Source organism: Pseudomonas sp. 57B-090624, from assembly GCF_003234055.1.
Classification (GTDB): Bacteria; Pseudomonadota; Gammaproteobacteria; order Pseudomonadales; family Pseudomonadaceae; genus Metapseudomonas; species Metapseudomonas tohonis.
The window spans coordinates 1-110,851 of sequence record NZ_QKRU01000012.1; the positions used below are offsets into that span (position 1 = coordinate 1).

General features: G+C 68.0%; 104 protein-coding genes and 4 pseudogenes (1 of these 108 cut by a window edge). 74 read left to right on the forward strand and 34 right to left on the reverse strand.

The genetic code is table 11. The features are described 5' to 3' along the window. Positions 1-113 precede the first annotated feature (113 nt). Together DMX10_RS07735 and DMX10_RS07740 are read left to right on the forward strand one after the other, a co-directional pair. Complete coding sequence (locus tag DMX10_RS07735; protein WP_111260555.1) at positions 114-2,831, forward strand: AAA domain-containing protein; 2,718 nt, start codon at positions 114-116, stop codon at positions 2,829-2,831. 180 nt (positions 2,832-3,011) lie between these two features. Further along, the gene (locus tag DMX10_RS07740) at positions 3,012-4,187 is read left to right on the forward strand and encodes a GGDEF domain-containing protein (protein ID WP_111260556.1); all 1,176 of its coding nucleotides are present in this window, start codon (positions 3,012-3,014) and stop codon (positions 4,185-4,187) included. A 268-nt stretch (positions 4,188-4,455) separates the two neighbouring features. On the opposite strand, the gene DMX10_RS07745 is transcribed toward DMX10_RS07740, so the two are convergent. Further along, complete coding sequence (locus tag DMX10_RS07745) at positions 4,456-6,138, reverse strand: hypothetical protein (RefSeq protein ID WP_111260557.1); 1,683 nt, start codon at positions 6,136-6,138, stop codon at positions 4,456-4,458. 190 nt (positions 6,139-6,328) lie between these two features. Between DMX10_RS07745 and DMX10_RS07750 the strand changes: the two genes are divergently transcribed. Both DMX10_RS07750 and recJ read left to right on the forward strand, forming a co-directional pair. Beyond that, entirely contained in the window at positions 6,329-6,868 is a 540-nt protein-coding gene (locus DMX10_RS07750) for a YaeQ family protein (protein WP_111260558.1), read from the forward strand. Between the two features lie 88 nt (positions 6,869-6,956). Further along, positions 6,957-8,672, forward strand: coding sequence for a single-stranded-DNA-specific exonuclease RecJ (recJ, locus tag DMX10_RS07755; protein ID WP_111260559.1), 1,716 nt, complete (start codon positions 6,957-6,959; stop codon positions 8,670-8,672). 269 nt (positions 8,673-8,941) lie between these two features. Here the strand turns inward: recJ and DMX10_RS07760 are convergent, their stop codons facing one another. Continuing rightward, on the reverse strand, positions 8,942-9,736 hold the full coding sequence (locus DMX10_RS07760) for an SDR family oxidoreductase (protein WP_111260560.1): 795 nt from the start codon (positions 9,734-9,736) through the stop codon (positions 8,942-8,944). 325 nt (positions 9,737-10,061) lie between these two features. Between DMX10_RS07760 and DMX10_RS07765 the strand changes: the two genes are divergently transcribed. The 5 genes and pseudogenes from DMX10_RS07765 (at position 10,062) to DMX10_RS07785 (ending at position 14,760) form a co-directional block, all read left to right on the forward strand. Further along, on the forward strand, positions 10,062-11,426 hold the full coding sequence (locus DMX10_RS07765; RefSeq protein WP_158545585.1) for a CSLREA domain-containing protein: 1,365 nt from the start codon (positions 10,062-10,064) through the stop codon (positions 11,424-11,426). Positions 11,427-11,576: 150 nt separating this feature from the next. Continuing rightward, positions 11,577-12,347, forward strand: a pseudogene (locus DMX10_RS33550) (MCP four helix bundle domain-containing protein); the annotation flags it as partial. Positions 12,348-12,413: 66 nt separating this feature from the next. Beyond that, positions 12,414-13,202 carry a methyl-accepting chemotaxis protein gene (locus DMX10_RS33555; RefSeq protein WP_371921682.1) on the forward strand — a complete coding sequence of 263 codons (789 nt, stop codon included), beginning with the start codon at positions 12,414-12,416 and terminating at the stop codon, positions 13,200-13,202. 620 nt (positions 13,203-13,822) lie between these two features. Then, positions 13,823-14,194: a 1-pyrroline-5-carboxylate dehydrogenase gene (locus tag DMX10_RS07780; RefSeq protein WP_146602995.1), complete on the forward strand. Its 372-nt coding sequence runs from the start codon at positions 13,823-13,825 to the stop codon at positions 14,192-14,194. Continuing rightward, a complete protein-coding gene (locus DMX10_RS07785) occupies positions 14,191-14,760 on the forward strand; it encodes a DUF4166 domain-containing protein (protein ID WP_111260565.1) in 570 nt (189 codons plus the stop codon). The genes DMX10_RS07780 and DMX10_RS07785 overlap by 4 nt, the downstream gene beginning before the upstream one ends. 58 nt (positions 14,761-14,818) lie before the next feature. On the opposite strand, the gene DMX10_RS07790 is transcribed toward DMX10_RS07785, so the two are convergent. The 3 genes from DMX10_RS07790 to DMX10_RS07800 are packed head-to-tail and all read right to left on the reverse strand — an operon-like array spanning position 14,819 to position 16,937. Beyond that, the gene (locus DMX10_RS07790) at positions 14,819-15,913 is read right to left on the reverse strand and encodes a hypothetical protein (protein WP_111260566.1); all 1,095 of its coding nucleotides are present in this window, start codon (positions 15,911-15,913) and stop codon (positions 14,819-14,821) included. A 51-nt stretch (positions 15,914-15,964) separates the two neighbouring features. Further along, the gene (locus tag DMX10_RS07795) at positions 15,965-16,435 is read right to left on the reverse strand and encodes a YchJ family protein (protein ID WP_111260567.1); all 471 of its coding nucleotides are present in this window, start codon (positions 16,433-16,435) and stop codon (positions 15,965-15,967) included. 4 nt (positions 16,436-16,439) lie between these two features. Next, positions 16,440-16,937, reverse strand: a complete 498-nt coding sequence (locus DMX10_RS07800; RefSeq protein WP_111260568.1) for a DUF6231 family protein — start codon at positions 16,935-16,937, stop codon at positions 16,440-16,442. 134 nt (positions 16,938-17,071) lie between these two features. Here DMX10_RS07800 and DMX10_RS07805 point away from each other — a divergent pair, with 134 nt between their 5' ends. From DMX10_RS07805 to DMX10_RS07820, 4 genes are all read left to right on the forward strand, one after another. Then, positions 17,072-17,770, forward strand: coding sequence for an OmpA family protein (locus DMX10_RS07805; protein WP_111260569.1), 699 nt, complete (start codon positions 17,072-17,074; stop codon positions 17,768-17,770). A gap of 99 nt (positions 17,771-17,869) precedes the next feature. Continuing rightward, positions 17,870-18,604 carry an OmpA family protein gene (locus DMX10_RS07810; RefSeq protein WP_111260570.1) on the forward strand — a complete coding sequence of 245 codons (735 nt, stop codon included), beginning with the start codon at positions 17,870-17,872 and terminating at the stop codon, positions 18,602-18,604. A 112-nt stretch (positions 18,605-18,716) separates the two neighbouring features. Continuing rightward, the gene (locus DMX10_RS07815) at positions 18,717-18,992 is read left to right on the forward strand and encodes a DUF1145 domain-containing protein (RefSeq protein WP_111260571.1); all 276 of its coding nucleotides are present in this window, start codon (positions 18,717-18,719) and stop codon (positions 18,990-18,992) included. Then, a complete protein-coding gene (locus DMX10_RS07820; RefSeq protein WP_111260572.1) occupies positions 18,985-19,749 on the forward strand; it encodes a collagen-like protein in 765 nt (254 codons plus the stop codon). Before DMX10_RS07815 ends, DMX10_RS07820 begins: the two co-directional genes overlap by 8 nt. A gap of 19 nt (positions 19,750-19,768) precedes the next feature. Here the strand turns inward: DMX10_RS07820 and DMX10_RS07825 are convergent, their stop codons facing one another. After that, the gene (locus tag DMX10_RS07825; RefSeq protein WP_111260573.1) at positions 19,769-20,233 is read right to left on the reverse strand and encodes a CopD family protein; all 465 of its coding nucleotides are present in this window, start codon (positions 20,231-20,233) and stop codon (positions 19,769-19,771) included. A gap of 93 nt (positions 20,234-20,326) precedes the next feature. Between DMX10_RS07825 and dinG the strand changes: the two genes are divergently transcribed. The 8 genes and pseudogenes from dinG (at position 20,327) to DMX10_RS07865 (ending at position 31,717) form a co-directional block, all read left to right on the forward strand. Further along, entirely contained in the window at positions 20,327-22,471 is a 2,145-nt protein-coding gene (gene dinG, locus DMX10_RS07830; protein ID WP_111260574.1) for an ATP-dependent DNA helicase DinG, read from the forward strand. A gap of 138 nt (positions 22,472-22,609) precedes the next feature. Beyond that, a pseudogene (locus DMX10_RS07835) lies at positions 22,610-24,880 on the forward strand (beta-agarase); the annotation flags it as partial. Between the two features lie 297 nt (positions 24,881-25,177). Then, positions 25,178-26,323 (forward strand): serine hydrolase domain-containing protein, encoded by a 1,146-nt coding sequence (locus tag DMX10_RS07840; protein ID WP_111260575.1) that lies wholly within the window; start codon positions 25,178-25,180, stop codon positions 26,321-26,323. Between the two features lie 177 nt (positions 26,324-26,500). Next, a pseudogene (locus DMX10_RS07845) lies at positions 26,501-27,157 on the forward strand (OmpA family protein); the annotation flags it as partial. A gap of 57 nt (positions 27,158-27,214) precedes the next feature. Further along, the gene (gene pdxH / locus DMX10_RS07850; RefSeq protein WP_111260577.1) at positions 27,215-27,862 is read left to right on the forward strand and encodes a pyridoxamine 5'-phosphate oxidase; all 648 of its coding nucleotides are present in this window, start codon (positions 27,215-27,217) and stop codon (positions 27,860-27,862) included. A gap of 59 nt (positions 27,863-27,921) precedes the next feature. After that, the gene (locus tag DMX10_RS07855) at positions 27,922-29,073 is read left to right on the forward strand and encodes a sugar diacid recognition domain-containing protein (RefSeq protein ID WP_111260578.1); all 1,152 of its coding nucleotides are present in this window, start codon (positions 27,922-27,924) and stop codon (positions 29,071-29,073) included. Between the two features lie 85 nt (positions 29,074-29,158). Next, positions 29,159-30,517 (forward strand): GntP family permease, encoded by a 1,359-nt coding sequence (locus DMX10_RS07860; RefSeq protein ID WP_111260579.1) that lies wholly within the window; start codon positions 29,159-29,161, stop codon positions 30,515-30,517. A 51-nt stretch (positions 30,518-30,568) separates the two neighbouring features. Beyond that, the gene (locus DMX10_RS07865; protein WP_111260580.1) at positions 30,569-31,717 is read left to right on the forward strand and encodes a glycerate kinase; all 1,149 of its coding nucleotides are present in this window, start codon (positions 30,569-30,571) and stop codon (positions 31,715-31,717) included. Here the strand turns inward: DMX10_RS07865 and DMX10_RS07870 are convergent. Next, positions 31,702-31,938 (reverse strand): hypothetical protein, encoded by a 237-nt coding sequence (locus tag DMX10_RS07870; RefSeq protein ID WP_111260581.1) that lies wholly within the window; start codon positions 31,936-31,938, stop codon positions 31,702-31,704. The genes DMX10_RS07865 and DMX10_RS07870 overlap by 16 nt on opposite strands. 158 nt (positions 31,939-32,096) lie before the next feature. Between DMX10_RS07870 and DMX10_RS07875 the strand changes: the two genes are divergently transcribed. The 10 genes from DMX10_RS07875 to DMX10_RS07920 all read left to right on the forward strand — a co-directional run bounded on the left by DMX10_RS07875 (position 32,097) and on the right by DMX10_RS07920 (position 41,117). Continuing rightward, positions 32,097-32,561 (forward strand): glycine zipper 2TM domain-containing protein, encoded by a 465-nt coding sequence (locus DMX10_RS07875; RefSeq protein WP_031287607.1) that lies wholly within the window; start codon positions 32,097-32,099, stop codon positions 32,559-32,561. A 235-nt stretch (positions 32,562-32,796) separates the two neighbouring features. Then, positions 32,797-35,592 carry a monovalent cation/H+ antiporter subunit A gene (locus DMX10_RS07880; RefSeq protein WP_111260582.1) on the forward strand — a complete coding sequence of 932 codons (2,796 nt, stop codon included), beginning with the start codon at positions 32,797-32,799 and terminating at the stop codon, positions 35,590-35,592. Next, the gene (locus DMX10_RS07885) at positions 35,592-35,924 is read left to right on the forward strand and encodes a Na+/H+ antiporter subunit C (RefSeq protein ID WP_111260583.1); all 333 of its coding nucleotides are present in this window, start codon (positions 35,592-35,594) and stop codon (positions 35,922-35,924) included. Before DMX10_RS07880 ends, DMX10_RS07885 begins: the two co-directional genes overlap by 1 nt. Beyond that, a complete protein-coding gene (locus DMX10_RS07890; protein ID WP_111260584.1) occupies positions 35,921-37,423 on the forward strand; it encodes a monovalent cation/H+ antiporter subunit D in 1,503 nt (500 codons plus the stop codon). The genes DMX10_RS07885 and DMX10_RS07890 overlap by 4 nt, the downstream gene beginning before the upstream one ends. Next, positions 37,420-37,920, forward strand: coding sequence for a Na+/H+ antiporter subunit E (locus tag DMX10_RS07895; RefSeq protein WP_111260585.1), 501 nt, complete (start codon positions 37,420-37,422; stop codon positions 37,918-37,920). The genes DMX10_RS07890 and DMX10_RS07895 overlap by 4 nt, the downstream gene beginning before the upstream one ends. Continuing rightward, positions 37,905-38,174 (forward strand): K+/H+ antiporter subunit F, encoded by a 270-nt coding sequence (locus DMX10_RS07900; protein WP_111260586.1) that lies wholly within the window; start codon positions 37,905-37,907, stop codon positions 38,172-38,174. The genes DMX10_RS07895 and DMX10_RS07900 overlap by 16 nt, the downstream gene beginning before the upstream one ends. After that, a complete protein-coding gene (locus DMX10_RS07905) occupies positions 38,171-38,518 on the forward strand; it encodes a Na+/H+ antiporter subunit G (protein ID WP_111260587.1) in 348 nt (115 codons plus the stop codon). The genes DMX10_RS07900 and DMX10_RS07905 overlap by 4 nt, the downstream gene beginning before the upstream one ends. A 75-nt stretch (positions 38,519-38,593) precedes the next feature. Next, entirely contained in the window at positions 38,594-39,499 is a 906-nt protein-coding gene (locus DMX10_RS07910) for a DMT family transporter (RefSeq protein ID WP_111260588.1), read from the forward strand. A gap of 9 nt (positions 39,500-39,508) precedes the next feature. After that, positions 39,509-40,603: a PLP-dependent cysteine synthase family protein gene (locus DMX10_RS07915; protein WP_111260589.1), complete on the forward strand. Its 1,095-nt coding sequence runs from the start codon at positions 39,509-39,511 to the stop codon at positions 40,601-40,603. A gap of 1 nt (position 40,604) precedes the next feature. Next, positions 40,605-41,117 (forward strand): GNAT family N-acetyltransferase, encoded by a 513-nt coding sequence (locus DMX10_RS07920; RefSeq protein WP_111260590.1) that lies wholly within the window; start codon positions 40,605-40,607, stop codon positions 41,115-41,117. Between the two features lie 3 nt (positions 41,118-41,120). On the opposite strand, the gene gap is transcribed toward DMX10_RS07920, so the two are convergent. Next, positions 41,121-42,119, reverse strand: a complete 999-nt coding sequence (gene gap / locus DMX10_RS07925) for a type I glyceraldehyde-3-phosphate dehydrogenase (RefSeq protein ID WP_111260661.1) — start codon at positions 42,117-42,119, stop codon at positions 41,121-41,123. 129 nt (positions 42,120-42,248) lie between these two features. Next, positions 42,249-42,911: a COG3650 family protein gene (locus DMX10_RS07930; RefSeq protein ID WP_111260591.1), complete on the reverse strand. Its 663-nt coding sequence runs from the start codon at positions 42,909-42,911 to the stop codon at positions 42,249-42,251. A 66-nt stretch (positions 42,912-42,977) separates the two neighbouring features. Here DMX10_RS07930 and DMX10_RS07935 point away from each other — a divergent pair, with 66 nt between their 5' ends. Further along, the gene (locus DMX10_RS07935; protein WP_111260592.1) at positions 42,978-43,373 is read left to right on the forward strand and encodes a DUF488 domain-containing protein; all 396 of its coding nucleotides are present in this window, start codon (positions 42,978-42,980) and stop codon (positions 43,371-43,373) included. Between the two features lie 3 nt (positions 43,374-43,376). Here the strand turns inward: DMX10_RS07935 and DMX10_RS07940 are convergent, their stop codons facing one another. Continuing rightward, positions 43,377-43,976, reverse strand: a complete 600-nt coding sequence (locus tag DMX10_RS07940; RefSeq protein WP_111260593.1) for a short chain dehydrogenase — start codon at positions 43,974-43,976, stop codon at positions 43,377-43,379. 116 nt (positions 43,977-44,092) lie between these two features. Here DMX10_RS07940 and DMX10_RS07945 point away from each other — a divergent pair, with 116 nt between their 5' ends. Then, on the forward strand, positions 44,093-45,007 hold the full coding sequence (locus DMX10_RS07945; protein ID WP_111260594.1) for a LysR family transcriptional regulator: 915 nt from the start codon (positions 44,093-44,095) through the stop codon (positions 45,005-45,007). A 193-nt stretch (positions 45,008-45,200) separates the two neighbouring features. On the opposite strand, the gene DMX10_RS07950 is transcribed toward DMX10_RS07945, so the two are convergent. From DMX10_RS07950 to DMX10_RS07970, 5 genes are all read right to left on the reverse strand, one after another. Further along, on the reverse strand, positions 45,201-45,902 hold the full coding sequence (locus DMX10_RS07950) for an ABC transporter ATP-binding protein (protein WP_043242782.1): 702 nt from the start codon (positions 45,900-45,902) through the stop codon (positions 45,201-45,203). A gap of 3 nt (positions 45,903-45,905) precedes the next feature. After that, positions 45,906-46,673, reverse strand: coding sequence for a high-affinity branched-chain amino acid ABC transporter ATP-binding protein LivG (gene livG, locus DMX10_RS07955; protein ID WP_111260595.1), 768 nt, complete (start codon positions 46,671-46,673; stop codon positions 45,906-45,908). Beyond that, the gene (locus tag DMX10_RS07960) at positions 46,673-47,932 is read right to left on the reverse strand and encodes a high-affinity branched-chain amino acid ABC transporter permease LivM (RefSeq protein WP_111260596.1); all 1,260 of its coding nucleotides are present in this window, start codon (positions 47,930-47,932) and stop codon (positions 46,673-46,675) included. Before DMX10_RS07960 ends, livG begins: the two co-directional genes overlap by 1 nt. After that, positions 47,929-48,852 (reverse strand): high-affinity branched-chain amino acid ABC transporter permease LivH, encoded by a 924-nt coding sequence (livH, locus tag DMX10_RS07965; protein ID WP_111260597.1) that lies wholly within the window; start codon positions 48,850-48,852, stop codon positions 47,929-47,931. Before livH ends, DMX10_RS07960 begins: the two co-directional genes overlap by 4 nt. 115 nt (positions 48,853-48,967) lie before the next feature. Then, positions 48,968-50,089: a branched-chain amino acid ABC transporter substrate-binding protein gene (locus DMX10_RS07970; protein ID WP_021219241.1), complete on the reverse strand. Its 1,122-nt coding sequence runs from the start codon at positions 50,087-50,089 to the stop codon at positions 48,968-48,970. Positions 50,090-50,391: 302 nt separating this feature from the next. Here DMX10_RS07970 and DMX10_RS07975 point away from each other — a divergent pair, with 302 nt between their 5' ends. The 5 genes from DMX10_RS07975 (at position 50,392) to DMX10_RS07995 (ending at position 54,501) form a co-directional block, all read left to right on the forward strand. Further along, the gene (locus DMX10_RS07975; RefSeq protein ID WP_111260598.1) at positions 50,392-50,709 is read left to right on the forward strand and encodes a DUF2288 domain-containing protein; all 318 of its coding nucleotides are present in this window, start codon (positions 50,392-50,394) and stop codon (positions 50,707-50,709) included. Positions 50,710-50,898: 189 nt separating this feature from the next. Further along, on the forward strand, positions 50,899-51,153 hold the full coding sequence (locus tag DMX10_RS07980) for a DUF5064 family protein (RefSeq protein WP_236204669.1): 255 nt from the start codon (positions 50,899-50,901) through the stop codon (positions 51,151-51,153). A 134-nt stretch (positions 51,154-51,287) separates the two neighbouring features. Next, entirely contained in the window at positions 51,288-52,172 is an 885-nt protein-coding gene (locus DMX10_RS07985) for an NAD(P)-dependent oxidoreductase (RefSeq protein WP_111260599.1), read from the forward strand. Beyond that, positions 52,169-52,948: a hydroxypyruvate isomerase family protein gene (locus DMX10_RS07990; RefSeq protein WP_111260600.1), complete on the forward strand. Its 780-nt coding sequence runs from the start codon at positions 52,169-52,171 to the stop codon at positions 52,946-52,948. Before DMX10_RS07985 ends, DMX10_RS07990 begins: the two co-directional genes overlap by 4 nt. A 212-nt stretch (positions 52,949-53,160) precedes the next feature. After that, entirely contained in the window at positions 53,161-54,501 is a 1,341-nt protein-coding gene (locus DMX10_RS07995; protein WP_111260662.1) for an MFS transporter, read from the forward strand. A gap of 232 nt (positions 54,502-54,733) precedes the next feature. Here the strand turns inward: DMX10_RS07995 and rapA are convergent, their stop codons facing one another. Next, the gene (gene rapA, locus DMX10_RS08000; RefSeq protein WP_111260601.1) at positions 54,734-57,583 is read right to left on the reverse strand and encodes an RNA polymerase-associated protein RapA; all 2,850 of its coding nucleotides are present in this window, start codon (positions 57,581-57,583) and stop codon (positions 54,734-54,736) included. A gap of 156 nt (positions 57,584-57,739) precedes the next feature. Between rapA and DMX10_RS08005 the strand changes: the two genes are divergently transcribed. The 4 genes from DMX10_RS08005 to ccoM all read left to right on the forward strand — a co-directional run bounded on the left by DMX10_RS08005 (position 57,740) and on the right by ccoM (position 59,102). Beyond that, entirely contained in the window at positions 57,740-58,036 is a 297-nt protein-coding gene (locus DMX10_RS08005) for an aspartate-semialdehyde dehydrogenase (RefSeq protein WP_111260602.1), read from the forward strand. A 41-nt stretch (positions 58,037-58,077) separates the two neighbouring features. Next, entirely contained in the window at positions 58,078-58,674 is a 597-nt protein-coding gene (locus tag DMX10_RS08010) for an alpha-ketoglutarate-dependent dioxygenase AlkB (protein ID WP_111260603.1), read from the forward strand. After that, on the forward strand, positions 58,671-58,826 hold the full coding sequence (locus DMX10_RS08015; protein ID WP_111260604.1) for a hypothetical protein: 156 nt from the start codon (positions 58,671-58,673) through the stop codon (positions 58,824-58,826). Before DMX10_RS08010 ends, DMX10_RS08015 begins: the two co-directional genes overlap by 4 nt. A gap of 159 nt (positions 58,827-58,985) precedes the next feature. After that, the gene (gene ccoM, locus DMX10_RS33430) at positions 58,986-59,102 is read left to right on the forward strand and encodes a cytochrome c oxidase subunit CcoM (protein ID WP_276574430.1); all 117 of its coding nucleotides are present in this window, start codon (positions 58,986-58,988) and stop codon (positions 59,100-59,102) included. Between the two features lie 238 nt (positions 59,103-59,340). On the opposite strand, the gene DMX10_RS08020 is transcribed toward ccoM, so the two are convergent. Genes DMX10_RS08020 through DMX10_RS08035 form a run of 4 tightly spaced genes read right to left on the reverse strand, consistent with a single transcriptional unit; the run spans position 59,341 to position 62,957 of the window. Further along, positions 59,341-60,426: an ABC transporter permease gene (locus DMX10_RS08020; protein ID WP_111260605.1), complete on the reverse strand. Its 1,086-nt coding sequence runs from the start codon at positions 60,424-60,426 to the stop codon at positions 59,341-59,343. Next, a complete protein-coding gene (locus DMX10_RS08025) occupies positions 60,423-61,370 on the reverse strand; it encodes an ABC transporter ATP-binding protein (protein ID WP_178082929.1) in 948 nt (315 codons plus the stop codon). The genes DMX10_RS08020 and DMX10_RS08025 overlap by 4 nt, the downstream gene beginning before the upstream one ends. Continuing rightward, the gene (locus tag DMX10_RS08030; protein ID WP_111260606.1) at positions 61,363-62,325 is read right to left on the reverse strand and encodes an HlyD family secretion protein; all 963 of its coding nucleotides are present in this window, start codon (positions 62,323-62,325) and stop codon (positions 61,363-61,365) included. Before DMX10_RS08030 ends, DMX10_RS08025 begins: the two co-directional genes overlap by 8 nt. Then, positions 62,322-62,957: a TetR/AcrR family transcriptional regulator gene (locus DMX10_RS08035; RefSeq protein ID WP_111260607.1), complete on the reverse strand. Its 636-nt coding sequence runs from the start codon at positions 62,955-62,957 to the stop codon at positions 62,322-62,324. The genes DMX10_RS08030 and DMX10_RS08035 overlap by 4 nt, the downstream gene beginning before the upstream one ends. Before the next feature lie 176 nt (positions 62,958-63,133). Here DMX10_RS08035 and DMX10_RS08040 point away from each other — a divergent pair, with 176 nt between their 5' ends. From DMX10_RS08040 to DMX10_RS08050, 3 genes are read left to right on the forward strand one after another with little or no spacing between them, the layout of a single operon-like run. Continuing rightward, complete coding sequence (locus DMX10_RS08040) at positions 63,134-65,122, forward strand: FUSC family protein (RefSeq protein WP_111260608.1); 1,989 nt, start codon at positions 63,134-63,136, stop codon at positions 65,120-65,122. Next, positions 65,109-65,315 carry a DUF1656 domain-containing protein gene (locus DMX10_RS08045; protein ID WP_111260609.1) on the forward strand — a complete coding sequence of 69 codons (207 nt, stop codon included), beginning with the start codon at positions 65,109-65,111 and terminating at the stop codon, positions 65,313-65,315. Before DMX10_RS08040 ends, DMX10_RS08045 begins: the two co-directional genes overlap by 14 nt. Before the next feature lie 11 nt (positions 65,316-65,326). Next, entirely contained in the window at positions 65,327-66,199 is an 873-nt protein-coding gene (locus tag DMX10_RS08050; protein WP_111260610.1) for an HlyD family secretion protein, read from the forward strand. 61 nt (positions 66,200-66,260) lie between these two features. Here the strand turns inward: DMX10_RS08050 and DMX10_RS08055 are convergent, their stop codons facing one another. Then, positions 66,261-66,731, reverse strand: coding sequence for a MaoC family dehydratase (locus DMX10_RS08055; protein ID WP_021219258.1), 471 nt, complete (start codon positions 66,729-66,731; stop codon positions 66,261-66,263). Next, positions 66,728-67,684 carry an alpha/beta hydrolase gene (locus DMX10_RS08060; RefSeq protein ID WP_111260611.1) on the reverse strand — a complete coding sequence of 319 codons (957 nt, stop codon included), beginning with the start codon at positions 67,682-67,684 and terminating at the stop codon, positions 66,728-66,730. The genes DMX10_RS08055 and DMX10_RS08060 overlap by 4 nt, the downstream gene beginning before the upstream one ends. 274 nt (positions 67,685-67,958) lie before the next feature. Between DMX10_RS08060 and fadD2 the strand changes: the two genes are divergently transcribed. The 14 genes from fadD2 (at position 67,959) to DMX10_RS08130 (ending at position 86,462) form a co-directional block, all read left to right on the forward strand. Then, positions 67,959-69,647 (forward strand): long-chain-fatty-acid--CoA ligase FadD2, encoded by a 1,689-nt coding sequence (gene fadD2 / locus DMX10_RS08065; protein WP_111260612.1) that lies wholly within the window; start codon positions 67,959-67,961, stop codon positions 69,645-69,647. Positions 69,648-69,931: 284 nt separating this feature from the next. Further along, positions 69,932-71,617, forward strand: coding sequence for a long-chain-fatty-acid--CoA ligase FadD1 (fadD1, locus tag DMX10_RS08070; RefSeq protein WP_111260613.1), 1,686 nt, complete (start codon positions 69,932-69,934; stop codon positions 71,615-71,617). 718 nt (positions 71,618-72,335) lie between these two features. Then, positions 72,336-73,241, forward strand: coding sequence for a LysR family transcriptional regulator (locus DMX10_RS08075; RefSeq protein ID WP_111260614.1), 906 nt, complete (start codon positions 72,336-72,338; stop codon positions 73,239-73,241). A 177-nt stretch (positions 73,242-73,418) separates the two neighbouring features. After that, positions 73,419-74,951, forward strand: a complete 1,533-nt coding sequence (locus DMX10_RS08080; protein ID WP_111260615.1) for an MFS transporter — start codon at positions 73,419-73,421, stop codon at positions 74,949-74,951. Positions 74,952-74,964: 13 nt separating this feature from the next. Then, positions 74,965-76,026, forward strand: a complete 1,062-nt coding sequence (locus tag DMX10_RS08085) for an HlyD family secretion protein (protein WP_111260616.1) — start codon at positions 74,965-74,967, stop codon at positions 76,024-76,026. 1 nt (position 76,027) lies between these two features. Continuing rightward, positions 76,028-77,476: an efflux transporter outer membrane subunit gene (locus DMX10_RS08090; RefSeq protein ID WP_111260617.1), complete on the forward strand. Its 1,449-nt coding sequence runs from the start codon at positions 76,028-76,030 to the stop codon at positions 77,474-77,476. A gap of 293 nt (positions 77,477-77,769) precedes the next feature. Next, positions 77,770-78,597: an SGNH/GDSL hydrolase family protein gene (locus DMX10_RS08095; RefSeq protein ID WP_111260618.1), complete on the forward strand. Its 828-nt coding sequence runs from the start codon at positions 77,770-77,772 to the stop codon at positions 78,595-78,597. Between the two features lie 114 nt (positions 78,598-78,711). Next, the gene (gene hrpA, locus DMX10_RS08100; protein WP_111260619.1) at positions 78,712-82,611 is read left to right on the forward strand and encodes an ATP-dependent RNA helicase HrpA; all 3,900 of its coding nucleotides are present in this window, start codon (positions 78,712-78,714) and stop codon (positions 82,609-82,611) included. A gap of 15 nt (positions 82,612-82,626) precedes the next feature. Then, complete coding sequence (locus tag DMX10_RS08105; protein WP_111260664.1) at positions 82,627-83,151, forward strand: DUF3087 domain-containing protein; 525 nt, start codon at positions 82,627-82,629, stop codon at positions 83,149-83,151. A 122-nt stretch (positions 83,152-83,273) separates the two neighbouring features. Beyond that, on the forward strand, positions 83,274-83,864 hold the full coding sequence (gene pnuC, locus DMX10_RS08110) for a nicotinamide riboside transporter PnuC (protein ID WP_111260620.1): 591 nt from the start codon (positions 83,274-83,276) through the stop codon (positions 83,862-83,864). 1 nt (position 83,865) lies between these two features. Beyond that, positions 83,866-84,906 (forward strand): AAA family ATPase, encoded by a 1,041-nt coding sequence (locus DMX10_RS08115; protein ID WP_111260621.1) that lies wholly within the window; start codon positions 83,866-83,868, stop codon positions 84,904-84,906. 366 nt (positions 84,907-85,272) lie between these two features. Then, positions 85,273-85,449: a type II toxin-antitoxin system RelE/ParE family toxin gene (locus DMX10_RS33560; RefSeq protein WP_256604774.1), complete on the forward strand. Its 177-nt coding sequence runs from the start codon at positions 85,273-85,275 to the stop codon at positions 85,447-85,449. A 10-nt stretch (positions 85,450-85,459) separates the two neighbouring features. Then, positions 85,460-85,759: a HigA family addiction module antitoxin gene (locus DMX10_RS08125; RefSeq protein ID WP_111260622.1), complete on the forward strand. Its 300-nt coding sequence runs from the start codon at positions 85,460-85,462 to the stop codon at positions 85,757-85,759. Positions 85,760-85,943: 184 nt separating this feature from the next. Further along, complete coding sequence (locus DMX10_RS08130) at positions 85,944-86,462, forward strand: putative adhesin (RefSeq protein ID WP_111260623.1); 519 nt, start codon at positions 85,944-85,946, stop codon at positions 86,460-86,462. A gap of 64 nt (positions 86,463-86,526) precedes the next feature. On the opposite strand, the gene DMX10_RS08135 is transcribed toward DMX10_RS08130, so the two are convergent. Beyond that, a complete protein-coding gene (locus DMX10_RS08135) occupies positions 86,527-87,699 on the reverse strand; it encodes an MFS transporter (RefSeq protein WP_111260624.1) in 1,173 nt (390 codons plus the stop codon). A gap of 100 nt (positions 87,700-87,799) precedes the next feature. Between DMX10_RS08135 and DMX10_RS08140 the strand changes: the two genes are divergently transcribed. Further along, entirely contained in the window at positions 87,800-88,702 is a 903-nt protein-coding gene (locus tag DMX10_RS08140) for a LysR family transcriptional regulator (RefSeq protein WP_111260625.1), read from the forward strand. On the opposite strand, the gene DMX10_RS08145 is transcribed toward DMX10_RS08140, so the two are convergent. Next, a complete protein-coding gene (locus tag DMX10_RS08145) occupies positions 88,699-89,469 on the reverse strand; it encodes a class I SAM-dependent methyltransferase (protein WP_111260626.1) in 771 nt (256 codons plus the stop codon). The genes DMX10_RS08140 and DMX10_RS08145 overlap by 4 nt on opposite strands. Positions 89,470-89,614: 145 nt before the next feature. Here DMX10_RS08145 and DMX10_RS08150 point away from each other — a divergent pair, with 145 nt between their 5' ends. The 6 genes from DMX10_RS08150 to DMX10_RS08175 all read left to right on the forward strand — a co-directional run bounded on the left by DMX10_RS08150 (position 89,615) and on the right by DMX10_RS08175 (position 95,590). Beyond that, positions 89,615-90,046: an HIT family protein gene (locus DMX10_RS08150; protein ID WP_111260627.1), complete on the forward strand. Its 432-nt coding sequence runs from the start codon at positions 89,615-89,617 to the stop codon at positions 90,044-90,046. A 518-nt stretch (positions 90,047-90,564) separates the two neighbouring features. Next, on the forward strand, positions 90,565-91,686 hold the full coding sequence (locus DMX10_RS08155) for a beta-ketoacyl-ACP synthase III (RefSeq protein ID WP_111260628.1): 1,122 nt from the start codon (positions 90,565-90,567) through the stop codon (positions 91,684-91,686). Then, positions 91,686-92,297: an RNA polymerase sigma factor gene (locus DMX10_RS08160; protein WP_111260629.1), complete on the forward strand. Its 612-nt coding sequence runs from the start codon at positions 91,686-91,688 to the stop codon at positions 92,295-92,297. The genes DMX10_RS08155 and DMX10_RS08160 overlap by 1 nt, the downstream gene beginning before the upstream one ends. Continuing rightward, a complete protein-coding gene (locus tag DMX10_RS08165) occupies positions 92,291-92,524 on the forward strand; it encodes an anti-sigma factor (protein WP_111260630.1) in 234 nt (77 codons plus the stop codon). Before DMX10_RS08160 ends, DMX10_RS08165 begins: the two co-directional genes overlap by 7 nt. A gap of 270 nt (positions 92,525-92,794) precedes the next feature. Further along, positions 92,795-94,126, forward strand: coding sequence for an OprO/OprP family phosphate-selective porin (locus tag DMX10_RS08170; protein ID WP_111260631.1), 1,332 nt, complete (start codon positions 92,795-92,797; stop codon positions 94,124-94,126). Between the two features lie 330 nt (positions 94,127-94,456). Then, a complete protein-coding gene (locus DMX10_RS08175; protein ID WP_111260632.1) occupies positions 94,457-95,590 on the forward strand; it encodes a GNAT family N-acetyltransferase in 1,134 nt (377 codons plus the stop codon). A 21-nt stretch (positions 95,591-95,611) separates the two neighbouring features. On the opposite strand, the gene DMX10_RS08180 is transcribed toward DMX10_RS08175, so the two are convergent. The 5 genes from DMX10_RS08180 to DMX10_RS08200 all read right to left on the reverse strand — a co-directional run bounded on the left by DMX10_RS08180 (position 95,612) and on the right by DMX10_RS08200 (position 100,417). Continuing rightward, entirely contained in the window at positions 95,612-95,875 is a 264-nt protein-coding gene (locus tag DMX10_RS08180) for a DUF2790 domain-containing protein (protein WP_111260633.1), read from the reverse strand. Positions 95,876-96,236: 361 nt separating this feature from the next. Then, positions 96,237-98,066, reverse strand: a complete 1,830-nt coding sequence (locus DMX10_RS08185) for an ABC transporter ATP-binding protein (protein ID WP_111260634.1) — start codon at positions 98,064-98,066, stop codon at positions 96,237-96,239. A 54-nt stretch (positions 98,067-98,120) separates the two neighbouring features. Further along, positions 98,121-98,675 (reverse strand): peptidylprolyl isomerase, encoded by a 555-nt coding sequence (locus DMX10_RS08190; protein WP_111260635.1) that lies wholly within the window; start codon positions 98,673-98,675, stop codon positions 98,121-98,123. Between the two features lie 2 nt (positions 98,676-98,677). Further along, positions 98,678-99,478 (reverse strand): alpha/beta fold hydrolase, encoded by an 801-nt coding sequence (locus tag DMX10_RS08195; RefSeq protein ID WP_111260636.1) that lies wholly within the window; start codon positions 99,476-99,478, stop codon positions 98,678-98,680. A gap of 12 nt (positions 99,479-99,490) precedes the next feature. After that, positions 99,491-100,417, reverse strand: coding sequence for a LysR family transcriptional regulator (locus DMX10_RS08200; protein ID WP_111260637.1), 927 nt, complete (start codon positions 100,415-100,417; stop codon positions 99,491-99,493). Between the two features lie 104 nt (positions 100,418-100,521). Between DMX10_RS08200 and DMX10_RS08205 the strand changes: the two genes are divergently transcribed. The 3 genes from DMX10_RS08205 to rarD all read left to right on the forward strand — a co-directional run bounded on the left by DMX10_RS08205 (position 100,522) and on the right by rarD (position 102,922). Beyond that, entirely contained in the window at positions 100,522-100,836 is a 315-nt protein-coding gene (locus tag DMX10_RS08205; protein WP_111260638.1) for a 3-phosphoglycerate kinase, read from the forward strand. Positions 100,837-101,008: 172 nt separating this feature from the next. Further along, positions 101,009-101,608: an FMN-dependent NADH-azoreductase gene (locus tag DMX10_RS08210; protein WP_111260639.1), complete on the forward strand. Its 600-nt coding sequence runs from the start codon at positions 101,009-101,011 to the stop codon at positions 101,606-101,608. A gap of 399 nt (positions 101,609-102,007) precedes the next feature. After that, positions 102,008-102,922 carry an EamA family transporter RarD gene (gene rarD, locus DMX10_RS08215; RefSeq protein WP_111260640.1) on the forward strand — a complete coding sequence of 305 codons (915 nt, stop codon included), beginning with the start codon at positions 102,008-102,010 and terminating at the stop codon, positions 102,920-102,922. On the opposite strand, the gene DMX10_RS08220 is transcribed toward rarD, so the two are convergent. Both DMX10_RS08220 and DMX10_RS08225 read right to left on the reverse strand, forming a co-directional pair. Then, on the reverse strand, positions 102,915-103,328 hold the full coding sequence (locus tag DMX10_RS08220; RefSeq protein WP_111260641.1) for an NUDIX domain-containing protein: 414 nt from the start codon (positions 103,326-103,328) through the stop codon (positions 102,915-102,917). The two genes, rarD and DMX10_RS08220, sit on opposite strands and share 8 nt — an antisense overlap. Beyond that, entirely contained in the window at positions 103,325-103,870 is a 546-nt protein-coding gene (locus DMX10_RS08225; protein WP_111260642.1) for a dihydrofolate reductase family protein, read from the reverse strand. Before DMX10_RS08225 ends, DMX10_RS08220 begins: the two co-directional genes overlap by 4 nt. Positions 103,871-104,083: 213 nt before the next feature. Here DMX10_RS08225 and DMX10_RS08230 point away from each other — a divergent pair, with 213 nt between their 5' ends. The 4 genes and pseudogenes from DMX10_RS08230 to DMX10_RS08245 all read left to right on the forward strand — a co-directional run bounded on the left by DMX10_RS08230 (position 104,084) and on the right by DMX10_RS08245 (position 107,910). Further along, a complete protein-coding gene (locus tag DMX10_RS08230; protein ID WP_111260665.1) occupies positions 104,084-105,418 on the forward strand; it encodes a DEAD/DEAH box helicase in 1,335 nt (444 codons plus the stop codon). Positions 105,419-105,630: 212 nt separating this feature from the next. Beyond that, positions 105,631-105,873, forward strand: a pseudogene (locus DMX10_RS08235) (DUF1294 domain-containing protein); the annotation flags it as partial. 171 nt (positions 105,874-106,044) lie between these two features. Further along, complete coding sequence (locus DMX10_RS08240; protein ID WP_111260643.1) at positions 106,045-107,100, forward strand: haloacid dehalogenase-like hydrolase; 1,056 nt, start codon at positions 106,045-106,047, stop codon at positions 107,098-107,100. 81 nt (positions 107,101-107,181) lie between these two features. Beyond that, positions 107,182-107,910 carry an ABC transporter substrate-binding protein gene (locus DMX10_RS08245; protein WP_111260644.1) on the forward strand — a complete coding sequence of 243 codons (729 nt, stop codon included), beginning with the start codon at positions 107,182-107,184 and terminating at the stop codon, positions 107,908-107,910. 9 nt (positions 107,911-107,919) lie between these two features. Here DMX10_RS08245 and DMX10_RS08250 read toward each other — a convergent pair whose 3' ends face one another. Together DMX10_RS08250 and DMX10_RS08255 are read right to left on the reverse strand one after the other, a co-directional pair. Next, entirely contained in the window at positions 107,920-108,213 is a 294-nt protein-coding gene (locus tag DMX10_RS08250) for a hypothetical protein (protein ID WP_111260645.1), read from the reverse strand. A 66-nt stretch (positions 108,214-108,279) separates the two neighbouring features. Continuing rightward, positions 108,280-110,049 carry a S8/S53 family peptidase gene (locus DMX10_RS08255; protein WP_111260646.1) on the reverse strand — a complete coding sequence of 590 codons (1,770 nt, stop codon included), beginning with the start codon at positions 110,047-110,049 and terminating at the stop codon, positions 108,280-108,282. Between the two features lie 153 nt (positions 110,050-110,202). Here DMX10_RS08255 and DMX10_RS08260 point away from each other — a divergent pair, with 153 nt between their 5' ends. Continuing rightward, the gene (locus DMX10_RS08260) at positions 110,203-110,601 is read left to right on the forward strand and encodes a transcriptional regulator (protein WP_111260647.1); all 399 of its coding nucleotides are present in this window, start codon (positions 110,203-110,205) and stop codon (positions 110,599-110,601) included. Positions 110,602-110,700: 99 nt separating this feature from the next. On the opposite strand, the gene DMX10_RS08265 is transcribed toward DMX10_RS08260, so the two are convergent. Continuing rightward, on the reverse strand, positions 110,701-110,851 hold the final stretch of the coding sequence (locus DMX10_RS08265) for a hypothetical protein (RefSeq protein ID WP_111260648.1). 158 nt of this gene lie beyond the right edge of the window; the window shows 151 of its 309 coding nt (coding positions 159-309); the start codon falls outside the window, past its right edge; the stop codon is at positions 110,701-110,703.

A 110,851-nucleotide genomic window follows, 5' to 3' on the forward strand; every position in this document is an offset into this window, starting at 1 on the left:
ATGCTCCCGAACGCCCCAATCCCCAACCCATCGCCAAAACACGCACCAACCGATTCAGCCCACCCCCCTGATTCCGGCACAATGCGCCGCTGGAAACCGCCTCGGGACGCCCCATGCCGTCGATCGCGAAACGCCTGTCCTTCTACCGCGCCTGCTACCAGGCCGATAGCCGCGAACTGCAACTGGATGATGTCGGCACCTTCAAGGCCGAGCGCTGGGGCTGGCTGGACGGGCGTGAGGAGCTGGCCAGCGGCGCCATGCCCTTCGCCGCGCTGTCGGCCGAGCTGGGCGAGCACCTGTTGCAGCAGCAGAACCTCTACCAGCGCGAGCTGCAGCTGATCTACGGCGTGCTGCCGGTGTGCGGGCGGCGTAGCGATGCGGAGGGCAAGGCCGTGCGCCACTGCGCGCCGCTGGTGTATTTCGAGGCGCGCCTGGAAAGCCTCGGCGAAGGCGCGCCACCGAGCCTGGCCATCGACCTCGCCCAGCCCCAGCTCAACCGCCGCCTGTTGCGCCAGTTGCTCAAGGCCGATGCCGAGCAGGGGCTGGAAAGCCTGCCGCTGCCCAGCGGTGCGCTGGACGATCACTACCTGGCCGACCTGATGGCCTGGCTGCAACGCTGCACCGTGGTCGGCGAGGTGCTGCCGGCCAGCGCCTTCCCCGTGCTGGAGAGCGCCGCGACCCTGAAGAAGGCCATGGCTGCACAACGCCTGTCGCTGCGCGCCGCAGCCCTGGTGGCCCTGGCCGAGCGTGGCGCGGGCAGCCGCGGCATTCTCCATGAACTGCAATTGCTGCAGGGCGCAGAGCACCATTCGCCGGCACTGCGGCAGCTGCTGGGCGAGGAGGCGGTCAGCCAGGAGAGCACGATCCTCGGCACCCCCAGCCGCCCGGAGGCGTTGCCGGCCTCTCTCAGCCTGGCCCAGCGCCAGGCCCTGGCCAACGCCACCCGCTACCCCCTGAGCTTCGTCGCCGGGCCGCCCGGCACCGGCAAGAGCTACACCCTCGCGGCCCTGGCGCTGGACCGCCACCTGCAGGGCGAGAGCGTGCTGCTGGTCAGCCGCAGCCAGCAGGCGGTCACGGTGATCGCCGACAAACTGCGCGACGACCTCGGCCTGCGCGACGGCGTGCTGCAGGTGGAGGAGCAATCCCTGCTGCGCACCCTGCGTGCACGCCTCGACCAACTGCTGCAGGGCGAGCTGCCGCCACGGGAGGAGGGCGCGGTGGCGCGCCAGCAGCGTGCATTGAAGGACCTGCTGGACGAGGAGGCCGCCTTGTCCCGGGCCTTCGACAAGCGCAGCCGCCAGGCCTTGCGCTGGAGCGGCCTGCTGGTGCGTGCCGAACGCGGCGCCCTGGCCTTCTGGCAACGCTGGCTGCAGGTGCCCTGGGTCGAACGACGGGTGCGCGGCAGCGTGCGCCACTGGCAGATACTCGACGACCTGCGCGACTGCCAGCGCCGCCGCGAGGCCCACAGCCGGCAGTACATCGACAGCCTGCGGGTGGAACGCCTGCAACGGCTGCTGGACAGCGACCGGCAGACCTTCGTGCGCTACAACCAGGCGATCCGCGCACGCAGTTCGCAACGCCAGCAGTCGCTGTTCGACGAGCTCGACCCGGCGCGCCTGCTCGCCGCCTTCCCCATCTGGGTGGTGAGCCTGGACGACCTGCACAGGGTGCTGCCGCTGCGCGAGGGGCTGTTCGACGTGCTGGTGATAGACGAAGCCACCCAGTGCGACATCGCCAGCGCGCTGCCGGCCCTGCAGCGCTGCAAGCGCGCGGTGGTGGCCGGCGACAGCCGCCAGCTGCGCCATGTGTCCTTCCTCTCCCGCGCCCAGGAGCGCCAGCTGCTGCAGCGTGCCGAGCTGCCGGAGAGCGACCAGCAGGCCTGGAGCTACCGCGACAACAGCCTGCTCGACCTGGTGGGGGAGCGCCTGGCCAGCCAGCGCGCGCTGACCTTCCTCGACGAGCACTTCCGGGGCCGCCCGGCGCTGATCCGCTTCAGCAACGAGACCTTCTACAACGGCCGTATCCGGGTGATGAAGGAGCGCCCCGAGCAGCTCGCCGCCGACAGCCTCAGCCTGCACCGGCTGGAAGGCCGGCGCGTGCCGGCCGGGCACAACCCGGTGGAGGCGCAGCGCGCCCTGGAGCTGCTCGAGGAACATGTCGGCCGCTACCGCGACAGCCAGGTCAAGCCCAGCGTCGGCCTGCTCTCGCCCTTCCGCGACCAGGTGGAGCACCTGCGGCGCCTGCTCGCCGAGCGCCTGCCGGGCGAGCTGCTGGCGCAGTTCCGGGTGCGCGTGGCCACGCCTTACGGCTTCCAGGGCGAGGAGCGCGACCTGATGATCCTCAGCTTCGCCATCGACGGTGCCGGCGCCCAGGCGGCGCACTACCTCAACCGCGAGGACATGTTCAACGTCGCCATCACCCGTGCCCGCGAGCACCAGATGCTGCTGTTCAGCGGCGACGAGCGGCAGCTCGCCCCGGGCCACCTGTTGCGCCGTTACCTGGAGCGCCTGGAGCAGGGGCCGGGCAGCGACGGCGGCGGCCAGGCGGTGGACGCCTTCCAGCAGCAGGTGGCGACGGCGCTGCAGGCGCAGGGCGTGCGCGTCTGGTCCGGCTATCCGGTGGCCGGGCATTGCCTGGACCTGTTCTGCCAGCGCGGCGAGCGGGTGCTGGCCATCGACCTGATCGGCTACCCCGGCGCCAGCGAGGACGTCTTCGACCTGGAGCGCTACCAGGTGCTGGCGCGCGCCGGGCTGGAAATGATCCCGCTCAGCTACGCGGTATGGACGCTGCAACCCCAGGTGGCCCTGGAGGCTTTGCTGATGCGGCTGTGAATGGCGGCTGGCCATTGGCCGACGGCAGGCCGTGGCGGGCGCACACGGTTACGCGTAAAGTGCGACGCGAGTCACATTTTCATTCGCTGCCCTTTCCGGTATCACCATGCACGCCCTCGCTCGTCACTCCAGCCCGCCGACCCTCTCCGGGGCGGCGATCGTCCGCCATGGAGTGGCGTCATGGCGCTGAACATCCCCACGCTGGTGCTGGTCGACGTCTACATCCTCATGCTCCTAGGCCTGCTGGCGGGCCGCGCCTGGCGCCGGGGCAGCCCCGAGCCCACCCTCGGCTACCTGAGCCTGATGCTGCTGCTCGGCGCGCTGGCCACGGTGCTCGGCAGCCTGCGCGGGATGAACATCGACCTGGTGCCCATCCTGCTCGGCAATATCGTGCTGCAGTTCAGCTGCGCCATGAACTGGACGGCCATGCGCGTGTTCGCCGGGCGCCGCGCGCACCTGCCGGGAATCCTCGCCGGGCCGTTGCTCTGGGCCGTGCTCTGCGCCGTGCCGGCCTTCTATGAATCGCTGCCGGCTCGGGTCTTCGTCAGCACGGCGCTGACCCTGGGCTACACCCTGCTCGCCGGCCTGGAGCTGTGGCGCGCGCGACACGCGCTGCAGGTGTCCATCAAGCCGGCGCTGGCGCTGCACCTGATCCACTTCGTCACCTACGGCGTGCGCCTGGTGGTGGACCGGGGCGTGCCGTTCCAGGCCGCGGTGGACGGGCAGAGCACCGGTTTCTTCGCGGTGATGGTGTTCGAGACGCTGCTCTACGCCATCGGCATGGCCTTCGTCACCCTGGCGATGGTCAAGGAGCGCACCGAGCTGCAGTACAAGCACGCCGCCTTCAGCGACCCGCTCACCGGCATTGGCAACCGCCGCGCCTTCATGACCTCCGGCGAGGCGCTGCTCAAGGCCTGCGCGGCGCGCAAGGAGTCGGTGGCGCTGCTGCTCTGCGACCTCGACAACTTCAAGCAGCTCAACGACACCTTCGGCCATTCGGCCGGCGACGAGGTGCTGATGGGCTTCTGTGCGGTGACCTCGGCACGCATGCGCAAGCACGATGTGTTCGGCCGGATCGGCGGCGAGGAGTTCGCCTGCCTGCTGAGCGATGCCGATGCGGCCACCGCCACCCTGGTGGCCGAGCGCATCCGCCGCGAATTCGCCGAGAGCGACCTCCTCGGGCCGGGCCGGCTCAGCGTGAGCATCGGCATCGCCACCTCGTCCCAGGCCGGGCACGAGCTGTACCGCCTGCTGTCGCTGGCGGACAAGGCGCTCTACGAGGCGAAGAACCAGGGGCGCAATCGCGTGGAGCACTATCACGCCGCCATTCCCACCCGCCCCGCCCGGGGCAGTTGAAAGACCGGCTGCCTGGCCATCGCGGCGTTGAAGACAGGCTCGAGCCGCATGCGTCGGGTTACGTGGCTGCCCTGTAGGGCAACCTCAGACTCGTAGGATGGGTAGAGCCCCGCGAAACCCATCAATGCGCAGCCCCAGGCATTGCCGGCGTGCCGGGCTCGACTCCGCTGGGTGGAGGTAAAAAGCGACCTCCCCCCTACACAGCGGTCATGTCCCTTGCCCCGTAGGGGCGGCTTCGGTCGCCATGCGGCGTGCAGCTCCGTGGCTCTTAGGTTCCCAGGGCGCCGTTGGCGAGGGCATCGAGCAGCTCCCGCTGCAGCTCATCGGCCCGTTGCGGGGCTTCCGGGCGCAGGCGTTCGATGGCCTGGCGCAGGCGGGCGAGGGGGTTTTCGGGGGCCATCAGGTTGCGCAGGTCGAGCAGGGCGATGGCCTGTGGATAACGGCCCTGGTCGATGTGCTGGCGCAGCAGGGCGGCGTCGAGGCCACGGCTGTCGCCGTCCAGTTCCAGCAGGCGATCGCGCAGGGCGGTCGCTCGCTCGACCTGGTCCAGGGTGAGGGCGGTTTCGGCCAGCGCTTCCAGGTACCAGGTGCGTTCGTCCGAGTCGTCGATCTCTTGCGCTTCCCAGAGCGCCACGGCCTTTTCCAGGGTGTCCAGGGCCGCGTCCTGCAGCCCCAGGCGGTGTTGCAGGCAGGCCAGGTGGCAGGCCTGGTCCAGCTGTTCATCCCACTCCAGTTGCTGGCGCAGGGCGTCGAATTCCTCCAGGTCGGCGGTCATCCGCACCGGGTCGCGGGCCTGGTCGCCCTGCAGGCGGCTGCGCAGGGCCAGCAGGCGCAGGCGAATCCAGTCGCTCTCGTCGTCCACGCTCTCCATGGCTTCCAGCCCCTGGTGCAGCAGCGCCGCGCTCCAGGCTGGCTGGGCCTCGGCGCAGCGTCCCGCCAGTTCAAGGCACAGCCAGGTGGCAGCGGTGCCATCGAGGCCGCTGGCGCGCAGCAGGGCGTCGGCACGGGGGGTGTCGGCGTGGCCGGCGTGCCAGGCCATGAGGTCGGCGAGCAGGTCCTGTTGCATTCCTTCCGGGGCCAGGGCCAGCAGGCGTTCGGCCAGTTGCGGGCGTTCGCCGTCCAGCGCCAGGCGCAGCATGCCGTGCCAGTCGAGGGCGTGCAGGGGCATGTCCGGGAGGGCGAGCAGCTCCAGGGCCTGGGCCTCGCGGTTGTTCTCCAGCAACAGGGCGACGGCGTCGTTGGCCAGGAGTGCATCGGGGGCGACGGCGAGTTCGCCGAGCAGGTCGAGGCGTTCCTGGGCCAGGCATTCGCGCAGCAGTGCCTGGAAGTCGCCGGGGGCCTCCTGCACCGGGACGTTGAGCATGGCGCGGGCGCGCTCCAGGCTGCGGCTGGCGGCCTCGGGGCGTTCCAGTTGGCGTTGCAGGCCGGCCAGCAGCAGGTTCTGGCGGGCGGAGAGGGCCTGGCCCACCTGGCCTTCCTGGCCAGCGGTGACGCTGTCGAGCAACTGGCGGGCCTGTTCCGTGCGGCCGGCCGCGGCCATCAGCGGGATGCTCAGCAGCGGGGCTTCGGGCAGGGGGCTGGCGCTGGCTTCCAGCAGGTCGAGGGCGGCGAGGGCGTCGGCCGTCTCCAGCAGGTTCTCCAGCATGGATTCCAGGGCGGACTGGCGGTAGCCGGCCTTCAGCTCGGCGAGGGCTTCCAGTGCCAGGGCGCGGTCGCCGGCCAGCAGCAGGGCCGGGGCCACCTGGTGCATGGCCAGTTGCCGCGCCTCGCCGTCCAGGCGCTGCGCCAGCTGGTGGCCCAGGTGCGGTTCGAGCAGGGTGAGCAGGGCGACCCGGTTGATCTGCGCGGCACCCTCGGTGCTGACGCGGGCGGGCTGGGTACGCCGGGCCGAACGCAGCAGCGCCACGGCCAGGAGGGCGACGATGCCGGCCACGATGATGAACGCTTCCATTGGCTTCCTTTCCTGAAGTGCGGACCGGGCCGGCTTATAAAGGGGGCCGCCCCCGGCTGGCAACCCCGAGTCGCACGGGCTGGGAACCCGAGCGCATTTCCAGGGCGCCGAACGGCCGGATGGCGCCCGGGCGCGGCAGCGGGTTTCGGGTTAGACTTGCCGCCTTTTCGCCTAACCAAGAAGCCCCTACATGGCCCTGCAAGCGACGCCCTACAAAGTCGAACTCAACCTCACCGACCTCGACCGCAGCGTGTACGAGAACCTGCGCTTCACCGTCGCCAAGCACCCCTCGGAAACCGAGGAGCGCCTGGCCGTGCGCCTGATCGCCTACGCCCTCTGGTACCACGAGCAGCTGTCGTTCGGCCGTGGCCTGTCGGATGTCGACGAGCCGGCGCTGTGGGAAAAGAGCCTCGATGACCGCGTGCTGCACTGGATCGAGGTGGGCCAGCCGGACGCCGAGCGCATCACCTGGTGTTCGCGCCGTACCGAGCGCTTCAGCCTGGTGGCCTACGGCAACCTGCGCGTGTGGCAGACCAAGGTGCTGGACGGTGTGCGCAGCCTGAAGAACATCAATGTGGTCGGCGTCGACCAGCAGGCCCTGGAGAACCTGGCCAAGGACCTGCCGCGCTCGATCAACTGGAGCGTGATGATCAGCGACGGCGAGCTGTTCGTGACCGATGAGCGCGGCCAGCACGAGATTCCCCTGGAGTGGCTGGCCGGCGAACGCTGATCACCGCCCCACGCGGCCGCCCGGCTCATCCGTGCGGCCCCTGTTTCACGGCGGCAGCGTCCGCCCGCAAGCCTGAAGACTGAGCCGCATGCGTATCGATCCCCGCCCGTTGCCCGCCACCCTGCCCGACCTCGGCGACCTGCCGCCCCTGCTGACCCGTCTCTATGCCGCCCGTGGCGTGCAATCGGTCGAGGAGCTGGACAAGGGCCTGGCGCGGCTGATCCCGTACCAGAAGCTCAAGGGCATCGACGCCGCGGTCGAGCTGCTGGTGGAGGCCCTGGAGAAGCGCCAGCGCATTCTCTATGTGGGCGACTTCGACGCCGACGGCGCCACCGCCAGCACCGTCGGGGTGCTCGGCCTGCGCATGCTCGGTGCGGCCCATGTCGATTACCTGGTGCCCAACCGCTTCGAATACGGCTACGGCCTGACCCCGGAGATCGTCGCCGTGGCCCTGGAGCGCCGCCCCGACCTGCTGGTGACCGTGGACAACGGCATCTCCAGCGTCGACGGCGTTGCCGCGGCCAAGGCCGCAGGGCTCAAGGTGCTGGTCACCGACCACCACCTGCCCGGCCCCGAGCTGCCGGCGGCGGACGCCATCGTCAACCCGAACCAGCCGGGCTGCGAGTTCCCCAGCAAGGCCATGGCCGGCGTCGGCGTGATCTTCTACGTGCTGCTGGCCCTGCGCGCGCGCCTGCGCCAGCTGGACTGGTTCGCCCGGACCGGCCGCCCCGACGCCAACCTCGCCGAGCTGCTCGATCTGGTGGCCCTGGGCAGCGTCGCCGACGTGGTGCCGCTGGACGCCAACAACCGCATCCTGGTGCACCAGGGCCTGGCGCGCATCCGCGCGGGCCGTGCGCGCCCCGGCCTCAAGGCGGTGCTGGAGGTCGCCGGTCGCCCGGCCGCGCGCATCACCTCCACCGACCTGGGCTTCATCCTCGGGCCGCGCCTGAACGCTGCCGGCCGCCTGGACGACATGAGCCTGGGCATCGAATGCCTGCTCTGCGAGGACGAGGCGCTGGCCCGCGACATGGCGGTGCAGCTCGACCAGCTCAACCAGGACCGCAAGGCCATCGAGCAGGGCATGCAGCGCGAGGCGCTGGCCCAGCTCAAGGACCTGCCGCTGGAGGACCTGCCCTTCGGCCTGTGCCTGTTCGAGGCGGACTGGCACCAGGGCGTGATCGGCATCCTCGCCTCGCGCATGAAGGAGCGTTACCACCGCCCGACCATCGCCTTCGCCGACGCTGGCGAGGGACTGCTCAAGGGGTCGGCGCGCTCGGTGCAGGGCTTCCATATCCGTGATGCGCTGGACGCCGTGGCAGCCCGCCACCCGGGGCTGATCAGCAAGTTCGGTGGCCACGCCATGGCCGCCGGCCTGTCGCTGCCCATGGAAAACTTCGGTGCCTTCGCCGCAGCCTTCGACGCCGAGGTGCGCCGTCAGTTGAGCGAGGACGACCTCACCGGCCGCCTGCTCTCCGACGGCCAGCTGAGCCTCCAGGAGTTCCACCTGGAACTGGCCCGCGCCCTGCGCCAGGCAGGCCCCTGGGGCCAGCATTTCCCCGAGCCGGTGTTCCACGGCATCTTCCAGGTGGTGCAGCAGCGCCTGGTCGGCGAACGGCACCTGAAGCTGGTGCTGAAGACCGAATGCGGCTCGCTGCAGCTCGATGGCATCGCCTTCAACATCGACCGCGACCAGTGGCCGAACCCGACCGTGCGCTGGGCGGAGCTGGCCTACAAGCTGGACGTCAACGAATACCGGGGGCAGGAAAGCGTGCAGCTGATGGTGGCGCACATCGCGCCACGCTGATCGCGCCGGCGGGCACAGGGTGGGCATGGGGGCGTAGGGTGGCGCTTCAGCCCACCGTTTCTCTGGCCCCCGGCCATTTCGAAGCCCTGCCGAACACCCGTGTCCCAGGCACAGCCGCGTGCCACGTTCCACGCCGCCCGGTGGAGGTAAACAGCGACCTCCACCCCACGCCCGGTCATCTCCGCGCGTCAGCCCGGCAGTCCCGCAGGGGCGGCTTCAGTCGCCAGGCGGCGCGCAGCGCCACCGTTTCCGGGCCTTACCCGTAGTGCTCACTTGTACCGCGCCGCCGCGCTGCTGCGGGACATGTTCGGGCCGAGCTTGGTGCGGGCGCTGACCACGGCGGCCCAGTCGGCTGCGTCGGGCAGCGAGGGGATGGTGACCAGTTCGCCCTGGTCGAAGCCGGCCAGCGCGGCGTCCACCATCTCGCCGGCTTCCATGATCATGTTCGGGTCCAGGTGCGCGGCGTCGATGCCGGAACGCTCCCAGATCTCGGTGCGGGTGATGCCCGGCAGCACGGCCTGCACCTGCACGCCCTTGGCGGCGATCTCGTGGTTCAGGGTCTGGGTCAGGCTGAGCACGTAGGCCTTGGTGGCGCTGTAGGTGGCGTTGAACATCTCGGGGATCAGCGCGACCACCGAGGCGAGGTTGATGATCGCGCCTTCGCCTGCTTCGCCGAAGCGCTTGGCGGCGACCACCGAGAGGTGGGTGAGGGCGATGACGTTGAGCTGGATCATCGCGTCGACCTGGTCGAGGTCGGCCTCTGCGAGCGGACCGTTCTGGGCCACGCCGGCGTTATTGACCAGCACCTTGATGGCGGTGTCGGTGGCCAGGCGCTGTTCGACCGCGCGCAGGTCGGCGCGCTGGGTGAGGTCGGCCTTGAGGGTGTCGACCTTCACGCCGTACTCGCCGCCCAGGCGCTGGGCCAGTTCGTCCAGGCGCTTCTGGTCGCGGGCCACCAGCAGCAGGTCGAGGCCACGGCGGGCCAGGCGTTCTGCGTAGGTGGCGCCGATCCCGGAGGATGCGCCGGTGATCAGTGCGGTGCCTTTGAGGTTGTGCGAGCTCATTGCGTATCTCCGGAAAAGGACAGGGTGTTTATATGATGCTTGTAATTCACGATTTATATTATGGCTATAATTTTAACTGTCAAGCGCAGCATCACCGTCATTCAAGCGGAGCGACAAACGGATTCCAGCCTGTGCTGCGCTGGCGGACGAATGGTGATGCGGGGAGGCGGCCTGATGAACGGCCGTGAACCGGTGCCCCGCTGGCCGGTCCATTTCCCGTGGCCGCCAGGATGGCAGGACGCGGATGCGGGCCACGCTGATGCGGTGGCCGACAGGGCGACCGCTGCCATGGCCAATGACCGGCTGTCGCCGAAAGGAACTCGCCATGTCCCACCGCTGCCGGCCGCGCCTGGCCACCTCGCTGATGCTCGCCTCCCTGCTCGCATTACCGTCCCTGGCAACTGCACGGGATTTCCACGTGACCCGCACCGATGATGTTTTCGATGGCCGCTGCGATGCCGACTGTTCCCTGCGCGATGCGGTCGAGGCCGCCAACCGCCTGGGTGGCAGCAACCGCATCCTCCTGCCCGCCGGAACCTATGCCCTGAGCCTGCCGCCGGCGCTGGGCGAGGAGGGCGAGATCCTCGACGAGGACCTGAACCTCGACGGCGACCTCGACCTGCGTGCCGGCGAGCTGGCCCTGGTGGGGGCGGGGGTGGGGGTCAGCGTCATCGATGGCTCGGGCATCGATCGCCTGCTGGAGGTCGACCTCGGTGTCACCCTGCTGCTCCAGGACCTGACCCTGCGCAACGGCCACACCACCCGCAACGGCGGTGCCATCGAGAACTTCGGCTACCTGGTGGTGCGGCGCGTGGCGTTCCAGGACAACCGCGCCAGCTTCGGCTTCTACGATGGCGACGGCGGCGCGATCTCCAATCGCGGCACGCTGGAGGTCCACAGCTCGGTGTTCGAGCGCAACCGTGCGGACTTCGGCGATTCGGGGCGCGCCCTGGGCGGTGCGATCTTCAACGGCGGGCTCCTGACCCTGCGCGACAGCCTGTTCAGCGAGAACGTCACCAACGGCGACGACGTGGTCGCCCTCGGAGGGGCGCTGTTCAATACCGGCACCGCCGATGTCGCCCGCAGCGCCTTCCTCCATCACCGCGCCGACGGGCCCGGCGTGGTCATCCGCAACGACGGCAACGGCGTGCTCAGGCTGACCAACGTCACCGTCTCCGGCAAGAACGCCAACGGCGAGGGGGACTACGACGCCGTGGTCGCTAACGGCTCCGACTACCCGATGTTCGCCGGTACGCCTAGCCTGCAACTGGTCAACGTCACCATCGCCGACAACCTCACCCTCGGCCTGCTCAACCATGGCCGTCTGTCGGTTCGCAACAGCCTGATCGTCGGCAACGGCAACGCATCCATCGGTGTCGCCAACTGCGCCAATGGCGGCGATACGGCGAGCTACCAGGCCAGTGGCCTGCTGCTGGGCACCGATACCGGCAACTGCACCGCCGACATCCAGGTGAACGATGCCGAGGCCTTCACCCGGGTGCTCTACCCGCTGGCGGCCAATGGTTCCAGCCTGCCGACCCACGCCCTGCGCCCTCGCAGCCCGGCGGTGGACACCGCCGTCGGCTCCTGCACCCGCCAGGACCAGCGCGGTTCCATGCGGCCACGGGATGGCGATGGCGACGGCATGGCGCTGTGCGACCTGGGTGCCTATGAGCGCCCCAAGCCCTGAGGTGCAGGCAGGTTTTTTGCAAATTGTTTCAAACCTGACGCATCGATTGGAAAAAGCAATTTCAGGATCGGCCCAGTTCGGCTGATAAGACTGGGGCTGCAATCCGAATCGGCAGGGACGCTGGCGAGACCCCAACCCGCAGGTACTGCCATGTCCATACGATCCATCACCATCGCTTCGCGCGCTTCCCTGTGTTTCGCCCTGATCACCCTGCTGGTGATCGTCCTCGGTGGGTTCTCATGGCAGCAGATGCATGTGCTGCGGGGCGCTGAACAGGACATCGAGACCAACTGGCTACCCTCCATCCAGACCGCCAACGATATCCAGACCAGCCTGCTGCACGTTCGCCTGGAGAGCTTGCGCCTGCTGGCCAGCACCACCCCCGACGAACAGCGCAACGCGCTCGACCAGTTGCAGAGCGCGCGCCAGACCCTGACCGAGAAAAGCGAGCATTATCGCCGCAACATGATCACCAGTGCCGAAGAGCAGCGCGTGTTCGATGACTCGGCGCAGGCCCTGCAGGCGTACATGGCGGGGTTGCAGAAGCTGATCGACCTGCAAGGCCGCGATCCCGCTCAGGCATTGCTCTGGGCCAACGGCGGCCAACGCGACCTGGCGACGACCTACCAGCAGCACGTGACCAGGCTGATCGACCTCAACGCCGCTGGCGTCAAGCGCTCGGGCGTTGCCGCCAGCGATGCCTACGACACCAGCATCAGCATCGTCGTCGGCGCGGTGCTGCTGGCCCTGGCGATGACCGTGGCGCTGGCCATGACCCTGACCCGGAGCATCGTGCGGCCGCTGGGCGATTCGCTGCGCTTCGCCGAATCCATCGCCAAGGGCGACCTGACCCGCACCGTCGAAGTCAGCGGGCAGGACGAGGCCACGCGCCTCAGCGAGGCACTGCGGGGCATGCAGGAGAACCTGCGGCAGACCATCCGGCAGATATCCGATTCCTCGATCCAGCTCGCCTCGGCGGCCGAGGAGATGACCAGCGTCACCGAGCAGGGCAGCCTGACCCTGCAGCAGCAGAATTCCGAGATCGAGCAGGCCGCTGCGGCGGTCAACCAGATGACCGCCGCGGTGGAGGAAGTGGCGCGCAACGCGGCGTCGGCCTCGACGTCGGCGCGCCAGTCCAGCGAGGCGGCGAACCTGGGCAACCAGCGCGTGGCCCAGACCCTGGATGCGATCCGTCATCTTTCCCTGCAGGTGCAGGAAACCGAAGCGCGCGTCCAGGGCCTGGCCCAGCAGGCGGTGGATATCAGCCAGGTGCTCAATGTCATCCGTTCCATCGCCGAGCAGACCAACCTGCTGGCGCTCAACGCCGCCATCGAGGCGGCGCGGGCGGGCGAGCAGGGCCGCGGCTTCGCCGTGGTGGCCGATGAAGTGCGTGCCCTGGCGCACCGCACCCAGACCTCGACGCTGGAGATCGAGAAGATGATTTCCTCGATCCAGTCCGGCACCAGTTCGGCGGTTCAGGCCATGCAGGCGAGCAACAGCCAGGCCCAGGCCACGCAGCTTTCGGCCGACGAGGCAGGGCGTGCACTGCAGGAGATCACCGAGGCGGTGGGCACCATCGACGAGCGCAACATGCAGATCGCCACGGCCTCCGAGCAGCAGGCCCATGTGGCACGCGAGGTGGACCGCAACCTGATGAGCATCCGCGACCTCTCGATCCAGAGCGCCGCTGGTGCGCGCCAGACCACGGCGGCCAGCAGCGAGCTGGCGCGCCTGGCGGTGGACCTGAAGGGGCTGGTGGCACGGTTCAGCGTTTAAGGTGGGGGAGATCCGCGAGGGTGGATGTCGCCTTTTGCATCCACCGCGCGGAGGCTCGCCACTGGGGGCTGAGCCTCACTCCGTGGGAGCGAGTTCATTTGCGCCGTCTGCATCTGTGAACGTGATGGGAAGCCTCAAGCACGGTGCTTCCGGGCATCCATGGTGCCCTGTCATTCCCACGGCGTGGGTTTCGCTTCGCTCTACGCCACCCTACGCAAGACGCGTGATGCGCACATCGATGAAGGTTCTGGCGAAGACGTTGGAGCAGCGGCAAAAAGCCCCTTTCAGGAGGGGAGTCTGGCGAAGCCAGAGCCGTATGCAGGGGTCGGCTACTTTTCTGTGGTTCGGCATCCCGACGATTGAGAAAGGTGACTCGCCCGGCAAGGCGAAACTGAAAACTCCAGCAGAACTCGAAACTCTCTAGCAACACCTCAGGTCGGCAGAGCCCACTCATTCGCGATGTTCCCAAGCTCCTCCAGCCCTCCGCTTCCCGGCATGGGAACCATCTCCCACTCCCACGGACGAACAGCTGTAGGCCTCTGGACAAGCGGCCGGGCGGCGGCATAGCGTTGCCGGGCGCCGGTCGTGGCGCGGGGTTCACAGTCTTCCAAGGAGCGATGGTGTTCGATCTTCTCAAGCCGACGTTGTACGTCCGCGTCTACCGCAACCGCATGCTGATCCGCGAGCTCCAGGCCCAGCGCGAGCAGGATGTGCATGCGAGTTTCAGCACCGAGCGGCTGCTGGTCGGGCAGTTCAATGAAGCCAGGGTCGCGCTGCGCCAGGCGATCAAGCTGATGCTGCGTGGCAAGTGGATGTCCATGGCGCCCACCATTCTCGTGCAGCCGATGGAGATGACCGAAGGCGGCCTGTCCCAGGTCGAGGAGCGGATCTTCCACGAGCTCGGCGCAGGTGTCGGCGGGCGGCGGGTGCGGGTGCACATCGGCGACGAACTCAACGACGAGGCGGTGCGCCGCCAACTGGGCGGGCGATGAGCACGGGTCGGGTCGAGGCCTGGTTCGGCGAGGGCTTCAGCGGGCTGCACCCCTTGCTGCAGCGGCTGCATCGCCAGGGCGGGGTGCTCGAAGGCGAGGTGGAGCTGGCCACGGGCGCAGGTCTCGCCGGCTGGCTGGGGCGCAGGCTTGCGGGAAAACTGGGCATTCCCCTCGGTGCGCGGCGCGTGCCCTTGCGCGTGGATATCCATTGCGATGAGTCGGGCCTGCACTGGAACAGGCGTTTCGCGGATTCCGCCACCCTGGTTTCCCTGTTCCGCCCCGTGGGGCATTGGCCGGATGGGCACTGGGAGGAATGCACCGGTGCCCTGCGCCTGGCGCTGAAGGTCGATACCCGTGACGGTGGCTGGCGCTGGGTGCCGATGGCGGCCTGGGTCCGGGGCATCCGCATTCCGCTGGCCCTGTTGCCGCGTACCACCGCCTACAAGCGTATCGAGGGCGGGCGTTATCACTTCTACGTCGGCTTCTCGTTGCCGGGGCTGGGGGAGCTGTTCTCCTACAGCGGCGGCCTGGAGCTCCTGCCCGCCGGCAGGGCAGGGGCCGCCTGAGCCCGGGAGGGGACGCCGGGCAGGCCCGCGACCCCTCTGTCCCCGGTTCGCACGGGCTTCACGGCGTCGTGCACTTCTCCTTCGCCTTGTCCGCGTCCAGCTTGCGGATGGAGGTGTAGAACAGCTCGCAGGTCTGCACCTTGTCGGTCACCAGCCACTTCTGCTTGCAGCTGTCGAGGGTGCTACCGGGGTTGGCGCCGTGATCCTTGCCCATCCCGGCCTGCCAGCAGGCGGCGGTGATGTCCTGGCCCATGACCTTGAGGCCGGCGGCATCGGCCTTGGCCTGGTCGCCGTCGTAGTTCTCGGGGTCGGCGGCGTACCAGATGTAGCTGGGGTGGTTGCTGCCCAGCACCGGTACCTTCTGGTCGGCTTCGGGGCTGATGGTGCCGAGGCCGAGCACGCCGATGGTGGTGCCGTACTGCTGCTTGATCCAGCTGCGCACCGGCCCGCCGAAGGCGACCATCGGCAGTGCCGGGCTGCCCTTGGTGAGCTGCTGCACCATGCGTGTCTGGTAGGGGGTGAAGTAGCTGTAGACGCCTTCCAGGTCGCTGCCGGCGCTGGCCGGGGCGGCGATGGGGGCGATGTCGATGATGGTCTGGTAGGCGGGCGTATCGTCGGCGGCGACGCCGTTCTGCTCCAGCAGGTCGGCCCAGCGGTCGGTGGTGGCCGACTCCAGGTAGTCCTGGGCCTTGGTCAGCGAGTAGTCCGGCGGGAAGTGCAGCAGCTCGATGCTGCGGCGGTTCTCCAGGGCCATGCCCAGGGGCAGGAAGAGGTACCAGCTGTATTGCCACTTGCCATCGGTGTTGAGCTGGCTGGCGCCCTTGTAGGCGAGATCGCCCGCATCCAGCAGCTGCACCAGGGGCAGGCCGTAGTCGGAGGGCACGCCGCTGAAGCGGGCGTAGAGCCCCTTGTCGTCACGGCCCACCTTGACCTGGCCGCCGGCGATGCCGTCGCGCTTCAGGCTCTGCCCGAGGTAGTGCTCCACGGTCTGTTCCAGGGTCCAGTCGCGGTAGCAGATGACGCTGCAGTTGTTGGGGTAGGCGAACAGGCGGGTGACCCGTTCCTGGCTGCCCAGGCTGACCTGGACGTCGGCAGCCTGGGCGAAACAGGCGAGACCCGCGAGGAACGGGGCGAGCAGGGTGCGCATGCGCATGGACATCTCCTTGTTGTCGTGTGGCGAATCCTTCCGGGGCGGGGCGTTCGGTCAGAGGTATCCCGCACAGCATTTCTTGAATTTCTGCCCGCTGCCGCAGATGCACGGGTCGTTGCGTCCGGCCCTGGTTTCCACGGTCGGGTCGATGAAGTACCAGCGCCCGTCGTTCTGTACGAAGGAGGAGCGTTCGCGATGGCTGTGCTCGCCGCCCTGGTCATGCCAGCGGGCGGTGAAGGTGACCAGGGCGTGCTCGGGCTTGCCGCCGAGCAGTTCGAAGGCCTCCACCTCGAGGCCGAGCCAGGTGCTCTGGAGGCTCCAGGCCTTCATCGCGTCGCGGTCCAGCCCCTCGCGCTGGGCGGGCAGCGTGGTTTCCACCAGGTAGTCCACCAGGCCGAGCACATAGGCGCTGTAGCGCGAGCGCATCAGGGCCTCGGCGCTGGGGGCTGGGTGGCCGCCGTGGTGGCGACCGCAGCAGAGCTCGAGGAGGTTGCCGCTGCCGCAGGGGCATGTGGTCGCGTTCATGCCGTCACCACCAGTACTTGCCGAAGTTCTCGGGGTTGGCCCAGAACTTCGCGTTCAGCCAGTCGGGCACCTGCTTGTATTCGCGCAGGTCGTAGGTGAACAGGCTGAGCACCTGTTCATCGCGCTGGAAGCGCTCGGTGGCCTGCAGGGCCAGGGCGAAGAAGTCGGTGTCGGTCCAGTCGCAGGCGGCGAGGTCCGCCAGCACGGCGATGCGGCTGGCATTGAGGTTGCGGATGCCGCCGAGCAGTTGCAGGGCGGTGCGCTTGGGCAGGTGCTCGAGGCAGTCGGCGACCAGCGCCAGGTCGAAGCGTTGCGCCGCCTGCTCGGCCGGCAGCGGGCCGGCGGGCACCTGCACCACCTGGCTTTCCGGGTGGGCGGCGGCGAAGGCCTCGAGGGCCGGGAGCGGGGAGTTGCCCACCAGCAGCAGGCGCGCCGGTGCATAGCGGTCGAGCAGGGCGGCAAGGGCCTGCTGCGGGGTGCGGGAGGAGAAGCTTGCGGTCATCGAAAATCCTCGGACAAGTCTGCGAAGACTAGCCTGCTGCCTGCGGCTGGCCTAGTGCTGGCGGTTTTTAAATCACAGGTCTTTACTCCCCAGTTATCGGTTTCCAAAGGCCGATATCACGAGGAGACACGCATATGAGCATCACAAGGACAGCAATACCCTTGCTACTTGTGTCGACTCTGCTGACCGGCTGCGCCGGCCTGCAGAAGACCGACTGGCCCAAGTGTGCAGCAGTAGGCGGTGTAGGCGGTGCAGCGTTGGGTGCGATCGAAAGCAGTTCCTGGGCAGGCTGGGGCGCGTTGATCGGTGGCGGCATGGCCGCCGGCTACTGCTGGGTCCATGGCGACGGCGACGAGGATGGCGATGGTGTGCCTGACAGTCGCGACAAGTGCCCGGGCACTCCGCCGGGCGTGCAGGTGGATGCGAACGGTTGCCCGCCCGCACCGGTCGTGGAAGAACGGGTCGAGGAAGTGGTCGTGGTCGAGGACGAGACCATCGTCGTGCGCGACCTGCTGTTCGCCTTCGACTCCGCGGCGCTGGACCCGGCCGACAAGGCCAAGCTGGACACCATCGCCAGCCGCCTGCGCAACGAGGCCCCGACCGCCAAGCTGACCATCACCGGTCATACCGACAGCGTCGGCGCCGACAGCTACAACCAGAAACTCTCCGAGAAGCGCGCCCACTCCGTGACGGACTACCTGGTCTCGAGCGGCGTACCCAAGGGCAGCATCGTCGGCGTCAGCGGCGCAGGCGAAAGCCAGCCGGTCGCCGACAACGGCACGGCCGACGGTCGCGCGCTGAACCGCAGGGTGGAAATCCTGATCGACCGCTGAACCCCGCGTCCGTCGCGGCGTGCAGCTTGTGCGCCGTGACGGGCGGGTCTTTACTCCTGTGTTACCGGTATGGGACCGGTGACACAGGAGATCCTCACCATGAGAACCTTCTCACGGGCTGCTCTACTTCTTCTGGTCGGCAGTGTTCTCTCGGGTTGCGCCTCGACGTCCAGTACGGGCGACGCGCCGCTCAACCAGGGGAACTGGCCTCTTTGCAGTGCGATTGGCGGTCTGGCCGGCGGTGGGCTGGGCGCTATCGAGAGTTCCGCTTGGGCTGGTGGAGGTGCCGTTGCAGGTGCCATCGTCGGCGGTCTGATCTGTTACGCGCAGGATGGCGACGAGGATGGTGACGGGGTCTTCGACCGCCGCGATACCTGCCCGAACACGCCGGCCGGTACACAGGTCAACCACAATGGCTGTCCGCAGAAGACCTACCCGGCCGTGGTCAAGGCCGAGGAACCCGCTCCTGAGCCCGCTCCACAGAACGAGGTGATCGTGCTCAGCGACCAGGGCAAGGTGCTGTTCGCCTTCGATTCGGCCGAGCTCACCAGCGATGCCAAGTCGCAACTGAACGAGGTGGCCACGCGCCTGAGCGATGCCGCCACGGTCAGCGTCAAGGTCGTGGGCCACACCGACAGCGTCGGTTCCGATACCTATAACCAGGGACTCTCGGAACGGCGTGCCAGGAGTGCGGCCGATTACCTGATCAGCCAGGGTGTTTCCGCCGGCAAGGTCACCACCGAGGGACTCGGCGAGAGCCAGCCGGTGGCGGACAACGGCACCGATGCCGGACGTGCGCAGAACCGTCGCGTGGAGATCCACGTCGCTCGTTGAGGCGGCGTCGTCGTACCGAAGGGGCCCTCGCGGCCCCTTCTTCATGTGCACCATTTGGCAGCAGCGAAGACGAGGAGTAAGGTCGGCGGACTAAAAAAACAGAGGGGGTGGCATGAAACTTTTCCTGGGGGTGGGCAAGCTGGTTGCCCTGGTGTTCTGGCTGGCGGTGCTGGCCAATCTGATCGAACCTTTCGCCAAGCCGTTCGCTTCCCTGCTCAACGCCGTCGCCGCCCTGGTGCTCGGCCTGCATCTGCTGGAGCTGGTGGTGTGCAACGGGCAGTTGCGCACTCGCCCGCGCCCCTGGAACGACCGCCTGCAGCTGCTGCTGTTCGGGGTCTTCCACCTGCTCGGCCTGCCCCGTTCCGAGGGAGGTCGCCAGCATGCGTAAGCTCTGCCTCCTGGCCTTGCTGGCCAGCCCTGTGGTCCTGGCTGAAAGCAGCGTCAGCGTCGACGCCAACAGCCTGCTCAAGCTTCCCGCACGGGTCGGCTCCCTGAGCCTCGACCGCGTGGTGGTCAACGATTACGGCACCCTGGTGATCCCGGCCAGCGTCACCGAGCTGCGCATCGGCGAGCTGCTGATGGGGCGTGACGCGCGCATCGGCATCGCTCCCTCCGAGCAGCCCTTCAGCCTCGTGGTGCGCCAGGGCGAGATCGGCACCGGCGGCCACATCACCGCTTCCGGCGCTGCCGGCAGCATGAAGAAGCCGGCCAGCGCCGGCCGCGACCTGAGCCTGCGCCTGGAGCAGGTGCGGGTGGACGAGATCACCCTGGATGTGCGCGGCGGCATCGGAACGCCCGGCTACAACGGGCTTGCCGGTGCCGATGGCGATGCCGGCGGCTGCCTCTGGGGCGCTGCCGGCCGTGGCTATGACGGCCAGAACGGCGGTGACGGCCAGGCCGGCGGCGCGGGCGGCCACATCCGCCTGGAAGTGCCGATGGACTTCCCCGTCGAACAGGTGAAGGTACGCCTGGAAGGCGGCGCCGGTGGGCCGGCGGGCGAGGCGGGGGCTGCGGGCGCGGGCGGAGCCGCCAAGGGCTGCCTGTTCTATCGCACCGACGCCGGCAGCAAGGGGCGCCCGGGGCAGCCCGGCCAGCCGGGTAGCGCGGGGGCTGCCGGCCAGCTCGACGTGGTGCGCATCCAGTAGGTACGAAGGCGCCGCGGCCTCAGAAGTTCGGACGTGCCGCGGCGATCGCCACCAGGAACAGGCCCAGCAGCAGGTTGATGCCCACCAGGCGGCGGATGCGACCCAGCACCGCGCCGCCGGCCGGCCAGTCCTCGGCCGCTATCGCGCGGCGCAGCTCCGGCAACTGCAGGGCGTTGACCCGCAGGAACAGCGCCAGCATGGCGATGTACAGCCCCATCATGATGTGTACGTAGCGCGGCGCGCCGTCGAAGCCGGCGAAGCGCATGTGCATCATGCCCACGCCGCTCACCGGCAGCAGGACCACCGCCACCCAGACCCAGAGGAAGAAGCGGCGGAACACCTCGACCCAGAGCTTCAGCCGTGCCGGAGCGTCGAGCGCCTGGACCGCAGAGGGGCGCAGGACCATCCAGGCGAAGAACATGCCACCGACCCACACCAGGGCGGCGAGGACATGGACGGCGTAGAGCGCGGCGAAGGGCGTCATCGGGTTTTCTCCAGTCGGAAACAGGGCGCGCTATGATAGCCGCCCTGTTAAAGTACTGAAAATTTATCCAGCCTTCCGCGCCCGCAAGTACCCATGCTCAGCACCGAACTCAAGTCCCAGATCCAGGGCGCCTATTCCCGTTTCCTCGAAGCCAAGGGGCTCAAGGCCCGCTACGGCCAGCGCCTGATGATCGCCGAAGTGGCCAAGGTGCTGGGCGCCATCAAGGCCGACGACGAGGGCCATCGCGATGGCGAGCCCGCCGTGGTCGCGGTGGAGGCGGGCACCGGTACCGGCAAGACGGTCGCCTACAGCCTGGCGGCCATCCCCTCGGCCAAGGCCGCCGGCAAGCGCCTGGTGATCGCCACCGCCACCGTGGCGCTGCAGGAGCAGATCGTCCACAAGGACCTGCCCGACCTGATCCGCAACAGCGGTCTCAATTTCAGCTTCGCCCTGGCCAAGGGGCGTGGTCGCTACCTGTGCCTGTCCAAGCTCGACATGCTGCTGCAGGACGGCCAGGCGCAGAGCGCCACCGCGCAGCTGTTCGCCGACGAGGGTTTTCGCATCGACGTCGACGAGAGCGGCCAGAAGCTGCTCAACCAGATGATCGAGAAGCTCGCCGGCAACCGCTGGGACGGCGACCGCGACTCCTGGCCCGAGGCGATCGAGGACCAGGACTGGGCGCGCGTCACCACCGATCACAGCCAGTGCACCAAGCGCCACTGCCCCAACTTCCAGCAGTGCGCCTTCTATAAGGCGCGCGAGGGCATGACCAAGGTCGACGTGATCGTCACCAACCACGACATGGTCCTGGCCGACCTGGCCCTGGGCGGTGGCGCCGTGCTGCCGGACCCGCGCGAGACCGTCTACGTGTTCGACGAAGGCCACCACCTGCCGGACAAGGCCATCGGCCACTTCGCCCATTTCACCCGCCTGCGCTCCACCGCCGACTGGCTGGAGACGGTGGCCAAGAACCTCACCAAGCTGCTGGCCCAGCACCCGCTGCCGGGCGACCTCGGCCGCCTGATCGAGAACGTGCCGGAGCTGGCGCGGGAGATCCGCAGCCAGCAGCAGTTCATGTTCAGCGCCTGCGAGGAGGTCGCCGACTTCCGCGCCGGCGAGGACATGGAGGGGCGCGAGCGCCCGCGCCATCGTTTCGAGGCCGGGGTGGTCCCCGAGCACCTGATCGAGATGGGCATCGAGCTGAAGAAGGGCTTCGCCAAGCTCAACGACGTGTTCACCCGCCTCACCGAACTGCTCAAGGAGGCCATGGACGGGGAGGGCAGCGTCGGCATCGCCAGCCACCAGGCCGAGGAGTGGTACCCGCTGTTCGGCAGCCTGCAGACCCGCGCCCAGGGCAACTGGGAGCTGTGGACCGCCTTCACCGCCGAGGACCCGGAGGAGAGCCCGCCCATGGCTCGCTGGCTGACCCTCGCCGAGTTCGGCTCGGCCTATGACATCGAGGTCAACGCCAGCCCGATCCTCGCCGCCGAGACCCTGCGGCGGAACCTGTGGAACGTCGCCTATGGGGCCCTGGTCACCTCGGCGACCCTCACCGCGCTCGGCACCTTCGACCGCTATCGCATGCGCGCCGGCCTGCCGAAGAAAGCCGTCACCGCCGTGGTGCCCAGCCCCTTCCACCATGCCGACGCCGGCGTGCTCAAGGTGCCGGACCTCAAGGCCGACCCCCGCGATGCGGCGGCCCACACCGCGGCGATCATCCGCGACCTGCCGCAGCTGGTCGAAGGCTCGCGCGGCACCCTGGTGCTCTACGCCTCGCGCAAGCAGATGCAGGAGGTCTTCGACGGCCTCGACCGCGACTGGCGCAAGCGCGTGCTCATCCAGGGCAACCTGTCCAAGCAGGAAACCCTGAACAAGCACAAGCAGCGGGTGGACGACGGCGAAACCAGCGTGCTGTTCGGGCTGGCCAGCTTCGCCGAGGGTGTCGACCTGCCTGGCGCCTACTGCGAGCACGTGGTGATCGCCAAGATTCCCTTCGCCGTGCCCGACGACCCGGTGGAGGCTGCGCTGTCGGAGTGGATCGAAGCGCGCGGCGGCAACCCCTTCATGGAGATCGCCGTGCCCGATGCGTCGCTGCGCCTGGTGCAGGCCTGCGGCCGCCTGCTGCGTACGGAATCCGACCGCGGCACCATCACCCTGCTCGACCGTCGGGTCGTGACCCAGCGCTACGGCAAGGCGATTCTCAATGCGCTGCCGCCCTTCCGCCGCGAGATCGGCTGAAACAGACCACCGCGGCGCTTGACGCCGGGCCCGCCTCTGCGATGATTGCCGGCTTGCGCGGGCACGGTTTTGCAGATCGCGGGCAACATTCGCCCATTCCGCTGTCTATGCACTGACTTCATGTGGGGAATCGGTTTCATGTCATCCAGAACCAAACCAGCGCTGCTGCTGCCCATCCTGCTCGCCATCGGTGGCTTGAGCTCGGCGGCACAGGCCGAGACGCTGTTCAACTTCGTACGCCCGCTGGACTCCGTCACCGTCACCACCCAGGACGCCGGCCTGCCCAGCGTGACCGCCGAGAACACGCCCGAGGGCGAGATTCTCCGTCGTCTGAATTTCAACCAGGCCGACAAGCCCAGCCTGCGCCTCGCACCGCAGAGCGGGACCTGGGACTGGAGCAAGGCCGGGGCCATGAGCCTGCGCCTGCAGAGCGCCATGGACTGGGCACTGACCCTGGACGTGACCATCGAGAGCGCCGACGGCAAGGTCGTGCGCACCCGCCTGGCCCTGCCCGCCGGCCCGGCGCAGACGCTGCTGGTCCCGCTCACCGCCACCTCGCCCCGAGCCCACGGCATGCGCGCTGCGCCGCCGCAGCCCTGGGTCCGCGACGGCAAGCGCTACCTGCTGGCCACCGAAGTGGAAGGCGAACTGGACCTGACCCAGGTCAGCGCCGTGACCCTGTCCCTCGACCACCCCAACGCCGTGCAGAGCATCCTGCTGGGCCGCTTCGGCACCGCCGAGCAGAGCCTGCAGGACGACTACTACATGGGCCTGATCGACGGCTACGGCCAGTACACCCGGGCCGACTGGCCGGAGAAGATCAAGAGCGACGAGCAGCTCAAGAGCGCCGCCCAGCAGGAGCGCAAGCAGCTCGATGAGTGGCAGAAGAAGCTGCCCGAGCAGGACCCCTACGGTGGCTGGCTGGCCGGCCCGAGCTTCGAGGCCAAGGGCTTCTTCCGCACCGAGAAGCGCGACGGGCGCTGGTACCTGGTGACCCCGGACGGCCATCCCTTCTACTCCCTGGGCGTCAACGCCGTCACTCCCGAGCACAGCCAGACCTACGTGGAAGGCCGCGAGGCGATGTTCACCGCCCTGCCCAAGGACGGCGAGCCCCTGGCCGCCTGGTATGGCAACGGCGACAGCCGCCGCGACACCGGTTCGACCAGGGGACGCGCCTTCGACCACGGTCGCTGGTACGACTTCTATGGCGCCAACCTGGAGCGCACCTACGGCAAGCAGGACAAGGCCGCCTGGGTCGACCACAGCATCGAGCGCCTCAAGGCCTGGGGCTTCAACACCGTCGGCAACTGGAGCGCAGGCGAATTCAACACCCGCCAGCGCATGCCCTACACCATTCCGCTGTCGATCCACGGCGACTACGCCACCATCAGCACCGGCCTCGACTGGTGGGGCGGCATGCCCGACCCGTTCGACCCGCGCTTCGCCATGGCCGCCGAGCGGGCCATCGCCATCGCCGCCCGTGATCATCGCGACGACCCCTGGCTGATCGGCTACTTCGCCGACAACGAGCTGGCCTGGGCCGGCCCTGGCGATGATCCGAAGTCCCGCTACGCCCTGGCCTACGGCACCCTGCGCCTGACCACCGACGTACCGGCCAAGCGTGCCTTCCTCAAGCAGCTGCGCGACAAGTACCGCAACCAGCAGGGCCTGTCCCAGGCCTGGGGCGTCGAGCTGCCCGCCTGGGAGCTGATGGAGGACCCGGGCTTCGAGGCGCCGCTGCCGAACCCCGAGCACCCGGCCATCGAGGAAGACCTCAAGCGCTTCCAGCGCTTCTTCGCCGACACCTACTTCAAGACCATCGCCGAGTCGATGAAGTGGCACGCACCGAACCACCTGCTGCTGGGCGGCCGTTTCGCCGCCAGCGTGCCGGAGGCGGTGGAGTCCTGCGCCCAGTACTGCGATGTGCTGAGCTTCAACTTCTATACCCGCGAACCGCAGCACGGCTACGACTTCGAGTACCTGCGCAAGCTGGACAAGCCGCTGATGGTCACCGAGTTCCACTTCGGTTCCCGCGATCGCGGCCCGTTCTGGGGCGGCGTGGCCGAGGTCTACAAGGAAGAGGAGCGCGGCCCGGCCTACGCCAACTTCCTGAAGAAGGCCCTGGAGGAGCCGCTGATCGTCGGCGCCCACTGGTTCCAGTACCTCGACCAGCCGGCCAGTGGCCGACTGCTCGATGGCGAGAACGGCCACCTCGGCCTGGTGGGCATCACCGACCGTCCCTATGACGGCTTCGTCAAGGCGGTGCGCAAGGCCAACCTGGACGTCGCCGCGCAACTGGCCAAGCCCGCCGAAGCCAAGCCCTCAGACGCCAAACCGGCCGACAAGCCGGCGGAAAAGGCAGCGGCCAAGCCCGAGCAGAAGCCCGCTGCGGCTCCTGCGGCCAAGCCCGAAGCCAAGCCGGAGGCTAAATCCGAGCCCAAACCTGAGGCCAAGCCTGCCGAAGCGGCCCCGGCCGAGCAGCCCGAGCAATCGGAGAAGCCCGTCGGCAAGCCCACCGACGAGGCGACGCCCAAGCCCGACCCCGCGCCGAAGGTCGAGACCGACCCCGCGCAGAAGCAGGATGCACCGGATGCATCCTGAGTCATTCGACTGACCGATGGACCCTGCGCCGAACTTCGGCGAGGTTCACAAAGGACGGCGGCCTTGGTAACAATGCCGCCGTCATTTTTTCCGAGGAGAGTGCCGGTGCAGACCCAGGGTTACTTCGACTTGCGCTTCGAGAAGGTGCGCGACCAGTTCGCCGCGCTGTTCGACGATCCCCAGGAGCGCGGTGCCGCGCTTTGCGTCCAGGTGGGCGGCGAGACCGTGCTCGACCTCTGGGCGGGTGTCGCCGACAAGGACGGCCAGGAGGCCTGGCAGACCGACACCCTCCTCAACCTGTTCTCCTGCACCAAGACCTTTACCGCCGTCGCCGCGCTGCAGCTGGTGGGCGAGGGCAAGCTCGAGCTGGACGTGCCCGTGGCCCGCTACTGGCCCGAGTTTGCCGCTGCCGGCAAGGAGCGCATCACCCTGCGCCAGCTGCTCTCCCACCGCGCCGGCTTGCCGGCGATCCGCCAGCCGCTGCCCGCAGAAGCCCTCTACGACTGGCAGGCGATGACCACCGCGCTGGCGGCCGAGGAACCCTGGTGGACGCCCGGCGAGGAACACGGCTATGCCCCCATCACCTATGGCTGGCTGGCCGGCGAGGTGATCCGCCTGGCCGATGGCCGTGGCCCGGGTGAATCCATCGCCGCGCGCATCGCCCGCCCGCTGGGGCTGGATTTCCATGTCGGCCTGGATGACGCCGAGTTCCATCGCGTGGCCCATATCGCCCGCGCCAAGGGCAACATGGGGGACGCCTCGGCCCAGCGCCTGCTCAAGTGCATGATGAGCGAGCCCACCGCCCTCAGTACCCGTGCCTTCACCAACCCGCCGTCGATCATGACCAGCACCAACAAGCCGGAATGGCGACGCATGCAACAGCCGGCGGCCAACGGCCACGGCAACGCCCGCAGCCTGGCGGGCTTCTACGCCGGCCTGCTGGACGGCCAGTTGCTCGACTCCGCGCTGCTCGCGGAGCTCACCCGCGAGCACGCCCTCGGCGACGACCGCACCCTGCTGACCCGAACCCGTTTCGGCCTGGGCTGCATGCTCGACCAGCCGGACGTGGCCAACGCCACCTACGGCATGGGCCGCCTGGCCTTCGGGCATCCCGGCGCCGGTGGCTCCATCGGTTTCGCCGACCCGGAACGCGAGGTCGCCTTCGGCTTCGTCACCAACACCCTCGGCCCCTATGTGCTGATGGACCCGCGCGCCCAGCTCCTGGCACGCACCTTCGCCGGGTGCCTGTAGCGGCACCGCTCGTCAGGTGAGTGCAATATCCCTTTGCGGATGAAGGGGTTGCGTCCAGAATTTCAGCCTGTACCTGAGATTGATGCGCCATCATGCGATGGTGCATCGCCTTCTCCTTTCACCTGTTACGGGGGCCCCTCCATGAAGCTGCTCAAGTCGTCCACCTTGATCCTCTGCATGACCGTTTCCGGTTGCAGCACCTTCAGCCACGACAAGCCGGCTGCGGAAGCCCATGCGCAGAACAGCGGCACCAGCCACTGGTGGTGGCCGTTCGGTGGCAGCGACGAGAAGGTGGCCAAGGCCGAGGTGCCCAAGGTCGACGAGAAGCTGACCCAGGCCTGGCTGGACCAGTACGAGCCGCGCCTGCGCGAGGCGGTCAAGGGCAGCAGGCTGGAGGTGGAGCGCCGCGACAACCTGCTGGTGGTCACCGCGCCGGTGGAAGGCTCGTTCAACCCCGATCGCCCCAGCATGCTGCTGCCCATCACCCTCGGCCCCTTCAGCCGTGTGGCCAAGCTGGTGGAAGGCGATCCCAAGACCGGCGTACTGGTCCTCGGCCATGCCGACACCTCCGGCGAGGATGCCCTCAACCGCAAGCTCAGCCAGGAGCGCGCCCAGGCGGTGGCGGCGATCTTCCGCCTCAGCGGCCTGCAGCGTGATCGCCTGTCGCTCAAGGGTGTCGGTTCCGACATGCCTCGCGCAGCCAACGACAGCAAGGACGGGCGTTCCCTGAACCGCCGCGTGGAGATCCTCCTCACCCCGCAGGACACCCTGGTGGCCCTGCTGGCCCGCTACAACCAGCCACCGAAGGTCGCCCAGCAGGTGGTTGCGGCAGATCAAGGAAAATGAGCCTTCCTTGGGTAAGCTAGGGCTTTCCTTTTCCAGGACGCCGTGATGACCCAGACCCTCGCCGACATGCGCCGTGACTACACCCGCGACGGCCTCAGCGAAGCCCAGGCTCCCGAGGAGCCCTTCGCCCTCTTCCAGCAGTGGTTCGGCGATGCGGTGAAGACCGAGCAGCTGCCGGTCGAGCCCAACGCCATGACCCTGGCGACCGTCGATGCCGACGGTCGACCGCACTGCCGGGTGCTCCTGCTCAAGGGGCTCGATGCGCGCGGCTTCACCTTCTTCAGCAACTATGAGAGCGCCAAGGGCGAGCAGCTCGCGGCCCGCCCGTTCGCCGCCATGACCTTCTTCTGGCCCAGCCTGGAACGGCAGGTGCGCATCGAGGGCCGTGTCGAGCGGGTCACCCCGGAAGAGTCCGATGCCTATTTCCAGGTGCGCCCCCTGGGCAGCCGCATCGGTGCCTGGGCTTCGCCGCAGAGCCGGGTGATCGCCGACCGCGCCGAGCTGGAGCAGCTGCTCGCCGAGACCGAGCGGCGCTTCCTCAACCTGGCGCCCACCTGCCCGCCGCACTGGGGCGGCTACCGCCTGCTGCCCGAACGCGTCGAGTTCTGGCAAGGCCGTCCGAGCCGCCTGCACGACCGCCTCAACTACCGCCTCGTCGATGGCCAGTGGATGTGCGAGCGCCTCGCCCCCTGAGGCTTTCCTGAGCGGCGTACCCGCCCTGTAGACTGGCGGCTTCCCCAGGAGGCCGCCCCATGCTCGAACTCGATTCCACCCTGGCGCAGCACATCGTCGACCGCGCCATGGCCATCCTCCCGCACAACATCAATGTCATGGATGCCCAGGGCATGATCATCGGCAGCGGCGACCCGCTGCGCGTGCACACCCGCCACGAGGGCGCCCAGCTGGTGTTGGCCAACCGCCGCGTGGTGGAGATAGACGAACAGGCTGCCGCCTGCCTGCGGGGCGTGCGCCCCGGGGTGAACCTGCCGCTGTTCCATGCCGAGCGACTGATCGGCGTGCTCGGTATCACCGGCGAGCCGGATACGGTGCGCCCCTATGCCGAACTGGTGCGCATGGCCGCCGAGATGCTGGTGGAGCAGCGCCAGCTGCAAGCCGAGCGGCACTGGCAGCGCCACCAGCTGGACGCCTGGCTGAACCAGCTCGCCGACCCGCGGACGGACCTGGTGCAACTGGCCGCCGAGGCCGAGCGCATCGGCCTGCAACTGCCCTGGAGGCAGCAGGTCTGCGTGCTGGAGCTGATGGAGGAGGGCGACCTGGCGGAACGACGGGCGCGGGTACTGGATGGCCTGGCCCGGCAGGGGGTGCTGGGTGCGGCACTGTCCGCCCGTGAATTGATCGGCTGCCGGCCCTACAGCGTCGAGCGCGATGATGCCGTCTGGCTGGCCCAGGCCGACGAGCGCGGCTGGGGCATCGCCCGCCTGTGCATCAGCGACCCCCAGGCCGGTATCGGCGACCTGCGCGAGGCCGCCCTCGCCACCCGCTCGCTGCATGCCTTCGCCCGCACCTGCCGGCCACGGCAACGCATCTTCCACCTGGAGGAACACCGGCTGTCGACGCTGCTGTTCGGCCAGCGTGACAGCTGGCTGCTCCGGCGCTGGCTGGGCCCGTTGCGGGGTCTGGTCCTGGAGGACGAGGACGGCGTGTTGTGCCGCACCCTGCGGTGCTGGTGCGAGCACGATGGCCACGGCAGCACCTGTGCCCAGGCGCTGGGCATCCACCGCAACACCCTGCGCTACCGCCTGGAGCGCATCGCCGAGCTGGTGGGCCTGGAGCAACCGCGCCACGACCAGTTGCTGCTCCTGGGGATGGGGCTGGACCTGCTGCGCTGCGGCGACCTTTGTGCAGATGCACGCGTGAAGGCGGCTCTGGAGGGGGCTTCCTAGGGCGCATGCATAAGGCCATGGCGTCGGGGATGCGGCAGAATCGGACGACTATCGGTATCCATAACAACAACTAAGGAGTCCGCACATGGGCCTGGTCCTGATCCTGGCGGCGTTGATCGCCTTCATCGTGCTGTCCACCACCCGCTTCAAACTGCATCCCTTCCTGGCGCTGCTCGCCGCGGCCTTCATCGCCGGCTTCGCCTACCAGATCCCCACCGGCGAGATCGTCAAGACCATCACCACCGGCTTCGGCAGCATCCTCGGCTACATCGGCATCGTCATCGTCCTGGGCACCGTCATCGGCGTGATCCTCGAGCGCAGCGGCGCCGCCATCACCATGGCCGAGACGGTCATCCGCCTGCTGGGTGAGCGCTTTCCCACCCTGACCATGTCGATCATTGGCTACCTGGTGTCCATCCCGGTGTTCTGCGACTCCGGCTTCGTCATCCTCAATTCGCTGAAGAACGCCCTGGCGGCACGCATGCGCGTCTCCACCGTGGCCATGAGCGTGGCGCTGGCCACCGGCCTCTACGCCACCCACACCTTCGTGCCGCCCACCCCCGGCCCCATCGCCGCCGCAGGGAACCTGGGCCTGGACGCCAGCCTCGGGCTGGTGATCGCCGTCGGCCTGGTGGTGGCGCTGGCTACTGCCCTGGCGGGCATGTGGTGGGCCAACCGTTTCATCGGCCGTGAGGTGCAGCTGGAGGACGACCACCTACCGCTCTCGGCGGACCAGGACTTCGCCGCGCTGCGTGCCGGCTACGGCAAGCTGCCGAGCGCCTTCCAGGCCTTCGCGCCGATCTTCGTGCCCATCCTGCTGATCTGCCTGGGCTCCATCGCCGCCTTCCCCGCCAAGCCCTTCGGCAGCGGCACCTTCTTCGGCCTTTTGAGCTTCCTCGGCCAGCCGGTGGTGGCCCTGCTGGTGGGGCTTGCCCTGGCCTGCACGCTGCTCAAGAGCGAGGACAAGCGCAAGGAGTTCCACGATCACGTGGTGGAGGGCATCGTTTCCGCCGCGCCCATCCTGCTGATCACCGGTGCCGGCGGCGCGTTCGGCGCCATGCTCAAGGTCACCCCGCTGGGCGACTACCTCGGCAGCACCCTCTCGGCGCTGGGCATCGGCCTGTTCATGCCCTTCGTGGTCGCCGCCGCGCTGAAGACCGCGCAAGGCTCGACCACCGTGGCGCTGGTCACCACCTCCGCGCTGGTGGCGCCGCTGCTCGGCCAGCTTGGCCTGGACAGCGAGATGGGGCGCGTGCTCACCGTGATGGCCGTCGGTGCGGGCGCCATGACCGTGTCCCATGCCAACGACAGCTTCTTCTGGGTGGTGACCCAGTTCAGCCGCATGCCGGTGTCCCTGGCCTACCGCGCGCAGACCCTGGCGACCCTGGTGCAGGGCATCGTCGGCATGCTCGTCACCTGGCTGCTCAGCCTGATCCTGCTCTGACCGCAGTACTGCCCGGGGCCTGGTACCCCGGGCTCATCCCGAGGTAACCCGATGAAGATTGTGATTGCCCCCGACTCCTTCAAGGAAAGCCTGAGCGCGCCCGAAGTGGCGGCTGCCATCGGGCGCGGCTGGACGTCGGTATTTCCGGCGGCCCAGGTCCTGCTGCGGCCCATGGCCGATGGCGGCGAGGGCACGGTGGACGCGGTGCTCGCGGCCAGCGGTGGCGAGCGGCGTATGGCGACCGTGCGCGGGCCGCTGGGGGATGAGGTCGAGGCGCACTGGGGCTGGCTGGGGGAGGGCAGCGCCATCATCGAAATGGCTGCCGCCAGCGGGCTGCATCTGGTGCCCGCCAGCGAGCGGGACGCTACCCGCACCAGCAGCTTCGGCACCGGTGAGCTGATCCGCCAGGCCCTGGACGCCGGCGCCACGCGCATCATCCTCGGCCTGGGCGGCAGCGCCACCAACGATGGTGGTGCCGGCCTCATGCAGGCCCTGGGGCTGCGCCTGCTGGATGCCGACGGGCGCGAGCTGCCACCCGGTGGCGCTGCCCTGGCCGATCTGGCGCGGATCGATCGCGGCGGCCTCGATTCACGCCTCGCCCATGTGCAGTTCGAAGTCGCGGCGGATGTGGATAACCCGCTCTGTGGTTCCCGGGGCGCCTCCTACGTCTTCGGCCCGCAGAAGGGTGCGAGCCCGGCACAGGTCGAGCAGCTGGATGCGGCGCTGCAACGTTATGCACAGGTGGTCGCCCAGGAGCTGGGGCAGGACCACAGCCAGCAACCTGGCGTCGGCGCGGCCGGCGGCTTGGGCTTCGCCGCCCGGGCCTTTCTCGGCGCACGTTTCCGTCCCGGTATCGAACTGGTGGCCGAGCTGGCCGGGTTGGCCGAGGCGGTGGTCGGTGCCGACCTGGTGATCACCGGGGAGGGCCGCCTGGACTCCCAGAGCCTGCACGGCAAGACGCCGGTGGGCGTGGCGCGTGTCGCACGGGCCGCCGGCGTGCCGGTCATCGCCCTGGCGGGCAGCCTGGGGGAGGGCTACCCGCGTCTGCGCGAGGCGGGCATCGAGGCGGCCTTCAGCCTGGTGCCCGGGCCGATGACGCTGGAGCGGGCGATGGCCGTGGCCGCCGGAGAGCTGGAAGCACGCAGCGCCGACATCGCCCGGCTCTGGGCGCTGGCGGCGCGCAATCAGGCGCCGGGGTAACGCTGCGCAGCCTGTTCCAGCCAGGCGGGCAGGTCCTTGCGCTTCACGCCCTCGCGATGCGCGGCCTGCAGTTGTTCGAGCATGTAGTCGCGGCGCCCGGCATCCGCCCCGGCGAGCGACAGCGCCAGGTCGCGATCCATCCAGCGCTTGATGCGCACGTAGATCCACCAGTGGAAGTACAGCCCCGCTGCGGTGGTGACGACGATGATGAAATAATCCATGAACTACCCTTGCTCTGGCGGCACCCGGGCGCTTCGGCGTTGTCCGAGTGAGGAGTCTGTATGGAAACTGAACGGATCGGCAGTTTGTTCAGGCGCCGGGTGACAGTTTCCGCAGCTGCGGAGTCTAATGGACGAGCATCCAATCTGGAGGAAATGCTATGCGTAAATCCGTTCTGCTAGTCGCTTCGTTCTCTGCGGTAGCGATGCTTCTGGGCGGCTGTCAGTCGAGCCTGACCGGAGACACCTATTCGCGCGACGAAGCACGCCAGGTGCAGACCGTGCGCATGGGCACCATCGAGTCGCTGCGTCCGGTGAAGATCGAAGGCACCAAGACCCCGATCGGCGCAGGTGCCGGTGCGGTCGTGGGTGGTGTCGGCGGCAGCGCCATCGGTGGCGGGCGTGGCAGCGTGGTAGCGGCGGTTATCGGCGCGGTCGCCGGCGGCCTGCTGGGCGCCGCGACCGAAGAAGGCCTGACCCGTACCCAGGGCGTCGAGATCACCGTTCGCGAGGACGATGGCTCCATGCGTGCCTATGTACAGGAAGTGCAGGAAAACGAAATCTTCCGCGTAGGCGAGCGCGTGCGCATCATGACCGTCAACGGTACCAGCCGCGTCTCCCACTGATCCCGGTTCGCCCGCCACGGGCGAATCCTTCCCGTTTCGTCTCTACTCTCCCGTGCTACCTCCGAGAGAGGCGGCCGCGCTGCAATGCGCGGCCCCCTCTTTCGGAGGCGGCGGGCTTTTGCTAGTTTTTTGAAATAATTCAATGCATGTTCGGCAATCGATAGTTATGGATAATCGTCGAGTTTCGCCACGCCGGTCCTCAGCGCTGGACGAGGCCAAGTAAGGAGGATCATCGATGTATCTGGCGCTGATTGTCGCGCTGCCCTTCCTGGGCGCACTGCTGCCCCTGTTCGCCGAGCGCCTGGGACGTAACCAGGCGTCGCTCGCCGCTGCCCTGGCACCGCTGGCAGGCCTGGCCCTGCTGCTGACCCAGGCGCCCGGCGTGCTGGCCGGGGAGACCCTGAAGCTGGTCCTGCCCTGGCTGCCCGGCCTGGGCTTGAACTTCAGCCTGCGTCTCGATGGCCTGGGTTTCCTCTTCGCGCTGCTGATCCTCGGCATCGGCCTTCTGGTGATCCTCTACGCCCGCTACTACCTGTCCGAGCGCGAGCCCATCGGGCGCTTCTTCGCCTTCCTGCAGCTGTTCATGGGCGCGATGCTCGGTGTGGTGCTCTCGGAGAACCTGCTGCTGATGCTGGTGTTCTGGGAAGCCACCAGCCTGTCGTCCTTCCTGCTGATCGGCTTCTGGGGCCATCGCTCGGATGCCCGCAAGGGGGCGCGCATGGCGCTGACGGTGACCGGCGCCGGAGGCCTCGCGTTGCTGGCGGGCATCCTGCTGCTGGGCCACGTGGCCGGCAGCTTCGAGCTGAGCGATGTGCTGGCTGCGGGCGATCGCACCCGGGCCCACGCGCTCTATCCGCTGCTGCTGTGCCTGGTGCTGCTGGGCGCGCTGACCAAGTCGGCGCAGTTCCCCTTCCACTTCTGGCTGCCCCACGCGATGGCGGCGCCGACCCCGGTGTCCGCGTACCTGCACTCGGCGACCATGGTCAAGGCCGGCGTCTTCCTCCTTGCGCGGCTCTACCCGGCGCTGGCCGGCACCGACTGGTGGTTCTACCTGGTGAGCATCAGCGGCCTGGCGACCCTGCTGCTGGGCGCGACGATGGCGCTCTTCCAGCATGACCTCAAGGGCCTGCTGGCGTACTCGACCATCAGCCACCTGGGCCTGATCACCCTGCTGTTCGGCCTCGACTCGCCGATGTCCAACGTCGCGGCGGTGTTCCACATCATCAACCACGCCACCTTCAAGGCCTCACTGTTCATGGCCGCCGGGATCATCGACCACGAGACCGGCAGCCGCGACATGCGCCTGATCAACGGCATGTGGCGCTACCTGCCGCACACCGCAGTGCTGGCGATGGTGGCGTCCCTGGCGATGGCTGGGGTGCCGCTGCTCAATGGCTTCCTCAGCAAGGAGATGTTCTTCGGCGAGGCCCTCAGCCAGGACATGGCCGGCGGCCTGCACTGGCTGCTGCCGCTGGGCGCGACCCTGGCGGGCGTGTTCTCCGTGGCCTATTCGCTGCGCTTCGTTCATGACGTGTTCTTCAACGGTGAGCCCAAGCCGCTGCCGAAATTCCCGCCCCATGAGCCGCCGCGCTACATGAAGGTGCCGGTGGAGATCCTCGTCGCGCTTTGCGTGCTGGTGGGCATGGCGCCCAACTTCACCGTGGCGCCGCTGCTCGCCGTGGCCGCCAGTGCCAGCCTGGGGGGCGAGCTGCCCGAGTACAGCCTGGCGATCTGGCACGGCCTCAACCTGCCGCTGGCGATGAGCTGCGTGGCGCTGCTCGGCGGCGTACTGCTCTATGTCGGGCGCAAGCCGCTGTTCCGCTGGTACGCGGGGCTGCCCGACGCCGACGCCAAGCTGGTGTTCGAGGCGGCGATGCAGCGCGTGGTGCGCGGGGCCACCCGCCTGACCGACTGCCTGGAGAACGGCTCGCAACAGCGTTACCTGGCCCTGCTGGTGCTGGCGGCGCTGGTGGTGGTGGGCGTGTCGCTTTGGCCGCTTTCCCACCTGACCGGCTCACGACCGCCGATGCCGCTGGATGGCGCCGCCATGGTGGGCATGCTGGTGCTCTCTGCGACTGCAGTGCTGACCGCCGTGTTCCACCGCCAGCGCCTGGTGGCCCTGCTGGTGCTCGGTGTCGGCGGGCTGCTGGTGGCCCTGGCCTTCGCCCGTTTCTCCGCCCCCGACCTGGCGTTGACCCAGCTCTCGGTGGAGGTGGTGACCATGGTCCTGCTGATGCTGGCCATGTACTACCTGCCCTCGCGCACGCCCCGTGAAAGCTCGATGACGCGCCGCCTGCGCGACCTGCTGCTGGCACTCGGCGGGGGCGGCGTGGTCGGCGTGCTGGCCTATGCGGTGATGACCCGGCCCTACCAGACCATCGCCGACTTCTTCCTGGAGAACGCCGTGGGCGGTGGCGGTGGACACAACGCGGTGAACGTCATCCTCGTGGATTTCCGTGGCTTCGATACCCTGGGCGAGATCACCGTCCTGGCCATCGCCGCCGTCGGTGTCCACGCGCTGCTTTCCGGCCTGCGCCTGACCAACCCCACCTGCGATCCCCAGGGCCGCAACTGGGCGCGCTCCAGCCGGCCGCTGATCCTCGAGACCCTCTCGCGCCTGCTGCTGCCGCTGGCGCTGCTGGTGTCCGCCTTCATTTTCCTGCGTGGGCACAACCTGCCTGGCGGTGGCTTCATCGCCGGGCTGATCACCGCCTCCGCACTGATCCTGCAATACATCGCCAGCGGCTCGGCCTGGGTCGAGGCGCGTCGGCCGCTGCGCTACCAGCGCCTGGCCGGCGCCGGGGTGATGATCGCCGGCCTCACCGGGCTGGGCAGCCTGGTGTTCGGCGCCCCCTTCCTGACCTCGGCCTTCGATCATTTCCACCTGCCGCTGGTGGGTGAGATCGAGCTGGCCACCGCACTGTTCTTCGACCTGGGCGTTTACCTGGCCGTGGTCGGGGCCGTCATGCTGATGCTGGCCGGCCTCGGCAAGCTCAGCCTGCACCCGCCAATCACCGAGGAGATCCACTGATGGAGGCCCTGTTCGCCGTCACCCTTGGCCTGCTCACCGCCAGCGGCATCTACCTGCTGCTGCGTGCTCGCACCTTTCCCGTGGTGCTGGGGCTGACCCTGCTGTCCTACGCCGTCAACCTGTTCCTCTTCGCCATGGGGCGCCTCGCCGGCGACGCCGCGGTGATCGGCAGCGGCGGGCACTACGCCGACCCGCTGCCCCAGGCGCTGGTGCTCACCGCCATCGTCATCGGCTTCGCCATGACCGCCTTCGTGGTGACCCTGGCGCTGCGCGGCGTGGGGGAGCTGGGCAACGACCACGTGGATGGCCGCGCGGACGGGGAGGGGCGATGAGTCACCTGTCCATCCTGCCGATCCTCATCCCGATGTTCGCCGGGGCGCTGCTGCTGATGCTGCCGTCCCTGGAGCGGCTCAAGCGCGGCATCTCGGTCATCGCCACCCTGGCCCTGGTGCCGCTGGCGCTGCTGCTGATGGCCCGCGCCGACGATGGCCAGCTGCAGATCTACGCCCTGGGGGGCTGGCAACCGCCGTTCGGCATCGTCCTGCTGCTCGATCGCCTCGCCGCGCTGATGCTGCTGGCCACCGCCGTGCTCGGCAGCGCCGTGGTGCTCTATGCGGTGCGTGGCGACGACCGTCGCGGCCTGCGCTTCCACGCGTTGCTGCAACTCCAGTTGCTGGGCATCAACGGCGCCTTCCTGACGGGCGACCTGTTCAACCTCTTCGTGTTCTTCGAGATCATGCTGATCGCCTCCTATGCGCTGCTGTTCCACGGCGGTGGCGCGGAGCGGGTGCGGGCCGGGCTGCACTACGTGGTGCTCAACCTGGTGGGCTCGGCCTTCTTCCTGATCGCGATCGGCGTGCTCTATGGCGTCACCGGCACCCTGAACATGAGCGATCTTTCCATCAAGGTGGCCCAGGCCGATGCCGACAGCGCACCCTTGCTGGCCGCCGCCGGCCTGCTCCTGCTGGTGGTCTTCGCCCTCAAGGCCGCGCTCCTGCCGCTGCACTTCTGGCTGCCGCGTGCCTATTCGGCCGCCAGCGCGCCGGTGGCGGCGCTGTTCGCGATCATGACCAAGGTCGGCGTCTACTCCATCGTGCGCATCTACCTGCTGGTGTTCGGCGCCGGGGCCGGCGCGCTGGCCGATCTCGCCCTCGCCTGGCTCTGGCCCCTGGCCCTGGCGACCATGGCCCTTGCGGCGATCGGCGCCCTCGCTGCCACCCGCCTGCCGGCGCTGGTGGCCTATCTGGTGCTGCTCTCCGCGGGCACGCTGCTGGCCGCCGTCGCGCTGGGCACGCCCGAATCCCTGGCGGCGGCGCTGTTCTACCTGCTGCACAGCACCTGGGTGGCGGGCGGGATGTTCCTGCTCGCCGACCTGATCGCCCGCCAGCGCGGCGACAAGGCCGGCCTGCTGGTGCAGGGCCCGGCGCTGATGAACCCGCACCTGCTGGGGGGCGCCTTCTTCTTCGGCGCCATCGCCGTGGCCGGCCTGCCGCCCTTGTCAGGTTTCATCGGCAAGGTGCTGCTGCTCAAGGCGGTGGCGCCCGGTGTGCAGGCGGCGTTGCTGTGGTCGCTGCTGCTCGGCGGCAGCCTGCTCTGCCTGGTTGCCCTCAGCCGCGCCGGCAGCACGCTGTTCTGGCGAGTGGGCAACGACACGTTGGGCAGCGCCGAGCTGGATCGTGGCCGCCTGCTGGCGACCCTGGCGCTGCTGGCCACCACCTTGCTGCTGGTGGCCTTCGCCGCGCCGCTTTTGGATTACGTCCAGGCCACCGCCGTGCAGCTGCATGAGGTCGACCTCTACCGGCAGGTGAGCCTGCCAGGAGCGACGCCATGATCCGTCGCCTCCTGCCCCATCCGACCATGAGCCTGCTGTTGCTGCTGGTCTGGCTGCTGCTGGTCGACTCGGTCGCCCTCGGCCACTGGCTGCTGGGCGGCCTGCTCGGCGTGGCCATCCCGTTGCTGTGCAACCCGCTGATGATCGAACGCCCCCGGGAATGGCACCCGACCCTGCTGGTGCGTTTCGTGCTGTTGGTGATGTGGGACATCCTGGTGGCCAACTTCCAGGTCGCGCGCCAGACCCTGGGTCCGCTGCACAGGCTGCGCCCGGCCTTCGTCGAGGTGCCCATCGACCTGGACAACGAGATGGCCATCAGCATCCTGGTGTGCGTGGTGTCGCTGACCCCGGGCTCGGTCTCCGCCGACCTCTCGTCGGACCGTCGGACCCTGCTGGTGCACGCCCTCGACGTGCCGGACGAGGCGGCGCTCATCGCCGAGATCAAGTCGCGCTACGAGGCGCCCCTCAAGGAGGTCTTCCCATGCTCGCCTACGTGATCCCCCTGTGCCTGGGGCTGCTGGTGGTGGCCTTGCTGCTGACCCTGGCCCGCCTGGTCCGGGGCCCCTGCCTGCCGGACCGGGTACTGGCGCTGGACACCCTCTACGTCACCGCCATCGCCCTGATCATCCTGCTGGGCATCTGGCAGGGCACCACCCTCTACTTCGAAGTGGCGCTGCTGATCGCCGTGCTCGGCTTCGTCGGCACCGTGGCGGTGGCCAAGTACATGCTGCGAGGAGACGTCATCGAATGAACGCCGCACCACTGGCCCTCTGGGCCGAGATCCTCATCTCGCTGTTCCTCCTGCTGGGCGCTGCCTTCGTGCTGATCGGCGCCATCGGCCTGTTCCGCCTGCCGGATTTCTTCATGCGCCTGCACGGGCCGACCAAGGCGACCACCCTGGGCGTCGGCAGCCTGGTGGTGGCTTCGCTGATCTACTTCTCGACGACCCGCGAAGGCCTCAGCCTGCACGAGCTGCTGATCAGCCTGTTCCTCTTCATCAGCGCCCCGGTCAGTGCCTACATGCTGGCCAAGGCGGCAGTGCTGCAACAGTTGCCGCTGACGCCCCGCACCCGGGGCAAGCCCTGGGAGCAGTAACAGTTTTATCCCCTTGCTGTGCCTGTCGTGGCGCCGGCCCGGCGCCTAGACTTGTGATTTTCCCGGAGGCAGGCGATGGCGCAGCAAGGTCGTTGGGTGGCGGTCGCCTGCCTGGTTCTGGCCATGGCCTTGTGGGGCAGCTCCTTCATCGCCCTCAAGCTGGCCTTCCGCGAAGTGGCACCCATGTGGGTGATCTTCGCGCGCATGGCATTCGGCAGCCTGGTCTTCCTGCTCGCGTGGCGCTGGCGCGGTGAGTGCGATCCGCGGCCCGGGGACTGGAAATACTTCCTCGGCCTCGCCGCTTGCGAACCCTGCCTGTACTTCATCTTCGAGGCCCTGGCGCTGCAGCACACCAGCGCCGCCCAGGCGGGGATGATCACCGCGCTGCTGCCCCTGCTGGTGGCCGTCGGCGCCTATGTCTTCCTCCGTGAACGCATCACCCGCACCACCCTGGCGGGCTTTCTCCTGGCGGTGGCCGGCGCGGTGTGGCTGAGCCTGGCCGGCGAGGCGGACGCGCACGCCACGGCGCCGTTGCTGGGCAACTTCTACGAATTCCTCGCCATGGTCTGCGCCACCGGCTACACCCTGCTGCTCAAGCATTTGTCGGCGCGCTATTCGGTGTTCCTGCTCACCGCGATGCAGGCGTTCATCGGCGCGCTGTTCTTCCTGCCCGTCGCCGTGTTGACCGCCCCGCTGCCGCAAGCGCCCGGCGCACTGGCCATCGGCTCGATGCTCTACCTGGGCGTGGTGGTGACCGTCGGCGCCTATGGGCTGTACAACTTCGGCGTGGGCCGCCTGCCGGCCAGCCAGGCATCGGGGTTCATCAACCTGATCCCGGTGTTCACCCTGATCTTCGCCATGCTCCTGCTGGACGAGCGCCTCAGCCCCATGCAGCTCGGCGCCGCCGCCCTGGTCTTCGCCGGGGTGGCCCTGAGCCAGTGGCGCAGCGCTCCTCCGGCTCCCGCCGGCATCCTGGACTGAGAGGTCGTCATGCAAGACATCCGTAGCTGGACCCGCGAAGCCCTGCGCATCATCGAGGCGGACTTCCAGCGCAGCGCCGATACCCACCTGATCCCCCTGGAGCTCCCGGGTCTTCCGGGTATCGAGCTGTACTTCAAGGACGAGTCGAGCCACCCCACCGGCAGCCTCAAGCACCGCCTGGCGCGCTCGCTGTTCCTCTATGCGCTGTGTAACGGCCGGCTGAAGCCGGGCGCACCGGTGATCGAGGCCTCCAGCGGTTCGACGGCGATTTCCGAAGCCTATTTCGCCCGCCTGCTGGGCCTGCCCTTCATCGCCGTGGTGCCGGCCTCCACCTCGCGGGAAAAGATCGCCCAGATCGCCTTCTACGGCGGGCGCAGCCACCTGGTGGACGACCCGACGCAGATCCACGCCGAATCCGAACGCCTGGCCCGCGAAAGCGGCGGCCACTTCATGGACCAGTTCACCTACGCCGAACGGGCCACCGACTGGCGGGCGAACAACAACATCGCCGAGTCGATCTTCCAGCAGCTGCGCCACGAGCATTTCCCCGAGCCCGCCTGGCTGGTCTCCAGCCCCGGCACCGGCGGCACCCTGGCGACCCTGGGCCGCTACGTGCGCTATCGCCAGCATCGCACCCGGGTGTTCTGCGCCGACGCCGAGCGCTCGGTGTTCTTCGATGCCTACCGCAGCGGCGACCGCAGCCTGACCCTGGACTGCGGCTCGCGCATCGAGGGCATCGGCCGGCCACGCGTGGAGGCGTCCTTCCTGCCGGAGGTGATCGACGCCATGGCCAAGGTGCCGGACGCGCTGTCCCTGGCCGCCATGCGCTACCTGGCCCAGCGCCTCGGGCGGCGCGTCGGCGGTTCCAGCGGCACCAACCTGGTGGGCGCGCTGCTGGTGGGCCTGCGCATGGTCGCGGCGGGGGAGAAGGGCTCGGTGGTCGCCATCCTCTGCGACGGCGGCGAGCGCTACGCCACCACCTACTACGATGATGCCTGGGTGCAGGCCCAGGGTTACGACCTGGCCCCGCTGATCGCGACCATCGCGGCATGTGCGGAGCAGGGCGTGGCGCTGCCCGACTCCATCCAGCTGGCGGGCCTCTGAGATGACGGCCGGCATCCAGCTGCGCGCCGCCCAGGCGCAGGACATCGACTCGCTCGCCGGCTTCCTCTTCGAGCATGGTCCCAACCCCTGGAACTTCCTGCCCGAAGCGGAGGTGCGCGAGCACCTGGCCGGTATCGCCGAGGGGCGTGTGCAGGCGCACCTGGCCGAGGAGGCGGGACGCCTGGCCGGCTTCGTCACCTTCTATCGGTGCGAGGGCTTCGCCGAGGACCAGGACGCGGCCCGTGGCGACCTGCCCCGCGCCTACATCTGCGAGGCCGTGGTGCACCGTGAACTGGCCGGGCGCGGCCTGGGCTCGCGGTTGCTGGCGGCGGTGGTCGAGCGCCTGGCGGCTCAGGGCGTGGGCGATGTGTTCATCGAGCGGCACGAGGAAAACGCGGGCTCGGCGGGGATGATGCGCAAGGCGGGGTTCCGCGAGGTGCGTACCTTCGATGACCCGGAGCGCCGTGCCACCGGTTCGCGGCGCACGACGCTCTGTCATCTGCGGGTGGGTTGAGGCTCAGCGCTCCAGCCAGGCCAGCATCACGTCGAGCATGCGGTTGGCGAAGGCCCATTCGTTGTCGTACCAGGCCAGCACCTTGACCAGTTCGCCCTGCACGCGGGTGTGGGCGAGGTCCGCCACGCAGGAGACCGGGTGGCCGTTGAAGTCGGTGGAGACCAGCGCCTCCTCGTTGCATTCCATGACCCCGGCGGGCATCCGCGCGGCACCCTCGCGCAGGGCCGCGTTGACCGCCTCGCGGCTGGCCGGGCGTTCGGCGATGAAACTCAGGTCCACCAGCGAGACGTTGGGCGTCGGCACCCGCACCGCCATGCCGTCCAGGCGCCCGGCCAGCTCGGGGATGACCAGGCCGATGGCGCGCGCCGCACCGGTGCCGGTGGGGATCATCGACAGGGCGGCGGCGCGGGCGCGGTAGAGGTCGTCGTGGGTCTTGTCCAGCAGGTTCTGATCGTTGGTGTAGGCGTGCACCGTGGTCACCAAACCGCTGCGGATGCCGAACGCCTGGTGCAGCACCTGGGCCAGGGGGGCCAGGCAGTTGGTGGTGCAGGAGGCGTTGGAAACGATGCGCTGGTCGCCCAGCAGCGCGTGGTTGACGCCGTAGACCAGGGTCAGGTCGGCGCTGTCCAGCGGGTGCGAGAGCAGCACCCGGGGGGCGCCGGCAGCCAGGTGGCGCTCGACCTGCTCACGGCTCTTCATGCGCCCGGAGCACTCCAGCACCAGGTCGACGCCCAGTTCGCTCCAGGGCAGCCGCACCGGGTCGCGTTCGGCGAGCAGGCGGATCGACTGCAGGCCGATGTCCATGCGGTCGCCGTTCAGCTTCACGGGGCAGGCGAAGCGGCCGAAGGTGGAGTCGAAGCGGGTGAGGTGGGCGAGGGTGGCGGCGTCGCCGAGGTCGTTGATCGCCTCGATCCGCACGCGGGCGTCGAGGCCCCGTTCGAACAGGGCGCGGACCAGGGCGCGGCCGATGCGGCCATATCCGTTCAGTGCGATGCGCAGCATGTCGTTCTCCTTGTGCTTGTCCATGGACAAGCTTAGGAGGTCGTCGCTGATGGCGCGCCCCGGCCGCCCGGTTATGGCGGCCGAGTGTGCAGCGGGAAAGCGGCCCGGCCGGGGTCGGCCGGGCAGGGGTCACTCGTTGCGCGAGCCACCGAAGTAGGCGCAGCCACGCAGGGGCTTGCCGTCCAGGCGCAGTTCGGCGGAGAGATGCTGCACCGAGCCGCTCATGGAGTCGACGCAGCGCTGCGGGGCGACCCAGAGTTCGATGCGCTTGCCGTTGGCTTCGCTGGTGAGGTTGAAGCGGCCGTCGGGCAGTTGCTCTTCCATGTAGGGGAGCGCGACCGGCTCCTGGCCGAGCTGTTCCAGCACCAGGCCCTTGGCGTTGACGTTGACGTTCCACTCCGGCTCGTGGCCGCTGGCGCGCAGCAGCAGGCGCTTGAAGTTCAGGTCCTCGCAGCCGTGGCCTTCGCGTTGCAGGCGATAGAGCTGGGTGACGTCCATCTGGCCGTCGGCGCCCTTGGCGGCGCCGAGGTTGCCGCGCAGGTCGGCGAACAGCGGGCCGGGGCCGTCGTCCAGCAGGGTGGCGGCTTCCTGGAGAATGCCGGTGGCGCCGCTGTCGGCGACCACGAAGCGGCGCTGCTCGGCGCAGGGGCGCAGCAGCAGGCGCCCGGCGTCCGCGCTCAGTTCACCCTGGGTACGCGGTGCCAGCGGCGCGGGGGCGTCGTCGGTGGAGAACACCTGGCAGCCGGCGAAGAGGGGGAGCAGACTGAAAAGCAGTGGGCGGACAACGCGCATTCGGGGGGCCTCCTTAAGGAAGCGGCCACGTTACCGGGGCGCATCGACTATCTCAAGGGAGGCGCGATGATCCAGTGCAGGCGGGTCTACGAGGAGCGGCGCGACGACGATGGGCGTCGGGTACTGGTCGACAGGCTGTGGCCACGGGGCTGCCGCAAGGAGGCGCTGGCACTCGACGCCTGGCTGCGCGACGTGGCGCCCTCGACCGCGCTGCGCCGGGACTTTTGCCACGACCCGGCGCTGTTCGATCAATTTCGCCTGCGCTATCGCGACGAGCTCGCGGCCCACCCCGAGCACTGGCATAGCCTGTTGCAGATGGCCCGGGAAGGCCGGCTGACGCTGCTGTTCGCCGCCAAGGACGAGCAGGCCAATAACGCCCGGGTGCTGGCCGAGTTCCTCGAGGAGGAACTGGACCGCGAAGGCCCGTCCAGCTCGCCGGTGTGCTACGCCGGCGAGGCCTGAGCCCTACCAGACGCGGTACACCTGGCCGGTCTGCGCGCCCTCGGCGCTCTTGGCATAGGCCAGGGCGGCGAGGGCCGCGGGCACGGCCTTGTAGCCCCGGAAGAAGGGGCCGTAGGACGGCAGCGCCTCCTCGATCACCGTGGGGCTGACGCTGTTGATGCGCAGGCCGCGCGGCAGTTCGATGGCGGCGCTTTTCACGAAGCTGTCGATGGCGCCGTTGACCATGCTCGCCGAGGCGCCGGCGCGGATCGGGTCGTCGCTGAGCACGCCCGAGGTGAGGGTGAAGGAGGCGCCGTCGTTGGCGAATTCGCGGCCGATCAGCACCAGGTTCACCTGGCCCATCAGCTTGTCCGCCAGGCCCACGGCGAACTGTGCCTCGCCCATCTCCGCCAGCGCGCCGAAGTGCACCTTGCCGGTGGCGCTGATCAGCGCGTCGAAGCGGCCGGTCTGCTCGAACAGGCGGCGGATCGACGCAGCGTCGCGGATGTCCACCTGGAAGTCGCCGCTGCTGTGGCCGACGCGGATGATCTCGTGGCGTGCCTTCAGTTCGTCGTCGATGGCCTGGCCGATGGTGCCGCTGGCGCCGATGAGGATGATCTTCATGGGGTCGATTCCTGTGTGTGTGGATGACTGAAGCCAGTGTAGAGTCGCTTTTGTTGTCGATAATCCAGTCAATCGGAAACCTGTGGTTCTCATATGGAAACAGTGAGGGGCTCTGCATGAGCGAGATGGATGACCTGGCGGCCTTCGCCGTGCTGCTGGAGGTGGGCAGCTTCACCGGCGCCGCCGAGCGCCTGGGGTGCAGCAAGGGCCAACTGTCCAAGCGTATGCGCCAGCTGGAGCAGGGCCTCGGCGCCACCCTGCTGCACCGCACCACGCGACGGCTGGACCTGACCGCCGCCGGCGCCGCGCTGCTGCCCGAGGCCCAGGCGTTGCTGGCCCAGGCCAACCGGGCACGCCAGGCGGTGCAGCGCCTGCAGGAGGAGATCGCCGGACGGGTGCGCATCACGGTGCCGGTGTCCCTGGGCGAGACCTTCTTCGATGCGCTGTTGCTGGAGTTCACTCGCCGTCATCCCGACGTGCGGGTGGAGCTGGACCTGAGCAACAGCTACCGCGACCTGGTGGGGGAGGGCTATGACCTGGGGGTGCGCTCCGGTCCGCACCTGGACGAGCGCCTGGTGGCGCGGCCGCTGTTCTCCCTGGAGGAGATCACCTGCGCCGCGCCCGCGTACCTGGCCCGCCATGGCGAGCCCCAGGCACCGGCGGACCTGGCCGGGCACCAGTGCCTGCTCAACACTCATTACGCCGGCTTCGAGGAATGGCTCTATCACCGCCAGCACCAGCTGGAGCGGGTGAAGGTGGCGGGCAACCTGGCGAGCAACCACTACAGCCTGTTGAAGAAGGCGGCGCTGTCCGGTGCCGGTATCGCCCGCTTGCCGTCCTACATGCTCCATGACGAACTGGCCGACGGCCGCCTGCAGTGGCTGTTGCGTGGCTACCAGACGCGGCAGTCACCGGTGTTCCTCGTGCATCCCTACCAGGGCGGCCTGCCCCGGCGCACCCAGGTGCTGATGGAGTATCTGCTGGACTGGTTCGAGCGCAGCCGCCAGGCGCTGGACAGGTTGGGGCTGTAGAGGGCTCCTGCTCAGCATGGGTTTCGCTGCGCTCTACCCATCCTACGTCTGAGAAACCCAGCGCAGCGGGGCGGGCAGCCTGATGTCGGGCCTCGCTGCGCTCGGCGCCAACCTGCGGTATGGCTCCCGGCCCTTGTTTCCGGCACCAATGAAAACGGCCCCGAAAGGGGCCGTTGTCGTATTGCAGCGGGGATCAGCCGCCCAGGTAGGCGTCGCGCACCTTGGGGTCGGTGAGCAGGGCTTCACCGGTGCCCTGCATGACGATCCGCCCGTTCTCCAGCACGTAGCCGCGATCCGCCAGCTTGAGCGCCTGGTTGGCGTTCTGCTCGACGAGGAACACGGTCACGCCATCACGGCGCAGCTGTTCGATGATGTCGAAGATCTGCTGGATGATGATCGGTGCCAGGCCCAGGGAGGGTTCGTCGAGCAGCAGCAGTTGCGGCTTGCTCATCAGCGCGCGGCCGATGGCGAGCATCTGCTGTTCACCGCCGGACATGGTGCCGGCGCGTTGCTCGAAGCGTTCCTTGAGGCGCGGGAAGAGGCCGAGGATCTTGTCCATCTGCTCGTCGTAGTCACCCTTGGGCGTGAAGAAACCGCCCATGGCCAGGTTCTCCTCGACGGTCAGGCGGGCGAACACGCGGCGGCCTTCCGGCACCACCGCGATGCTCTTGCGCATGATGTCGCTGGATTCCTGGCCGACCAGTTCCTCGCCCAGATAGCGGATGCTGCCGCTGGCCGCGCGCGGCGAGCCGCAGAGGGTCATCAGCAGGGTCGACTTGCCGGCGCCGTTGGCGCCGATCAGGGTGACGATCTCGCCACGGCTGACTTCCATGCTGACCTCGTGCAGCGCCTGGACCTTGCCGTAGAAGGTGGAAACCTTGTCGAAACTCAGCATGGCTCAGGCCTCCCCCAGATAGGCTTTGATCACATCCGGGTTGCTGCGGATCTGCTCCGGCGTACCGTCGGCCAGGGGGGTGCCCTGGTTGATCACGTAGATATGGTCGGAAATGCTCATGACCAGGTGCATGTCGTGCTCGATCAGCAGCACGGTGACGTTGTACTCGTTGCGCAGCAGGGCGATCAGGGCCTTGAGGTCCTCGGTCTCGCGCGGGTTGAGGCCGGCGGCCGGCTCGTCGAGCATGAGGATGCGCGGGCGCGTCATCATGCAGCGGGCGATCTCCAGGCGACGCTGCTGGCCGTAGGCGAGGGTGCCCGCCGGGCGGTTGGCGACGTCGGTCAGGTTGACCTGCTCCAGCCAGTGCGCGGCGTAGTCCATGGCCTCGCGCTCGCTCCTGCGGAAGCCCGGGGTCTTGAACAGGCCGGACAGGAAATTGGTGTTGAGGTGACGATGCTGGGCGACCAGCAGGTTCTCGACAGCGGTCATTTCCTTGAACAGGCGGACGTTCTGGAAGGTACGCACCACGCCCTTGCGGGCGATCTTGTGGCCCGGCAGGCCTTCGATCTGCTCACCGTCGAGGCGGATGCTGCCGCCGGTGGGCTGGTAGAAGCCGGTCAGGCAGTTGAACACGGTGGTCTTGCCGGCGCCGTTCGGGCCGATCATCGAGACCACCTGTTTTTCTTGGACGGACAGTGCCACGCCGTTGACGGCCAGGAGGCCGCCGAAACGCATGGAGAGGCCGCTTACTTCGAGAATCGGGCGGCTCATCACTTCAGCTCCAGGTGGGGACGTTGCATGGGCAGCAGGCCCTGCGGACGCCAGATCATCATCAGCACCATCAGGGCGCCGAACATCAGCATGCGGTACTCGTTGAATTCACGGGCGAGTTCCGGCAGCAGGATCATCACCACCGCAGCGAGGATGATCCCCAGCTGCGAACCCATGCCACCCAGCACGACGATGGCGAGGATGATCGCCGACTCGATGAAGGTGAAGGATTCGGGGGTCACCAGGCCTTGGCGGGCGGCGAAGAAGCTGCCGGCGAAACCGGCGAAGCAGGCGCCCAGGGTGAATGCGGAGAGCTTGATGATGGTGGGGTTCATGCCCAGTGCGCGGCAGGCGATCTCGTCTTCGCGCAGCGCTTCCCAGGCACGGCCGATGGGCATGCGCAGGAGGCGGTTGATCACGAACAGCGTCAGCAGCACCAGCAGCAGGGCGATCAGGTAGAGGAACACCACCTTGTTCACCGAGTTGTAGGCGATGCCGAAGTACTCGTGGAAGGTCTGCATGCCTTCGGCCGCGCGGCGCTCGAAGGAGAGGCCGAACAGGCTGGGCTTCTCGATGTTGCTGATGCCGTTGGGGCCGCCGGTGATCTCGGTGAGGTTGCGCAGCAGGATGCGGATGATCTCGCCGAAGCCGAGGGTCACGATGGCCAGGTAGTCACCGCGCAGGCGCAGCACCGGGAAGCCGAGGATGAAGCCGAAGAAGGCCGCCATCAGGCCGGCGATCGGCAGGCACACCCAGAAGCCCAGGCCGTAGTAGTGCGACAGCAGCGCGTAGCTATAGGCGCCCACGGCGTAGAAGCCGACGTAGCCCAGGTCCAGCAGGCCGGCGAGGCCGACCACGATGTTCAGGCCGAGGCCGAGCATCACGTAGATCAGGATCAGCGTGGCGATGTCCACCGCACCGCGCGAGCCGAAGAACGGCCAGGCGAGGGCGACCACGATCAGGCCGAGGATGATCCAGCGCTGGGTGGAGGGCAGGGTGAGGAAGTTGCTCGCCTTGCTGGAGAGCTTCGGCACCTTCGGCGCGCTGTCCCAGGCGCCCATCAGGCGGGTGCGGAACAGCTGCCAGAAGAACATGGCGATGGCGCAGCCGGCGATGGTCCAGAGCACGGCGGGGCTCGCGCCCTGTACCTGCAGGCTGATGCCCACGGTGCTGAGCTTCAGGCCCAGGACCGGGTAGGCGACGGCCAAGACCAGCAGCGCGCTGAAGAACGCGGTCTTGAGGGATTTCTGGCTGATCATACTTTTTCGACCTCCGGACGACCGAGGATGCCGGTGGGTCGGAACAGCAGCACCAGGACCAGCAGGCTGAAGGCCACGACGTCCTTGTACTGGTCACCGAAGATGTCGGCGCCGAAGGCTTCGGCCACGCCCAGGACCAGGCCGCCGAGCATGGCGCCCGGGATGCTGCCGATGCCGCCGAGTACCGCGGCGGTGAAGGCCTTGATGCCGGCGAGGAAGCCCAGGTGCGGGTTGATCACGCCGTACTGCATGCCCAGCAGCACCGCGGCGACGGCGGCCAGGGTGGCGCCGATGACGAAGGTGAGGGCGATGATGTTGTTGGTGTTGATCCCCAGCAGGTTGGCCATGCGGATGTCTTCCGCGCAGGCGCGGCAGGCACGGCCCAGGCGCGAGCGGGAGATGAACAGGGTGAGGCCCATCATCACCAGGAAGGTGACGACGAAGATCAGCACCTGCATGTACGAGATGGTGACCCCGTTCATGGTGCTTTCGCCGAACACGAAGTTCCCCGGGATCAGGTTGGGAATCGCCTTGTCCTTGGAATCCTGCGCGAGCAGGACCTCGTTCTGCAGGAATATCGACATGCCGATGGCGGAGATCAGCGGGATCAGGCGGTTGCTGCCGCGCAGCGGCCGGTAGGCGACCCGTTCGATGCTGTAGCCGTAGGCACTGGCGACGATGATGCTCGCGGAGAAGGCCGCGATCATGACGATGGGCAGACTGTCGATACCGAACATGGTGAGTCCGGCGATTACGATGAAGGCCACGTACGAGCCAATCATGTAAACCTCGCCATGGGCGAAGTTGATCATGCCGATGATGCCGTAGACCATGGTGTAGCCGATGGCGATCAGGGCATAGGTGCTGCCAACGGTCAGGCCGTTAACCAGCTGTTGCAGGTAGTGATAGAGATCAGGCATTCCCCAACTCCTCGGGCATCACGTAAAGCGGCGCTTGTGGCGCAGCGGAGCCCGCAAATCTCGAATAAACAAAGCCCACTGCTCTCGCAGTGGGCTCTGGGCTAAGGCGGGAAGCTTATTTGGCTTCGGTTTTGGTGCCGTCCTTGTGCCATTCGTAAACCACGAAGCTGAAGTCCTTCAGATCGCCCTTCTCGTCGAAGGAGAGGTTGCCGGTGGGGGTGGCGAAGCTGTTGGCGCGCAGGGCTGCGGCCACTTTGGCGGTGTCGTCCTCGCCGGCTTTCTTGATGCCTTCGGCAATCACTTGCACGGCGGCGTAGGCCGGGAACACGAACGGGCCGGTGGGGTCTTCGTTCTTGGCCTTGAAGGCGTCAACCAGGGCCTGGTTCTTCGGATCCTGGTCGAAGGACTTCGGCAGGGTGACCAGCAGGCCTTCGGAGGCCGGGCCGGCGATGGCCGAGATTTCCTTGTTGCCCACGCCTTCCGGACCCATGAAGCGGGCCTTCAGGCCTTTTTCAGCCGACTGGCGCAGCAGCAGGCCCAGTTCCGGGTGGTAGCCGCCGTAGTAGACGAAGTCGACGTTGGCCTGCTTCAGCTTGGCGATCAGGGCGGAGAAGTCCTTGTCGCCGGCGTTGATGCCTTCGAACAGGGCGACCTTGCCGCCCTTGGCTTCCAGGGTCTGCTTCACGGCCGTGGCGATGCCTTCGCCGTACTGCTGCTTGTCGTGGATGACGGCGACGGTCTTCGGCTTGATGTGGTCAGCGATGAAGTTGCCGGCGGTCGGGCCTTGCAGGCTGTCCAGGCCGATGGTGCGGAAGACCAGCTGGTAGCCACGGGAGGTGATTTCCGGGCTGGTGGACGCCGCGGTGATCATCAGGATGCCTTCGTCTTCATAGATGTCGGAGGCGGGCTGGGTGGAGCTGGAGCACAGGTGGCCGACGACGTACTTCACGCCATCGTTGACGATCTTGTTGGCTACGGCGACCGCTTGTTTCGGGTCGCAGGCGTCGTCGTACACCACGCCTTCCAGTTGAGCGCCGTTCACGCCGCCAGCCTTGTTGATCTGCTCGATCGCCATCTTGGCGCCGATGAATTGCATCTCACCGTACTGGGCGACAGCACCCGTTACCGGGCCGGCCAGGGCGATCTTGATGGTGTCGGCGGCTACGGAGTAGCTGGCAACACCGGCGAGGGCCATGGCGGCGAACAGTTTGGAAATCTGCTTGGTAGCCTTGTTCATAGTGCTCCACTCTTATGTTTTTCGTTGTTTTTGTCCTGATTGCCTACAGGACAGGGTCCTTTTTCCACCCCGCCATATCCCGCGGCAACTGTACCGGTACAGTGTAGAGTGCCGATTTGCGGCTTGAAAAGCCGACACATGGGGGGTGAATGTTCCTATGTCGCTTAATCACAACAAACGTATAGAAAAACGGCGTGCCCCGATTGGAGCAGGAAGCGTCTGGCTGGACTTGTGAACAAGACGGCAGGCGTTGGTTATCATTGCCCGCCCTGCAACCGTTACTTTCCCACTCAGAGCAAGCCATGAACGATTCCTCAAGCACCCTCTATGCCAAGCTGCTTGGCGAGACCGCCGCCATCACCTGGGAGGAGCTGCAGCCCTTCTTCGCACGGGGCGCGCTGCTCTGGGTCGAGGGCGCCGAGGACCTGGTCGGCGTGGCCCTGGCCGTGGCCGAGGACGACAAGCCCAAGGTTGCCGAGCTGCTGGGCCGTGGTGCGCTGAGCAAGGTCGAGGAGACCCGCGCCCAGGACCTGCTGGCGCGCGATCCCAAGCTCTGGGCCGTGGTGGTCGCCCCCTGGGTGCTGATCCAGGAGCGTGACGAGGCGCCGACCCGGCACTGATCGAAGGGAGTCCTGCGGCGCTCCTGCCGGTCCAGGCGGCTGCGACCGAAGCCTGCCTTCCCCTCGGGAGTGCCTCCCTGTTCAAGCCCGGCCACCTGCATCGCAGCGACCTCCTGGCCTGTCCGGCCAGCCCGGATTCACCTCGATCTCCCTTGCCAGGCCCGCCATGACGAGCAGGAGGGCACGCTGTTGCTGTTCCGCCTGCTGGGGGAGGTCGACGGCGAGCGTTTCGAGGAGGGTTTCGCGTTGCGCCGCGATGCCGCCTTCGACTTCGCCAGCGTCGTGTCGCGCATCGCCATGAAGCATGGCCGGCCTCCGGATGCCGGCCCCATCCTGCGTGACCACGAGGCGTTCGATGCGATGTTCGAAGACGTCCGTGGGCCATTACAGGTCGAGCCGGGCGAGCCGGTGGACCTCGATCGCCTGCACAAGGACGGGCGTTGAGCATTTCGGTGCCCTGATCTGGGGCATGGTGTTACCGGGTGCTCGATGGTGGTGCGCGATCCGGCTTCCCGGGAGACGTGCACAGCCTGACCGTTGGGTTTAGATTGGGCACCCGTTTTCCGGAGCCCACCTGCATGACCCTTCCCAGCATCGCCTTCGCCGGCATCGGCCTGATGGGCCTGCCGATGACCCGTCGCCTGCTCGCCGCCGGCTACCCGCTGTCGGTGTGGAACCGCAGCGCCGAGAAATGCGCCCCCCTCCAAGCCTTGTGCGCACGCCGTGTGGACAGCCCCGCTGCACTCTGCGCGCAGGCCGATATCGTCATGCTCTGCCTGGCCGATACGGCCGTGGTGCGCGAGGTGGTCTTCGGCCCGGGCGGCATCGTCGAAGGTGCGCGGCCCGGGCAGTTGCTGGTGGATTTCTCCAGCCTGGAGCCGGCGGCCACCCGGGAGATGGCGGCCGAACTCGAGCGCCGCACCGGCATGCGCTGGGTGGATGCACCGGTTTCCGGCGGCACGCCGGGTGCCGAGGCAGGCACCCTGGCGATCATGGCCGGCGGTCGGGAGGAGGATGTGGAGCGCGTGCGCCCGATACTGGCCCATCTCGGCCAGCGATTGACGCGCATGGGCGAGGTCGGTGCCGGCCAGGTGACCAAGGTGTGCAACCAGATGATCGTCGCGTGCAACGCCCTGGTGATCGCCGAAGTGGTGGCGCTCGCGGAAAGGTCCGGCGTCGACGCCAGCCTGCTGGCCCCCGCGCTCGCGGGTGGTTTCGCCGATTCCAGGCCGCTGCAGATCCTCGCGCCGCAGATGGCCGAGAGCCGCTTCGAACCGATCAAGTGGCACGTGCGCACCCTGCTCAAGGACCTGGACACCGCCGTCAAGCTGTCCCGCGAGGAGGGCAGCGCCACCCCCATGAGCGGCCTGGCCGCGCAACTGATGCGCCTGCACGGCAGCCAGGGCAACCTGGCGCGTGATCCCGCGACGCTGGTGGAGATGTACCGCGAGGAGCAGCCATGAAGATCGCCGCCAACCTCTCCATGCTGTTCACCGAGCTGCCGCTGATCGAACGCATCGGCGCCGCCGCCGCTGCGGGCTTCGGGGCGGTGGAAATCCAGTTTCCCTACGAATTGCCGGCCGGCGAGCTCAAGGCCGCACTGGACCAGGCCGGCCTGCCGCTGCTGCTGATCAACCTGCCCGCCGCCGACCTGCTGCAGGGCGGCCCGGGCCTGGCGGCGGTGCCGGCGCGCCAGGACGCGTTCGATGCCGCGCTGCGCCAGGCCTACGCCTACGCGGCGGTGGTCAACCCGCTGTTCGTCAACGTGCTGCCTGGCCGCCTGGTCGAGGGGCTCGACCGCGAGACGGCCCTGGCGACCCTGGAGGCGAACCTGCGCAAGGCCGCCGACACCCTCCATCCGCTGGGCATCCGGGTGCTGGTCGAAGCCATCAACCCGATCGACATGCCGGGCTTCCTGATCAATACGCCGGAGCACCTGGATGAACTGCTGCGTGCCGTAGGCCGGCCGAACGTCGCCGCGCAGTTCGACCTGTACCACATGGCCCGCCAGGAGCTGGACGTGGTCGCCGGCATCCGCCTGCTGGCGGGGTCCATCGCCCATGTGCAGTTCGCCGATTGCCCCGGCCGTGCCGAGCCGGGCTCGGGCTCGGTGGATTTCCCGCCCCTGCTCGATGCGCTGGTGGAGAGTGGCTACGCCGGCTGGCTGGCCGCCGAGTACCGGCCGGGCAAGCCGACCGGGGAGAGCCTGGGCTGGCTGCCCGCATTCAAGGCGCGCTGAGGGCGTGAGGCGGTCGGACGGGCGTCACGCCCATGGAGGGGGGTGGTTCCCGTCCGGCTTCCATCATTCGGCGGCAGTGTTGGATTGTCCTACATAACGCTTGCGAATGTTCGCAGACAGGACACGGCCGCAAGGTCTAGATTGCGGCTTACAAGCCTGGCAGGCGGTTTGCCAGGCAGATAACAACAATCGAGACCGACCCCATGCAGCCTTTGCAGCCTTCCCCCCAGGCGGCGAACGCCTGGCGCGTTCTGTTCCTGCTGTTCCTTGCCAACCTGTTCAACTTCTTCGACCGCACCATCCCGGCCATCATCATCGAGCCGGTGCGCCACGAGTGGAGCCTGAGCGACTTCCAGCTCGGCCTGATCGGTACCGCCTTCACCCTCGTCTACGCCATCGCCGGCCTGCCGCTCGGGCGCATGGCCGACACCGGTTCGCGCAAGAAGATCATGGGCTGGGGCCTGGCGGTGTGGAGTGGCCTCACGGCGGTCAACGCCCTGGCGTGGAATTTCTGGAGCTTCCTGCTGATCCGCATGGGCGTAGGCATCGGTGAGGCCAGCTACGCGCCGGCCGCCAACTCGCTGATCGGTGACCTGTTCCCGGCCAACAAGCGCGCCCGCGCCATGGGCATCTTCATGCTCGGCCTGCCGCTGGGCCTGGTGCTGGCCTTCTTCACCATCGGCGCCATGGTCCAGGCCTTCGGCAGCTGGCGTGCGCCCTTCGTCATCGCCGCGATCCCGGGGCTGATCCTGGCGCTGTTCATGTTCTTCATCAAGGAACCGGCCCGGGGGGCCGCGGAATCGGTCAAGGTCGACCTCTCGCCCGTGGACAAGCCGCTGCGGCGGGTCCTGGCGATCCGCACCTTCTGGTGGCTGACCCTGGCCGGCCTCACCTTCAACTTCGCCACCTATGCCTGCAACTCCTTCATGGTGCCGATGCTGCAGCGCTACTTCCTGCTGCCGCTGCAGAGCGCGGCCGTGGCCACCGGGGTGATCTGCGGGGTCACCGGGCTGATCGGCCTGACCGTCGGTGGCTGGCTGGCCGACAAGGCCCACGAGAAGTCCGAGCGTGGCCGCCTGCTGCTGGCCACCGGCAGCATGCTGGTCGCCACCCTCGCCACCGGTTTCGCGTTGTTCTCCGGGCGCATCGAGATCGGTCTCTTCGTCGGTGTGTTCAGCATCGGCTGGCTGTTCGCCTACACCTTCTATACCTGCGTCTACACCGCCATCCAGGACGTGATCGAGCCGCGCCTGCGGGCCACGGCAATGGCGCTGTTCTTCGCCGGCCTCTACCTGCTCGGCGGTGGCCTCGGCCCGGTGGTGGTGGGGCTCCTGTCCGACCACTTCGCCCACGCCGCGATGTACGCCGCCGGCGCCAGCGAGATGACCGAGCAGTTCAAGGCCATCGGCCTGCACGACGCCATGTACCTGATTCCCGTGGCCCTGGGCCTGACCATGCTGGCGCTGCTCCTGGCCGCCCGCTGCTTCGGCCGCGATGCCCGCAGCATGCGCGCGGGGCTGGAGACGGGCAGCGTCAATGCGGTGCCGGCCTGAGGCCTATGTCTTGTGGATAAGGGCGGCGTTCCCTGAATGCCGTCTAGCCGGCGTGGGAGCGAATTCATTCGCGATGAACCCTGGCGCAGGGCCCTTCCTGTAACTCCGCTCGATGGGTTTCGCTTCGCTCTACCCATCCTACGAGATGACCAGCCTACAGGCGCCGAAGCGGTTATGTAGGGCAAAGAAAAAGCGCGCCGAAGCGCGCTTTTTCATTTCCCGCGAACCTCGGTCAACCCGCTACCAGCACGCGGATTGCCTCCAGGCGCAGGGCGGCTTTTTCCATCAGCGCCAGGCCGTCGTCGCGCTGCTTGCGCAGGGCGTCGATCTCGCTGTCGCGAACGCTGGGGTTGACGGCCTTGAGGGCGGTCATGCGCGCCAGTTCCTCGTCCAGCTCGGCGCTCAGGCGCTTCACGGCATCGGCCACGCGGGCTTCGTGACGCGGGCGGATTTTCGCTTCGGCGGCGTGGATCTGTGCCGAGAGCACATCGCGCTGGGCCTGGACGAACTTGTTGGCGCTGCCGCGCGGCACGCTTTCCAGCTGGTCGTTGAGGGTGTCGAACGCCACCTTGCTGGCCAGGTCGTTGCCGTTGGCGTCGAGCAGGCAGCGCAGCGCCGCCGGCGGCAGGTAGCGGCCCAGTTGCAGGGAGCGGGGGGCCACCACTTCGCTGACGTAGAGCAGCTCGAGCAGCACGGTGCCGGGTTTGAGCGCCTTGTTCTTGATCAGCGCCACCGAGGTGTTGCCCATGGAGCCGGACAGCACCAGGTCCATGCCGCCCTGCACCATGGGGTGTTCCCAGGTGAGGAACTGCATGTCCTCGCGGGACAGCGCCTGGTTGCGGTCATAGGTGATGGTCACGCCTTCGTCGTCGCCCAGGGGGAAGCCGGCGTCGAGCATCTTCTCGCCCGGCTTGAGCACCAGGGCGTTCTCGGAGTGGTCCTCGCTGTCGATGCCGAAGGCGTCGAACAGGGCCTCCATATAGATGGGCAGGGCGAACTGGTCGTCCTGCTCGTGGATCGCCTCCACCAGCGCCTGGCCTTCGCCGGCACCGCCGGAGTTGAGCTCCAGCAGGCGGTCGCGGCCGGCGTGCAGCTCGCCTTCCAGGCGCTTGCGCTCGGCTTCGGCCTCGTCCACCAGGGCCTGCCATTCGCCGTCGTCGCCGCCGTCCAGCAGCGGCAGCAGGCGCGGGCCGAACTGGTGCTGCAGGGCGTTGCCGGTGGGGCAGGTGGCGAGGAAGGCGTTGAGTGCCTGGTTGTACCACTGGAACAGGCGCTCCTGCGGGCTGGTTTCCAGGTAGGGCACGTGCAGCTGGATGGTGTGCTTCTGGCCGATGCGGTCGAGGCGGCCGATGCGCTGTTCCAGCAGGTCCGGGTGGGCCGGCAGGTCGAACAGCACCAGGTGATGGGCGAACTGGAAGTTGCGGCCTTCGCTGCCGATCTCGGAGCAGATCAGCACCTGGGCGCCGAATTCCTCGTCGGCGAAGTAGGCGGCGGCGCGGTCGCGCTCGAGGATGCTCATGCCTTCGTGGAACACGGTGGCGGGGATGCCGGAACGCACGCGCAGGGCGTCTTCCAGGTCCAGCGCGGTCTCGGCGTGGGCACAGATGACCAGCACCTTGAACTTCTTGAGCATCTTCAGGGTGTCGATCAGCCATTCGACGCGCGGGTCGAAGCGCCACCAGCGCTCGGCCTCGTCACCGTTTTCCTGCTGCGCCTGGAAGCTGACTTCCGGGTACAGGTCGGGGTGTTCGCCCACCGGCAGCTCCATGTATTCCACGGGGTTCGGCAGCGGGTAGGGGTGCAGGTTGCGCTCGGGGAAGCCCTGCACCGCAGCGCGGGTGTTGCGGAACAGCAGGCGGCCGGTGCCGTGGCGGTCCAGCAGCTCGCGCACCAGGCGTGCGGCGGCCTCGCTGTCGCCATCGGCGACGGCGGCCAGCAGGGCTTCGCCTTCGGCGCCGAGGAAGCCGGAGATGGTGGCGTGGGCGTCGGGTGACAGGCGGCCCTGGTCCAGCAGCTCCTGCACGGCTTCGGCGATGGGCTTGTAGTTGGCGCTTTCGGCACGGAAGGCTTCCAGGTCATGGAAGCGCGCCGGATCGAGCAGGCGCAGGCGGGCGAAGTGGCTGTCCTGGCCAAGCTGCTCCGGGGTGGCGGTGAGCAGCAGCACGCCGGGGATGACCTCGGCCAGTTGCTCGACCAGGCAGTATTCGTCGCTGGCCTGCTCCGGGTGCCAGACCAGGTGGTGGGCTTCGTCGACCACCAGCAGGTCCCAGCCGGCGGCGAAGGCGGCATCCTGGGCCTTCTCGCTGTCCTTCAGCCACTCCAGGGATACCAGCGCCAGCTGCGCGTCCTCGAAGGGGTTGCTGGCGTCGCTCTCGAGGAAGCGCTCGCCGTCGAACAGCGCGACCTGCAGGTTGAAGCGGCGGCGCATTTCCACCAGCCACTGGTGCTGGAGGTTCTCCGGTACCAGGATCAGCACGCGGTTGGCGCGGCCGGACAGCAGCTGGCGGTGGATCACCAGGCCCGCTTCGATGGTCTTGCCCAGGCCCACTTCGTCGGCCAGCAGGACGCGCGGGGCGATGCGGTCGGCCACCTCACGGGCGATGTGCAACTGGTGGGCGATGGGTTGCGCGCGGGCGCCGCCGAGGCCCCAGAGCGGGGACTGCAGCAGGCGGCTCTGGTGCTCCAGGGTGTGATAGCGCAGGCCGAACCAGTTCATCGGGTCGATCTGGCCGGCGAACAGGCGATCGCTGGCCAGGCGGAACTGGATGAAGTTGGAGAGCTGGGTCTCCGGCAGGGTGCGTTCTTCGTGCTGCGCAGTGAGGCCGTGGTAGATCAGCAGGCCGTCGATGTCGTCGACTTCCTGGACGGTGAGCTTCCAGCCGTCGAAATGGGTGATCTCGTCACCCGGGGCGAAGCGGACGCGGGTCAGGGGCGCATTGCGCAGGGCGTACTGGCGGGTTTCGCCCGTGGCCGGGTAGAGCACTGTGAGCAGGCGTCCATCCGATGCCAGGATGGTCCCGAGCCCCAGTTCCGCTTCGCTGTCACTGATCCAGCGTTGCCCCGGTTGGTACTGCTGCGCCATGCGTCTCTCCCACCATGCAAAAAAGCCGGCAAGTTTAACGGAACGCGGTGCCAAGAGCGACGGGACTTGCGCTCCATATGTCTGTTGCAGTGTAGCGAGCGGCGTTAAAGTAGTGATACGCCCTGCCGACAGTCTGATCAGAGGAGGGCCGAAACCATGTTGCCGCCGATACCCCATAGCCTGGTTCCCGTGACATCCCAGCAGGACGTGATCAAGCCGCGTCCTGACATCCCGCCTGTCACGCCGGCGAAGGAAGGCTCCGAGGAAAGCGCCATCGGCCTGGACCGGCGCCACCCGCAGGAGGCCGAGGAACTGCTCCGCGAGGAGCAGCGCCGCCGCCAGCGCCGGGGCTACACGGCCGAGGAGCTGGCCGAGGGCGATGTGAAACAGGCCGACGAAGAGGTGATCGAGCAGCTCCCGCGCCAGGGGCTGTGGGTGGATGTCGAGGTCTGAGGCGCGCATGATTCCCACCCAGCCCCTTACCGGTTGACCCCGTGGACCTGTTCGACGACATCCCACTCGACCTGCCCGACGCCCAGCTGCGTTTCGAACCCCATTGGCTCGCTGTCGAAGAAGCCGACGACTGGTTCGCCCGCCTGGTCGCCGAAACCCCCTGGGAACAACCCAGCGTCCATCTGCACGGCCGCGACTACCCGGTGCCCAGGCTGCTGGCCTGGTACGGCGATGCCGAGGCCAGCTACCGCTACTCGGGCCTGGTGCACCGCCCGCTGCCCTGGACGCCGCTGCTGGCCGAGATCCGTGCCCGCGTGCAGGCGGCGGTCGGCCAGCCACTCAACGGCGCGCTGCTCAACTATTACCGCGACGGCCAGGATTCCATGGGCTGGCACAGCGACGACGAGGCAGAGCTCGGTCGCGATCCGCTGATCGCTTCGTTGAACCTCGGCGGAACCCGGCGTTTCGATCTGCGTCGCAAGGGGAGCGGGCGCATCGGTCACTCGTTGCAGCTCGGGCACGGGGCGCTGCTGGTCATGAGCGGTCCGACACAGCATCATTGGCAACACCAGGTGGCGAAGACGCGCACGCCCTGCGCTCCTCGCCTGAATCTCACCTTCCGCTGGATCCGTTCATGAGCAATGACGAGAAACTGGTCGACTTCGGCGCCGAGCGTGAAAAACGCATCCATGACCTGCACGAGAAACGCCTGAACGACGTGCGCAACGCCTTCGAGCAGGCCATGCCCCTGGGCAAGTCGAAAAAGCCCCGCAAGCCGAAAAAGCGCTGAATCCCTCCGCTGCACCCCATTTAAATTGACCTGGATCAGTTCCCCGACGGCCTCGCCGGCGGGGCTCTGCGCCCATTGATCCAGATCAATTTCCCCTGCCCGGCGCGGGTCTACCTTTGACCCATCGAAACACACAACGCCAACGCAGGAGGCAGCCAAATGTTCATCGATGTAGTGGTTCTCGCCGGTATCGGGACCGTAGGTCTGATGGTCGCCTTCTTCGCAGGCGTCGGATATTTCATCTGGAAGGACTCGCACAAGCGCGACAAGGCTTGAGTCCACCAGGTTCACAGGCACGCAAGGCACCTCGGGCGACTTCGGTCGCCCTTTTTTTCGTCCACGATTTTTGTTCCGTGATGGCTCAAACCTTCACGTGGGGCGGGTGAACCCCCGCGCGCTCCTGCTCTGCGATGTCGGGTTGCACCCGACCTACGGCTGCGTGTGAAACCGCGCGCTTGCCCTTAGCCCCGGCTGCAGCCCGGGAACCCCGCCCCACAGGGCCCAGGCCCGCCTCTCAATCCAGCCGCTTGTGCACCCGCGATACCGCGACGCCGAGCATCACCGCCGTGAACACCAGCAGCGCGACCATCTCCAGCCACAGCTCCGCCAGCGTGGCGCTGCGCAGCATGATGCCGCGCGCCAGGCGCAGGAAGTGGGTGAGCGGCAGCACCTCGGCGATCCACTGGGCGATGCGCGGCATGCCGGCGAAGGGGAACATGAACCCCGACAGCAGGATCTGCGGCAGGAAGGTGAAGAAGGCCATCTGCATCGCCTGGAACTGGCTCTGCGCCAGGGTGGAGATGAACACGCCCAGGGTCAGGCTGGCGAAGATGAACAGCAGCGCCGCCGCGTAGAGCTCCAGCAGCGAGCCGCGCACCGGCACCTCGAACAGCAGCAGGCCGACGATGAGGATCACCGTCACCTGCACCAGGCCGATGCCGACGAAGGGCAGCACCTTGCCGATGGTCAGCTCCCAGGGCGAGACGGGCGTGGTGATCAGCATCTCCATGTTGCCGCGCTCGCGTTCGCGCACCAGGGCGATGGCGGTGAACAGCACCATGGTCATGGTCAGGATCACCCCGATCAGCCCCGGCACCGTGTTCAGCGGTGCCAGGCGCTCGGGGTTGTAGAAGTTCACCACCGCCATCGCCTGGTTGCTGCGCCAGCCCTCCAGCGGAAAGCCCGCCAGCTGGCGGGCCGAGGCCTGCACCACCTGGTCGGAGCCGTCCACCACCAGTTGCAGCGGCGGGCGCTCCGGGTCCTGGCGCTGGACGCGCGCCTCGAAATCGCGGGGCACCACCAGCGCCGCGCTGATGCGCCCGGCGCGCAGCAGTCGGTCGATCTCCTGGGGGCTGCCCAGGTGGTAGCGGAAGTTCACCACCTGGCTGGAGCCGATCTCCGCCACCGCCTCGCGGGAGCGCGCCGTGTCCGCCTGGTCCAGTACCGCAGCGTCGAGGCCGCGCACATCCATGTTGATGGCGTAGCCGAACAGCACCAGCTGCATGATGGGGATGCCGACGATCATGGCGAAGGTCAGGCGGTCGCGGCGCAACTGGCGCAGTTCCTTGAGGACGATGGCGCCCAGGCGGTGCAGGTTCATCGCGCGGCCTCCGCCTTCTGCAACGGCTGGTGGGTGACGGTGACGAACACATCCTCCAGGTTCGGCTCGGTCTCCTTCACCTCGGCCTCGACCTGGTGCTCGGCCAGGCGCCGGGCGATGCGCTCGCGGGCGTTGGCCTCGGCGCTGAGCACCCGCAGCGAGGCGCCGATCTGGGCCATGGCGATCACCTCGTCGGCCCCCTGCAGCGCCCGTTGCGCCTGGCGCGGCTGGGCGCACTCGATCAGCAGCGGGTGGCCGGGCAGGGCGCCCATCAGCTCGGCCGGGCTGCCGTCGGCCACCAGCCGGCCGGCGTCGAGGATGCCCAGGCGCGTGCAGCGCTCGGCCTCGTCCATGTAGTGGGTGGAGACCAGCAGCGTGGTGCCGGCCTCGGCCAGCTCGAACAGCGAATCCCAGAATTCCCGGCGCGACTGCGGGTCCACCGCGCTGGTGGGCTCGTCCAGCAGCAGCAGGTCCGGCTTGTGCAGGACCGCCCCGGCCAGGGCCAGGCGCTGCTTCTGTCCACCGCTGAGGGTGCCGGCGAGTTGCTTGCGGCGGTCCGCCAGCCAGTAGCGCTCGAGCAACTCCTCGATGCGGCGGCGGCTCTCTGGGCGCGAGAGCCCCTGCACGGCGGCGAGGAATTCCAGGTTCTCGCCGATGGTCAGGTCCTCGTAGAGGGAGAACTTCTGCGTCATGTAGCCGATGCGTCGCTTCAGCGCCTCAGCGTCGCGGGGTATCTGGCAGCCGAGCACCTCGATCTCCCCCTCGCTGGGCAGCAGCAGGCCGCAGAGCATGCGGATGGTGGTGGACTTGCCGCAGCCATTGGGGCCGAGGAAGCCGAACACCTCGGCGCGGTTCACCTCGAGGTTCAGCCCGTCCACCGCCGCCAGCTGGCCGAAACGCTTGGTCAGGCCGCGCGCGCGGATCACCGCTTCGCCGTCATTCATCGCCCGGGCGCTCCGCATGCAGCGGCAGGCCGGCGGGCAGGCGCGCGGCGGCCTCGCCCTCCAGCACCAGTTCGGCGCGGTACACCAGGCGGCTGGCGTCGCTGCCGGTCAGGGCGTAGTAGGGGGTGAAGCTGGCCTCGCTGGCGATGCTGCGCACCCGCCCGGTGAACAGACCCTCGACCCCTTCGACGCCTACCTGCAGGCGGTCGCCGATGGCGATGCGCGAACGCACCGGGGCAGGGATGAACAGCCGCGCATAGGGCGCCTCGCCCACCAGCAGGCTGACCACCTCGGCGTTGGCCGGCGGCTGGTCGCCGGGGCGGAAGGGCAGGGCGTCGACCCGGCCGGCGCGGGGCGCGCGTACGCTCAGGTGCTCGCGATCCACCTGCAGCCGGGCCAGCGCGGCGCGGGCGGCCTGCAGCTCGGCGGCGGCCTGGGCCAGTTGTTCCGGGCGGGTGCCATTGGTGAGTTCGCGCAGCTGGGCATCGGCGTTCTTCACCGCGGCGTCGGCCTGGTCACGGCTGGCCCGGGCGCGATCGCGCTCGGCGATGGCCACCTGGCCCCGCGCGTAGAGGGCGGCGACGCGCTGGTAGTTGCGCCCGGCCTCGGTGGCATCGGCGCGGTTGCGCACCAGGATGGCACGGGCGGCGTCGATGCTTTCCTGGCGCGCGCCGTTGCTCAGTTCTTCCAGGCGCGCCTCGGCCTGGGCCACCTGGCCGCGCGCCTGGTCGAGGCGCGCGTCGAGGCGGCGCGGGTCCAGCTCCACGAGCAGCTGCCCGGCCTGCACCGAGTCGCCTTCGGCCACCTTCCAGTCGAGGATGGTTTCCGAGGCTTCGGCGGGCACGCCGATGCGGTCCCACTCCAGGGTGCCCAGCAGGGGCTCGCTGTCGCGGCGGTCGCAACCGCCCAGCAGGGCCAGGCAGAGGAGGCCTGGAATGAAGGTGCGGGCGGTCATGGCGATACCTCCAGGCCGCGTTCGAGCAGGGCCAGGGTGTGGTTGACGAGGGCGTCGTTGCCGATCTCCGGGTTGGCGAAGATGCCGCGCCAGAGCGGCGCAGCGGCGTGGGGCAGCATGGTCAGGCCGATCAGCGAGACCACCAGCAGGCGCGGGTCGAGATCCGGGTTGAGGGCGCCACGGGCCTGGGCCGCAGCGAAACGCTGGGCCAGCAGCATCGGAATCAGCGGGGCGATGCGCTGGGGCAGCAGCTCGCGCAGCACGCCGCCCTCGCAGAGGATTTCGCGCACCCACAGCGGCGGTATCCAGGGCTGTTCGGCCACCGTTTCGCTGATGCCGCGCACGAACAGACGTACCAGCTCCAGGGGCTCGTCGCCGGCCTCCTGCAGGCGCGCGGCCAGGTTGCGGACCAATGGCAGGAAGCGCTCCTCCACCACCGCATCCACCAGGCGCTGCTTGTTGCCGAAGTAGTAGTTGACCATCGCCGGCGTCACCCCGGTGCTCTGGGCGATGCCGCGCAGGCTGCTGGCCTTGATGCCCTGCTGGGCGAAGGCTTCGCAGGCGGTGTCGAGCAGGCGTTCACGTTGCTGGGCTTCGCCGGCCGGGCGGCCGGGTGCGCGGGGTGTGGTCATGCGGCAGGTCCTGGAGGGTGACGGAATTATTTAAATACGCATTTAATTAATTTTCAAACGGCGCTTCGATAATCCGCTGGACGGCATTTAGATAGCTTGCTAATAATTGTTTCCGTTGAACTCATCACCGGCCGAAGCGGCCTATCCTTCTGGCAATTCCCCTCAAGGTCCTGTGCGTGCGCGATTCCCTGCGGGCGTTCCTCGCCCCCGACATCCCGGCTCTCCAGTTCGCCATCAAGACCCTCCTGGGCGGCGGCCTGGCGCTCTGGTGCGCGCTGCGCTTCGGCCTGGAGCAGCCGCAATGGGCGCTGATGACGGCCTTCATCGTCGCCCAGCCGCTGTCCGGGATGGTGGTGCAGAAGGGCCTGGCACGGCTGCTCGGGACCCTGGTCGGCACCGTCATGGCCGTGGTGGCGATGGCCCTGTTCGCGCAGACGCCCTGGCTGTTCATCCTCGCGCTGGCTACCTGGCTGGGCCTGTGTACCGCAGCCTCGACCATGCTGCGCAGCGCCTGGTCCTACTCCTTCGTGCTGGCGGGCTACACGGTGGCGATCATCGGCCTGCCGGCCATCGCCCATCCGCTGACCGTATTCGACCAGGCCGTGGCGCGCTGCACCGAGATCTGCCTCGGCATCATCTGCGCCACCGCCGTCAGCGCGCTGGTCTGGCCGCAACGGGTGGAGCGCCAGCTGGCGCGCCAGGCCGGCGATGCCTGGAACGCCGGCATCGCCGCCGCGCGTTCGGCGTTGCGCGGCGAGCCCCATGAACGCCAGGGCCTGCTCGGCGTGCTGGGGCGCATCGTCGCCGTGGACGCCCAGCGCGAGCACGCCTGGTTCGAAGGCAACCGTGGCCGCCAGCGCGCCGCCGCCCTGCGGGTGCTCAGCCGCGATTTGCTCAGCCTGCTGCGCCTGGCCCGGGGCGTGGCGCGGCAGTGGCGGCAACTGTCGGCGGGGGAGGCCGAGCGCCTGGCGCCCTGGATGGACGAGGTGCTGCAATGCCTGGCCGAGCCCGATGACGCCGCCTGCGAAGCCCTCGGCCAGCGCCTGCTGGACGCCGCCGAAGCCGATGACCTGGTGCCCGTGCAGCAGTATTGCCTGGGCCGCCTGGCGGTGATGCTGCGGCAGATGCGCGCCGCCGCCCAAGCCCTGCGCGCGGTGGAGCGCGGCGAGGCGCCGGACGATGCCGGCGCGCCGCTGTCCTGGCACCGCGACCTGCCCACCGCCTTGCTCTACGGCCTGCGCAGCAGCGTCGCCTTCGTCGGCCTGGCGTCATTCTGGCTGGCCACCGCCTGGACCTCTTCGGTGGGCGCGCTGACCCTCACCTGCGTGGTCTGCAGCCTGTTCGCCAGCCGCGAGAACGCCGAGCAGATCGGCCTGATGTTCCTGCGCGGCATCCTCTACGCGCTGCCGGTGGCCTTCTTCATCGGCCAGGTGGTGCTGCCGCAGATGAGCGGCTTCCCGCTGCTCTGCATGGCCCTCGGCGTACCGCTGTTCTTCGGCACCCTGGGCATGGCCAAGCCGGCACTGGGGGCGACCTCGACCTCCTTCTGCCTGCACTTCATCGTGCTTTGCGCACCGCAGAACACCATGCATTACGACGTGGCGCTGTTCCTCAACGAGGCCATGGCCATCCTCCTGGGCGTCGGCTTCGCGGTGCTGGTGTTCCGCGTCATCGTGCTGACCAACCCCGGCTGGCACGGGCGGCGCCTGCTCAAGGCCACCTTCCATGACCTGGGCCGCCTCACCCACCGCGCGCTGGCGGGCGCCGAGAACTGGTTCGGCGGGCGCATGGCCGACCGCCTGCTGCAGCTGGCGCGGCACTACCCGGCGCTGCCCAGCCAGTCGCGCAACCGCTGGGACGACGGCATCACCAGCCTCGACATCGGCGACGAACTGCTGCACCTGCGCCGCTGCCTGGCCGCCGGCGAGCGCTCGGTCGAGGCCTGCGAGGCGCGTTTCCTGCGCAGCATCGAGCCGCTGCTGGAGCGCGGGCCGGCGGCGTCGCTGGCGGGTGCGATGGACGAACCCTCGGAACAACTGATCCGCGCCCTGCGCGAGGCCGGCACCAGCATCGACCGGCGCCTGGCCCAGGCGGCCCTGCTGCAGCTGCGGCAGAGCTGGCGCCAATGGTGTGAACAACAGGAGGCGAGCCATGGGCTTGCGTGAATGGTCCCTGGGCGGCGTGCTGCTCAGCCCCTTTCTGATGTATGCGCTGGCGGCGCTGCTGGCGACGGGCCTGCTGCGCCTGGCCCTGCAGCGCGTCGGCATGGCGCGCTGGATCTGGCACGAAGCGCTGTTCGACTGTGCCCTGTATGTCTGTGTCCTGTCGTTGCTGGTCGCCTGGTTCGGGCACTGGTGAAGGAGAAACCCATGCGTTCCACCCTGCGTATCGTCATCACCCTGGCCCTGGTCGCCGCCGCCATCGTCGGTGGCTGGAGCCTCTGGCAGCACTACATGCTCTCGCCCTGGACGCGCGATGCGCGCATCCGGGCCGACGTGGTGGTGATCTCGCCGGACGTCTCCGGCTGGGTCGTCGACCTCAAGGTCCATGACAACCAGCAGGTGAAGGCCGGCGACCTGCTGCTCAGCGTCGACCGCGAGCGCTACCTGGCGGCCCTGGAGAAGGCCCGCGCGGTGGCCGAGACGCGCCAGCAGCAGCTGCGCCTGCGCGAGCACGAGGCCTCTCGCCGCGCCCACCTGGGGCCGCAGGCGATCAGCGCCGAGCTGAAGGAGAACGCGCAGATCACCGCCGACATCGCCCGGGGCGAATATCGCCAGGCTCAGGCCGACGTGAAGGTCGCCGAGCTCAACCTGGCCCGCAGCGAAGTGCGCGCGCCGCGCAGCGGACAGATCACCAACCTGCGCCTGGCCCAGGGCAACTACGCCAATGCCGGGCAGCCGGTGATGGCGCTGGTGGATGACGCCTCCTTCTATGTGCAGGCCTATTTCGAGGAGACCAAGCTGCCGGGCATCCACGTCGGTGCGCCGGTGAAGATCTGGCTGATGAGCGCCGGTCGCCCCCTGACCGGCTCGGTGGAAAGCATCAGCCGCGGCATCACCGACCGCAACGCCAGCCCCGACGGCCAATTGCTGGCCAACGTCGAGCCCACCTTCAACTGGGTGCGCCTGGCCCAGCGCATCCCGGTGCGCATCAAGCTCGACCCGGTGCCGGACGACATCCGGCTCAGCGCGGGGATGACCGCCAGCGTCACGGTCGGGGAGCAGCCGCAGGCGCAGCGATAGCCGGGCCCCGCAACGAAAAAGCCCGGCGATTGCCGGGCTTCTTTCATCCTGCCTGCAGGGTTCAGCCGATGGTGATCGGCGGCAGCTCCGGCAGCTCGATGGCCAGGGACTGCTTGGGCGCCAGGACCTCGGCCTCGCCGTCCACCACCTGCTCGGCGTTCTGGTTGAACACGCGGGTGGCGATGCGCACGCGGTTCTTCGGCAGCTTCTCGAGGATTTCCAGTTCCACGGTCAGGGCATCGCCGAGCTTCACCGGGCGGGTGAACTTCAGCTGCTGGCCGAGGTAGATGGTGCCCGGGCCGGGCAGTTCGCAGGCGATGGCCGCGCTGATCAGGGCGCCGCTGAACATGCCGTGGGCGATGCGCTCCTTGAAGATCGTGCCGGCCGCGTACTCGGCATCCAGGTGCACCGGGTTGCGGTCGCCGGAGAGGGCGGCGAACAGCTGGATGTCACGTTCTTCGACGGTCTTGGCATAGCTGGCCTTCTGGCCGACTTCGAGGGCGTCGTAGGTGAAGTTGGTTACCTGGGTCATGGGGTCTCCTTGTTCGGTTGGCAGTAGCGACTGTGGGCAAGGGCATGCTCCAGCCAGTCGAGCAGGTGGGCGGTCACCTCGTCACGGTTGGTCTCGTTGAGCAGCTCGTGGCGGGCGTCGGGGTAGATCTTCAGTTGCACGTCCTTCACCCCGGCCTCGCCCAGGGCGCGGGCGAGGTCCTCCAGGCGGCGACCGTCGCTGACCGGGTCGCGCGCGCCACCGACCACCAGCAACGGCAGGTCGGGGTCGATCTGCGCCAGGTTCTTCACCGGGGTGATGGTCTGAAGCCCGCCGAGCAGGTCGAGCCACAACTGGTTGGTGCAGCGGAAGCCGCACAGCGGGTCGTTGACGTACTTGTCCACTTCGTCCGGGTCGCGGCTGAGCCAGTCGAATGCGGTGCGGTTGGGCTTGAAGGCCTTGTTGAAGGAACCGAAGGAGAGGAACTCGATCAGTGCGCTGCGGCCGTTGGGGCCCTGGCGCCAGCGTTCCAGCCGTGCCACCACGGCGGCGGCGCGGTAGAGCCCTACTGGCTGGTAGTTGGAGCCGGAGAGGATCGCGCCCTGCAGGCTGCAGCTGTGCTGCATCAGGTAGGCCTGGCCGATGTAGCTGCCCATGCTGTGGCCGAGGAGGACGATCGGCGACTGCGGATGCTGCTGGCGGATGTGGTGGTTGAGGCTGGCCAGGTCGCCGACCACCTTGTTCCAGCCGTCGTGCTCGGCGTACAGGCCGAGGATGCCGTGCTGGGCGGTGCGACCGTGGCCGCGCTGGTCGTGCACGTAGAGCTCCAGGCCCGCCGCCACCAGGGCCTGGCCCAGGCGTGCGTAGCGGCCACCGTGTTCGGCCATGCCGTGGGCGACCATCACCACGGCCCTTGGCGGGGCATCGCCGCTCCAGCGGTTGACGTGCAGTGAGGCGCCATCGCTGGCGGTGAGCCAGAAAGCATCGTGGGGCATGGCCAATCCTTGTGGCGTTGGGGTGTCGACGCATTGTGCACGGGCGGCCTGGCGGCGCAAAGCTCGGCACGTGGCTGACCGATCGGTTCCCTGCGGGACCGCCCGGGCAATGGCCGGTCAAGGTGCAGCGGGCCGCTCAGGCACGGGCGATGGCGGCAAGATTCACACTGTCTATGACGCGTTCGCGAGTATTTGCGTACGGGGGCGGACCTGCTAATTTCCGGGCAGTCCCGCTCGCGGGCCAGACACATTCAGGGCAAAGAGGATAAGAACAATGCAACCTGATTTCTGGAGCGACAAACGCCCTGCTGGCGTCCCCGACCAGATCGACCTGACCGCCTATCGCTCGGTGATCGAGGTCTTCGAACGTTCCTGCAAGAAATTCGCCGACCGACCGGCCTTCAGCAACCTCGGCGTCACCCTGACCTACGCCGAGCTCGACCGCCTCTCCGGCGCCTTCGCCGCCTACTTGCAGAAGCACACCGACCTCAAGCCGGGCGACCGCATCGCGGTGCAGATGCCCAACGTGCTGCAGTACCCGATCGCCGTGTTCGGCGCCCTGCGCGCCGGCCTCATCGTGGTCAACACCAACCCGCTGTACACCGCCCGCGAGATGCGCCACCAGTTCAAGGACGCCGGCGTGCGCGCGCTGGTCTACGTCAACCTGTTCGGCAAGCTGGTGCAGGAAGTGCTGCCGGATACCGAGATCGACTACCTGATCGAAGCACGCATGGGCGACATGCTGCCGGCCCTCAAGGGCTGGCTGGCCAACACCGTGGTGAAGAAGGTCAAGAAGATGGTGCCGGACTACCACCTGCCCCAGGCCGTGTCCTTCAAGGCCGCGCTGAAGCAGGGCCAGGGCCACGCGCTGAAGCCGGTGAAGGTGGGCCTGGACGACATCGCCGTGCTGCAGTACACCGGCGGCACCACGGGCGTGGCCAAGGGCGCGATGCTCACCCACGGCAACCTGGTGGCCAACATGCAGCAGGTGGACGCCTGCCTCTCGCAGCTGGGCCCGGACGGCCAGCCGCTGATGAAGCAGGGCCAGGAGATCATGATCGCGCCGCTGCCGCTCTATCACATCTATGCCTTCACCGCGAACTGCATGTGCATGATGGTCAACGGCAACCACAACGTGCTGATCACCAACCCCCGCGACATCCCCGGCTTCGTCAAGGAGCTGAAGAAGTGGCGCTTCTCCGCGCTGCTGGGCCTCAACACCCTGTTCGTCGCGCTGATGGACCACCCCGAGTTCAAGGACCTGGACTTCTCCAACCTCAAGGTCACCAACTCCGGCGGCACCGCGCTGGTCAAGGCCACCGCCGAGCGCTGGCAGGCCATGACCGGCTGCTCCGTGGTCGAGGGCTACGGCCTCACCGAAACCTCGCCCGTGGCCAGCACCAACCCCTACGGCAGCCTGGCCCGCCTGGGCACCGTGGGCATCCCGGTGCCGGGTACCGCCTTCAAGGTGATCGATGACGACGGCGCCGAGCTGCCCCTGGGCGAGCGCGGCGAGCTGTGCATCAAGGGCCCGCAGGTGATGAAAGGCTACTGGCAGCGCGAGGAGGCCACCGCCGAGGTGCTCGACGCCGAAGGCTGGCTGAAGACCGGCGACATCGCGGTGATCGACCCGGACGGCTACGTGCGCATCGTCGACCGCAAGAAGGACCTGATCATCGTCTCCGGCTTCAACGTCTACCCCAACGAGATCGAGGACGTGGTCATGGCCCACCCGAAGGTGGCCAGCTGCGCGGCCATCGGCGTGCCCGACGACAAGTCCGGCGAGGCGGTGAAGCTGTTCGTCGTGGCCCGCGAGGGCGGCCTCAGCGTCGACGAGCTGAAGGCCTACTGCAAGGCCAACTTCACCGGCTACAAGGTGCCCAAGCACATCGTCCTCAAGGACGCCCTGCCGATGACGCCGGTCGGCAAGATCCTCCGTCGCGAGCTGCGCGACATCGCCTGACCCGTCCCCCATCCCCGGCCCGCGAGGGCCGGCGGATGCATGGCGATCCCTCTGCGACGCCTTCTGCACGCCGATTAGGGACGTTACTCTAAAGATGACCGGAATCATTGCATTCGGTCATTTTAATGACTCGCCGGGCCTTGTTTGGCTCTGGTCGCCCATTTGCAAAGCTGCTACTCTCGGCGCGTTTTTTTGCCCTGGAAAGGGCCGAAACGACCGCACAGAACACAACAAACAACTGCCTCGTGCAGTGAAGATCAGCTGTTGCTTAGGAGTGGGCTTCCATGACCGAAAATTTCTGGAAGGACAAGTATCCAGCAGGCATTCCTGCGGAAATCAATGCCGACGCGTACCCCAATATCCAGGCGGTATTGAAAGAGTCCTGCCAACGCTTTGCCGACAAGCCCGCTTTCAGCAACCTGGGCAAGACCATCACTTACGGTGAGCTCTACGAGCTGTCCGGCGCCTTCGCGGCCTACCTGCAACAGAACACCGACCTGCAACCCGGCGATCGCATCGCCGTGCAGCTGCCGAACGTGCTGCAGTACCCCATCGTCGTGTTCGGTGCCCTGCGCGCCGGCCTCACCGTGGTCAACACCAACCCGCTGTACACCGCGCGGGAGATGGAGCACCAGTTCAACGACGCCGGCGCCAAGGCCCTGGTCTGCCTGGCCAACATGGCCCACCTGGCCCAGGACGTCCTGCCGCGCACCGGCATCAAGCACGTTGTGGTCACCGAAGTCGGCGACATGCTGCCGGCGCTCAAGCGCCTGCTGGTCAACAGCGTCGTCAAGTACGTGAAGAAGATGGTCCCGGCCTATCACCTGCCCCAGGCGGTGAAGCTCAACGATGCCCTGGCCAAGGGCCGTGGCAAGCCGGTCAAGGATGCCTCCCCGGCTGCGGGCGACATCGCCGTGCTGCAGTACACCGGCGGCACCACGGGCGTGGCCAAGGGCGCGATGCTGACCCACCGCAACCTGATCGCCAACATGCTGCAGTGCAAGGCACTGATGGGCGCCAACCTCAACGAAGGTTGCGAGGTGCTGATCACGCCGCTGCCGCTGTACCACATCTACGCCTTCACCTTCCATTGCATGTCCATGATGCTGACCGGCAACCACAACGTGCTGATCAGCAACCCGCGCGACCTGCCGACCATGGTCAAGGAACTGGGCAACTGGAAGTTCACCGGCTTCGTGGGGCTCAACACCCTGTTCGTCGCCCTGTGCAACAACGAGGACTTCCGCAAGCTCGACTTCTCCGCCCTCAAGCTGACCCTGTCCGGCGGCATGGCCCTGCAACTGGCCGCGGCCGAGCGCTGGAAGGACGTCACCGGCTGCGCCATCTGCGAAGGCTTCGGCATGACCGAGACCAGCCCGGTGGTATCGGTGAACCCGTTCCAGAGCATCCAGATCGGCACCATCGGCATCCCGGTCCCCTCGACCCAGTGCAAGGTGGTCGACGACGAGGGCAACGACCTCGCCATCGGCGCCATCGGCGAGCTGTGCGTCAAGGGCCCGCAGGTGATGAAGGGCTACTGGCAGCGCCAGGACGCCACCGACGAGATCCTCTCGGCGGACGGCTGGCTGAAGACCGGCGACATCGGCCTGATCCAGGAAGACGGCTACATGCGCATCGTCGACCGCAAGAAGGACATGATCCTGGTCTCCGGCTTCAACGTGTACCCGAACGAGCTCGAAGACGTGCTCGCCACCCTGCCGGGCGTGCTGCAATGCGCCGCCATCGGCATCCCGGACGAGAAGTCCGGCGAGGCGATCAAGGTCTTCGTGGTGGTCAAGCCGGGCGCCAGCCTGACCAAGGACGAGGTGATGCAGCACATGCGCGCCAACGTCACCGGCTACAAGATGCCCAAGGCCGTCGAGTTCCGCGACAGCCTGCCGACCACCAACGTCGGCAAGATCCTGCGCCGTGAACTCCGTGACCAGGAACTGAAGAAGCTCAAGGGCTGATCCGTTCCGCATGAACGAGCCCCGCATCTGCGGGGCTTTTTCTTTTCTGGCAGTCGCATCCAGGTGCGCCTCCGTAGGATGGGTAGAGCTCTGCGAAACCCATGGCTCTGTCGGCGTTAGCTGTTGTGGTTTTAATGCAGACTCTCAAGCACGGCCCTTTCCGGGCGCCAAAGGGGTCGTGCCACCTCCACCGCATGGGTTTCGCTTCGCTCTACGCCATCCTACGAACGTGCGCTGGGTTACTGCGCACGTCAATGTGAGGGTTCGAGCGAAGAAAGTTGGAGCAGCCGCCAACGCCCCTCCAGGAGGCCGAACGCAGTCGTTGCGCCGGGGGACGAGCGGCATGGATGCCGCGAGAGGCGCGCCAGGCCATGGATGGCCCATCGCGCCGGCCCCCAGAGCAACGATGGAGTGAGGGAACCCGACGCAGTCGGGCCGGATGATGGGGCAAGCCCTTTTGGTTCCTTTTAAGGCGATTGTTAAAAGGGACTCGCCCGGGTGGGCGAAACCAGAAGCACCAACAAAACTCGGCAATCAGCTGGGCTCAAATCCTCTAGCAACACTTAACGCAGACAGAGCCAAACCCATTGCCGCGAAGCAGCCGGCCCGCTCCGCAGCTTGGTGCCGGGCGATGGGCCCGATCCCGCCTGTGATGCCTCGACGCCCCATTTCCCGCCCGCTAGAGTGCCGACTCTCGCGACCGCCCTGGAGCCGGCCCATGCCCTTGCCCGATCTCAACCTGCTGGTCGCCCTGGACGTGCTGCTCGACGAAGGCAGCGTCGCCGGGGCGGCGCGGCGCATGCACCTGAGCGCGCCGGCCATGAGCCGCACCCTGGCGCGCATCCGCGAGGCGGTGGGCGACCCGATCCTGGTGCGCGCCGGTCGCGGCCTGGTGCCCACGCCCCGGGCACTGGAGCTGCGCGAGCAGGTGCGCGACCTGGTGGAGCGCGCCAGCGGCCTGTTCCATGCCGACCAGGTGGACCTGGCCAACCTGGAGCGCACCTTCAACATCCGCACCAACGACATCTTCATGGTCTGCTACGGCGGTCGCCTGTTCGAGCGCGCCCACCGCGAGGCGCCGGGTACGGTGCTGCGCTTCGTCCCGGAGATCGACGGCGACGACGACGCCCTGCGTGCCGGGCGCATCGACCTGATGGTGGGCGCCTCGCTCACCCTGCCGCCGGAGATCAAGTCCCAGGGCCTATTCGAATGCCGCTTCAGCGGCCTGGTGCGCGAGGGCCACCCGCTGCTGGAGGGCCCCCTCGACGTCGAGCGCTTCGCCGCCTGCGAGCACATCAGCGTGTCGCGCCGGGGCCTGGCGAAGGGCCCCATCGACCAGGCGCTGGCGGAACTCGGCCTGTCGCGCAAGGTGGTGATGATCGCCCCCAGCTTCTTCTCCGCCGTGCTGGCGATGCTGGAGTCCGACCTGATCCTGCCGATGCCCGACCCCGTGGTCGCCACCTGCCGGCGCCTCGGCCTGCCCCTGCGCGCCTTCGAGATCCCCCTGCCGCTGGCGACGGTGGGGGTGCGCCAGTCCTGGCACCCGCGCTTCGACAGCGACCCGGCGCACCGCTGGCTGCGCACCTTGATCAAGCGCTGTTGCGAGGACGGCCTGCCCGGCTGATCGAGGCTTGCCCCGACGCGCTGGGCGCTTGTTAAGTCGTGCGTCTAGCGCACTCGTAAATTAGAAATATTGCAATTTTCGGCATGCCATGGCCGCCCATAGACTTTCCGCGTACCCCTGAAACCCGGAAGTCCCCATGTCTTGCATGCACTCGCGCGCCCTCGGAGCACCGCCCCGATGAACGCGCCCCTGTCCCTGCCCCAGGCTGCCGCCAAGCCCGCCGCCGCACCGGTGACGACGCCCTTCGGGCTGCGCATCGTCGTCGGCCTGGTGGGCGTGTTGCTGGCGGTGCTGGTGGCCGGCTTCAACGAGAACGTCACCAAGGTCGCCCTGGCCGATATCCGTGGCGCCATGGGCATCGGCCGTGACGCAGGCACCTGGCTGCTGGCGCTCTACGCCGCGCCCTCGGTCTGCGCCATGGCCTTTGCCCCCTGGTTCTCGGTGACCTTCTCCCTGCGCCGCTTCACCCTCGCGGCCATCGGCGCCTTCATGGTGCTGGGCCTGCTCAGCCCCCTGGCGCCCAACCTGCAGTGCCTGATGGCCCTGCGCGCCCTGCAGGGCCTGGCCGGCGGGGCGCTGCCGCCGATGCTGATGACCGTGGCGCTGCGCTTCCTGCCCGCCAACATCAAGCTCTACGGCCTGGCCGGCTACGCCCTGACCGCCACCTTCGGCCCTGGCCTGGGCACGCCGCTGGCGGCCTTCTGGGTGGAGTTCGTCGGCTGGCGCTGGGCCTTCTGGCAGATCATCCCCCTGAGCCTGCTGGCCCTGGCCGCCGTCGCCTGGGGGCTGCCCCAGGACCCGCTGCGCCTGGAACGCTTCCGCCAGTTCGATTGGCTGGGCCTGCTGCTGGGTTTCCCTGCGCTGTCGATGCTGGTGGTCGGCCTGGTGCAGGGCGACCGCCTGGACTGGTTCGAGTCGCCGCTGATCCGCCTGCTGCTGGGCGGGGGCTCGGTGTTGCTGGTGCTGTTCCTGCTCAACGAATGGAAGCACCCGCTGCCCTTCTTCAAGCTGCAGCTGCTCAAGCTGCGCAACCTCAGCTTCGCCCTGTTCGTGCTGGGTGGCGTGCTCTTCGTGCTGCTCGGGGTCATCAGCGTGCCCTCCGCCTACCTGGCCCAGGTACAGGGCTACCGGCCGCTGCAGAGCGCCCCGGTGTTCCTGGTGGTGGCCCTGCCGCAACTGCTGGCGCTGCCCCTGGTGGCGGCCCTGTGCAACCTGCGCTGGGTGGACTGCCGCTGGGTGCTGGCCTGCGGCCTGGCCCTGCTCGCCGTCGCCTGCTGGCTGGGTGCCGGGCTGACATCGGCCTGGGTGCGCGAGGACTTCTACCTGGTGCAGGCGCTGCAGATCTTCGGCCAGCCCATGGCCGTGCTGCCGCTGCTGATGCTCTCCACCGGCAGCATCACACCGCCGGACGGCCCCTTCGCCTCGGCCTGGTTCAACACCATCAAGGGTTTCGCCGCGGTGCTGGCCGGCGGCGTGCTGGAGGCCCTCGGCACCCTGCGCCTGCACCTGCACTCCACCCAGCTGGTGGACCGCCTGGGCAACGGCCCGCTGCTGGAGGAGGGCGCGCAACTGGCCCGCCGTCTCCACCAGCAGGCCTCGGTGCTGGCCTCCGCCGACCTCTACCTGTGCCTGGCCGTCCTGGCGGCCGCGCTGATCATCGCCATCCCCTTCGTGCCCACGCGCATCTACCCGCCGCGTGCCCCGAGCTAATGGAAGACTCATCATGACCGACACACGCAACCTTACCCCCCTGATCGCCGGCGCCTTGCTGGCCGGCGCCGGCCTCATCGCCTGGAGCGCCTGGCACTTCACCGCCGGCAACCGTGGCGAGGGCACCAACGACGCCTTCGTCCAGGCCGACTTCACCCTGGTGGCGCCCAAGGTCTCCGGCTTCATCGGCGAGGTGCTGGTGGAGGACAACCAGCCGGTGACGGCCGGCCAGCTGCTGGCGCGCATCGACGACCGCGACTACCGCGCCGCGCTGTCCGGCGCCCGCGCCGAAGTAGCCAGCGCCGAGGCCCGCCTGGCCAATGCCCGGGCCACCCTGGAACGGCAGGACGCGTTGATCCGCCAGGCCGAGGCCACGGTGGAGGCGGACCGCGCCGAAATGGAATTCGCCCGTCACGAGCTGGAGCGCTACCAGCACCTGGCCGGGCAGGGCGCCGGCACCCTGCAGAGTGCCCAGCAGGCGCGCAGCCGCTTCGACACCAGCCGTGCACGCCAGGCCGAACACGCCGCCGCACTCTCGGCCACGCGCAAGCAGACCGACGTGCTCGCCGCCCAGCGCGACGCCGCCCAGGCCGCCCTGGAACAGGCCCGCGCCGGCCTCGAACGCGCCGAGCTGGACCTTTCCCACACCGAGCTGCGCGCGCCCATGGACGGCATGGTCGGCCGCCGCGCGGTGCGGGTTGGCGCCTTTGTCAGCCCCGGCCAGGCGCTGCTGGCGGTGGTGCCCCTGGCGCGTGCCTATGTGGTCGCCAACTTCCAGGAAACCCAGCTCACCCACATGCGCCCCGGCCAAGTGGTGCAGGTGACCGTGGACAGCTTCCCCGGCGAGGTGCTGCGTGGTCGCATCGAGAGCATCGCCCCCGCCACCGGCGTGACCTTCGCCGCCATCGCCCCGGACAACGCCACCGGCAACTTCACCAAGGTGGTGCAGCGCATCCCGGTGAAGGTCCGCCTCGACGAGGGCCAGCCCCTGGCCGCGCGCTTGCGGGTGGGCATGTCGGTGGAAGCCGACGTGGACACCCGTGGCGAGCCCGAAGCCCTGGCGGGGGTGAACTGAGATGCGTCGACACGCGACCCTGCTGGTCCTGGCGATGGGCCTCGGCGCCTGCAGCGTCGGCCCGGACTTCACCCGGCCCGACGCCGAGCTGGACGCGAACTGGACCCTGGCCGACGACGCCGACCTGCCGAGCCGCGCACTCCAGGCCGATCTTGAAGAACGCTGGTGGGAGGGCTTCGGCGACCCGCTGCTGGCTTCGCTTATCCACCGCGCCACCCACGAGAACCTCGACCTGCTCACTGCTGCCAGCCGCGTGGAGCAGAGCCGCGCCGCGCGTCGCAGCGTGGCCGCCGGGCAGGCGCCAGCCTTCGATCTCGGTGCCGGCTACAGTCGCGCGCGCAACAGCCAGCGCGGCCTCTCCGACCCCTCCGGCGAGTCGGGCCGCGCGGCCTACAGCCTCTGGCAGGGCGGCCTGGACATGGCCTGGGAGCTGGACCTCTGGGGCCGGGTAAGGCGCGAGGTGGAAGCGGCGGACGCGGGCGTCCAAGTCTCCGAGGAGACCCGCCGGGGCGTGCTGCTGGCGGTGACGGCGGAAACCGTGCGGCGCTACATCGAGCTGCGTGGCGCGCAGAACGCCCTGGCCATCACGTTGCAGAACCTGGAGATCGCCCGGCGCAGCCTGGCGCTGAACCGCACCCGCCTGGCCGATGGCGTCGCCACCCAGCTGGAGGTGGCCGAAGCGGCGGCCCAGGTGGCCAGCCTCGAATCGCGCCTGCCGCCCCTGCGTCAGCGCGAGGCGCAGCTGGCCAATGCCCTGGCCCTGCTGCTGGCGCTGCCGCCCGGCGCATTGCGCGAGGAGCTGGCGGCCCGGGAGGCACCGGCCATTCCCACGGGCCCGGCACGGGTGCCCCTGGGCCTGCCCAGTGAACTGGCCGAGCGCCGCCCGGACATTCGCCGCGCCGAAGCCGCCCTGCACGCCGCCACCGCCGAAATAGGCGTGGCCGAGGGCGACTTCTACCCGCGCATCACCCTCTCCGGCGACCTCGGCTTCCAGGCCCTGCAGCTGGACGACCTGGGCTGGGACGCCCGGCGCTTCGCCTTCGGCCCGGCCCTGAGCCTGCCGCTGTTCGATGGCGGCCGCCGGCGCGGCACCCTGGAGCTGAGCAAGGCCCGCCAGCAGGAAGCCGCCATCGCCTACCGCAGCACGGTGCTCGCCGCCTGGCACGAAGTGGACGACACCCTCGGCGCCTACCAGGCGCAGCAACGCCGCCAGGCCAGTCTGGACCAGGCGGTGGCACACGCCCGCGTGGCCCTCGACAACGCCGAGCGCCAGTACCACCAGGGCACGGTGGACTTCCTCAACGTGCTCAGCGTGCAGAACGCGCTGCTGGCCAACCAGGCCGAACAGGTGGACAGCGCCACCGCCGCCGCCCTGGCGCTGGTGGACCTCTACCGCGCCCTCGGTGGCGGCTGGCAGGCGCTGGAAGGGGAGGGCGCTCCTGGCGCCTGAGGGTGCCGGGCTGCGGGTATGAAGTCGCCCCTGCACAAGGGCACACAGCGCCATGCAGGGCCTGATCGATGCGTAGGGTGGAGGTCGCTCTTTACCTCCACCGAGCGGAGTCAGCCTGGGCGCGACCTGCCATGCCCCCGGGCCAGCCGCTTCGCTAGCTCTACCGAACGGTATGACCTCCCGTCGCCCCTGGCCGTTGCCAGCATTGCGACAGCGGTGGATTCGCATAACCTGCGCCGGTCCGCGGGCCCCTGACCCGCGCCGTTACGCTTTCCTGGGGGACCTCCATGCGTATGAATGTGCGTCGAATCCTCCTGGCCTGGATGCTGGGAGTTGTCGTCGTCGGCCCGACCGTGGCCGCTGAAAACCCGTCCGCGAAACCGGTGATCGGTTCCGCCTCGCAACAGGCCGTGACGGGCCGCCCGCTCAGCGTGCTGTTCGTGGGCAACAGCTACACCTTCTACAACGACCTGCCGCGCATGGTCCGGCAGATGTCCCTCGACGCTGCCCAGCCGCGCCCGCTGGACGTGCGCGACGTCACCTTCGGCGGCGCCAGCCTCGAAGCCCACTGGAACCGTGGTGTGGTGCAGCAGGTGCTGGCCAGCCAGCACTGGGACTATGTGGTGATCCAGGACTTCAGCACCATGCCGGTGGACAACCCCGAGAAGACCCGCAAATACGTGCGCCTGATGGCCGCCGAGGCACGCAAGGCCGGCGCCCAGCCGATCCTCTACCTGACCTGGGCGCGCCAGGCGAACCCGGCCATGCAGGCGCAGCTCGATGCCGTCTACACCGGCCTGGCCAACGAAACCCATTCCCTGCTGGCCCCGGTCGGCCAGGCCTGGAAGCAGGCCCTGGCGGCCACGCCGCAACCGCACCTGTTCATCGAGGACGGCAGCCACCCGAGCTACAGCGGCAGCTACCTGACCGCCTCGGTGTTCTACGCGCTGATCTACGGCGTACAGCCGCCGGCACCGTCCAGCGAGCAGACCGCGCGCCTGGACCACGACAGCAGCAGCGCCCTCCAGGGCTTCGCCTGGAATTCCCTGCAGGCCCAGGACCTGGCCCTGCGCACCGTGCCGGCCGAGCTGCGCAGCCTGCCGATCACCGCCACCCGCTGAGCCGCCCCGCCCCACCCCGCGTCGCCGCGCCATCGGCACGCGGGGCGCTTGCCGGTGCGGTGCGGGGGCGGAATCTGCGACAATCGCGCCTTTGCCACGATTGCCCAGCGCCTGATGACCGACATCGCCTCCCTGCACAAGAACCTCGATCACGCCCTGATCGCCGACCGCCATCGCCTGCGTCGCCAGCTCCACGAGCTGCACAAGAAGCCGGACGAGGCCAAGTTCGCCCAGTGGCTGGAGCGCTTCCAGGCGTCCTGCGCCAAGGTCGAGGCCCGTCGCGCCAGCGTGCCGCGCATGTGCTACGACGACGCCCTGCCCATCGCCGCCAAGCGCGACGAGATCAAGGCCGCGCTGGAGAAACACCAGGTGCTGGTGATCGCCGGCGAGACCGGTTCGGGCAAGACCACCCAACTGCCGAAGATCTGCCTGGAGATCGGCCGCGGCACCCACGGCCTGATCGGCCACACCCAGCCGCGCCGGCTGGCCGCGCGCAGCGTGGCGACCCGCGTGGCCGAGGAGATCGGCACGCCCCTGGGCGAGTTGGTGGGCTACCAGGTGCGCTTCGAGGACCAGTCCAACGAGCGCAGCCTGATCAAGCTGATGACCGACGGCATCCTCCTGGCCGAGACCCAGCACGACCGCCTGCTCGAGCGCTACGACACGATCATCGTCGACGAGGCCCACGAGCGCAGCCTGAACATCGACTTCCTCCTGGGCTACCTGAAGACCCTGCTGCCGCGCCGCCCGGACCTGAAACTCATCATCACCTCGGCGACCATCGACCTGGAGCGCTTTTCCAAGCACTTCGGCGATGCGCCCATCGTCGAAGTCTCCGGCCGCACCTACCCGGTGGACACCTGGTACCGGCCCCTGGCCGCCGAGGTGGACGAGAACGGCGAGCCGCTGTTCGACGACCTGTCGGTGGACCAGGGCATCCTCCGCGCCCTGGACGAGATCGCCGACCACGAGCGCGCCGAGGGCAAGCGCCCGGGCGACGTGCTGGTGTTCCTCCCCGGCGAGCGCGAGATCCGCGACGCCGCCGAGGTGCTGCGCAAGGCCAACCTGCGCCACACCGAGGTGCTGCCGCTCTATGCACGGCTGACCCCGGCCGAGCAGCAGAAGATCTTCGCGCCCATGCCGGGTCGCAAGATCGTGCTCGCCACCAACGTCGCCGAAACCTCGCTGACGGTGCCCGGCATCCGCTACGTGATCGACAGCGGCACCGCGCGCATCAGCCGCTACAGCTACCGCGCCAAGGTGCAGCGCCTGCCCATCGAGGCCGTGTCCCAGGCCAGCGCCAACCAGCGCAAGGGCCGCTGCGGCCGGGTCGAGCCGGGCATCTGCGTGCGCCTGTACAGCGAGGAGGATTTCCTCGGCCGCCCCGAATTCACCGACCCGGAGATCCTGCGCACCAACCTGGCGGCGGTGATCCTGCAGATGCTCCACCTGCGCCTTGGCGAAATCAGCGACTTCCCCTTCATCGAGCCGCCGGACGGCAAGGCGGTGAGCGACGGCTTCACCCTGCTGCAGGAGCTCTCGGCAGTGAACCGCGAGGGCCAGCTCACGCCCCTGGGCCGCCAGCTGGCACGCCTGCCGGTGGACCCGCGTCTGGGCCGCATGGTGCTGGAAGGCGCCAGCCAGGGCAGCCTCGACGAGGTGCTGCTGATCACCAGCGCGCTCTCGGTGCAGGACCCGCGCGAACGGCCGATGGAGCGCCAGCAGGCCGCCGACCAGGCCCACGCGCAATGGAAGGACACCGATTCCGACTTCGCCGCGCTGGTCAACCTCTGGCGCGGCTTCGAGGAGCAGCGCCAGGCGCTGGGCTCCAACGCATTGCGCACCTGGTGCCGCAAGAACTTCCTCAACTACATGCGCCTGCGCGAGTGGCGTGACGCCCACCGCCAGCTGACGCTGATCTGCCGCGAGCTCAAGCTCTCCATCAACAAGGAGCCGGCGGACTACCCGCGCGTGCACAAGGCGCTGCTCTCCGGCCTGCTCAGCCAGATCGGCCAGAAGAGCGAGGACGGCGACTACCTCGGCGCCCGCCAACGGCGTTTCTGGATCCACCCCTCCACCGTGATCGCCAAGAAGCGGCCGCAGTGGATCATGGCCGCCGAGCTGGTGGAGACCACCAAGCTGTTCGCGCGCATGGTCGCCAAGATCGACCCCGACTGGCTGGAACCCCTGGCCGGTCACCTGGTGAAGAAGAACCACCTGGAGCCGCACTGGGAGAAGCGCCGTGGCCAGGTCGTGGCCTACGAGCAGGTCACCCTCTACGGGCTGATCGTGGTCGGCCGGCGCCCGGTGCACTACGGCCCCATCGACCCGCCGGTGGCCCGCGAACTGTTCATCCGCGAGGGCCTGGTGCGGGGCGAGATCCACAGCCGTGCCAAGTGCCTGGCCGCCAACCGCCAGTTGCTGGAACGCCTCGACGAGCTGGAGGCCAAGGCCCGCCGCCGCGACATCCTTGCCGACGAGGAAACCCTCTTCGGCTACTACGCCGCGCGCCTGCCCGAGGACATCCACCAGACCGCCAGCTTCGAGAAGTGGTACGAGCGCGAGCGGGCGAAGAACCCCGAGCTGCTGATCATGCGCGAGGAAGACGTGCTGGCCCGCGAAGCCAGCGAAGTCACCGCCGCGCAGTACCCGGACACCCTGCACATCGGCGAGCTGCAACTGCCGCTGGACTACCACTTCGAACCCGGCCACCCGCGTGACGGCGTGACCCTGCGGGTGCCCGCACCCCTGCTGCCGCAGCTGCCCGCCGAGCGCCTCGACTGGCTGGTGCCCGGCCTGCTGGAAGCCAAGTGCGTGGCCCTGGTGCGCAACCTGCCCAAGGCCATCCGCAAGAACTTCGTGCCGGTGCCGGATTTCGTGAAGGCCGCGCTGGCCAAGCTGGCCTTCGCCCAGGGCTCGCTGCCCGAGGCGCTGGGCCGCGAACTGCAGCGCATGACCGGCGCCCGCGTGCCCGAGGAGGCCTGGGCGGAGGCCGCCGGCCTGCTGGAGCACCACCTGAAGATGAACATCGAGGTGGTCGATGCGCGCGGCAAGTTCCTTGGCGAAGGCCGTGATCTGGCCGAGCTGACCGCGCGCTTCGCCGAGGCCAGCCAGGCCGCCCTGGCCATCCCGCAGAAGCAGGGCGAGCAGCGCCCGGTGGAAGCCAAGGGCTTCGCCCAGGTGGCGGAGAAGACCCAGCAGAAGGTCGCCGGCCTTTCCATGACCGTCTACCCGGCGCTGGTGGAGGAGGGAGGCAGCGTCAAGGAAAGCCGCTTCCCCACCCAGGCCGAGGCCGACTGGCAGCACCGCCGCGCCCTGCAGCGCCTGCTGCTGCAACAGCTGGCCGAGCCGGCCAAGTACCTGCGCGGCAAGCTGCCGGGCCTGACCGAGTTGGGCCTGCTGTACCGCGACATGGGCCGGGTCGACGCGCTGGTGGAGGACATCCTCCTGGCCAGCCTCGACAGCTGCATCCTCGACGGCGAAGCCAGCCTGCCCCGCGACGGCGCGGCCCTGGCCTCGCTGGCGGAGAAGAAGCGCGGCGCCTGGGCCGAGCACGCCGAACGCCTGGCCCGCCTGACCCTGGACATCCTCAAGCTCTGGCATGGCCTGCAGAAGCGCTTCAAGGGCCGCATCGACCTGGCCCAGGCGGTAGCGCTCAACGACATCAAGGCGCAGCTGGGCAACCTGGTGTATCCCGGTTTCGTCCGCGAGACCCCGGCCGAGTGGCTGAAGGAAGTGCCGCGCTACCTCAAGGCCATCGAGCAGCGCTTCGACAAGATCGGCGCCCAACTGCAGCGCGACCGCGTCTGGTCCGGCGAGCTGGCCGGCTACTGGGAGCAGTACCAGGCGCGCCTGGCCAAGCATGCCCAGGAAGGCAAGCGCGACCCCGAGCTGGTGCTGTACCGCTGGATGCTGGAGGAGTACCGCGTGTCCCTCTTCGCCCAGCAGCTGGGGACGAAGATGGCGGTCTCCGACAAGCGTCTCAACAAGCAGTGGACCCAGGTGGAGGGTTGATCCGTGAGTGATGTGCTGTTCGAAATCCGCCCCATGAGCCCCGAGCTGTACCGCGAGAAGACCCGGCGCATCACCATCGGCATCGCCGTGCTGTTCATCGCCCTGGCCATGCTGTTCGCCACCGCCAGCATGCAGCTGTTCGGCACCCCCGGTGGCGACAACTTCCGCTGGAACCTGGCCGGCGTGCTGGCCGGGCTGGCGGTGACCGTGGCCCTGGTGCGCCTGCAGTTCTGGCCGCGCCCGTTCATGGCGTCGGCGGTCTATGGCTGGGGGCTCAAGCGCAGCCTGATGCGCGTCACCAACCTGATGCACCGGGTCAAGGCCGGCGTCGCCGTGAACGACCCGGCGGCGATGAAGCTGCTGCGCTTCTACCACCTGGGCGTGACCCAGATGCACCAGCTGGACGGCAACACCTCCGACCTCAGCCAGATGGTCCGCGAGATCGATGCGCACCGCGAGGCGATGCTGGCCCTGGGGCTCGACCCGGAGCAGGGGCGCCTGGAGCGGGACTGGCTGGACGCGGTCAAGCGCTTCGGCTGAACCGCCGTTTGCCGGGTTCCCGCGTTCGCGGGAATGACGCTCACGAAAGACCCGCCCCGCACTCGTCATCCTCGCGAACGCGGGGAACCACTGGAACAGCATCACCCCACAGGGACGATCCCATGCCTTCCACCCTCGAACTCGTCGCCGACCTGGTGAACCTGATCGCCGTGCTGCTGGCCGCGCGCAACAGCGTGCACACCTGGTCCAGCGGCATCCTCGGCTGCGTGCTGTTCGGCTGGTTGTTCTTCGAATCCCAGCTGTATGCCGACGTCACCCTGCAGGGTTTCTTCATCATCACCAGCGCCCTGGGCTGGTGGGCCTGGTTGCGTGGCAACGCCGGCACCCAACTGCCGGTGAGCCGCACCGCGCCAGGCACGCTGGCGTGGATGGCGGCCCTGGCGGTGGTGGTGGCGCTGGCCTACGGGGCGCTGCTGCACCACTTCACCGACGCCTATGCACCGCTGGTGGATTCCCTGGTGCTGACCTTCAGCGTGCTGGCGCAGCTGCTGCTGATGCGTCGGCGCCTGGAGAACTGGTACGCCTGGCTGCTGGTGAACACCCTGGCGGTGCCGCTCTACGCCTCCCGCGAGCTGTACCTCACCGCCGGGCTCTACACGCTGTTCTGGTGCAACGCCTGGTACGGCCTGTACCGCTGGCGCCGTGAGCTGCGCGAGGCCGCCGCGCCCCTGGCCGGGCAGGAGCCGGCCTGAGATGAACACGACCTTTCGCACCGGCCTGGTGGTGGGCAAGTTCTCGCCGCTGCACCTGGGCCATGAGCGGCTGATCCGCGCGGCCCTGGGGCAATGCGAGCGGCTGTTTCTGCTCTGCTGGTCACTGCCGGAACTGCCGGGCTGCGATGCCGAGCGTCGCGAACGCTGGCTGCGTCTGCGCTTTCCCGGGGTGCAGGCGGAAGTCGTCACCCCGGCACGCATCCAGGCCTGGCGCGAGCAGAGCAAGCGCCTGCCCGACCTGCCCCACAACGACGCCCCCGAGTTCGAGCCGCGCCAGTTCGTCGCCGAGTTCTGCCAAACGGTGTTCGGCACCACGGTGGATGCGGTGTTCACCAGCGAAAGCTATGGCGACGGCTTCGCCGCGCACCTGGCAGGCGTCTTCGGCCACCCGGTGCGGCACGTCTGCGTCGATCAGCAGCGCCTCGCCGTGCCCGTCTCCGGCACCCGGCTGCGCGCCGATCCCCACGGCTTGCGCGGCTTCCTCGCCCCCGAGGTGTACGCCGACTTCGTCGAGCGCATCGTCCTGCTCGGTGGCGAATCCACCGGCAAGAGCAGCCTGGCCATCGCCCTGGCCGCAGCACTCGATGCCCCCTGCGTGGCCGAGTTCGGCCGCGAGCACTGGGTGGCGAAGGACGGCGCGCTGGAATACGACGACCTGCTGCACATCGGCCGTACCCAGGTGGCCCGGGAGGACCAGGCCGCGCTTGAGGCCGGGCGCTACCTGGTCTGCGATACCTCGGCGCTGACCACGCTGTTCTACAGCCACGCGATGTTCGGCCGCGCCGAGGCCGAGCTGGCCACCCTGGCCGAACGCCCCTATGCGCACACCTTCCTCTGCGCCGACGACTTCCCCTTCGTGCAGGACGGCACCCGTCAGGACGAAACCTTCCGCCGCCGCCAACAGGCCTGGTACCACGCCGAACTGCAACGCCGCGGCTGGCGCTATCACGTGCTCAGCGGCCCGCTGGAGGCGCGGGTGCAGCAGGTGCTGGCCCATCTGCGCGACGCCTCCCCGGGCTGAAGCCGGGCTACGGGGCGGCTGCTCCTGTGGGAGCGGATTCATCCGCGATCGATGCCATTGCGATGCACCGTCCCGTAGGTTGGCGCCGAGCGCAGCGAGGCCCAACGCAGCGGAGCCGGGCATTGAAATGTTGGGTTTCGTTCCTCTACCCAACCTACGGTGACCCTTGCCCCGACTAGGTGTCGCTGACATGCAGTGCTTCCCTTTCTACTGGAGATCGAAGGCTATTCCGTCTTGCGTATTACGCGTTGCGTAATATGTTGGCCGGCATGATCAAGTCCTTCGCTTGCAAGCACACACGTCAGCTCTACCCGATGCCCTCCACGTTTTGCGGCGATCCGCCCGCAGGCCGAGCGCAAGCTGCAGATGCTCGAGTCGGCGCTGTCCATCGATTTCCTGCGCTCGCCGCCCGGCAATCGACTGGAGGCCTTGAAGGGCGATCGCGCAGGGCAGTACAGCATCCGCATCAACGACCAGTGGCGGCTGTGCTTTCGTTTCGAGCAGGGCCACTGCCACGACGTCGAGATGGTCGATTACCACTGAGGTGAGAAAAATGCTCAAGAACGGCATGCGCCCCATCCATCCTGGTGAGGTCCTCCGCGAAGAGTTCCTCGTACCGCTGGACATGAGCGTCAATGCGTTGGCCAATGCCCTGCGCGTTCCAGCCACGCGCGTGCACGAGATCGTCAAGGAACGACGCGCCATTTCCGCCGACACCGCGCTGCGACTGGCCCGCTACTTCGGTGGCGAGGCGCAGTCCTGGCTCAACCTGCAGGCCGCTTACGATCTGCGGGTCGCCGAGCTGGACCACGGTGCGGAAATCGAGGCCGATGTGTCCCCTCGCGTCGCCTGACTCGCAGGCTGGATCGTCTACAGGGAAAACCGTCACCGATTCGACAGGGTGCCTTTCCGCTCCCAGGTGGAGTGAATGCTGGCGAGCAAGGGACGGATGGCTTTGGCGCCCCGAAATCCGCGCTGCTATGTTCAATCCGCTGTCCCTGCCGTCTTTCCTTCGGCGACCGTCAATGGAGTGACCCATGAAACTGGCCGAGATTCATGACGACGTGTTCATGTGCAACATCATGGTGTTCGCCGGACATGGCGGGTTCTGCCGGGTCTACCGAAATCGCCCGAGGATGATCACGGTGCCTTCGAACACCACCATCACCTTCTGGTGCCCCGACCAGAGCGGCCAGTTTTCCAGCCTGAGCACGCTGGACAATGACATCGGCAAGCTCATCGACGTGACCAATGGGCTGTCGGAGATGTGCAAGACGATGCGTGCTAGCAACGATCGTCTGCCCGTCACCTACGAAGCCGGTGATCAGATCAAGAACTACGTGCTGATGTCGCCACAGAGTCTGCAGCTAGGTGAGGCTCGCTCCCTGTCAAGGTTGGTGACGGTGCAGCAGAGCGGCATCGGTTCGACCAAGGGCGTGTTCCTGGAGGACCTTCTGTATGAATTCAGCGGCAGGAACTGCCATTGGGCGGCATGTCGCGAAGTGATCAATCTGAGCGATGTCATTATGGAGGGCGGGGAGCTGGTCAGAAACTGACAGGCTCCACAGAAAAAGGCCGCCGCTGGAGTGATCCGGCGGCGGCCTTTTTCGTTGGGCTGGCTCAGGCCACGGCCAGGCGGGCGTCGCGGCGTTTTTCCAGGCGCAGGGCGAAGAGGGCGACCGCAAGGGCGAGGATCGGCAGGCTGGCGGCGGCCCAGGGCAGGGCGATGAGGCCGGGGCCCTGGTCGATGACGCTGCCTCCGAGCCAGGCGCCCAGGGCGTTGCCCAGGTTGAAGGCGGCGATGTTGAAGCTGGCGGCCACGCTCTGGCCGGCACCTTCGGCCTTTTCCAGCACCCAGATCTGCAGTGGCGGCACGGTGGCGAAGCCGGCGACGCCGAGCAGGAAGGTGAAGACGATCACCGCGACCTGGTTTTCCAGCACGAAGCCCATCAGGCCCAGCACCACGGCCAGGGCGGCCATGCTGCCGAGGAGTGCCGGCAGCAGGCGGCGGTCGGCGAGGCGGCCGCCCAGCAGGTTGCCCAGCACCAGGCCGGCGCCGAACACCAGCAGCACCGGAGAGACCGCCGCTTCGCCGAAGCCGCTGACGCGGGTCAGCAGTGGGGCGATGTAGCTGAACACGGTGAACACGCCGCCGAAGCCCAGCACCGTGGTCAACAGGCCAAGCAGCACGGCGGGTCGGCCGAGCACGCGGAAGTCTTCGCGCAGGCTGCTGGGGGCGGGCTTCTCGCGGTCGCGGGGGACGAACAGGGCGATGATCACCAGCGCCACCACACCGACCACGGTCACCGCCCAGAAGGCCGCGCGCCAGCCCATGGCCTGGCCGAGCCAGGTGCCGAAGGGCACGCCGAGGATGGTGGCGACGGTGAGGCCGGTGAACATGACGGCGATGGCCGAGGCGCGGCGGTCAGCGGCCACCAGGCTGGTGGCGACCACCGAGCCGACGCCGAAGAAGGTGCCGTGGGCGAAGGAGGTGAGCACTCGCGCGATCATCAGCGTGGTGTAGTCAGGGGCCAGGGCGCAGGCGAGGTTGCCGAGGGTGAAGATCACCATCAGCGCCAGCAGGGTGGTCTTGCGCGGCCAGCGTGCGCTGAGAGCGGTGAGCAGCGGCGCACCGGCGACCACGCCGAGGGCGTAGCCGGAGATCAGCAGGCCGGCGGCGGAAATGGAGACGCCGAGGTCGCCGCCGACCTCCAGCAACAATCCCATGATGATGAATTCGGTGACGCCGATGCCGAAGGCACCGGCGGTGAGGGCGTAGAGGGCGACGGGCATGATGCGGGCTCCGTGGGTTAGTCGATGGCGGCCAGCTTATCGACGCCCTTTTTGTTGATATAGACTGCCTCCGCGCAAATCACTTGTGAGTTCAAGTCATATGTCCCGGCCCGATATCAACCGCTTCGGCGAGATGGACGTGTTCGTCCGCGTGGTGGAAACCGGCGGTTTCACCACGGCCGCCCGTGCCTGCGGGATGACACCTTCGGCGGTCAGCAAGCTGGTGTCGCGGCTGGAGGCGCGGCTTGGTGCGCGACTGTTCAACCGCTCCACCCGGCGCCTGGGGTTGACGCCGGAAGGCGAGCGCTTCTACCAGCGCAGCCTGGGCATCCTCGCCGACCTCGCCGAGGCCGAGCGCGAGGCCGGGGCCAGTGCGCGGCCCCATGGGCGGGTGCGCATCAGCTGCAACGTGCCCATCGGCCGGCAGTACCTGATCCCGGTGCTGCCGGAGTTCCTCGCCCTTTACCCGGAGGTGAGCCTCGACATCAGCCTCACCGATGCGGTGGTGGACCTGCTGGAAACCCGTGCCGACGTGGCGATCCGCAGCGGTCCGCTGAAGGACTCCGGGCTGGTGGCACGCAAGCTCGGCGACTCGGCTCATCACGTGGTGGCGGCGCCTGCCTACCTGGCCCGCCACGGCGTGCCGGTGACGCCTGCCGAACTGGCCGGGCACAACTGCCTCAACTTCAACTACCAGCGCGCGGGGCGTGACTGGCCTTTCGCGGGCATCGAGGATGAACACGAAGCGCCCCGGGGCAACCTGCTGATCAGCGATGGCGACGCCTTGCGCCATCTGGCCCTGGCAGGGCTGGGGCTGGCGCGGCTTGCCAGCTTCCAGGTGCATGACGACCTCCGCGAGGGGCGCCTGCAGGCGGTGCTGGAGGACTACAACCCCGGCGACAGCAAGCCGATTCACGCGCTGTACGTCGGTCAGGGCGGGTACCTGCCGACACGGGTGCGGGTGCTGCTGGACTTTCTTGCCGAGCGGATGCCCCTTCCCTAAAGAGGTTTCTCCGCCCAGGTGGCGAGGAAGGTCGGCAGGTACCTGTCGATCACGAAGCGCGGGTTCGGCTGGGCGTCTTCGTGGAAGCCGCGCAGCACGAACCCCGCTTCCAGCTGGCCGCCGATCTGCTGCGCCAGGCTGTGGCCGAACACCAGTGCTTCGCCGCGTTCGCGCTTGGCCGCCAGTTCCTCCGGGCCCAGGTCGTCGAGGTCGGAATAGGGCAGGGTGAAGCGCGGCTTGATCAGGCCCCGCTCGGCGTACTGCGGGTCGCGGTCGGCGACGAACACCACCGGGTTGTAGAAGCTCGACAGCAGCCGGCCGCCGGGGCGCAGCACGCGGAAGCATTCGCGCCAGACGGGGCGGATATCCGGCACGTAGAGGTTGGAGATGGGGTGGAACACGCAGTCGAAGCGCGCGTCGGCCAGGGCCGAGAGGTCGCGCATGTCGCCCTGCAGGGTCTCCAGCTGCAGGCCGTCGCGCTCGGCCACCTCGCGGTCGCGGGCGAGCTGCTCGGCGGAGGCATCCAGCACCGGGGCCTGCTGGCCGCCGCCCGAGGCCAGGCAGAGGATGCGCAGCCCGCGCACCTCGGGAAGCCAGCCGGCGGGCAGCGGGCCGGGGGGCAGGCGCACCTGCCAGTCGCCCGCGCGGGCGGCGGCGACGGTGGCGGCGTCCACGGGGCGCGACCATTCGCAGTGCTGCCGGGCCTGGCGGTCCCAGGCGGCGCTGTTGTGTTCGAGGATGTCCGTTGAGGGCTTCTGGCGGGTCATGCGGCGTTCCTTGCGGGGGTGGTCCGAGGGCACAAGGGTGAAGCGCCGTGGCCGGTTTGCAAACCGGAAAGGTGCAGCGGGGGTTCAACCCGGCGGCATCGGGCGTTAAGGTGCGCGGTCAGCAAACGGCAAATGGAGCGCCACGATGAGCCTTCACGGCACCTACGATCCGCAGAACGTCTTCGCCCAGATCATTCGTGGCGAGGCCCCTTGCTACAAGCTCTACGAGGACGACGACGTGCTCGCCTTCCTTGATATCTTCCCGCAGTCCTACGGACACACCCTGGTGATCCCCAAGCGCTCGGCGGCGCGCAACATCCTCGATATCGACCCCGACGCCCTGGCCAAGGTCATGGCCGTGGTGCAGCGCCTGGCCCGCGTGCTGGTGGATGAGCTGGAGCCGGCCGGCGTGCAGGTGGCGCAGTTCAACGGGGCCCCGGCTGGGCAGACGGTGTTCCACATCCACATGCACATCGTTCCGCGTTTCGAGGGCGAGGCCCTGGGCATCCATGCCAGCAAGAAGGCCGATCCGGCGGAGCTGGAGGCGTTGCAGGCGCGTCTGCTCAAGCGCCTCTGACGCCTTGTCTCAGGTTATGGACGGCCGGCCGAGAAGCCGGCCGTTCGCGTCCCGTGGGCGATCGATTTGGCCTTTTTAGCCGCACATAAGCCGATTTTCCCACTCGTCCACCTGTGTCCCGGGTGCCGTGCCGAGCATCTATAACCACAACGAACGGAGGCATTTGTAGGATCAATCCTACCTGCCGGGCGCATTCCAGCCCCGCCGAGCAGCCTTCCAGGCACTCGTGGCGGCGCTGGCCGATGGTCTGACGCAGCGGCGCGGATACCCCGGAAGAGCCCGCGCTGTGGCAGAATTCGCGCCTTGCGGGCGGGGCCGTTGCTATCCTGCGGCGACCCGCGAGAGGAACCCTCCGCCCCGTCGCCGTGAACCGCCCGGCGTGTCTGCACAACAAGGATTCGCTGTTCCACCTCGTCCAGGCGAGGTGACCCATTTCCGACGCTGACCGAGCCTTCGTCCAGCGCCCAACTGCCCAACCGGCTGTGCCTGCCCACAGCCCAGTAACGAGAGGATCGACCGTGCACAACGTCGTGATCAGTGGCACCGGCCTTTACACCCCGTCCCAGAGCATCTCCAACGAAGAACTGGTGGCTTCCTTCAACGCCTATGTCCAGGCCTTCAATGCCGAGAACGCCGCTGCCATCGAGCGTGGCGAGGTCGAGGCGCTGAGCGAATCCAGCGTCGCCTTCATCGAGAAGGCCTCGGGGATCCAGAGCCGCTTCGTGATGGACAAGGACGGCATCCTCGACCCGCAACGCATGGTTCCGCGCATTCCCGAGCGTTCCAACGAAGAGTGGGGCGTGCTCTGCGAAATGGCCGTCGGTGCCGCCAAGCAGGCCCTGGAACGCGCCGGCCGCACCGCCGCCGACATCGACGGCGTGATCGTCGCCTGCTCCAACCTGCAACGTGCCTACCCGGCAGTGGCCATCGAGGTCCAGGCCGCGCTGGGCATCCAGGGCTTCGGCTACGACATGAACGTCGCCTGCTCCTCGGCCACCTTCGGCATCCAGGCGGCGACCACCGCCGTGCAGACCGGCCAGGCCCGGGCCATCCTCATGGTCAACCCGGAAATCTGCACCGGCCACCTGAACTTCCGCGACCGCGACAGCCACTTCATCTTCGGCGACGCGGCCACCGCGGTGATCATCGAGCGTGCCGACCAGGCCACCTCGAAGCACCAGTTCGACATCGTCGGCACCAAGCTGCTGACCCAGTTCTCCAACAACATCCGCAACAACTTCGGCTTCCTCAACCGCGCGGCGGAAGAGGGCATCGGTACCCGCGACAAGCTGTTCGTGCAGGAAGGCCGCAAGGTGTTCCGCGACGTCTGCCCCATGGTCGCCGAGCTGATCGCCGCGCACCTGCAGGAGAACGAGCTGGAGGTCGCCGACGTGAAACGCTTCTGGCTGCACCAGGCCAACCTCAACATGAACCTGCTGATCGCCCGCAAGCTGCTGGGTCGCGACGCCGAGGCCCACGAGGCGCCGGTGATCCTCGACACCTACGCCAACACCAGCTCCGCCGGTTCGGTGATCGCCTTCCACAAGTACCAGGACGACCTGCCCAGCGGCGCCCTGGGCGTGCTCAGCTCCTTCGGTGCCGGCTACTCCATCGGCAGCGTGATCCTGCGCAAGCGTTGATGGCCGCTCCCGCGGACGACGAACTGCTGCCGCGCCTCAGGGCGGGGCAGCAGCGGGCGTTCCGCGAACTCATCGATACCTACCAGGGCGCCATGCGCGCCGTGGCCTTCGCCATCGTCGGCAGCCCCCATGCCGACGAAGTGGTGCAGGACGCCTGGCTCGCCGTGGTGCGCAGCCTGGACGGTTTCCAGCAGCGCTCCAGCCTCAAGACCTGGCTGCTGACCATAGTCGCCAACACCGCCCGCACCCGCCTCAAGCAGAGCCGCCGCGAAGTCCTGCTCGACGATCTGCCCGCGCCCCACGGCACCGTGGATGACACGCGCTTCGCGGCCGACGGCCACTGGTTGGCCGGCCCTGCCACCTGGCACGAAGATTCCCCCGAGGCCCTGCTGGCCGAGGAGGAGCTGCGCGAGTGCCTGGAGAAGACCCTGCTGAGCCTGTCCGACCTGCAGCGCAGCGTGCTGCTGCTGCGTGAGCGCCAGGGCCTGGAATTGCAGGATATCTGTAACCTGCTGGAAGTTTCGCTCTCCAATGTCCGGGTGCTGCTGCATCGCGGGCGCCTCAAGCTGTTCGCCACCCTGGAGCACTTCGAGGAGACAGGCCAATGCTGAACTGCCGGGAACTGGTCGCCCGATCCAGCGACTACATCGACGGCCAACTGGGCTTCGTGCAGCGCCTGGGCGTGCGCCAGCACCTGCTGGTCTGCCCTCACTGCCGGCGCTTCCTCGCCCAGCTCCACCTCACCCGGGACGTGCTCCGGCAATTGCCCGAAGCAACCCCGCCAGGTGCCGAACAACTGGCCGAACGGCTCGCCCGGGCACGCAACGAAGCCCCCTGAGCCAGGTCATCGCGCCGTAACATTTCAGTCGTGTTGTCATATTCGGCGGCGCACCCCTCTGCGACAACTCGCCGCTTCGCTTGGCTGGAAAGTCCGTCCTAGAGCGGTTTTCCCTATATTTCCAATGGCGATGAAAAAGTTCCTTTGTCATAAAACATTTATCTAAAAGCAACTGAGCTGAAATAACCCCCCGCCAACATTCCCCTCCAGCACGAACGAGCCCAACGCTCGGGTGTTTTCCAGCACTAAAGACCAACAGGGGAATCTTCGATGATCCGTAAGCACTTCGCCGGTTTTGCCGCCAGCGCCATGGCTCTGGCCATTTCCGCCCAGGCTTTCGCTGGTACCGTCACCACCGACGGCACCGACATCGTTATCAAGACCAAGGGCGGCCTTGAAGTCGCTACCACCGACAAGTCCTTCGCCTTCAAGCTGGGTGGCCGCCTGCAAGCCGACTACGGTCGCTTCGATGGCCTGTACACCCGCAACGGCGACACCGGCGACGCTGCCTACTTCCGCCGCGCCTACCTGGAACTCTCCGGCATCGCCTACACCGACTGGGCCTACGCCGTTGCCTATGACTTCTCCGAGAACTCCGGCAACAGCAGCGGTGCTGCCAACAGCGGTAACTTCGACGAAGCCTCGATCAGCTACACCGGCTTCAACCCGATCACCATCCGCGTCGGTCGTTTCGACCCCGACTTCGGCCTGGAAAAAGCCACCAGCTCCAAGTGGGTGACCGCTCTCGAGCGTAACGCCATGAACGAAGTGATCGACTGGGCCAACACCCACCAGGACGGCCTCGGCGTTCAGGTCCAGGCGCTGATCAGCAACTACGGCTACGTTTCCACCAGCCTGACCAGCAAGGACGCCAACGACGACGAAGGCGACAGCGTCAAGCAGTTCAACGCCCGTGGCGTGTTCGCCCCGATGGCCGAAGCCGGCAACGTGCTGCACTTCGGCGTGAACTTCGCCCAGCGCAAACTGGACGACGTAGCCGGTGCCGACGTTCGCTACCGCTCCCGTCTGGGCATGCGTGGCGTGGACACCAACGGTGGTAACGCTTCCGGCAACCTTGGCAACCGCGCCGTACTGGCCGGTACCAACTCCGCCACGTCCTTCTGGGATGACGACACCGCCTTCGGCCTGGAAGCCGCTTTCGCCTCCGGCCCGTTCTCCATCCAGGGTGAGTGGATGAAGCGCGAGACCGACTCCGCTGGCGCCCAGTCCGATCTGGAAGCCGATGGCTTCTACGTCCAGGCCGCCTACACCCTGACCGGTGAAGCGCGTGGCTACAAAATGGGCAAGTTCGACGCCATCAAGCCTGCCAACAAGCAGACCGGCGCCTGGGAAATCTACTACCGCTACGACAGCATCTCGGCTGACAACGACGTTGCCGTGCTGGCCGCTGCCAACCAGACCTTCCTGCGTGGTGCCGAAGACACCGAAGCCAAGGTCCACAACATCGGTGTGAACTGGTACGCCAACGAAGCGGTGAAGATCAGCGGCATGTACACCAAGGCCAAGACCGACCACTTCACCAACCGTGTTGGTGATGACAGCGGTGACGGCTTCGTGGTCCGCGCCCAGTACGTGTTCTAAGCAATACCGTTCATCCGCTCCTTCTTGAGCCCCGCTTCGGCGGGGCTTTTTTATGGGCGCGTTTTTCGCGATGTCCGGGAGGGGGCAAGGGGTCGTAGGTTGGGTAGAGGCACGAAACCCAACGATGCGAGGTCCAGCCCCGCTCCATTGGGCCTCGCTGCGCTCGGCGCCAACCTGCGGCGGGGCCCTCTGGGCTCATCGCGGATGAACCCGCTCCCACGGTGGGCGCGTGTGTTTTTGTGGGAGCGGCTTCAACCGCGGAAGAACATCGTCGATGAATTCTCTACGACAGGCTTTTTTTCGCCGACGCCGCAGGCCAGACTGGTCGCCATGCCGATCCAGACCCTTTCCCGCCTTTCAGAAGTCGATGCCTCCAGCTGGGATGCCCTGCTGAAGGACGACCAGCCCTTCCTGCGCCATGCCTTCCTCGCCACCCTGGAGGACAGCGGCAGCATCGGCGGGCGCAGCGGCTGGTGGCCGGCCCATCGCCTGCTGCGTGGCGCAGGCGGCGAGTTGCTCGCGGCGATGCCGGCCTATGTGAAGGCGCATTCCTATGGCGAGTACGTATTCGACTGGGGCTGGGCCGATGCCTGCCAGCGCGCCGGCATCGCGTACTACCCCAAGCTGCTCGCCGCCGTACCCTTCTCGCCGGTGCGGGGTGCACGCCTGCTGGCCCATGACGAGGCGGCTGCAGCGCAACTGCTCGATGAACTGGTGCCCGAGCTGGAGACGGCGGGGCTGTCCGGGCTGCACGTCAACTTCACCGACGCCTTCGCCGATGCCCGCCTGCAAGGCCGCGAGCAGTGGCTGGAGCGCCTGGGCTGCCAGTACCACTGGCACAACCGCGGCTATCGCGACTTCCAGGATTTCCTCGACGCCTTCTCTTCGCGCAAGCGCAAGCAGGTGCGCAAGGAGCGCGAGCAGGTGGCGGGGCAGGGGATCGGGTTCGAGTGGCGCGAGGGCAACGAACTGAGCGAGGCGGAATGGGATTTCGTCTACGCCTGCTACGCCAACACCTATGAGGTGCGCGGCCAGGCGCCGTACCTGACGCGGGTGTTCTTCAGCCTGTTGGCCGAACGCATGCCCCAGGCCATTCGCGTGGTGCTGGCGAAGCAGGGTACGCGGCCGGTGGCCATGGCCTTCTCGTTGATGGATTCGGGGTCGCTGTACGGGCGTTACTGGGGTTGCCTGGCGGAGTTCGACCGCCTGCATTTCGAGACCTGCTTCTACCAGGGCATCGACATGGCCATCGCCGCCGGGTTGCCGCGCTTCGACGCCGGCGCCCAGGGCGAGCACAAGCTGATCCGTGGCTTCGAGCCGGTGATCACCCGCTCCTGGCACTACCTTCTGCACCCCGGCCTGCGCGAGGCGGTGGCGGGCTTCCTGGAGCAGGAGCGCCCCGCGATCCTCGGTTATGCCGAGGAGGCGCGGGGCCTGCTGCCGTATCGCAAGTCGGGGGAGTGAGCCCCCGGTCGTCGATGGGGATCAGCTGTTGCTGACGCTGCCGCCCCATTCGAGGAACTTCATCTTGTGCACTTCACCCTGGCTGTCCTCGTAGACCAGCACCACGGGCACGACGCCGGATTTGCTGGTGTTGTCGGTGCGGTAGATGACTTTCTGCACGTCCACGTTCATGCCGTAGTGGTATTCGACGGCGGTCAGTTCGGCGCCCGGCTCGCGGCTTTCGGCGGCGAAGACGGCGGGGGCCAGGCTGGAGAGGACGGCGGTGACGGCGGCTGCGATTTTCATGCTGATCTTTCCTCGATTGGGCGGTTGGAAAGCCTCAACTGAAACCCGGTGCGCGATGGCTACCTGCTACGGGTTTGGGTTGCTGCTTTGTACGGGGCCTATATGACCACCACCGTTTTCATCGCGGAAATTGATGGTTGTTGTAGTCGAGATCATCGGTATCGATAGTGGGTTCGTCGTGGCGAAACCCACGGGGGCAGCGTGTTTGGGGTGGCCATCGCGGCCCCGTTCATCACCGCTGGTGGATGGGTGAAGCGGCATCCACCCTACGTGTGCGCCGCCTCGGGGTCGCCCGTGACGTAGGGTGGAGGTCGCTCTTTACCTCCACCGTGCGGAGGTCGGGTCAGTGCTCGGGCTGCGTTTAGTCCACCCCGACGAAGCCGCCGGTCTGGTGGTGCCAGAGGCGGGCGTAGAGGCCGCGCTGGGCGAGGAGCTCGGCGTGGCTGCCGCTTTCCACCACGCGGCCCTGGTCGAGCACCACCAGGCGGTCCATGCGGGCGATGGTGGAGAGGCGGTGGGCGATGGCGATCACGGTCTTGCCCTGCATGAGGGTTTCCAGGCTTTCCTGGATCGCCGCCTCCACCTCCGAGTCCAGCGCCGAGGTGGCTTCGTCGAGGATCAGGATCGGCGCGTCCTTGAGCAGCACGCGGGCGATGGCGATGCGCTGGCGCTGGCCACCGGAGAGCTTGACGCCGCGCTCGCCGACATGGGCGTCGAAGCCGGTGCGGCCCTGGGCGTCGGAGAGGTAGGGGATGAACTCCGCCGCGCGGGCCTTGCGCACCGCTTCCCAGAGTTCCTCGTCAGTGGCGCCGGGCTTGCCGTAGAGCAGGTTGTCGCGGATCGAACGGTGCAGCAGGGAGGTGTCCTGGGTGACCATGCCGATCTGCTCGCGCAGGCTTTCCTGGGTGATGTGGGCGATGTCCTGGCCATCCACCAGGATGCGCCCGCTGTCCAGGTCGTAGAGGCGCAGCAGCAGGTTGACCAGGGTGGACTTGCCGGCGCCCGAGGGGCCGACCAGGCCGATCTTCTCGCCGGGGCGGACCTCCAGGTCGAGCCCCTCGAACACCGTGCGGCCCTTGCCGTAGTGGAAGCCGATGTGCTCGAAACGCACTTCGCCGCGCGGCACCTGCAGCGGCTTGGCGTCGTCCTGGTCCTGGACCGCGCGCGGCTGGGAGATGGTCTGCATGCCGTCCTGCACCTGGCCGATGTTCTCGAAGATGCCGCTGACCACCCACATGATCCAGCCGGACATGTTGTTGATGCGGATGACCAGGCTGGTGGCCAGCGCGATGGCGCCGACGGTGATGATGTCCTGGGTCCAGAGCCACAGGGCGAAGCCGGTGGTGCCGACGATCAGCACGCTGGAGAGGGTGGTGATGACCACGTCCATGCCGGTGACCATGCGGTTGGTCTGCTGCACGCGGTGCACCTGCTCGCTGAGGGCCTCGCGGGCGTACTGCTCCTCCAGGCTGGTGTGGGCGAACAGCTTGAGGGTGGTGATGTTGGTGTAGCCGTCGACGATGCGCCCCATCAGCCGCGAGCGCGAGTCCGAGGCGGCCACCGAGCGCAGCTTGACCCGGGGCACGAAGTACCAGAGCGCGGCGATGTAGCCGGCGATCCACAGCAGCAGCGGGATCATCAGCCGCCAGTCGGCCTCGGCGAACAGCACCAGGGCGCTGACGGCGTAGATCAGCACGTGCCAGATGGCGTCCACCGCCTGCACGGCCGAATCACGCAGGGAGTTGCTGGTCTGCATGATGCGCTGGGCGATGCGCCCGGCGAAGTCGTTCTGGTAGAAGGCCAGGCTCTGCTTGAGCACGTAGCGGTGGTTCTGCCAGCGGATCAGGTTGGTCAGGCTGGGGTTGATGCTCTGGTGCACCAGCAGGTCGTGCAGGCCGTTGAAGACCGGGCGCAGTATCAGCGCCACCACCAGCATCCAGATGAGTTCGGTGGAGTGGTCGGCGAAGAAGGTGTCGGCCGCGCTGTGCTGGGCCAGGTCGATGATGCGGCCGAGGAAGCTGTAGAGGGCGACGTCGATCAGGGCGACGACCAGGCCCACCAGCAGGAGGATCGCGAACACCCCCCAGACCTGGCGCAGGTAGTGGAGGTAGAACTGCACGACGCCACGTGGCGGCATGCTGTCGGGAGCGGGTTTGAAGGTGTCGATCAGGTGTTCGAAGCGGCGAAACATCCTTCGGGTCCTTGTCGCGGGAAGCGGCCCGCCGGGGTGGCGGGCCGCCGGGGTTCAGAGCCGCTTGGCGGAGAGGATCACCACCGGTTGCAGCGGAACGTTCTGGTGCATGCCACGGTTGCCGGTGGGCACGTTGGCGATCTGGTCGACCACCTCGAGGCCGCGCACCACCTTGCCGAACACGGCGTAGCCGAAGCCACGGGCGCCGTGGTCCAGGGCCGGGTTGTCGCGGTGGTTGATGAAGAACTGGCTGGTGGCCGAGTCGGTGGCCTGGGTACGTGCCATGGCGATGGTGCCGCGCACGTTGTGCAGGCCGTTGTCGGCTTCGTTCTTGATCGATGCGCGGGTCTTCTTCTCGTTCATGGACGCGTCCATGCCGCCGCCCTGGATCATGAAGCCCGGGATCACGCGGTGGAACACGGTGCCGTCGTAGAAGCCGGCGTCCACGTAGTCGAGGAAGTTCTTCACGGTGATCGGCGCCTTGGCGTCGTCGAGTTCCAGCTCGATCTCGCCGGCCGAGGTGGTGATCAGCACGTGGGGCTTGTCGGCGGCCATGAGGTTGGCGGTGAACAGCAGGGCGCAGGCCGCGAGGGCGATTTTCTTCAGCATTGTCATCGTTCCTTGTTGGCCTCGACTTCGTCGAGGAAGCCGAGGAGGGTGGCGTTGAAGCGTTGTGGTTGATCCAGCGGTGTAGCGTGGCGGGAGTCTTGGATGACCACCAGGCGCGCGTCGGGCATTTCCCTTACATAGGCCTCCTTCTGCGCGACCGGGGTGTAGTCGCGGTCGGCCGTGATCACCAGCGTAGGACAGGTGATGCGGCCGAGGCGTTCCCGCACGCCCCAGCCGATGATGGCGTCGAGGGAGGCGAGGTAGGCACGCTTGTCGTTCTGCGGCCAGCGTTCTTCCACCTTGCGCCGCAGCTCGGCCTGTTCAGGGCGGGGGAACAGCAGGCGGGCCAGGGCCTTGGCGATGGTGTCCAGGCTCATCAGGCGCGAGAGGGTCCAGCGCCGGGCGATCTCCCAGTAGTCGCGCGGGGTCTTCGGCTTCACCTCGGGCCCGCTGTTGACGATGGTCAGGCTCCTGAGCAGTTCGGGGCGGTCGACGCCGAGCTGGAAGCCGATCATGCCGCCCATGCTGATGCCCACCAGGTGCACGGGCGGCAGTTGCAGGTGTCCGATCAGCGCGGCGACGTCATCGGCGAAGTCGGCGATGGCGTAGGGGCCCTCGGGCTTGTCGGAGCGGCCGTGGCCGCGCACGTCGAGGGCGATCACCCGGTAGCGGGCGGCGAGCACCGGCACCTGGTATTCCCAGTCGCGGGTGCTGGAGCCGAGGCCGTGCACCAGCAGCAGGGGCGCGCCCTGGCCGTATTCCTCGTAGTGCAGCTGGCAGCCGTCGTTGTCGAACCAGGGCATGGCGTCTCTTCCTCAGGCGTTGGGCAGGGGGGCGGCGAAGGGCGCGTTGAGCGGTGCCGAGTCGAAGGTCTTGATCAGCTCGACGAGGATCTGCGAGGCCGGGCCGAGCGCCTTCTCCTTGTTGGCGTAGAGGAAGAAACCGGGGTGCCGGGTGCCGCCCTGGTCCATGGGCAGCGGCTTGAGCAGGCCTTCCTTGAGTTCGCGCTCGATGATGTGGCGTGGCAGCCAGGCGAAGCCCAGGCCGTTGCTGACGAAGTTGGCGGCGGTGGCCAGGCTGCCGACCGTCCAGCGTTGCTCGGCGCCGAGCCAGCCGACATCGCGCGGCTGGGTGCGGCCGGAGTCGCGGATCACCACCTGCAGCTGGGTCTCCAGGTCCTGGAAGGTGACGTCGCGCTGCAGGCGGTGCAGCGGGTGGTCGGGGTGGGCGACGGCGACGAACTCGACGTTGCACAGTTCGGTGCCCAGGTAGCCGGGGATGTTGAGGCCGGTGATGGCGAGGTCGGCGGTGCCTTCGAGCAGCACTTCCTCGACGCCGGACAGCACCTCCTCGCGCAGGCGCACGCGGCAGCCACGGCTCTGCGGCATGAAGGCGGCCAGGGCGCGCAGCAGGCGGGCGGTGGGGTAGGCGGCATCCACGACCAGGCGCACCTCGGCTTCCCAGCCCTGTTCCATGTGGTGGGCGAGCTCCTCCAGCTGGCTGGCGGACTTCACCAGTTGCCGCGAGCGCCGCAGCAGCACCTCGCCGGCCTCGGTGAGCACGGCCTTGCGTCCGTCGATACGCAGCAACGGTACGCCCAGTTGTTCCTGCATGCGGGCCACGGTGTAGCTGACCGACGACTGCGAACGGTGGGTGGCCTCCGCCGCCTGGGCGAAGCCGCCGTGATCGACCACCGCCTGCAGGGTCCGCCACTGATCCAGGGTTACCCGGGGCGCTTTCATGCCTTGCTCCTTCTTCTTGTGTATCGGTCAGGAAACATGCGGCCGTGCCGATGACCTCGCCTGACGCTCTGTGTAAGCTGGCGGTCCCGCGCTGGAGACCTCCAATGAAAAGAACGCTCTGTGCCCTGCTGGCCTGCCTGCCCGTCGCCGCCTTCGCCTACCCCATCGAGGTGGAGAAGCAATACAACGGTAGCGAGATCACCTACACGACCGATGACATCGATCACAACATGGGGTCGATCAACGTCTACAACCTGGGCGAGGCCCGCGCCGAATGCACGGTGCGCTTCACCAACGGCCCGGAGACCCCGAAGATCCGCCGCGCGGTGATCGAGGGTGGCAAGAGCGTCTACCTCACGGCCAAGTTCAACCGCAGCATCATCCGTCTGCGCATCGGCCTTACCTGCAAGCCCGCCTAGGCGAAAACTCCTGAAAGTAAGTCAGCACAAGGCTCAAGCCTAGTGAGGGCTTCTTTATAAATCAATTTTGTCGATTGTTAGTAGCGGATTAATTCGCTTTTTTATCGAATTGTGTCTGGATAACCTGCGCTCCATCGAATCCCCACCCCTACAGATCGATGGAGCAGCAAACATGTCCAACGTCCTCGTGATCGAAAGCAGCGCCCGCCAGCAGGGTTCCATTTCCCGCGACCTGACCCAGGCGTTCCTCGCCCAGTGGAAGGCCGCCCATCCGGCTGACCGGATCACCGTCCGCGACCTGGCCGTGGAGCAGGTGCCGCACCTGGACGCCGACCTGCTCGGTGGCTGGATGAAGCCTGCCGACCAGCACAGCGAAACCGAGAAGGCCGCCCTGGAGCGCTCCAACCGGCTGACCGAGGAGCTGCTGGCTGCCGACGTGCTGGTGCTGGCCGCGCCCATGTACAACTTCGCCATCCCCAGCACCCTGAAGTCCTGGCTGGACCACGTGCTGCGCGCAGGGGTCACCTTCAAGTACACCGAGACCGGCCCCCAGGGCCTGCTCACCGGCAAGCGCGCCTACGTGCTGACCGCCCGCGGCGGCGTCTACGCCGGCGGCCCGTTCGATCACCAGGAGCCCTACCTGCGCCAGGCGCTGGGTTTCATCGGCATCCACGATGTGTCCTTCATCCATGCCGAGGGCATGAACATGGGCGCCGAGTTCCAGGAAAAGGGCATCGCCCAGGCCAAGGCGCTGGTCGCCAAGGTCGCCTGAGGCTTCACCGTTTCACCCGCTCCTTTGTGCATATCCCTTGCCCGGCCCATGGCCGGGCTTTTTTTATGGGCGCTCGCTTCCCGTAGGAGCGAGCTCTGCTCGCGAAGCTGTAGGAGCGAATTCATTCGCGATGCTTTTGCAGGCTGAGCTTCAGCATGGGCTCGGGTTTGGCAGCATGGGTTTCGCGGGGCTCGCGGAACGCCGCCCGACCCATCCTACGGGGGGCTACGGGAGCTGAGAGTGGTGCCGCTTTCAGGCCTGCCGATGCCGGGTTGGTCCCAGCGGGCCCGCCGGCGGGTGGGTAAGCTTTCCCTGGTGGCGGCGAGCGGGTATTTTCGCCGGCTGCAATCAGAGGCCTGCCATGTCTTCGTTCATTTCTCCACGCGTTGCGGTGCGGCCATGAGGCTGTCCGGGCGCGGTGTCGCGCTGTCACTCACCGCATCGGTGCTGTTCGCCCTGATGCCCGGCTATGTGCGCGAGCTGGCACCGCTCGATGGCGTGCAGATCTTCGCCCAGCGGGTGCTCTGGTCGATTCCGGCGGTGTTGCTGCTGGTGGCGCTGATGGGCCAGTGGGCGGTGTTGCGCGATGTACTGGTGCGCATGGGCCGGGAGCCGCTGCTGCTGGCGGCCCTGCCGTTGGCCGCGCTGCTGATCGGGCTGCAGTGGGGGCTGTTCCTCTGGGCGCCGTTGCAGGGGCGGATGCTGGAGGTTTCCCTCGGTTATTTCCTGCTGCCGCTGGTGATGGTGCTCTGTGGGCGCCTTTTCTATAACGAGCGCTTGCGGCCGTTGCAGTTGCTGGCGGTGCTCTGTGCCGTGGCCGGCGTGCTCCACGAGCTGTGGATGACCCGGGCCTTTTCCTGGCTGACCCTGGTCACCGCGCTGGGCTACCCGCCGTATTTCATGCTGCGCCGCTGGATGCGCCTGGACGCGTTGTCCGGCTTCATCCTGGAAATGGCGATGCTGGCGCCGCTGGCGGCCTGGCTGATCATCGTCCACGGACCGGAGGGCGCGTTCGTCCAGGCCCCGCAATTGTGGTGGCTGATTCCCGGGCTGGGCCTGCTGGGCACCCTGGCCTTCGCCGCGATGATGGCTTCCAGCCGGCTGCTGCCGCTGGGGCTGTTCGGCATCCTCAGCTACGTCGAGCCGGTGCTGCTGTTCGCCGTGGCGGTGGCGTTCCTGGGCGAAGCCTTCGACCCGGCGCAGTTCTGGACCTACCTGCCGATCTGGCTGGCGGTGCTGCTGATCGGCTGGGACAGCGCGCAACTGCTGCGCAAGCAGGCGCGCCAGGAGCGTGCGAGCCGCGCCCTCAACTGAGGGCGGCGGCCTGGTGCTCGGCCAGCGCGGCCAGTACCTGATCGCGCAGCAGCGGCGCAAGCTCGGCCGGCGGAGTCGCGCCCGGGGCCAGCCAGGCCAGTTCCTCCAGCTCCGCCGCCGCCGCCACCGGGTGCGGCAGGCGGGCGACGAAGATTTCCGCATCCACCCAGGTATCGGGCTCGTTGGCGGCCGGCGCGCGGAAGCGGCCGAGCGGCTGCAGCGCGCTGGCGTCCATGTGCAGGTCGAGTTCTTCGTGCAGTTCCCGTTGCAGGGCGGCGAGGGCGGACTCGCCCGCTTCGCGCTTGCCGCCGGGCAGCATGAAGGCTCGGGTGCCGCGCTTGCGCACCAGCAGCAGGCGTTGGGAGTCGTCGAGCAGGCAGGCGGCGGAGAGGATCAGGGTGGTCATGTGACGGGGGCTTCCGGCAGCAGTTGGTAATGCAGCTGCACCACGCCGGTGGCGAAACTGCGTTGTTCGTGAAGTTGCAGGCGCCGCTCAAGGCCGGTGGCGAACATCTGGATGCCGGCGCCGAGCAGGTGCGGGATGACGCTGACGATCAGTTCGTCGATCAGGCCCGCCGCATAGCAGGTGCCGGCCAGCGAACCGCCGCCCACCAGCCAGACGCGCTCGCAGCCGGCCTCGGCGAGGTCGGCCAGGGCGTCGGCCGGGGTGCTGTGGGCGATCCGCACCTGCGGCGCCACCGGCTCCAGCTCCGCGCGGGTCAGCACGGTACAGGGCTTGCCGGGATAGGGCCAGGCCCCGCCCATGGCCAGCACCGTCTCGTAGGTGCCGCGCCCCATCAGCAGGCCGTCGACACTGTCGTAGAAGGCGCCATAACCGTGATCGTCACCGGACTGTTCGACCGGTTGCAGCCAGTCGACGCTGCCGTCGGGGCGGGCGATGTAGCCGTCCAGGCTGGCGGCGACGTAGTAGATCAGCGATGCACTCATGCGAAGCCTCCGTGGTGACCAGCCGCGAGGGGCTCGCGGGGGCGGCGACGCCAACGCGGGGCCGCAGGTGTTGGAGTGGAGCACGGGCCCCGGGGTTCAGCATTCGCCGCAACGTCGGGAAGTTGTACTGAGACGCACAGAATTCGGGCGTTCGGGCGCGACAACCGTTAACCTATGCAGCTGTTTTTCAAGCTTTCGATCGAGGTAGCACCCGTGTTCTCCCAATTCGCCCTGCACGAACGTCTGCTCAAGGCCGTGACCGAGCTGAAATTTGCCGAACCGACGCCCGTGCAGCAGGCGGCCATCCCCCCGGCGCTGGAAGGGCGCGACCTGCGCGTCACCGCCCAGACCGGCAGCGGCAAGACCGCGGCGTTCGTGCTGCCCCTGCTCAACCGCCTGATCGGCGAAGCCAAGCCCCGCGAGCGCATCCGCTCGCTGATCCTGCTGCCGACCCGTGAGCTGGCCCAGCAGACGCTGAGGGAAGTCGAGCGCTTCTCGCAGTTCACCTTCATCAAGTCCGGCATCGTCACCGGTGGCGAGGACTTCAAGGTCCAGGCCGCCATGCTGCGCAAGCTGCCCGACGTGCTGGTGAGCACCCCGGGCCGCCTGATCGAACACCTCAATTCCGGCACCGTCGACCTCAAGGAAGTGGAAGTGCTGGTGCTGGACGAAGCCGACCGCATGCTCGACATGGGCTTCGCCGAGGACATGCAGCGCATCACCGCCGAGTGCGCCAACCGCAAGCAGACCCTGCTGTTCTCCGCCACCACCGGGGGGGCGGCGCTGCGCGAGGTGTCGGCCAAGGTGCTGAACGATCCGCTGCACCTGCGCCTCAATGGCGTCGAGCAGCTCAACGAGTCCACCCGCCAGCAGATCATCACCGCCGACGACATCGCCCACAAGGAAGCCCTGGCGCGCTGGCTGCTGGCCAACGAGGACTACCAGAAGGCCATCGTCTTCACCAACACCCGCGCCCAGGCCGACCGTTTCTACGGCCACCTGGTGGCGGCCGGCTACAAGGCCTTCGTGCTCCACGGCGACAAGGACCAGAAGGACCGCAAGCTGGCCATCGACCGCGTGCGCGAGGGCGGCACCAAGGTGCTGGTGGCCACCGACGTGGCAGCCCGTGGCCTGGACATCCAGGGCATGGACCTGGTGATCAACTTCGACATGCCGCGCTCCGGCGACGAGTACGTGCACCGTGTCGGCCGCACCGGCCGTGCCGGTGGCGAGGGCCTGGCCATCTCGCTGATCTGCCACAACGACTGGAACCTCATGTCCAGCGTCGAGCGCTACCTCAAGCAGAGCTTCGAGCGCCGCGTGATCAAGGAGCTCAAGGGCAGCTACAGCGGCCCGAAGAAGGTCAAGGCCTCCGGCAAGGCTGCCGGCGTGAAGAAGAAAAAGACCGACAAGAAGGCGGGCGACAAGAAGGCCTCGGCCAAGCCTGCCGCCAAGCGCAAGCCTTCCGGCCCGCGCCGCGATGAATCCAGGGTGGTCAGCGCCGACGGCCTGGCCCCGCTCAAGCGCAAGAAGCCTGCCGCCGAGTGAGCCATCCGTTAGCGCGCGGCCTGTCGCTCGCGGCGCTGCCGTGGCTGGCCACCGCCGAGGCCCAGGTGTATCGCTGCACCCGGGCCGACGGCACGGTGGAGTTCACCGACCGCGGCTGCGGCACCCTGGAGCCTTCCCGCTCGGGCGGGTCGATCGACGGGCTGCCTTCCCTGCACGCCCTTCTCGACGCCGCTCCAGCGTTGCTGCCCCACGGGCTCACGCCCTGGCAACTGCTGGCGCTGATCTACCTGGCGATGAGCCTGGTCTGCTTCATCGCCTACTGGCGCGACAAGCGCTCCGCGGTCGCCGGTGCCCAGCGCACGCCGGAGTCGCGCCTGCACCTCTACGAGCTGCTCGGTGGCTGGCCGGGCGGGTTGCTGGCGCAGCGGCTGATCCGTCACAAGAATCGCAAGCTGCCCTACCAGGTGAAGTTCTGGTCGATCGTCGTCCTGCACCTGGGCGTGCTCGGGTGGTGGCTGCTGGGGCGCTGAACCCCCGACTGCGCCGCTGCGAGGATGGTCGGCGTCGGAAATGGTCCGCTCGTGCTTGCGAAGGTTTGCTAGGGTCGATGAGCTGGAGCGAGGCTGCTCCCCATACGCTCATCCACCGCAGGGAACCCCGACACGATGAAGCTCACCCAGACGATTCTCGCCGCCGCGCTGTGCCTGGGCCTGGCCGGCACCACCCTCGCCACCGAACTCAAGCACTGGCCGGCGCCCGCCGCCAAGCAGCTCGATGCGCTGATCGCGGCCAACGCCAACAAGGGCGCCTACGCGGTCTTCGACATGGACAACACCAGCTACCGCTACGACCTGGAGGAGTCGCTGCTGCCGTTCCTCGAGGCCAAGGGCGTGCTGACCCGCGAGAAGCTCGACCCCTCGCTCAAGCTGATCCCGTTCAAGGACGTGAACGGCCACAAGGAAAGCCTCAACAGCTACTACTACCGCCTCTGCGAACTCGACGACCTGGTCTGCTACCCCTGGGTGGCCCAGGTGTTCTCCGGCTTCACCCTGCGCGAGCTGAAGGGCTACGTCGACGAGCTGCTGGCCTCCGGCAAGCCGGTCCCCGCCACCTACTACGAGGGTGACGAGGTTAAGACCATCGAGATCAACCCGCCCAGGCTGTTCACCGGGCAGCAGGAGCTGATGAACAAGCTGCGCGAGAACGGCATCGAGGTGTACATCATGACCGCCGCCCTGGAGGAGCTGGTGCGCATGGTCGCCGCCGATCCCAGGTACGGCTACAACGTCAAGCCGGAGAACGTCATCGGCGTCACCACCCTGCTCAAGGACCGCAAGACCGGCGCGCTGACCACCGCGCGCAAGCAGATCGAGGAAGGCAAGTACGACGAGAAGGCCAACCTCGACCTGGAAGTCACCCCCTACCTGTGGACCCCGGCCACCTGGATGGCGGGCAAGCAGGCGGCGATCCTCACCTATATCGACCAGTGGAAGAAGCCCATCCTGGTCGGCGGCGATACCCCTGACAGCGATGGCTACATGCTCTTCCACGGCACCGACGTGGAGAAGGGCGGCCTGCGCGTCTGGGTCAACCGCAAGGCCAAGTACATGGACCAGATCACCGCCATGCAGAAGAAGAACGCCGAGCAGCAGGCCAAGCTCGGCCTGCCCGTCACCGCCGACCGCAACTGGGTGGTGGTGACGCCCGAGGAAATCCAGTAACCGACCATCCGTGACGGGGCCGCCCCCTGCGCAACCGTATCGCCAGCGGCTATGCTGCGAGCTGTAGCGCAAGGGGGTGGAATGGGCAGATGGCTGCTGGTTGGCGTGTTGTTGCTCGGGCTTCCCTGGCTTGCCATGGGAGAGGAGTTGCGTTTTGGGTTCGGCACGCAGAAGCCGCCCTATATCTACGAGGGCGAGGACCGCGGGCTCGAGCTGGAAATCGTCACGGCTGCCGCCAAGGCGGCCGGCTTCACCCTGCAGTACCACTACCTGCCGATGGAGCGCCTGCACCTGCTGCTGGGCCGTGGCGAGCTGGACGGCATCGCCGCCACCAGTGAGCGCAGCGGCGTCCAGGCGTTCTATTCCGACGTGTACATCCAGTACCACAACTACGCCATCGCCCTGGCCGGCAAGGGTTACCGCATCGATTCCATAGCGGACCTGGGCAAGTACTCGGTCAGTGCCTTCCAGCGGGCGCGCTTCCTGCTGGGCAAGGAGTTCCAGCGCATGGCGGAGAACAACCCGCGCTACCGCGAGGAGGCCCAGCAGATCACCCGCAACCGCCTGCTCTATGCGGGGCGCATCGACGTCGCGATCGGCGACAAGCGCATCATCAACTACCTCAATCGCGAGGTGGTCTCGCAGGTGGATACCAGCCAGCCCATCATCTGGTACGACCTGTTCCCGCCCACCGACTACAAGGTCGGGTTCGTCCACGCCAACCAGCGCGACCGTTTCAACAAGGGCCTGCAGCAGATCCGCGAGAGCGGCGAGTACCGCGCCATCGAGAAGAAATACGAGCGCTACTGAACCGTCCGATCACGGCTGCTTCTGCCGGGCGTCGCTCGCATCACCGGCCTTGTCGACTTCCTGCTTGCGCTGCTCGGTGACATCGCACTCGTCGTCGCCCTCGCGGGAGTCGGTCTTGAGCTTCTCGTGCTTGAGCTCTTCGTTGACCTGCCTGGCCTTCTGCGGGTCGCTATCGGTGGCCTGGTGCACTTCGGCTGCCAGTTGCTCGCGCTTGGCGGTGGCCTCGTCGGCACCGCACGCGGCCAGGGCGGACAAGGGGGCGAGCAGGGCCAGGGTGGCGCTCAATGCCAATAGGCGTTTCATGGTGTCTCCTCCAGGTGCATCGCATTCCTTAGGGTGGAGCGCCTGCGCGCGGCAAAAGTTCAGGCTTCAGCGCACCCGGTCGCGGCTCTGCACGGCCAGATCCAGGGCCTTCTGCATGTCCAGCCGAGCCGAGCGGCCCACGTCCTTGTCGTTCAACTGGTAGTTGCGCTCCGACGGCAGGATGGGCGCGGTGAGGTCTTCGGCATCCATCGGCTCGAAGTCGTAGTCGCCGCCGATGGTCATGGCGCTGCGGCGTAGCAGCATGCGCACCTGCTCGGGCTGCAGGCGCGGGTTGATCGAGAGCATGGCGGCGACGATGCCGGTGACCAGCGGTGTGGCGTAGGAGGTGCCGCAGTGCACCTCGCCCGTCTCGTCTGCGCGGCGGGTCGAGGCGCGGGCGCAGGCGGCGGCGGTGATGTCCACGCGCATGTCGATGTTCGAGGAGTCGCGCTTGACCACGTAGGCGGGGTCGTCGACGCCCACGTCATCGCGCTCGTTGCGCTGGTGCCCGCCCACCACCAGCAACTGGTCGGTGATGAAGGAGGAGGGCAGGCGGTATTCGTCGGTGCCGGAGAAGGAGGCGCCGTTGCCGGCGGAGTTGATCACCAGCACGTCCGGATGTTCCTTGCGCAGCCAGAGGAAGAACTCTTCCAGCAGTTCCTCGTAGCCGCTCATGGCGATGCCCGAGCGCACCAGGGAATCGACTTCGTCGCCCTCGACGTTCTTCGCCCCGACGCGGTGGATGCCCCAGCTCCAGTTGAGGACGCGAACGCCGTCTTCCACCAGGTTCACCGAGGCGGCGACGTTGGCGGTGATACCGGCGTCCGAATTGCGCTCGACTATCACCTCGAAGCCATTGCTGGCCTTGTCCAGCCCGCGCAGGAAACCGGTGTTGCCGCCCTGGTCCCAGCGCGCGGCGAGGATGCCGGCCACGGTGGAGCCATGGTTGTCGGGCTCGTCCGCGTCGCGGGCGTAGAGGCAGGTGCGCGGCAGCCCGCCCTTGCAGCCGCCGAGGTAGTCGGCGAAGTCGGGGGCGTCGAAGTCGACGTTGCGCTCGATCACGCCGATGCGCAGCGGGCGGGTGTCCACCGGCGACTGGCGGGCGGGAATGCGGCGCTGGTAGTAGTTCACCGCGTCCATGAAGCGATTGGCGGCCCACTCGTCCGAGTCCTTGCCGGGCTTCTCCGGCTCCTTGCGCGCTGCTTCGGCTTCCTCGCCCTTTTCCGGAGCCGATTCCTCCACCACCACGGCATCGACGCTGGTCTCGCTGCCGATGCGCAGGATCAGCGCGTCACGCTCGGTGAGGTTCTTCACCGGCAGGCGCAACTGGTAGGTGTTCAGCGGCGGGATGGCGCCCACGACCTGGGCGCCGTACTTGCCGGCCAGGCGCTCGGCTTCCTTGCGGCCGTCGTGGCTTTCCTCGATCAGCAGGCTGATGAGGTCGACGTAGGTGGTCAGCCCGTCCATGTTCTTCGCCACCTCGTCCGGGCGCGCGGGCAGCACATGGCTGTCCCCCCGCGACAGCCACACGGGATTGCTGGCGCGCGGGCCGTCCTGCAGCCAGAGCGGCCCGCTGTCGTGACCCTGTTCAAGGCGCAGCTTCAGGCCGCTCGCACTGCGGGCCACCGCGCCTGGCGGCAGCGGCTTGCCGTCCAGCAACAGTTGCGGCATGGCCTCGCCCAGGCCCCTGACCTTGAGGCACCAGTCCTGCTGCTGACGTTCGAGCAGGTCGCCGCAGCGCTGCAGGCCTTCGAGGCGCAGCGGTTCGTCGGCGCTGGCGAAGGGGCTGGCCAGGGCAAGGAGCAGGGCGGTGAGCGGGTAGCGGTGCAGCGGCATCGGGCGGGCCTCCGTGGCGGTTGTCCTGCTGTTCCGACTGCCCGGCTGCGCTTTTCGTTCAGGCCGACCGTTCGCCCTTCAGGTCGAACCCGGGGCGAGCCGGGGCAGTCGGACTTCACAGGACCCCCTCTTCCCCACGCCTGGAGTGACGCCATGAAAAGCTACGACTGGGAACTCATCGAGCTGCTGCTGCACAAGGTGCAGGAATCGGCCAACGTCAGCTTCGCCCCGCGCGAATACGCCGCCGAACTGGCCGAGCGCCGCCAGGCGGCCGGGCAGCCGGTGGGTGGCACACTGGACCACCTGAAGATGCTCGCGGCGGACTACGAGCGCTTCCTGCTGGAGGGGGGCTATATCGACCATCGACCGGAAAGCGCCGGTGGCAACGGCGAGAACTTCGTCCTGACAGAGCGCGGCAGCCGCCTGCAGGAGCTGATCAACAGCAGCCTGCCGGCCAACCTGCAGTTCCGCGAGCTGCTGGACGAGCAGGGCGAAGCGGCGCTGACGCCCGAGGTGTTCGACGAGTTGGCGGCGAGGGCCGCGCGGGCGTGATTGCGCCGGCGGCGCTGGGCGACCGGGCCCCGGGCTGTCGGGGGCGTCGGGCCTCGCTGCGCTCGGCGCCAACCTACCGGCCTCTGCCTGCCGATCGCATCAATAGTTCGGCGGGGTTTCCGGCAGCACTTCCGGGTCGGGGATGAAGGGCATGGCCCAGGGGGCGAGGTTGCGGCCCTGGTGCACGAGGTCCATCCGTGCCTGCTCCAGTACGCCCGCCAGGCGCACCGGATTGGCGTACTGGGTGCTG

Coding starts and splice junctions, on each gene's coding strand:
- DMX10_RS07735 (WP_111260555.1), top strand. CDS start 114: ATGCCGTCGATCGCGAAACGCCTGTCCTTCTACCGCGCCTGCTACCAG.
- DMX10_RS07740 (WP_111260556.1), top strand. CDS start 3,012: ATGGCGCTGAACATCCCCACGCTGGTGCTGGTCGACGTCTACATCCTC.
- DMX10_RS07745 (WP_111260557.1), bottom strand. CDS start 6,138: ATGGAAGCGTTCATCATCGTGGCCGGCATCGTCGCCCTCCTGGCCGTG.
- DMX10_RS07750 (WP_111260558.1), top strand. CDS start 6,329: ATGGCCCTGCAAGCGACGCCCTACAAAGTCGAACTCAACCTCACCGAC.
- recJ (WP_111260559.1), top strand. CDS start 6,957: ATGCGTATCGATCCCCGCCCGTTGCCCGCCACCCTGCCCGACCTCGGC.
- DMX10_RS07760 (WP_111260560.1), bottom strand. CDS start 9,736: ATGAGCTCGCACAACCTCAAAGGCACCGCACTGATCACCGGCGCATCC.
- DMX10_RS07765 (WP_158545585.1), top strand. CDS start 10,062: ATGTCCCACCGCTGCCGGCCGCGCCTGGCCACCTCGCTGATGCTCGCC.
- DMX10_RS33555 (WP_371921682.1), top strand. CDS start 12,414: ATGACCAGCGTCACCGAGCAGGGCAGCCTGACCCTGCAGCAGCAGAAT.
- DMX10_RS07785 (WP_111260565.1), top strand. CDS start 14,191: ATGAGCACGGGTCGGGTCGAGGCCTGGTTCGGCGAGGGCTTCAGCGGG.
- DMX10_RS07790 (WP_111260566.1), bottom strand. CDS start 15,913: ATGCGCATGCGCACCCTGCTCGCCCCGTTCCTCGCGGGTCTCGCCTGT.
- DMX10_RS07795 (WP_111260567.1), bottom strand. CDS start 16,435: ATGAACGCGACCACATGCCCCTGCGGCAGCGGCAACCTCCTCGAGCTC.
- DMX10_RS07800 (WP_111260568.1), bottom strand. CDS start 16,937: ATGACCGCAAGCTTCTCCTCCCGCACCCCGCAGCAGGCCCTTGCCGCC.
- DMX10_RS07805 (WP_111260569.1), top strand. CDS start 17,072: ATGAGCATCACAAGGACAGCAATACCCTTGCTACTTGTGTCGACTCTG.
- DMX10_RS07810 (WP_111260570.1), top strand. CDS start 17,870: ATGAGAACCTTCTCACGGGCTGCTCTACTTCTTCTGGTCGGCAGTGTT.
- DMX10_RS07815 (WP_111260571.1), top strand. CDS start 18,717: ATGAAACTTTTCCTGGGGGTGGGCAAGCTGGTTGCCCTGGTGTTCTGG.
- DMX10_RS07820 (WP_111260572.1), top strand. CDS start 18,985: ATGCGTAAGCTCTGCCTCCTGGCCTTGCTGGCCAGCCCTGTGGTCCTG.
- DMX10_RS07825 (WP_111260573.1), bottom strand. CDS start 20,233: ATGACGCCCTTCGCCGCGCTCTACGCCGTCCATGTCCTCGCCGCCCTG.
- dinG (WP_111260574.1), top strand. CDS start 20,327: ATGCTCAGCACCGAACTCAAGTCCCAGATCCAGGGCGCCTATTCCCGT.
- pdxH (WP_111260577.1), top strand. CDS start 27,215: ATGACCCAGACCCTCGCCGACATGCGCCGTGACTACACCCGCGACGGC.
- DMX10_RS07855 (WP_111260578.1), top strand. CDS start 27,922: ATGCTCGAACTCGATTCCACCCTGGCGCAGCACATCGTCGACCGCGCC.
- DMX10_RS07860 (WP_111260579.1), top strand. CDS start 29,159: ATGGGCCTGGTCCTGATCCTGGCGGCGTTGATCGCCTTCATCGTGCTG.
- DMX10_RS07865 (WP_111260580.1), top strand. CDS start 30,569: ATGAAGATTGTGATTGCCCCCGACTCCTTCAAGGAAAGCCTGAGCGCG.
- DMX10_RS07870 (WP_111260581.1), bottom strand. CDS start 31,938: ATGGATTATTTCATCATCGTCGTCACCACCGCAGCGGGGCTGTACTTC.
- DMX10_RS07875 (WP_031287607.1), top strand. CDS start 32,097: ATGCGTAAATCCGTTCTGCTAGTCGCTTCGTTCTCTGCGGTAGCGATG.
- DMX10_RS07880 (WP_111260582.1), top strand. CDS start 32,797: ATGTATCTGGCGCTGATTGTCGCGCTGCCCTTCCTGGGCGCACTGCTG.
- DMX10_RS07885 (WP_111260583.1), top strand. CDS start 35,592: ATGGAGGCCCTGTTCGCCGTCACCCTTGGCCTGCTCACCGCCAGCGGC.
- DMX10_RS07890 (WP_111260584.1), top strand. CDS start 35,921: ATGAGTCACCTGTCCATCCTGCCGATCCTCATCCCGATGTTCGCCGGG.
- DMX10_RS07895 (WP_111260585.1), top strand. CDS start 37,420: ATGATCCGTCGCCTCCTGCCCCATCCGACCATGAGCCTGCTGTTGCTG.
- DMX10_RS07900 (WP_111260586.1), top strand. CDS start 37,905: ATGCTCGCCTACGTGATCCCCCTGTGCCTGGGGCTGCTGGTGGTGGCC.
- DMX10_RS07905 (WP_111260587.1), top strand. CDS start 38,171: ATGAACGCCGCACCACTGGCCCTCTGGGCCGAGATCCTCATCTCGCTG.
- DMX10_RS07910 (WP_111260588.1), top strand. CDS start 38,594: ATGGCGCAGCAAGGTCGTTGGGTGGCGGTCGCCTGCCTGGTTCTGGCC.
- DMX10_RS07915 (WP_111260589.1), top strand. CDS start 39,509: ATGCAAGACATCCGTAGCTGGACCCGCGAAGCCCTGCGCATCATCGAG.
- DMX10_RS07920 (WP_111260590.1), top strand. CDS start 40,605: ATGACGGCCGGCATCCAGCTGCGCGCCGCCCAGGCGCAGGACATCGAC.
- gap (WP_111260661.1), bottom strand. CDS start 42,119: ATGCTGCGCATCGCACTGAACGGATATGGCCGCATCGGCCGCGCCCTG.
- DMX10_RS07930 (WP_111260591.1), bottom strand. CDS start 42,911: ATGCGCGTTGTCCGCCCACTGCTTTTCAGTCTGCTCCCCCTCTTCGCC.
- DMX10_RS07935 (WP_111260592.1), top strand. CDS start 42,978: ATGATCCAGTGCAGGCGGGTCTACGAGGAGCGGCGCGACGACGATGGG.
- DMX10_RS07940 (WP_111260593.1), bottom strand. CDS start 43,976: ATGAAGATCATCCTCATCGGCGCCAGCGGCACCATCGGCCAGGCCATC.
- DMX10_RS07945 (WP_111260594.1), top strand. CDS start 44,093: ATGAGCGAGATGGATGACCTGGCGGCCTTCGCCGTGCTGCTGGAGGTG.
- DMX10_RS07950 (WP_043242782.1), bottom strand. CDS start 45,902: ATGCTGAGTTTCGACAAGGTTTCCACCTTCTACGGCAAGGTCCAGGCG.
- livG (WP_111260595.1), bottom strand. CDS start 46,673: ATGAGCCGCCCGATTCTCGAAGTAAGCGGCCTCTCCATGCGTTTCGGC.
- DMX10_RS07960 (WP_111260596.1), bottom strand. CDS start 47,932: ATGATCAGCCAGAAATCCCTCAAGACCGCGTTCTTCAGCGCGCTGCTG.
- livH (WP_111260597.1), bottom strand. CDS start 48,852: ATGCCTGATCTCTATCACTACCTGCAACAGCTGGTTAACGGCCTGACC.
- DMX10_RS07970 (WP_021219241.1), bottom strand. CDS start 50,089: ATGAACAAGGCTACCAAGCAGATTTCCAAACTGTTCGCCGCCATGGCC.
- DMX10_RS07975 (WP_111260598.1), top strand. CDS start 50,392: ATGAACGATTCCTCAAGCACCCTCTATGCCAAGCTGCTTGGCGAGACC.
- DMX10_RS07985 (WP_111260599.1), top strand. CDS start 51,288: ATGACCCTTCCCAGCATCGCCTTCGCCGGCATCGGCCTGATGGGCCTG.
- DMX10_RS07990 (WP_111260600.1), top strand. CDS start 52,169: ATGAAGATCGCCGCCAACCTCTCCATGCTGTTCACCGAGCTGCCGCTG.
- rapA (WP_111260601.1), bottom strand. CDS start 57,583: ATGGCGCAGCAGTACCAACCGGGGCAACGCTGGATCAGTGACAGCGAA.
- DMX10_RS08005 (WP_111260602.1), top strand. CDS start 57,740: ATGTTGCCGCCGATACCCCATAGCCTGGTTCCCGTGACATCCCAGCAG.
- DMX10_RS08015 (WP_111260604.1), top strand. CDS start 58,671: ATGAGCAATGACGAGAAACTGGTCGACTTCGGCGCCGAGCGTGAAAAA.
- ccoM (WP_276574430.1), top strand. CDS start 58,986: ATGTTCATCGATGTAGTGGTTCTCGCCGGTATCGGGACCGTAGGTCTG.
- DMX10_RS08020 (WP_111260605.1), bottom strand. CDS start 60,426: ATGAACCTGCACCGCCTGGGCGCCATCGTCCTCAAGGAACTGCGCCAG.
- DMX10_RS08025 (WP_178082929.1), bottom strand. CDS start 61,370: ATGAATGACGGCGAAGCGGTGATCCGCGCGCGCGGCCTGACCAAGCGT.
- DMX10_RS08030 (WP_111260606.1), bottom strand. CDS start 62,325: ATGACCGCCCGCACCTTCATTCCAGGCCTCCTCTGCCTGGCCCTGCTG.
- DMX10_RS08035 (WP_111260607.1), bottom strand. CDS start 62,957: ATGACCACACCCCGCGCACCCGGCCGCCCGGCCGGCGAAGCCCAGCAA.
- DMX10_RS08045 (WP_111260609.1), top strand. CDS start 65,109: ATGGGCTTGCGTGAATGGTCCCTGGGCGGCGTGCTGCTCAGCCCCTTT.
- DMX10_RS08050 (WP_111260610.1), top strand. CDS start 65,327: ATGCGTTCCACCCTGCGTATCGTCATCACCCTGGCCCTGGTCGCCGCC.
- DMX10_RS08055 (WP_021219258.1), bottom strand. CDS start 66,731: ATGACCCAGGTAACCAACTTCACCTACGACGCCCTCGAAGTCGGCCAG.
- DMX10_RS08060 (WP_111260611.1), bottom strand. CDS start 67,684: ATGCCCCACGATGCTTTCTGGCTCACCGCCAGCGATGGCGCCTCACTG.
- fadD2 (WP_111260612.1), top strand. CDS start 67,959: ATGCAACCTGATTTCTGGAGCGACAAACGCCCTGCTGGCGTCCCCGAC.
- fadD1 (WP_111260613.1), top strand. CDS start 69,932: ATGACCGAAAATTTCTGGAAGGACAAGTATCCAGCAGGCATTCCTGCG.
- DMX10_RS08075 (WP_111260614.1), top strand. CDS start 72,336: ATGCCCTTGCCCGATCTCAACCTGCTGGTCGCCCTGGACGTGCTGCTC.
- DMX10_RS08080 (WP_111260615.1), top strand. CDS start 73,419: ATGAACGCGCCCCTGTCCCTGCCCCAGGCTGCCGCCAAGCCCGCCGCC.
- DMX10_RS08085 (WP_111260616.1), top strand. CDS start 74,965: ATGACCGACACACGCAACCTTACCCCCCTGATCGCCGGCGCCTTGCTG.
- DMX10_RS08090 (WP_111260617.1), top strand. CDS start 76,028: ATGCGTCGACACGCGACCCTGCTGGTCCTGGCGATGGGCCTCGGCGCC.
- DMX10_RS08095 (WP_111260618.1), top strand. CDS start 77,770: ATGAATGTGCGTCGAATCCTCCTGGCCTGGATGCTGGGAGTTGTCGTC.
- hrpA (WP_111260619.1), top strand. CDS start 78,712: ATGACCGACATCGCCTCCCTGCACAAGAACCTCGATCACGCCCTGATC.
- pnuC (WP_111260620.1), top strand. CDS start 83,274: ATGCCTTCCACCCTCGAACTCGTCGCCGACCTGGTGAACCTGATCGCC.
- DMX10_RS08115 (WP_111260621.1), top strand. CDS start 83,866: ATGAACACGACCTTTCGCACCGGCCTGGTGGTGGGCAAGTTCTCGCCG.
- DMX10_RS33560 (WP_256604774.1), top strand. CDS start 85,273: ATGCTCGAGTCGGCGCTGTCCATCGATTTCCTGCGCTCGCCGCCCGGC.
- DMX10_RS08125 (WP_111260622.1), top strand. CDS start 85,460: ATGCTCAAGAACGGCATGCGCCCCATCCATCCTGGTGAGGTCCTCCGC.
- DMX10_RS08130 (WP_111260623.1), top strand. CDS start 85,944: ATGAAACTGGCCGAGATTCATGACGACGTGTTCATGTGCAACATCATG.
- DMX10_RS08135 (WP_111260624.1), bottom strand. CDS start 87,699: ATGCCCGTCGCCCTCTACGCCCTCACCGCCGGTGCCTTCGGCATCGGC.
- DMX10_RS08140 (WP_111260625.1), top strand. CDS start 87,800: ATGTCCCGGCCCGATATCAACCGCTTCGGCGAGATGGACGTGTTCGTC.
- DMX10_RS08145 (WP_111260626.1), bottom strand. CDS start 89,469: ATGACCCGCCAGAAGCCCTCAACGGACATCCTCGAACACAACAGCGCC.
- DMX10_RS08150 (WP_111260627.1), top strand. CDS start 89,615: ATGAGCCTTCACGGCACCTACGATCCGCAGAACGTCTTCGCCCAGATC.
- DMX10_RS08160 (WP_111260629.1), top strand. CDS start 91,686: ATGGCCGCTCCCGCGGACGACGAACTGCTGCCGCGCCTCAGGGCGGGG.
- DMX10_RS08165 (WP_111260630.1), top strand. CDS start 92,291: ATGCTGAACTGCCGGGAACTGGTCGCCCGATCCAGCGACTACATCGAC.
- DMX10_RS08170 (WP_111260631.1), top strand. CDS start 92,795: ATGATCCGTAAGCACTTCGCCGGTTTTGCCGCCAGCGCCATGGCTCTG.
- DMX10_RS08175 (WP_111260632.1), top strand. CDS start 94,457: ATGCCGATCCAGACCCTTTCCCGCCTTTCAGAAGTCGATGCCTCCAGC.
- DMX10_RS08180 (WP_111260633.1), bottom strand. CDS start 95,875: ATGAAAATCGCAGCCGCCGTCACCGCCGTCCTCTCCAGCCTGGCCCCC.
- DMX10_RS08185 (WP_111260634.1), bottom strand. CDS start 98,066: ATGTTTCGCCGCTTCGAACACCTGATCGACACCTTCAAACCCGCTCCC.
- DMX10_RS08190 (WP_111260635.1), bottom strand. CDS start 98,675: ATGCTGAAGAAAATCGCCCTCGCGGCCTGCGCCCTGCTGTTCACCGCC.
- DMX10_RS08195 (WP_111260636.1), bottom strand. CDS start 99,478: ATGCCCTGGTTCGACAACGACGGCTGCCAGCTGCACTACGAGGAATAC.
- DMX10_RS08200 (WP_111260637.1), bottom strand. CDS start 100,417: ATGAAAGCGCCCCGGGTAACCCTGGATCAGTGGCGGACCCTGCAGGCG.
- DMX10_RS08205 (WP_111260638.1), top strand. CDS start 100,522: ATGAAAAGAACGCTCTGTGCCCTGCTGGCCTGCCTGCCCGTCGCCGCC.
- DMX10_RS08210 (WP_111260639.1), top strand. CDS start 101,009: ATGTCCAACGTCCTCGTGATCGAAAGCAGCGCCCGCCAGCAGGGTTCC.
- rarD (WP_111260640.1), top strand. CDS start 102,008: ATGAGGCTGTCCGGGCGCGGTGTCGCGCTGTCACTCACCGCATCGGTG.
- DMX10_RS08220 (WP_111260641.1), bottom strand. CDS start 103,328: ATGACCACCCTGATCCTCTCCGCCGCCTGCCTGCTCGACGACTCCCAA.
- DMX10_RS08225 (WP_111260642.1), bottom strand. CDS start 103,870: ATGAGTGCATCGCTGATCTACTACGTCGCCGCCAGCCTGGACGGCTAC.
- DMX10_RS08240 (WP_111260643.1), top strand. CDS start 106,045: ATGAAGCTCACCCAGACGATTCTCGCCGCCGCGCTGTGCCTGGGCCTG.
- DMX10_RS08245 (WP_111260644.1), top strand. CDS start 107,182: ATGGGCAGATGGCTGCTGGTTGGCGTGTTGTTGCTCGGGCTTCCCTGG.
- DMX10_RS08250 (WP_111260645.1), bottom strand. CDS start 108,213: ATGAAACGCCTATTGGCATTGAGCGCCACCCTGGCCCTGCTCGCCCCC.
- DMX10_RS08255 (WP_111260646.1), bottom strand. CDS start 110,049: ATGCCGCTGCACCGCTACCCGCTCACCGCCCTGCTCCTTGCCCTGGCC.
- DMX10_RS08260 (WP_111260647.1), top strand. CDS start 110,203: ATGAAAAGCTACGACTGGGAACTCATCGAGCTGCTGCTGCACAAGGTG.